Source organism: Streptomyces sp. x-19 (genome assembly GCF_046549115.1).
Lineage (GTDB): Bacteria > Actinomycetota > Actinomycetes > Streptomycetales > Streptomycetaceae > Streptomyces > Streptomyces albulus_C.
This window is the reverse complement of record NZ_JAJPWK010000020.1, coordinates 55190-159299: the sequence shown is the minus strand read 5'-3', so window position 1 is coordinate 159299 and position 104110 is coordinate 55190. Positions and strand designations below refer to the sequence as shown.

Below are 104110 nucleotides of genomic sequence, written 5' to 3'. Positions count from 1 at the left end.
GTCATCTACGTCATGCGGACCGAAAAACGGCCCCGACCTGCGGCAACAGCCATGACGCAGACGGCGACCGCTGCGTCAGCCTGCGTCATCTGCGTCACCCGCTGACGCAGCCCATGACGCCGCTATGACGCACCCTCACGCCACCGCGTCACACAAAACCGCAGGTCAGAAGCCCGAACGACGCTGATGACGCAATGACGCAGAAATCCGCACCTCGGACAGCAGCCCGCCCCTCGACGCTGCATGACTCCAGGAGACGCGAATGCCCCCGTCCGCCACAGCCACTCTCCGGAGCGGTCTGCCCGATCGCTACCTCACCCCCACCGATGTCGCCGCCCTCTTCGACGTGCCGCTGGAGACCGTCTACGAGTGGCGCAAGAAGCGCACCGGCCCGCCCGGATTCCGCGTCGGCAAGCACGTCCGCTACGACCCCGCCGCTGTGCACGCCTGGACCGAGGCGCTCATGGCGACCGACGCAGCTGCCTGACCCACACCACCGATCCGAACTTACCCCGAGGGGCGGGGCCACCTGGCCCTGCCCCTCTCGCTTCCCGGAGAACTGCACATGGCAGGCCACATCCAAGACCGCTGGTACAAGACCGAGCCCGGCCCCGACGGCAAGGCTCGAAGGGTCAAGACGGACCGCTACGGCACCGGCCTCCGTTACCGTGCCCGCTATATCGGTCCGGACGGAACGGAGCAGTCCAAGAGCTTCCCCGACGGCAAAAAGCGGCTCGCCGAAAAGTGGCTGACGAAGATCGAGGCCGACATGGACGCCGGTCACTTCCTCGACCCGAAGGCCGGCCAGGTCACGTTCCGGCAGTACGCCGAGAAGTGGCTGAGCGGCTTGACGACGGATCTTGGTAGCCAAGAGGTGGTAGCCCGACGCATTCGGCTCCACGCAGTCCCCTACCTGGGCATCCGCCCGATGGGGTCGTTCAAGCCTGAGCATGTACGTACTTGGCTCAGCGCCCTCCAGACGGCCGTACCCAACGCGACGTACCGTCGAGCCATCTACGACTCGGTGTCGTCGCTGTTCAATGCCGCGGTTGATGACGGGGTGATGCGAGTGAACCCGTGTCACGCGCAGTCGGTCAAACCCCCGGAGCCCGATCCGCGATTGATCCAACCATGGATGCCGGCCAGGGTCTTCGCCGTCCGAGACGGGTTGCCCGACCGATACAAGTGCACGGTGGACGCGGGTGGAGGCGGCGGCTTGCGCCAGGGCGAGATCTTCGGCTTGGACGAAGAGAACATCGACTTCGCCGCCGGCTGGCTGCGCGTGCGACAGCAGGTCAAGCGCATCGGCGGGACGCTCGTGTTCGCCCCGCCCAAGCGAGGGAAGCTCCGATCCGCACCCCTCAGTCCAGTGGTGGGCGAAAACCTCCACCTCCACATGTCTCAGTTCCCGCCCGTCGAAGTCACGTTGCCGTGGAAGACTCCGGACGGGCCTTTGGTCACGCGCAAGCTGGTCTTCACCAGTGGGGTCGGCAAGGCCATCTGGCGCAGCTACTTCGACGACTACGTGTGGAAGCCGGCGCTGGCCCACGCCGGCGTCATCCCGCCCAAGGAATCGGGAGGCCGTTATGCTGCCGCGCCAGACGACGGCATGCACGCGCTACGGCACTTCTACGCCTCGGTCCTGCTGGACGGTGGAGAGAGCATCAAGGCGCTGAGTGTGTACTTGGGGCACTCGGACCCCGGGTTCACACTTCGGATCTACACTCACCTGCTGCCGAGCAGTGAGGAGCGGACGCGTGCCGCCGTGTCCGCGGTCTTCCGGCGCGGGGGCCCTGAGGCGCTTACTCAAGCGGCCTGACGGCCCACAGACGGCCCACGGCCCCGCGTGGGCCCCTGATTCACAACTCCGTTGCTGGTCAGGGACCTACGGGGGCCGGGAGCCGCCAAAAACACCCCATCTTGCCGTACGTCCATCCCCGGACGGAAACGGGTGTCGAGGGGCGGACGGCAAAGGCCCCGGAGCGGACACTGCGCTCCGGGGCCTTTGTGCTGGTCGTCCGGTGATCACCGGTTCACGGTGCGCCGACGGCCCGGTCACCGGTTCTCACGGGGACGGCGGCGTCGAGGCGGTCGACCCCCTCGCTCAGGCGGACTGTCCGGTCTTCTTCTTACGCAGGAAGAACACCGCTCCGCCACCGATCACCACGAGGGCGACCGCGACGCCCGCTATCACCGGGGTGGCGCTGCTGGAACCGGTCTCGGCGAGGTCGGTGCCGTGACCGCCGGTGCTACCGCTGGAGGTGCCGCCGGCCGTGGCCGGGCTGGGGTGCGGGGAGGGCTGGCCGCCGGTGCCCGCGGTCTTGCAGTCCAGGACGCCGGAGAAGGTCTTCTTGAAGCCGCCCGCGCCGGTGATCGTGATCTGGTACGGCTGGTCCTCGCCGACCGGAACGGTCACGGTCTTGGCCGCGCCCGGCGCGACCTCGTAGTCCTTGCCGGACAGCTGGAAGCGGAACGCCTCATCGCCCTTGTTGGTCGCGGTGACGTCCACGCCGCCCTTGGAGCAGTTCTTCTCCGCGGTGATGGCCGGGATCGCGCCCTGCTTCTTCCAGGAGACCGTGGCGGCCGCGGAGACCGTGGACTCGCTGGAGCCGGCGAGGATCTGGGTCTGGCTCTTGGCGTGCTCGCCGATGCCGGTGAAGGCGCGGCCGACCGGGACCTTGGTCGCGGCCTGCGCGGTGAGCGAGGTGTTGCCGTCGGCGGTGCCCTGGGGGACGTCGAAGAACAGCTGGGTGCCGTCGGCGGCGCTGGTGACCGGCTTGCCGTCCTTGCCGACGATCTTCACGCCGGCCGGCGCGCCCGCCGCCGGGGAGATGGTGACGCTGTCGGCGTTGGTGTGCACGGTGACCGGGCCGATCTTGCTGCCGGACTTCCCGGAGACCGCCGGCGGGTCCAGCGTCAGCGACGCCTTCGGCTCGGAGACGCTCTGCGCGCTCTTCTCCAGGTAGTCGGCGAGCTTCTCGGCGGCCGGGTCGACCGCGTCCACCTTGACGTGGTCGGAGAAGCGCCAGATGGCGACCTGGGTGCCGGCCGCGGCGGTCTTCTCGGACAGCTGCCCGGCACCGGCCTTGGTGGAGAGCGCCGCCAGGTCGTTCACCTGCGGGTAGGAGTTCTGCAGGATCCAACGGATCTTGCCGGCGTCCGCGTTGTTGTGCAGCGACGAGGCGCTCCAGGGCACTTCCTGGTAGCGGGCCTGCTGCTGCGTCGGGTTGTGGATGTCGATGCAGTACGTCTGCAGCGTGCCGCCGTTGTCGACCGACATCTCGAAGAGGCCGGCGCCGATGCGCTGGTCCCCTCCGTTTCCGTGCACCACGGCCTGATCGAAGGTCTTCAGGCCGCCGAGCGTCGCGGTGGCGCCCCCGTGCGACGCGGCCGGGTCGTCCGCCGCGGCGGTCCCCGCGGTGGCTATCGTGCCCGCCGCGATGAGGCCCGAGGCCACGACCGCGGCGGCAAGGCGGGCTGCGCCCCGCCCCTTCATCGAAAGCATGATTTCCCCTCTGGGCAAGGCGGTCGGCTGGAGAGGTCGCCTCACCGGAAAGATCCCAAGAACTCAACGGCCGAACTGGTCAGCCTGGTCAGCCCCCGTGAGTACTCGTCGGATCCTATGGAGCGGGCGCAGCAGGGTCCCCAGTAATAGCGTCCTATAAGCGATCCGCATCGCAATCGTTACCGAATACCCGCATCACGCGCCGGCATTATCGACAAATCGCCGTACGTTTTCAGGGCACAGATGCCTTGTTGGGTGAATTGCCTGGCGGCTTCGTGTGTTTCGCCGGAACGAGCTCCGGCGTCTTCACCGGTGCCGCCATTACCACAGTCGTAACCGATTCAACTTCCTTCTCCAACGGCACTGCATCCAGGGATCGTTGCGTTCCTTCCGTGGCTTTTGACGTCTTCAGCACCCGACGGAATGCGGACGTTCCGCGCGCGAGGTCGTGTCCGATCGCCAGGGCGTCGACCTCCGCCGCGAACCAGCGCTGGCCGCCCTTCTCCGGTGGCCGTTCCCCCTCTCGGAGCCGTAACCGCCCCTGCACGACCACGGGTTCGCCGACCGCGACCGATGCGGCGACATTGTCCGCGAGTGCGCGCCAGGACCGAACGGTATAGAAACTCGTCTCCCCGTCGGTCCAACATTCCCGGGCCTTGTCCCAGCGCCGCGAGGACGCCGCCATCCGGAACCGCGCCACGGACACCCCCGCCGCGGTCTCCCGGTGCTCCACCGCCGTGGCCACGTTCCCCACCAGCGTCACCATCGTGTCGTTCACGAAAGACTCCCCCGTCCCCTTCTCCTATGACGCCACGTCGCTGCGTGACGTCGGCACGTCGCCTCAACGTCCGGTGCATTGCCCCGCGTTGCGCCGCGTGGCCCGCGGCGTCGTCGCATTGCGCCGGTGCTGCCCGGTATTGCCGTGGGCGTACGGCGCCTTGCGTCGCATTGCGGCGGAGCCGTTCCGCGTCCACCGCGCCGCGTTGTCTCCATGCTGCACGGGTTCGACGCGGGCCGCGGCGGCCTGTGGACGAAGCACGCCCTGTGGACAACTCCGCCCCCCGAAAGGGCGACGGCACCCCGGCCGCCGCCCCTGCCCCGCTTCCGGCTCAGACGCCCGACGCCACCGCGTACCGCTCCCGCACCTCGCGGTACCGCAGGAGTTCGGCGGCCACCGGCTCCAGCACCCGCGCCCGGCCGCAGCCGGCCGCCGTGCCTCGCAGCCGTCGCTCGGCCTCCTGCCCGTACCGGCGGGCCGGGCCGCGGGCCACCACCCCGCACAGCCAGGTCAACGCCGGCCCGCCCACTGTCCCCACGACCGCGGGCAGCACCCCGGACAGCCACTCCGCCGGGTCGACCACCCCCGTCACGGCGCCCACCATCCAGAGCACACCCACCACTTGCAGCACGAAGAGCAACCCCTGCACCGAGGCCGCCACCGTCCACCACCGCGGTTTCCCGTCCGGTCCGTGGCGCAACCCCTCCTCGGCCTCGGCGGCCACCGCGTCCAGCGCCTCCGGCAGCCCTTCGGCCCCGCGCACCGCCGCCTCGCGCACCGCCTGCGCCCAGGGCAGCGGGAGCCCGTGCGCGGCCTCGCCCGCCACGGTACGGACCGCCTGCTCCACCACGGGCCGGGCCGTCGCCCGCCCGTCCTCGCCCGGTCCACGCCCACCGGCACGGCTGCCGGGAACGCCCCGCCCGGCCCCGTTGCCGCCGCCCCCTGCTTCGGAGCCTCCCGCTCCGGTGCGCGGCGCGCCGATCCGGACCGCGCCCGTGCCGCTGGCGCCCCGGGGCGCCGCCGCGCCCCGCCGGCGTGCCCTGCGGTCCTTGCGCCGGGCCCGCAACCGCGACCACGGCGAACCACACGCCCGTTCCGCGTGCCGCAGCCAGTCCCGTTCCGCCGCCCGTCCCGTGGCCACCGCCCCGACCGCCTCGGCGAGCCGGGCGTCGAACTCCTCCCGGGCGCCTTCGGTCAGGCCCACCCGGCCGTCCGCGGCGTACGCGGTCCGCAGCCGTTCCGCCGCGGTGTCCACGTCCGCCGTCAGCCGGCGGTCCGCCGCGCCCCGCTCCGCGACGAACTGGCCGAGCGCCTCGCGGAGTTCCGCGACGCCCTCGCCGGTCGCCGCGGAGAGGGCCAGGACCGCCGCGCCCGGCTCCCCGTGTTCGCCGAGCGCCAGCCCGTCCTCGTCCAACAGCCGGCGCAGATCGTCCACCACCTGGTCGGCGGCGTCGCCGGGCAGCCGGTCCACCTGGTTGAGCACCACGAACGTGACCTCGGCGTAGCCCGCCAACGGCCGCAGGTACCGCTCGTGGAGGACCCCGTCGGCGTACTTCTCCGGGTCCACCACCCAGACCACCGCGTCCACCAACTCCAGCATCCGGTCGACCTGCTCGCGGTTGGCGGTGGCCGAGGAGTCGTGGTCGGGGAGGTCGAGCAGGACCAGCCCGGCCAGTTCGGGACTGCCCTGCGCGGGGGTGTGCCGGCGGTGCACCGGCACCCCGAGCCGGCGCAGCAGGCCCTCCGCGCCCGGCCGGCCGCCCGACCAGACGCAGGCCACCGGCTCGGCGGTGGTCGGCCGGCGCGCCGCGACCTCCGAACGCGCCGCCCCCGCCAACGCGTTGAACAGCGACGACTTCCCGCTCCCGGTCGCCCCCGCGAGGGCGACGACGGTGTGCTCACCGGACAGCCGGTAGCGCTCGTCGGCCGCTTCGAGGACCCGGCCGGCCCCGTCCAGCACCGCCCCGTCCAGCCGGCTCCGGGACAGCGCGATCAGTTCCCGCAGCGCCTCCAGGCGGGGCCGCAGCCCCTCCCCCGCGGCCCGTCGGGCCCCACCGGGCACCCACTTGTACCCGGGCCCGCACTCCCCGAGCCCGTCCGCACCGGCGTCGCCCCGGACGGCGTTCCTCCGCCCGCTGCCGAGCCCGTCCCCGGTGGCCTCCCGCGCCCCCTCCGCCCCTCTCCCCGCACGCCGGCGCCGTCCACGCGACGCCTCGTCCTCCCCCGCTGCGCCGTCGACGCCACCAGCGGTTCCCTCCGGCTGGTCCGCCCCGGCGGCCCGCGCCCCGTGCCTCGGCTCCCCGCCCCTCACCCGTCGTGCGATCACCCCGTCGTCCCAGGCGCCGCCGTCGTCCCACACCCCACCGTCACCATGCGTCCCGCCGTCACCATGCGTCCCGCCGTCGCCCGTCGCGTCATCCCATGCCGTTGCCTCGCCGGCCTCGCCGGCCTTGAGTTCCGCCCGACGCTCCCCGGAGTCCGTCACTGCGTCACCGTCTCTCTCCCGTACCGGTCCGCCGCCGGGCGTCCAGGCTCCGGCTCCGGCTCCCGCCCCTCCACCGGCCGCGACCGGTGGTGTGCGCGCCGCAGCTGTTCGCGTTGCACCACGGACACCGCGGCGATGAGTTCGGCCTGCTGGCTGGGCGGCACCGTCAAGCGGTCCAGGGGGGCCAACCGGCGCTCCCGTTCACCGTCGAGGGCGTGCGCCAGGTACCGGGTCAGCAGCCGGGCGCCCTGGTCGCGCAGCCGGACCGCGCTCTGCGCCCCCAGCAGGTCGGCGAGGTTCTCGCCCGCCGTACGGGCGCGGCGCCCGCCCAGCAGCGCGGTGGCCAACAGGGCCGCCGGCTCCTCGGCGTCGACCGGATCGGTCCGTTCGCCGGACTGCCCGCCGCGGGCCTCCCGGGCCTCCTCATCGGCCAGTTCCTCCAGGCAGCGCCGCCAGCGCCGGACGATCACGCCGATCCGCCCGGCGGCCCCCGCGGCCCCGTCCATGGCGGTCAGCACGCCCTCGGCCGCCGCGGGGTCCCGCCGCCAGGCGCCGGCCGCCCGCTCGTCGGCCTCCTCGACGGCGCAGACCAGCAACGCGGTCAGCCCGTGGACCAGAGCGTCCAGCAGTTCGTCGGCGCGGCCGCCCAGCCCGTGCGCGTGCCAGTGGGCGCGGGCGTCGCCGGCCAGCACTTCACCGGCCTCGACCTCGCGCCGCACCCGCCCCGCGGCCTGTTCGTACGCCTCCTCGACGCGGCCGGCCAACCGGAGCGCCGCGGCGTGCTGCGCGGCGGCGGCCCCGGCCAGTGCCGGCAGCCGGCTGCGCAGTGAGGCGATCACCCCGGAGGCGGTCCGGTCCGCGGCGGCACCACGGGCGACGGGGTCCTGGGCGTGCCGTTCCAGCCACTCCCGCAGTGCGGCGACCGCCGTCGCGGGCAGCAGCCCGCGGCCCCCGCCCGCGGACTCGGGCAGCTCGGGGATGGTGAAGCGGGGGACGTTGCCGAGCCCGGCGCGGAGCAGGAGTTCGGCGTAGCGCGCGGAGATCTCGCCGGCGATCTGGTGCGGCACCCGGTCCAACACGGTGACCAGCGTGACGTCGTACTCCTTGGCGGTGCGCAGCAGGTGCCAGGGCACCGCGTCGGCGTACCGGGCCGCCGTGGTGACCAGCACCCAGACGTCGGCCGCGCAGATCAACTCGGCCGCCAACTCGCGGTTTCCCGCCACCAGCGAATCGATGTCCGGGGCGTCCAGCAGCGCCAGGCCGCTGGGCAGCGCGGCGTCCGTCTCGATCCGCACCGTCGGCGCCCCCGGCGTCCCGCCCGCCCGCCCGCGCCCCCCGCCGAGGCCCTTCTCCTCTCCTTCGCCGCGCTCGTTGCCCTCGCCGCCGCCGTCCTGCTCCGGCACCCACACCCGGGTGAGCCCCGGCAGCACCCGCTGCCCGGCGAACCAGCGGTGATCGTCGGGATGGCAGACCAGGACCGGCGTGCGCGTCGTGGGCCGCAGCACCCCCGCCTCCGACACCCGCCGCCCCACGAGCGAATTGACCAGGGTCGACTTGCCCGCTCCGGTGGATCCCCCGATGACTGCGAGAAGGGGGGCCTTAGGGGCGCGCAGGCGGGGCATCACATAGTCGTCCAGCTGGGAGAGCAACTCCGCCCGGTTCCGCCGGGCGCGGGCGGCGCCCCCGAGCGGCAAGGGAAAACGTGCGGCGTCGACACGGTCACGCAGAACGGACAGTGCGTCGATCAGCCGGGGTCCTACGTCCAAGGTGGCCACATGTGAAGAATGCCCAATTTCGTTAGGTTTTTGAAGCGTATAGCCCCTTGCGTGCGCCGTAAGAATCTCCACGGGACGCGATAGGTGAGATATGGGATTTTCGTAACATTTCAGACGCAGGCATAACGAGTGCACAACACCCGCAGCGCGAGGCGCCAAAAGCCGTGCAGGATTCGTACCTGCCTGCGATTATCGGGATCGCTTCACCGAACCTCCACAACGTGCCACGGAGGTGAAGCAACCGGGACGAGCCACCCGGACCTCTATCCTGGTCCGCGGTTCGTGATCCACGCCCACCACCCGGCCCCCGTAGCTCAGTGGATAGAGCAGGTGCCTTCTAAGCACTTGGCCGCAGGTTCGAGTCCTGCCGGGGGCGCCAGCGCAGGCCCTCCCCTGGGGAGGGCCTTTTTGCTGGTCAGGGGCGGTTTTCTCATCCTGCTACATCGGCGAGCGCGGGAGTCGGGCGGGCCGGGTCGTCCGGCTGGAACCGGTCCGGAGCGGGCCTCGGCGGCTGTTCTTCCCGAAAACTTCCCGACGTTTCGGCGGACCCGCCGGCCCGACGTACCCGGCCGTCAGGGCGTCGGGGGACCTGGCGCCAGCGGTGGTGCTCGCTCGACGGTGTAGCGGTCGCGGTAGAGGCCGGCGTCGCGGACGACCGGGCCGGCCGCCCTGCCCTCTCCTTGAACGCTGAGGAACGGCACGGCGGCGCCACCAGCCGGGCAGCCGGGCGCGGACCAGTTGGATGCAGGGGATGGCGACGCTGTGCCACGTTCCCGTCGGAAAGGGGACATCCCTTGGCACCGTCCCGGTGTTCCGGTCCTGCACCGCCGTGCGCAGTCACCGGCGGGAGTACAGTCGCCCGTCTGACCACAGCAGGTCCGCGCGCCCCCAGCGCGCCGCCGCGCGTACGTCGGGGAAGAACCCGCATCCCTGGTCGTTGGCACTGGTGTTGCACAGCACCGGTACGCCGCTGAGCTGCTCGTACTCCGTGAGCACCATCGCCAACAGCGGGTTGTCGCGCTCGGTGATGGTCTGGAGCCGGGCCGTGCCGTCGAGGTGGACGACGGCCGGGATCCTCTCGTGCCACCCGGGGCGCACCGCATGGTCGAAGAGCATGTACGGGTCCGGACAGCCCGGGGAGAAGATCTCCGGCGCCCGGTGTTCCAGACAGATCGGCGCGACGGGACGGTAGTTGGCGCGACCCTTGATGTCGTTGAGCCGGTCCTTCGTCTTCGGGTCGGTGGCCGGGGCGAGGATGCTGCGGCCACCGAGCGCGCGGGGCCCCAATTCGGCCCGCCCATCGAGGACGACGACCGGCTCCGCAGCCTCGTGGAGCACCTTGGCGAGCCCGGCCGCGTCGCACGGCTCCCATGTCCAGCCGGGCACGTCGGTCGCCGGCAGCAGCCGAGGGCCGCGGAACACGTTCCAGTTCAGAGCGGCCCTGCCTTCCTGACTCACCATCTCCGCGACCGCCGTGCCGATCGCGGCGCCGGAGTCGTTCGGGAAGGGCGGAATCCATACCTCGTGGAAGAGGCCGCTGTTCCGGATCAGACTGTTCCACTTGATGTTGAGGGCGCACCCGCCCGACAGGCACAGGTTCGGGCTACGCATGTCGGGAGCGAGCCCCGCCACGCGGTCGCACAGCGCGGTCAGCAGCCTGGCGCCGAGATAGCCCTGGAAGCTCGCGATGAAGTCGGCTTCCGAACCGCGGGGCCACACCTCGGCGCGGTGCTCGCGGCACCACTCTGCCAGCTCGATCCCGGTGTCGAACGTGTGTGGAATGCGGCCCAGTTGGGCGTTGAAGACCTCGTACAGGGCCGGCTCGTCCCGTCCCAGTGCGGCGTACGCCATCGCCTTGCCCGCCACGTCGAGGTTGCGGGGGACTGCGGCGTTGGAGATCTCCTGCACGTCTTGGTGCGACGCCACCCGGGAGCGGAACGGCTCCCACTGGGCGCAGTAGTCGGCGAAGGCGTTTCCGTAGACGGGGAAGAGGGGCCCCAGGCTCCGCACCCGGAAGGGGGCGGCGTCCACCCTGTACAGCCGGGGAACGGTGCCACCGTCCCAGACCACTCCCAGTGCGGACTCGCCGCGGGCGGCGAACGGGCTGGTGCAGTAGGCGCCGAGCAGATGCTGCGTGACGTGGTGGTAACTGGCGTACCGGACGACGCGGTCTCCCAGCGGCAGGCCGTCGAACTCGTAGCGGTGCAGCGCCACCCCGGCGGTGCCGTCCGCCTCGGAGTACGGCGCGACCTCAAGTGCCACCGGTCGCCCGTTGTGCGTCAACTCCCGCAGCCTGGGTGTGGGCTCGCCCGGCGCCGCCATCCACCCGTCGACTGCGACGGCATCGAGGTCGGACAGCCTTACGCCCTGCCCGGCCAGGACATCCTCGACGGCCTCCAGACGGTCCAGCGGTTGATAGCGCGGGTTGCCGTCCAGTTTCTCCATCTCGATGCTGCACAGCAGCTTGCCGTCCTCGATGACAGCGACCCCGCCGTCGTGCGTCAGCTTCAGCCCGCAGATCAGCATTGTTTCCAGCCTCTCTTCTCCGAGGTGTCTCGTCTTCTCCGACGTGTCGAGCGGATCGGATCACGATCGGGTGAGCAGCCACGTCTCATGGTTCGTGGTGTGGTCCGTGAGCCGTGGGGAGGTGCCGAGGACCGGGACGTCGGTGAATTCGTCCCGGTAGGCGATGCCCGCGTACGACTCGCGCCCCAAGGCCGCGCTCAACCGTCCTCGTATCAATCTGCTCCATGGATTCTCGGCACGGCTTTCCAGGCTTCACCGGCATGACTATTCGCAGGTAACACCGTGCCGCGTTCACCGATGGCGGGTTCACGGATCCCCGGGGTTTTCCACAAACGGGGTCATGGTCCGTTCTGCGGCGTTGACCAGCAGCGTCAGCGATGGAGGACGCATAGAGCGGTGTGCCCGTGAATGCGAATTTCACACCTCTGAGCCACTTATCCCACTCGAATAGACGAATACGGCCAACACGAGCATCGGGTTTTTGACTTGCTCTCACGGCATTTCTAAATGTCGACTTAGGCTTCCCGGTGACGCCCGAAAAAACCGGCGTTTTCAGCCCTCGCATCCTAGAAATCGACAAATCAGGAAGGCGGCACCCTAGATGACGAGCGACGTCGCACAGCTCTACGAGGCTTTTCCCTTTCCGTCCCCGGCGGAGGACGCTCCGCTCATGGATATGGTCGCCGCCCAACTTCCCTTCGTTCTGCGAGACGCTGAGCTGGAGGGCTGGGAGGTACTCGATGCCGGGTGCGGAACCGGCTCCATCCTGCTGGCGCTCGCCCAGCGATACCCCAAGGCACGCTTCACAGGAGTGGACGCCTGCCACCGCTCTCTTGAGATCGCGCGACGGTCCGCCGAGCGGTACGGGGTGACCAACGTCGAGCTCGTCCACGGCAGCATGCCCGACCTGAGCCTGCAGCGCCGGTTCGACTTGGTGGTCTGCTGTGGGGTCCTGCACCATCTCCCGTCGCCTCGGGCCGGACTTCGGTGGCTCACCGAGCACCTCACGGACGACGGGCTGATCTATCTGTGGCTGTACGACGCGGTCGGCGAACACGGCCGGATGCTGGACCGGGAGCTCGTACAACTGCTCACGCCACCCAACAGTCCCGAGGACGGGCTCGCCACGATCCGGGACCTCGGGCTCGAACTGTCGCTCGCGGACTACGGCTTCCCCGCCGGCTGGACCGGTACCGCGCTCACAGCGGCCGAGCAGGACGTCGCGGACGCCGACGCCTACCTCAACCCCGTGGTCCAGACGATGCGCTTCGCCGAGATGCCCGCGTTGTTCGCGGGCCTGCCCGTGACCTGGCTGGCTGCGGACCGGGTCTTCCACCCGGGCGGCATCGGTCTCGTCGATCTCGCGGGCAAGGAGGCAGAAGCCCGTGCCGGCGCAGTGTTCGTACGTCCCGAGGACCTCTTCGACCGACCGGCCCTGCGCGAGCGGGTCCGTAAGTTGGGGAACCTCGACCAGCTGCGAGCCATCGAGTTGCGGCTGCGGCCGACCGGGTTCGAGGTCCTCGCCGGCCGCGGCGCCGGGCTCGACCGCTGCGTACCCCGCATCGCGGGCAATCTGCTGCCGTTCGGTGAGGGACGCGAGCCCGGGGCGCGCTGAGCTCCCGGGTCGATTTCTCGTGGGAGGACCGCCGAGCACACCGCACCGCCCTCTCAGGCGGGGGCGACCTCCATCAGGCTGACCGGGGCCTGCGGCAGGTGGAGGGCTTGGAGCCGCAGCCCGGCGCGGGCGTAGAGGTCTTCGAACTCCGCGCGGCTGCGGACCCGGGCGCTGCCCATGCACATCTGGAACAGGTCGACCGTGCGGCCCATGTGGAAAGGGTGCCCTGAAGGGCCGGTGTCGGTGCTGTGGTCGACCAGGCAGTCGAGGACCAGGACCCGCCCGTGTGCGGGGAGCACGGCCGCCACGTTGCGCAGCAGCCGCACCGCATGCTCGTCGTCCCAGTCCATCAGCACGAACGACAGCAGGTAGGTGTCGCCGCCCCCGGGTACGGCCTGGAACATGTCGCCCCCCACCACGGAGCACCGGCCCGCCAGGCCCGCGTCCGCCAGCGCCTGCTGGGCATCGGCGACGGTGGTCGGCTGGTCGAACAGAGTTCCGCTGATGTGGGGGTTGGCGGCGAGGACGACCTTCAGCACCTGTCCGAGGCCGCCGCCGATGTCGACGATCCGGTGTACGTCTCGGTAGTCGTAGGAGAGCGCGGTGGGGATCTGGAGGGCCTTGGCCACCGACACCATTCCGGCGTCGAACACGCGTCGTTCCTCGGGCTGTTGGTGCAGCCAGGTCCAGTAGTAGTCGGTACCGAGGACGTTCTTGATGGGGGTGGCACCGGTGGAGACCGCGTGCTGGAGTTGCTCGAAGACGCGCGACATCCACGGCTCGCTCTGGAGCACCGCGAGGTCCCGCATGGACTGGGGGTGGTCGGTGCGCAGGTGCTGCCCCAGCTCGCCGAGGGCGAACCGGCCGGGCGAGACCTCGCGGATGACCCCGACACCGGTCAACGACCTCAGCAATCGGAGGAGCCCTTGAGGATCGCAGTCGGTTCGGCCCGCCAGCTCGTCCACGGTCTGGTGCTGACCGGTGAACGCGTCCGCGATGCCCAGTCGCGCGAACGCGCCCACGGCCTGTCCGATCCAGAACCCCAGGGTGAGCTCCACCAGCCGCAGCGCGGCCGGGTCGTGAACCGGTTTTCCGCTGTCGTGTGACCGACTTCCGGCATCCGTCGTGGTCATTGGTCCGCCGCCGCCTTCCCGACACGCATTGGGTTGCAAATCCGAGATGTACATGTGCTGTTGGCCGTGAGGCTTTCCTCGGAGGGTGTCTGTGACCCTGCTCCACAGCCGCCGCGATACTTGCCTCCGCTGGCGCACCACCCTTACCCGGTGAATTTTGGTTTCAAGCGCGCTTCAAGAAGGACGAGACTTCACTGGCCATTTCATCTACGGATCGCGCCATGAACAGTTTTCCCTGGTAGGTGGAGATGTCGTAATCCGATTCGATCATCTCCTGGATGGAGAATTTCTCGACCGGGTAGGTACTGAGATTGGCGAGTTCACCGCTCGATGACAGGAGAGCCGCCCCATATGCCTTGGCCCGGCCGTCCTCCTGCACGAGTCCGGTCTCCATCGTGAACCAGAAGACCCGGCTGATGGCCTGGAGGTCCTGCTCGGAGGTGGCATTGTTCGCGGCTTCGCCGAAGAGTCGGTAGAGATCGGCGAAGAGTGGGTCGGAGAGCATGACGACGTGCCCGACGAGTTCGTGGAGCATGTCGGGTTCCGGGCTGTAGTGCGGTCGGCTGGGGCAACGCAGGTACAGGGCTGTCGAGAAGATGTCGTCGGCGAAGCGCCCGTAGAAGTCCACGACAGGGGTCAACCCGTCGACCGGGAGCAGCCGGAACCCCGTGGAGTTGTTGAGGCGCTGCCCGAGGTCGCCGACCCTGGGCGTGTGGTGGGCGGGCAGTGGCAGCCGTTCCTTGGCCCGGAGGTAGCTCGAACTGGCGACGCAGGGGTGTAGGGCGTTGAGCTTCGACACCATCGTGCCCCACAGCAGGTCCTCCTCCGCGCTGTAAGCCACCGGGTTCGAGTTGAGGCCGCCCGCCCTGCGGATCGCCGCTGATATTTGTTTCCTGCGCCGGGCGCAGGAATCGTCAAGCCGGCCCCCCTCTTCCACATGGTGCTCATCCGCGCGATTCACAACTGGTCACCGACTCCCGTTCCACTGATTTCAGAGACTTGGCGAACGGACGAATTTCCCACCTGGGGCACTCCGCTTGAAGGATCTCCCGGCGGGTGATCTGGTGCCTCACCAGACGACCGATGGAGTGAATTCCACCCCCGCACGCGCCGCCTTCTCGCGCAGTCCTGCTTGACTAAGAGCACCTCAGACATTCACACGGAGATCGCCGGGCGCGAGCGCATGAAAGACGTTCCGGCCTGGCGGCAGGCCGGCTGGAAATGCGCGCTGAGCCTTTTTTGGAGCACGGTGTTGGGAGGCAGTGTCGTGCGTGGGCATATGACGCCGGATGAGTTCCGCCGTCACGGCCGGCAGGTGATCGACTGGATCGCCGCCTACCAGGAGAAGATCGAGTCGTACCCGGTGTGTTCCCAGGTCGCACCGGGTGAGGTGCTGGACGCGCTGCCGCAGAGCCCACCCGAGACGGGAGAGGGGTTCGAGGGGGTCCTGGCGGACCTGGACCGGGTGCTGATGCCGGGCATCACGCACTGGCAGCATCCGTCGTTCTTCGCGTACTTCCCGGCCAACGCCAGCGGCCCGGCGGTCCTGGGCGACCTCCTCTCGTCCGGGCTGGGCGTTCAGGGCATGCTGTGGGCGACCAGCCCGGCCTGCACCGAGTTGGAGACCCGCGTGATCGACTGGTTGGCGGAGCTGCTGGGACTGCCGAAGGCGTTCCGGGGCAACGGCGTCATCCAGGACTCGGCGTCCAGTGCCTCGCTGGTGGCGGTCGTTGCCGCGCTCCACCGAGTGGGCGAAGGGAAGCCGGGGCGGGACGGCATCAAAGCGCGGTACACGATCTACACCAGTTCACAGACCCATTCCTCGCTGGAAAAGGCCGCACGGATCTGTGGAATCGGTGCGGCCGCCGTGCGGGTGGTGGACGTCGATCCGCAGAGCCTGGCGATGGCCCCGGCCTGCCTGGAGACGGCGATCGCCCGGGACCGCGCGGCCGGTGCCGTTCCGCTGCTGGTGTGCGCGACCGTCGGCACCACCTCCACCACCGCGATCGACCCGGTGCCCGAGATCGGCGTGGTGTGCCGCCGCAACGGCACCTGGCTGCACGTGGACGCGGCGTATGCGGGCGTGGCGGCGGTGTGCCCGGAACTGCGGTGGCTCAACGACGGACTGGCTCAGTACGCCGACTCCTACGTCACCAACCCGCACAAGTGGATGCTCACCAACTTCGACTGCACCGCGCTGTGGGTGGCCGACCGCGCGTCGTTGGTGGGGGCGCTCTCGGTCCTCCCCGAGTACCTGCGCAACCAGGCCACGGCCTCGGGCGAGGTCATCGACTACCGCGACTGGCAGATCCCGCTCGGCCGCCGCTTCCGGGCGCTCAAACTGTGGTCGGTGATCCGCTGGTACGGGGCGCAGGGGCTGCGGACCCACATCCGTACCGGTATCGACCTTGCCCAGCAATTGGCCGGGTGGATCGAGGCCGACGCGGCATTCCACCTGCACCCCCACCACCCGTTGGGCCTGGTCTGCTTCCGCCCGCTGTGGCCCCAGTTGCCCGGCACCGAGGCGGACGCGGCCACGCTGCGGACGATGCAACGACTGAACGACTCCGGCGAGCTGTACCTCACCCACACCAAGGCCGGCGACCGGGTGCTGTTGCGCATGGCCATCGGAGCGCCGGGCACCGAACAGCGGCATGTGCGACTGGCCTGGGAGCGGATCGCCGCCGCGGTGCGCGCCGAGGCCGCGCCCTGACGCACGGCGAGGGCACCCGAGCCGCTTCGCACCGCATGCCGAATCCTCGGCCGACCCTGTAGGAGCACACATGCACGACGTGATCATCATCGGTGGCGGCATCTCCGGCGCCACCGCCGCTCGCGAACTGGGGGCAGCAGGGCACTCCGTGGTGCTGCTGGAAGCCCGCGACCGCCTCGGCGGCCGGACCTGGACCAGCACCTTCCCCGGCACCGATACACCTGTCGACCTCGGCGGCATGTGGCTGGGCCGCCGTGACACCTTCCGCCACATCTACGCCGAGGCCGCCCGTTATCAGCTCCCCGTCGTCCAAAGCCCCAGCACATCCGTCAGCGGCCTGTTCATCGACGGCATTCGCCACACCGACCCGCAGGCCCTGCCCCCCGGCTACGGCGCCGAGATCGAAGACGCCATCCGGCGCATGACCGAAACCGCCCAGGCCACCGGCCCCCACCTCCACGACCCCGACCGCACCCGTCACCTCGACGTGTCGATCCGCCAGTACCTGTCCACGCTCGGCCTGTCCGCCACAGCGCTCACCACCCTCAGCCAGCAGGCGTCGGTGCACTACGGCGCCCCCGCCGACGAGATCTCCGCCCTGTACCTCCTCGGCGAGATCGCCACCCGTTACACCCTGTTCGCGCAACAGACGCTGGCGCTCGACGTCCTCGACAGCTTCCGCGACGGGACGAAGGCCCTCCTGGACGCCCTCATCACCGATGCCGGCGCCGAGGTCCACTTGTCCTCACCCGTGCGCCGTGTCGCCCAGGCCGCGGACCACGTCGAGGTCACCACCGACGCCGGAGAGCGGTTCGTCGCCCGCGCCGCAATCGTCGCCACTCCATTGAACTGCTGGCACACCATCGACTTCCACCCGGCCCTGCAGCCCGCGAAGCAAGCCGTCAGTGCTCAAGGGCACGCGGGGCACTTCGCCAAGGTCTGGCTGCTGGCCGAGGGCCTGCCCGATCCGTCCTTCTTCGCCGCGGGTACCCCGGACGGATTCCAGTGGATCCGCACCGAACGGGTCACCGCCCAGGGCAGCCTGCTCACCGGCTTCGGCGACCCCATGGCCTCACCCGACCTGTACACCCTGACGGGAGCGCAGAAAGCCCTGGCCGCCTACGCACCAGAGGCCCGCGTCAAGGCCGTGCACAGCCACGACTGGAACCAAGACCCGTACTCGCGCGGCACCTGGATCGCCTACCGCCCCGGCTGGATCACCACACACGGGTCAGCCATCAGTGCCCCCCAAGGACGCATCGCCTTCGCCGGCGGCGACACCTCCACCAACTTCAACGCCCTGTGGATGGACGGAGCTGTCGAGACCGGCATCCGCGCCGCCACCCACACCCGCACTCTCCTGAACGCACCGAACAGCCGCGCCTGATTTTCGGCGTCGTCCTGGGGCAGCACTCCCGCGCTGACGCGGTCGGTGCGCACCAGGTGGCGAAGGACCAGTTCGATGTGGGTGTTGAAAGAGCGATACATGAGTCGACATCCGCAGCGGTTGCTTGCTCGGGACCCGATCACGACCGGAATCAGTCCCTGGACGGGTGGCAGGGTCAGAGGCTCCCTTGACCAATGGAGCAGTTCTCTCTTCCAAGGCGCCATGCGCAGGCTCGTCGTGCGCCGCGGGGCCGGTCCCGCCCCCACCCCGGCCGACGGTCGTGAGGGGCGGGGGCACGGGAGCCGTCGCGCTACAGGCCGAGGCGGACCGCCTTGCGGGGTTCGTCCTTTGCGCCGGTGAGGAGGCCGTGGAGGGAGGCGAACTCGTCGACGCACTTGGCGGTGCCGTTGACGACGCAGTCCAGGGGGGCGTCGGCGACCACGACGGGGACACCCATCTCCTGGCGGAGGCGGCGGTCCAGGCCGCGGAGCAGGGCGCCGCCGCCGGTGAGGGCGATGCCGCGTTCGATGATGTCGCCGGAGAGCTCCGGGGGGCACTCGTCGAGGGTGCGGTGGACGGCGCGGACGATGGCCTCGACGGGTTCGGCGAGGGCGGTGCGGATCTCCTCGGCGGTGATCTCCTGGAGGCGGGGGAGGCCGCTGAGGTGGTCCCGGCCGCGGACGGTGAACGAGTGCGGTGCGGGGGCGGGGGCGTCTTCGGCGTCGGGGTCCGCGGCGGGGACGGCGGGTGCGGCGGGGAGGTCCTCGTCGGGGGTCCAGGCGGCCGAGCCGATGGCTATCTTGATCTCCTCGGCGGTGCGCTCGCCGATGGCCAGGCCGTGCTCCTTCTTGATGTACGTGGAGATGGCGGCGTCCATGGCGTCTCCGGCGACCCGTACGGACTGGGCGGTGACCAGGCCGCCCATGGAGACCACGGCGACCTCGGTGGTGCCGCCGCCGATGTCGACGACCATGCAGCCGACCGGTTCGGCCACCGGGAGGCCCGCGCCGATCGCGGCGGCCATCGGCTCTTCGATGAGGTGGACCTCGCGGGCGCCGGCGCCGCGCGCGGAGTCGATGACGGCGCGGCGTTCGACGCCGGTGATGCCGGAGGGGACGCAGATGACGACCCGGGGGCGGGCGAAGCGGCGGCTGGGCAGGGCCTTCTTCATCAGGGCGCGCAGCATCTGTTCGGCGGCTTCGAAGTCGGCGATGACGCCCTCTCGCAGGGGGCGCATCGCGGTGATCCCGGAGGGCGTGCGGCCGATGGTGCGCTTGGCCTCCGAGCCGACGGCGACCACGTCGCCTGCGGCGTTGACGGCGACCACGGACGGCTCGTTCAGCACCACGCCTTTGCCGCGGGCGTAGACGAGGGTGTTGGCGGTGCCGAGGTCGATGCCTATGTCGTACGTACCGGACGAAGTGCTGGCGGCCATGGGGAGTTCGTTTGCTCTCTCTCGGGAGGACATTGCGCCGCAGAGAGCGCCATTGGCTTACCAATGACGCTAATTACGGGCAATTATCTAGACTACTGGGGGTGCTGAATGGTTCCTGCGGGGACGGTCCGCGGGGTAAAGAGGCGGCAAGGAGCAGGGGCGGAAGGGGCTGGGGTCAGGGGTCGGGCGGCAGCGCCTCGGCGAGGTCGTCGAGGGCGTCCAGGAGGAGTTCGCAGGCGCGGACCGCGACGCCGGTGTGCTCGCCCTCGGCGTTCCACCGCGCCCAAGTCCCGTGCGGTGCGCTCCAGTCGAGGGGGGTGCCGTCGCGGATGGCGCGGGCCGCGCGGTCCAGGGCGGGGCCGAGGGCCGCGGCGAACGCGGCGGCGCCGGGCGAGGGCGCGGCGTTCCGGTCGGGCAGATGGGCCTCCATGATCATGGTGACCCGGCCCATGGTGGCGAGCGCGGCGCTGGCGGCGTGGGCCGCGGGGAGCGAGAGGCCACGGTGCCGGACCGGCTCCTTCTCGGCGCGGGCCTCGCTCGCCTCCCAGGCGGCGCGGGCCGCTCGGGCGTCCAGCAGGGCCTCGCGGACCTGCCGGGGGCGGCGTTCGGCGGGCCGGGCGTAGCCGTCGAGGACGGCGAGCGCGTAACGGCCGTTGGCGGTCAGCCAGTCGGCGAGGCGGTCGCGGAGCCGGGGCGTCTCCCAGGCGGGGAACAGCGCGTAGGACAGCATCGCCAGGACGCCGCCGATGAGGGTGAGCACGATGCGTTCCTGGACGGTCTGCTCCCAGCCGGCACCGACGACGCCGAGCAGGAAGACGACGTAGCCGGCGACGCAGGCGGAGGTGACCGAGAAGCCGGTGCGCATCAGCAGGTACATCAGGAAGATGCAGACCAGCGCGAGGGCGGCGCTGACGTACACGCCGGGGTGGGCCAGGGCCATCAGGGCGCCGGCGACGGCGACGCCGACGAGGGTGCCGGCGAAGCGGGCGACGCCGCGGGAATAGGTCTGGGCGAAGTCGGGGCGCATCACCATGACGGAGGCGAGCGGCGCCCAGTAGCCGTGGCCGAACCGCAGGGCGGTGGCCAGCACGTAGCCGGTCGCGGCGACCGCGGCGACGCGGAGGGCGTGCCGGAAGACGTGGGAGGACCAGCGGGACTCGCGGCGCAGGGCGACCGGGACGAGTTTGGGGACGCTGGGGCGCAGCAGGTGGCCGCGTTCGGCCTCGGTGGTGGGGCGGGTGGCCTCGACGGGCTCGTCGGTGAGTTCGACGGCGTCGGCGAGGAGCGAGATCAGGCGGTAGGCGGACCGGCGGGCGGGGCCGGTGAGCATCGGGCCGGTGGCCGGGACTTCGAGGGCGGCCATCGCCTCCGGTGGCAGCCGGACCGGTCGGTCATGGCGCACGGCGTGCGCGACGGCGTCCAGGACGGTGGCGGCGGCGCCGAGCAGTTCGCGGGCACGGTCGCGTTCGGGACCTTCCAGGGGGGCGCCGACGACCGGGTCGGCCAGTGAGGCGAGCACCGGACGGACGCGTTCGGCGAGGCCCCGGGGGCCGTGCAGTTGCACCGGGCGGCGCTTGGCCTGGCGGGGGGTGACGGCGGAGGCGAGGCGGGCGTCCATCAGGGGCGCGGGGTCGAAGGGGGCGACCGGGTCGTGGCGCAGCCGGCGGGCGTAGTCGGCCTCGGCGGCCAGGGCGTCGGCGAGGGCGTCGCGCTGGACGCCCCAGGGACGGACCGGGAAGAGGACGATGAGGGTGGCTTGGACGAGGCCGCCGAAGGCGATGAGCGCGGCGTGCGCGAGGGCGCCGAGGACGGACGTCGGGAGCGTGACGGTGATCAGCATGATCGCCACGGTCTGGGTGCCGATGAGACCGGAGACCGGGCCGATCGACCAGGCCAGGCCCGCCAGGAAGGTCCAGCAGGTGAGCAGCAGGACGAACGCGACGAGGTGGGCGGCGGCCAGGTAGCCGAGGAAGGTGGAGACCGCCAGCGCGCCGGCGACGGCCAGCGCCAGGACCGGCCGGGGGCGCATGCTGCGCTGGAAGGTGGCGATGCCGGCGGAGAACGCGCCGAAGGCGGAGGAGACGGCGAGGGCGGGGCTGCCCTGCCACAGGCACAGGCCGATGACGACGGCCACGCCGACGGTGCCGCGGATCGCTACCAGCGGGGTGAGTTTGGCCCGTTCGATGGTCAGCCCCGAGCGGGCGGCTTCCTTGAGCGCGCGCGACCAGGTCATAGCCAGAGGATACGGGCCGGGAGCTGGGGTGACGGGGTGTCGGGCGGCGGGGCGGGAGGGCGACCCGGATGCCTGCCCGACGGGGTGCGGACGGGGAGACCGGCGGGCCGGGGAAGGGCGCGCGGAGGGGTTCCGGAGGGGGAAGGAGCGCCGGGGCGCGGGCGGGCGCCGGGGTGCGGAAAGAGGGGCGCGCGGGGGTCCGTCCGGCGTCAGCGGTGCGCCCGCACCGGGAAAATCACGGTAAACCGGATCTCCGTTGAGCGTAAACACCACAGGTCAGAGCGGGGCTGCGGGTTTCGGGCCGGGACGGTGCGAGGAAGCAGACACCGCGGGAGGGAAACCTGTCCCCGTCCGACCCCCTCTTGCTGGCCGGTCGGGACAACTCCCGGCCGGTCCGCCAAGGAGAAGGTCCCGTGCGCAAATCCCTTTTCAAACCGGTGATCGCCTTGATCGCCCTGACCGTACTCGGAACCACGGCCGGCTGCGGCACGAGCGACCAGGCCACCCCCGTACGGTTCAGTGGCCCCCGGACGGGTGCCGCCATGCAGACCGCGCCGACCAGCAAGAACTCGCTGGTGCAGATGCCCACCCACCCCATCAGCTTCCAGGAGACCAGCAAGGTCGGCGGAGCCGGCGGGAACACTCCCATAGCCTTGACCACCTACCACGGGAAGAAGTCCGGCTTCACCGGGAAGGTGTGGGTCTGGGCACCGCCGGAGTACTACGAGAAGAAGAACGCGAACAAGGGCTTCCCGGTCATGGAGGCGCTGCCCGGCGCCTACGGCTACCCGGTCAACTACTGGATCGGTGCCGACCTCAAGCTGGAGGAGAGCCTCGCCACGTGGTCGAAGGAGGGCAAGAGCCTGCCCTTCATCGTCGTGATGCCGGTGCTCAACCCCAACGACAAGCAGTACTACGACGGCAGTGACATCCCCGGTCAGCCGAAGATCGGGACGTGGCTGAGCAAGGACGTCCCCGACCTCGTCCGGGAGAACTTCCGCACCCTGAAGACCCGCAACGCCTGGTGCATCATGGGCTCCTCGTCGGGCGGCTTCTCGGCACTGAAGAACGTGCTGCAGAACCCGAAGGACTTCAAGGTGGCGATCCCCAACGGACCGGACATCGTGCCGGACTCGCCGCTGTGGCGCGGACACCTGTCGGCGATGCGGGCGAACAACCCCGAGGTGCTGGCGCACCAGCTGATCGCCCGCGGCGGGCCGGACGTCTACCTGGCCTTCCAGGACGGCTCCAAGGAGAACACCGTGCTGCCGAAGGTGCGGAAGTTCATCGCGCAGTACGGCCGTGGTCCGGTGAAGACCCGGCTGCAGGTCGTGCCGGACGGCACGCACAGCGGCGCCACCTACGTCCAGGGCCTGGGCATGGGCACGATGCAGTGGGTCAGCGCCCACATGCAGGGGCCGACCGGCTGAGGGCGGCACACCCTCTGAGAACGGCACGGCCTTGAGGGCGGTCGCGGCGGACACCGGTCCGCGGCGGCCGCCCTCGCCGTGCGCCGGGTCACGGTGCGCAGTCGACGTCCTGGAGGGTGATCGGGCGGGAGTCCAGGCCGACGTAGGCGGTGAAGGAACGGCGGGTTCCGCCGTCCCAGTGGGTGCTGACGGTGGCCCAGCCGACGCCCGCGGACTGGGCGGTGGTGACCTTGCCGACGGTGATCGACCGCGGGGCGTTCTGGGCGCAGAGCAGCAGGTCGTAGCCGTCGGTGTGGGCGGCGCGGTCCTTGAGGTGGGCGGAGACCTGGTGGTCGCGCTGGTAGCGGGTGGGGCCGTGGTGGCCGTAGAAGGCGGTCAGGAAGCGGTGGACCTCGGCGGCGGTGTGGCGGCCGTTGGGGTCGCTGCGGACCGTGGCGGCGGCCGGGCCGGTGGCGGCGAGGGTCAGGGCGAGGGCCGCGGCGCAGGCGGCGACGGCGGTCGTGACGCGGGTGGGCGGCGGTGCGGTACGGGACATGGCAGGTCCTCACCTTCGGGCGTGTGACTGCCTAGACACGCACACCCGACGGAAGGTTGCGTTCCGGGGCGGGCCGGGCAAAGGGGACAGGTGTTCGTGGCCGGGCGGCCGGGCCCGGGGCCCGGCCGGCTACGACACCACGTCCTTGCGGGCGAAGCCGCGGAAGGCCAGCGCGGTGAGCACCAGCGCGTAGGACACCGACACCGAGGCGCCCTGGAGCATCCCGGTCCACTCCAGTTGGGGCTGGAGCGCGTCCGCCCACGAGTACTGCCAGTGGGCGGGCAGCACCGCGCGCCAGTCGCCGAGCGCGGTGACCTGGTCCAGGACGTTGCCGACGATGGTCAGTCCGACGGCGCCGCCGACCGCGCCCAGCGGCGCGTCGGTCACGGTGGACAGCCAGAACGCCAGCGCGGCGGTGACCAGTTGGCTGACGAAGACGTAGCCGGTCACCACGGCCAGCCGCAGCACCGCGTCGCCCGGGGCGAGCGCGCCCCCGGTGGGCAGTTGCAGCGGCCCCCAGCCGTACGCGGCGGTGCCCACCGCCAGCGCGACCACCGGCAGCAGCAGCATCGCGGCGGCGCTGAAGACCAGCCCCACGGTGAACTTGCTCAGCAGCAGGCGGGCCCGGGGCACCGGGGCGGCCAGCAGGTAGCGCAGCGAGGACCAGCTCGCCTCCGAGGCGACGGTGTCGCCGCAGAACAGCGCCACCGGCACCACCAACAGGAAGCCGGCGGAGACGAACAGCGCGGTGGCGGCGAAGTTGGCACCCGAGGCGGTGGCGGTCGTCATCAGGCTGATCCGGCCGGTGGAACGGGTGCCGGGGTCGCCGCCGATCGCGAACGCCGCGACGAGGACGAACGGCAGCAGCGCCAGGATCGCGCCGATCACCAGGGTGCGGCGGCGCCGGAGTTGGCGGCGGGCCTCGACGCGCAGCGGCAGGGTGCGCCGGGCGCGGTAGCCGGGCGCCGCCGCCGGGGTGGTCGCGGTCATCGTCCGTCTCCTTGGATCAGGGTGAGGAAGGCGTCCTCCAGGCGGCGGTGCGGGCCGACGCGGTGCACCGGGACGTCCATCCGGACGAGGTCGGCCAGCAGCTGCGGGGTGCCGCCGGGCGTGGCGAGCCGGACCAGCAGGCCCTCGTCGGCGCGGGCCGCGAAGTCCACGCCGGACAGCGCGGCGACCTTCTCCACGACGGCGTCGGACAGCGGCGCGGCGTCCCCGACGTCGATCAGCACGGTGTCGCCGGAGCCCACGACGTCACCGACCGGGCCGGCCTGGACGAGCCGGCCGCGGTCCATGACGACCAGGTGGGTGCAGCTCTGCTCGACCTCGGACAGCAGGTGGCTGGAGACGATGACGGTGCGTCCGGCCGCCGCGTAGCGGATCATCACCTCGCGCATCTCGCGGATCTGCGGCGGGTCCAGGCCGTTGGTCGGCTCGTCGAGGATCAACAGGTCCGGCAGGCCCAGCATCGCCTGGGCGAGGGCCAGGCGCTGCCGCATGCCCTGGGAGTAGGTGCGCACCGCGCGCTGGAGGGCGTCGCCCAGGCCGGCGATCTCCAGGGCCTCCTCGGTGTGCGCGTCGGCGGCGGGCCGGCCGGTCGCCTGCCAGTACAGGTCGAGGTTGGCCCGGCCGGACAGGTGCGGCAGGAAGCCGGCGCCCTCGACGAACGCGCCGACCCGGGACAGCACCGGCGCGCCCGGCCGGATCGCCTGGCCGAACACCCGCACCTGGCCGCCGTCCGGCCGGATCAGGCCCATCAGCATCCGCAGGGTGGTCGTCTTGCCGGCGCCGTTGGGTCCCAGCAGCCCCAGCACCTGGCCGCGTTCGACGCGGAAGGTGAGGTCGCGGACGGCGTACCGGTCGGTGGACTTGGCGTAGCGCTTGGTCAGGTCGGTGATCTGCAGCGGGACGTCGGCCAGGGCCGGGTCGGGGGCGGGCGCCGCGGTCCTGCGGCGGGCGGTGAGCAGCAGCAGCGCGGCGACGACCGCGGCGCCCGCGGGCAGCGCCCAGGTCCAGGCCGGCAGCGGGGCGGCGGCGCTGCGCACCTCGGGCGCGGTGGGCACCTCCAGGGTGCCGGTGGCCGCCGGGCCGCCGGCCAGGGAGACGGTGTAGGTGGCGGGCTCGACCGGGGTGGCGTAGCCCAGGTCGGTGGCGGACAGGACCAGGCGCAGCCGGTGGCCGGCGGCGAAGTCGTGGTCGACGGTGGGCAGGCGCAGCCGCACGGTGCGGCCGTCCCCGGCCCCTTCGACGCGGTACGGCGTGACCAGTTGGGAGGGCAGCAGTTGGCGGCGGCCGTCCGGGGCGACGTCGTAGAGCTTGGCGAAGAACACCGCGTCCGGGGAGCTGGAGCGGATCCGCACCGTGGTGGTGGGGCTGCCGGTGAGGTGGACGGAGCTGCGCAGCGGTGCGGAGTCGAAGTGCGCGTACTGGCCGGGGAAGTCGAGGGAGAGGCCGCCGGCGCCGAGGGCGGAGAGGTTGCCGAGGGCGCCGGCGCCGGGCACCGCGGAGATCGCCGGCGGGGCGGCGCCGGCGGGGTTGGCGAAGCGCTGCTCGCGCCCCGTCAGCGGGATCGGGCGCGGGTCGTGGTCCAGGCCCGGGTACTGGTCGGCGCTGGCGCCGCGCAGCCGTACGGTGCCGGCGGTGGAGTCCACTCCCCCGGTGCGGCTGACCCGGAACGCGGGCCCGGTGGCGGCGTGCCGGTCGCCCTTGAGGTAGCGGTCGAACCAGGCCGTGGTGCGGGCGGTGAGGCGGGCGGTCTCCCGGTCGCCGCCGTCGTGTCCGCCGGCGATCCAGTCGACGGCGACGGGGGCGCCGTTGCGGCGCAGCGCACGGGCCGCGGCGTCGGCCTGGTCGAGGGGGAACAGCGAGTCGGTCTGGCCCTGCATCAGCAGCGCGGGCACCTTGATGCGGTCGGCGACGGCGGACGGGCTGCGGGCCGCCAGCAGGTGGCGGGCCGCGGCGTCCGGCTTCCCGCTGACCGCGACCCGCTGGTACATCGCGCAGAGGGCGGGCGCGAACCGTCCGCAGCCGCCGGCGGTCGCGGACGCGCCGCCGGGACCGGCCGGGTTGGCGGAGTCGGACGGGCCGGGTGGGGCGGCGGGGCCGGCCGGGGTGGGTGCGGCGGACGCGCCGGTCGGGTCGCCGGTGGGGGCGGCCGAGCCGGTGGTGAAGAAGATCCCGGCCCACAGCTTCTTGAACACCCCGTTGGGGAACAGGGCGTCGGCGAGGTTCCAGTAGGTGATCTGCGGGGCGATGGCGTCGACCCGCGGATCGTGGCCGGCGGCCAGCAGCGCGACGGCGCCGCCGTACGAGGCGCCGGCGATGCCCACGCGTGGGTCGCCGGGCTTGTCGAGCCGCACCTCGGGGCGCTTGGCGAGCCAGTCGATCAGGCGGCTGACGTCGGCGACCTCGCCGTCCGGGTCGTTCAGTCCGATCGTGCCGGTGGACTTGCCGAAGCCGCGCGCCGACCAGGTCAGCACCGCGTAGCCGTCCCGGGCCAGTTGTTCGGCCTCGGGGCGGACGTCGGTCTTGCTGCCGCCGAAGCCGTGGCCGAGGAGGACCGCGGGCCGCCGGCCGGCGGCACCGCCCGCGGCGAAGAAGGAGGTGTCGATCCGCACCGTCCGGGCCGCGCCCGGCGTCTCGGGCATCGTCAGGACGTGGTCCTCGCGGTGCACGGCGGGCGGGGCGTCCGAGGCGGCGGCCACCCAGGTGCCGCCCCCTATCAGCAGGGTCAGCGCGGCCAGGGTGGCGTGGAGCCGGCGCCCGCGCAGTCGGAGATCCATGGCTGAATCCTAGGGAGCGGTCGAGGCGGGCGGCCCGTCCCGGGGGCGGAACCGGGCGCCCTCCCGGGGGAGTAGTCCCGGCCGAGGCCGTACCGCGTCCGTGGTACGCCGGGTGCGGCCGGTGGTCCGGCGCCCCGCCGCCGGGCCTGACCGCACGTCAAGCGGCTTCGGCCGTGCGCGCGTACGGAAGACGGCGGTCACCGGCCCTCGGACCGGTGACCGCCGTCTTCGCTGCGTTCCTGGCGTCAGTACTGCGGCGGGCCGAACCCGCCCGGCGGGGGCTGCGGGACGCCGGGCGGCACGGGCGGGACGCCGGGCGGCACCGGGGGGCCGCCGACCGGGGGCATGAGCGGCGGGCCGGGCTGCTGCCAACCGGCCGGCGGCGGGGCCGCGGGGCCCGGGACGAAGCCGGGGGCGGCGAACGCCATGGCCGGGGCCGGCGGTTGCCAGGCGGGCGCGACCGGCTCGCCGCGGACCATCAGCGCGCCCAGCGCCAGCGAGCCGAACAGGTCGAGCGCCAACTGGGCGCAGATGATCACGCTGAGGCCCGGCGTCGACTTGGTCATCTCCACGAACGCACCGGTGCTGAGGAACGAGACGACACTCAGCACGGCGTTGGGCAGCAGCGCGACGGCCAGGCCCAGGGCGAGGCCGCGGGCCGCGCAGCCGCGGGCCAGGCAGGTGATCCCGGCGATCGCGGTCAGCAGGAGGAACACCACCGCGTACCAGCCGGGGGCGAGCGCCAGGAGCGAGGACAGCGTGCCCTTGCCCAGGTAGAGCAGGGTGACGGCGTCCGTGCCGTACTGCACCAGCAGGTAGAGCTGGTAGACGACGTAGCCCAGGGCCATCGCGCCGAGCGTCAGGCCGCCGATCACGCCGGCCGCCTTCGCCGGGCGGGCCGGCGGTTCGCTGGGGGCCTGGCGCGGCCAGGACCGCATCCCGGCCAGCAGCACCACGCCCGCGACCAGGGTCAGCAGGAACAGCGGCAGGCTGCTGAGGAAGACCCCGTCGAAGGTGGCGGTGCCGGTCTCCGCGTTGCGGAACCAGCGGTCGTCGCTGGTGTGGTTGCCGACGCTGATCAGCGCCTGCAGTGCGGTGGCGAAGGTGACGGTGGTGGCGACGGCCAGCAGCCCGCCGGCCGAGCGGCGGCCCGCGAACGCCGCGCCGGCGGCGGTCAGTTGCAGCAGGCAGAAGCCGAGCTGGACCGGGTCGGTGACCTGGTTGGTGCCCGGCGCACGGCTGCCGATCCAGCTGCCCCAGACGCCCACGATGCCGAACTCGCCCACGTCGACGGCGAGCCAGTACGCCGTCCAGAAGAAGAACAGCAGGCAGAGAACGCCCGCAGTGATCCGCGCGCCCTTGGCCAGCGCGGTGCCTTGTGCCATGTCGTCCCCCGTTGTGTCGGTGCCGCGCGGCGGTTGCTTCCCGCAGCGCGAGCAGCACCGTAGCAATGCCCGGCCGCGGGGTCCGCCCCGGACCACGGTCATGCGGCGCCGCCGGCCGCGGCGGTCACCGGCGCCCGGCACCGGTGGTGGCGGACGTGCGGACTCCCTGCCGGCGGGGGACCGGCAGGGAGTCCGGACGGCAGCGCCCGTGAGGGGGGCGCGTCCGTCGGTCGGGGGCGGGCTCCGGTCAGTGGTTGCTCGGGAAGCCCAGGTTGATGCCGCCGTCGGACGGGTCGGGCCAGCGGGTGGTGACGACCTTGCCGCGGGTGTAGAAGTGCACGCCGTCGTTGCCGTAGATGTGGTGGTCGCCGAAGAGCGAGTCCTTCCAGCCGCCGAAGGAGTGGTAGCCCACCGGGACCGGGATCGGCACGTTGACGCCGACCATGCCGGCCTCGACCTCCAGCTGGAAGCGGCGGGCCGCGCCGCCGTCCCGGGTGAAGATCGCGGTGCCGTTGCCCCACGGCGAGGAGTTCATCAGCTCGATGGCCTGCTCGTAGGTCTCGACGCGGACCACCGAGAGCACCGGGCCGAAGATCTCGTCGCGGTAGGCGTCCATCTCGGGCGTGACGTTGTCGAGCAGCGAGACGCCGATCCAGTGGCCGTCCTCGTAGCCCTCGACGGTGTAGCCGGTGCCGTCGATGACGACGTCGGCGCCCTGGGCGGCGGCGCCGGTGACGTAGGAGGCGACCTTGTCGCGGTGGGCCTTGGTGATCAGCGGGCCCATCTCGGACGCCGGGTCGTCGCCGGGGCCGATGCACAGCTTGTCGGCGCGCTCCTTGATCTTGCCGATCAGCGGGTCGGCGGTGTCGCCGACGGCGACGACCACGGAGATCGCCATGCAGCGCTCACCGGCCGAGCCGTACGCGGCGTTGATCGCGGAGTCGGCGGCCAGGTCGAGGTCGGCGTCCGGGAGGACCAGCATGTGGTTCTTGGCGCCGCCCAGCGCCTGGACGCGCTTGCCGTTGGCGGTGCCGGTGGTGTGGATGTACCGGGCGATGGGGGTGGAGCCCACGAAGGAGACGGCGGCGACGTCCGGATGCTCCAGCAGGGCGTCGACGGCCACCTTGTCGCCGTTGACGACGTTCAGCACGCCGTCGGGCAGGCCCGCCGCGGCGGCCAGCTCGGCGAGCTTGTACGCGGCGCTGGGCACCTTCTCGCTGGGCTTGAGGATGAAGGTGTTGCCGCAGGCGACGGCGAGCGGGAACATCCACATCGGGACCATCGCGGGGAAGTTGAACGGCGTGATGCCGGCGACCACGCCCAGCGACTGGCGGATCGCGGCCACGTCCACCCGCGTCGACACCTGGGTGGACAGCTCGCCCTTGAGCTTCTCCGTGATGCCGCAGGCCAGCTCGACGATCTCCAGGCCGCGGGCGACCTCGCCCAGCGCGTCGGAGTGCACCTTGCCGTGCTCGGCGGTGATCAGCCGGGCCAGCTCGTCGCGGTGCGCGTCCACCAGCTCGCGGTACTTGAACAGCACCGAGGTCCGCTTGGCCAGCGAGCTGGTGCCCCAGCTGCGGTACGCCTCCCTGGCGACGCGGACCGCGGCGTCGACCTCGTCGACGGAGGCGAAGGCGACCTGCTTCTCCTGGGCGCCGGTGGCCGGGTTGTAGACCGGCCCGAAGTTGCCCGAAACACCCTCGACGGGCTTCCCGCCGATCCAGTGGTTGATGGTCTTCATGCGAGGGGCCTTTCGTACGGTGCGGCGGAGCGGATGTCAGAGGTGGCGGCGGCGTGCGGCGGCGTGCTCGTCGTACGCCCGGCGGGCGGCGACCGCCGCCGGACGCGTCGCGGTCTCGGCAACGGGTACATCCCACCAGGCTTGCGCCGGTGGCGCGCCCGGCACAGTGTCAGTCGTTTTGGTCTCCACGTAGACACATGTGGGCGTTTTTGCGCCGCGGGCCTCGACGAGGGCGGTGCGCAGTTCGGCGACGGTCGTGGCGCGCAGCACCCGCATGCCCAGGGAGGCGGCGTTGGCGGCGAGGTCGACGGGCAGCGGCGCGCCGGTGTACGTGCCGTCCGGGGCGCGGAAGCGGTAGTCGGTGCCGAAGCGCTCGCCGCCGGTCTGCTGGGAGAGGCCGCCGATGGAGGCGTAGCCGTGGTTCTGGATGAGGACGAGGGTGATGTTGATGCCCTCCTGCACGGCGGTGACGATTTCGGTGGGGTTCATCAGGTATGTACCGTCGCCGACGAGCGCCCACACCGGCCGGTCCGGAGCGGCCATCCGCACTCCGATCGCGGCCGGGATCTCGTAGCCCATGCAGGAGTAGCCGTATTCGAGGTGGTACTGCCTGCGGGACCGGGCACGCCAGAGTTTGTGCAGGTCACCGGGGAGGGAGCCGGCCGCGTTGACGAGGATGTCGGAGGCGTCGACGAGCGCGTCGAGCGCCCCGAGGACCTGGGTCTGCGAGGGCTGCGCGGCGGGGTCGGGGGCGGCGAACGCGGCGTCCACCCGGCGCTCCCAGTCGGCCTTGGCCGCGGTGTACTCCGCCTCGTAGGCGGCGTCCACCCGGTGGCCGGCGAGGGCCTCGCGGAGCGCGTCGAGTCCGGCCCGGGCGTCGGCGACCAGGGCGAGGGCGCCGAGCTTGTGGGAGTCGAACGCGGCGACGTTGAGGTTGACGAAGCGGACCCGGGGCTCGGCGAAGAGGGTGGCGGAGGCGGTGGTGAAGTCGGTGTAGCGGGTGCCGACGCCGATCACCACGTCGGCCCGCCGGGCCAGTGCGTCGGCGGTGGCGGTGCCGGTGTGGCCGATGCCGCCGACGTCCGCGGGGTGGTCGTGGCGCAGCGATCCCTTGCCGGCCTGGGTGGCGGCGACCGGGATGCCGGTGGCGTCGACGAGGTCCCGCAGCGCCTCCTCGGCCTCGCTGTGGTGGACGCCGCCGCCGGCGACGATCAGCGGCCGGCGGGCCGCGCGGACCGCCCGCACCGCCTCCGCCAGGGCGTCGGCGTCGGGCGCGGGCCGGGGCACCCGCCACACCCGGTCGGCGAAGAACTCCACCGGCCAGTCGTACGCCTCGGCCTGCACGTCCTGGGGCAGTGCGAGGGTGACGGCGCCGGTGTCGACGGGGTCGGCGAGCACCCGCATCGCTTGGAGGGCCGCCGGGACGAGCGCTTCCGGGCGGGTGATCCGGTCGAAGTAGCGGGAGACCGGGCGGAGGGCGTCGTTGACCGACACGTCGCCCGCGGACGGCACTTCGAGCTGCTGGAGCACCGGGTCGGCGGGCCGGGTGGCGAACACGTCGCCGGGCAGCAGCAGCACCGGGAGACGGTTGACGGTGGCGAGCGCGGCTCCGGTGACGAGGTTGGTGGCGCCGGGGCCGATGGAGGTGGTGACGGCTTGCGCGCTGAGGCGGTCGCACTGCCGGGCGTAGCCCACCGCGGCGTGCACCATGGCCTGTTCGTTGCGCCCCTGGAGGTAGGGGAGCTTCGGGGGCGCGTCGGTCGTCTCCGGGGCCGCCGCGCTGCCGGACTCCAGCAGCGCCTGCCCGATGCCGGCGACGTTGCCGTGCCCGAAGATGCCCCAGCAGGCGGTGATCAGGCGGTGCCGACGGCCGTCCCGCTCGGTGTACTGGTGGGCGAGGAACTCCACCAGGGCCTGCGCCACGGTCAGCCGGCGGGTGCCGGCCGGGCCGGGCGCCGCCCGGTCCGGCGCGTCGCGCGACGGGCGAGGGGTCGAGGCGCTGGTCGGGTCGTTGGTCGGCGCGGTCATCGCGGGTCTCCTGCCGGTGCCGGTGCGGTGTACAGGGGGAGTCGGGGGTCGACCGGCTGCTGCGGCCAGGTCGAGCGGATCCAGCCGTGGTCGGGGTGGTCGCAGATCAGCCACTCGCGCGTCTGGCCCGGCCCCGCCATGACGTTGAGGTAGTACATGTCGTGCCCGGGGGCGGCGATGGACGGGCCGTGCCAACCGTCCGGGATGAGCACCGCGTCGCCCGTGCGGACCTCGGCGAGGACGTCGGTGCCGCGCCCGTGCCCGGAGGGCGTCACCCGCTGGTAGCCGAGGCCCGCCGTCCCGTGGGCGGCCGCGATCTCGAAGTAGTAGATCTCTTCGAGCGCGGACTCCTCGCCGGGGCGGCACTCGTCGTGTTTGTGCGGCGGGTACGACGACCAGTTGCCGCCGGGGGTGAGCACCTCCACCGCGATCAGCCGGTCGCAGTCGAACGCGTCGGCCGCGGCGAAGTTGTTGACCTGCCGCGAGCAGGTGCCGGAGCCGCGCAGTTCCACGGGCACGTCGGACGCGGCGCCGTGGCGGGCGGGCAGCCGGCGCGTGCAGCGGGCTCCGGTGAGCGCGAACCGGCCGCCGGCCGGGCTGGTGATCCGGACCCGCGCGTCCCGCGGCACGTAGGCGAAGTCCGTCACCCCGTGGAACACGCTTCGCCGCCCGGCCAGCGCGAACGTCCCGCCGTCGGGGCCGTCCGCCCGGACCGTGCAGCCGCCGGAGAGCGGCAGCACGATCCACTCGCTGTCGCCGGTCGCGAAGGAGTGGGCGCCGCCCGGCGGCAGTTCGAGGATCCGCAACGAGGAGTGGCCCCAGCCGGCCGTCTCCGGCGCGACGTCGAGGGCGTACGGCCCCGCGGCGGCGCGGCCCGCCGGGAGGTGGAAGGAGGAGGCGGCGGGGGGCTCGGCGCTCCCGCCGTGGGGGGTGTCGGGCCCGTGCGGCGTGTCGTGGCCGCGGGCCGGCTGGGTGTCTGCGAACTCGGCGCTCATGACTGCAAGTCTCCTACTCGCCACTGACAGTGAGGTTCTGCGGCGGTGCGGCGCCTGCGCGGGCCGCCCGCCGCGGCGGCGTCGCCCGGACCTAGAGCAGCCCCACCGCCGAGTCGACCGCGCCCGCCACGTCGCCGTCCGGCGGGTAGAGCAGCGAACGGCCGACGACCAGGCCGTGCACGGTCGGCAGCCGGAGCGCCTTGCGCCACTTCTCGTAGGCGGCCTCCTGTTCCCGCACCGTCCCGCCGACGTCGCCGCCGAGGAGGACGACGGGCAGGGTGGAGGTCTCGCAGACCCGGGCCATCGCGTCGGGGTCGTCGGTGACCGGGAGCTTCAGCCAGGTGTAGGCGGAGGTGCCGCCGAGGCCGGAGGCGATGGCGACGGAGCGGGTGACCGCGTCGGGGCTGAGGTCGTTGCGGACGGTGCCGTCCACCCGCCGGGAGAGGAACGGTTCGACGAAGGTGGGCAGTTCCCGTTCCGCCATCGCGTCGATGGCGCGGGCGGTGGCCTCCAGGGTGGCCAGCGAACCGGGGTCGTCGTAGTCGATCCGCAGCAGCAGCTTGCCGGCGTCGAAGCGGAGCCGGGCGATGTCCTGGGGGCGGTGGCCGGTGAACCGGTCGTCCATCTCGAAGGCGGCGCCGGCGATCCCGCCGCGGTTCATGGAGCCCATGACGACCTTGCCTTCGAGGGCGCCGAGCAGCAGCAGGTCCTCCAGGATGTCGGCGGTGGCCAGCACCCCGTCGACGCCGGGCCGGGACAGTGCCAGCACCAGCCGTTCGAGCAGGTCCAGGCGGTTGGCCATGGCCATGCGGCGGTCGCCGACGGCGAGCGCGCCGCGGGCCGGGTGGTCGGCGGCGACGATCATCAGCCGGCCGCTGTCGCCGAGCAGGGGGCGACGGGTGCGGCGGGCGGCGGCCTCCGCGACGGCTCCGGGGTGCCGGGCCCGTAGCGCGGGGAGGTCACTGATCCGTGGGGACAAGGCTCAACTCACCTTCTTGAGGACGCGAATGGGGGCGGGGCGGGCGAGGCGGGAGGCGGACCCGCTCACCGTGCCGCGAGGAACTCCTCGACCTCCGCGGCCGTCGGCATCGCGGACGAGCAGGCGAGGCGGGAGGCGACGATCGCCCCGGCGGCGTTGGCGTGGCGCATCATCGGCTCCAACTCCCACCCGGCCAGCAGTCCGTGGCACAGCGAGCCGCCGAACGCGTCCCCGGCGCCGAGCCCGTTGACCACCTCGACCGGGGTGGGCGGCACCTCGACCGAGCGCCCGTCCCGATGGACCGCGAGCACCCCCTTGGGTCCCTGCTTGATGACGGCCAGTTCCACGCCCCGGTCGAGCAGCGCCTCGGCGCACGCCTTCGGGTCCCGCAGGCCGGTGGCGACCTCCGCCTCGTCGACGTTGCCGACCGCGACCGTGGCGTGCCGCAACGCCGCCTCGTAGTACGGCCGGGCGGCGGCCCTCGCGGCCGCGCCGGTGGCCCCGCCGGCCCCGGAGGCGCCGCCCTCGCCGCCCCAGAACATCGGCCGCCAGTCCAGGTCGAAGACGGTGGTGCCCCTACGGTCCCGCGCCTGAAGCGCGGCCAGGGTGGCGGCGCGGCTCGGCTCCTCGCACAGTCCGGTGCCGGTGATCCAGAAGATCCGGGCCGCGGCGACGGCCGCCAGGTCCAGTTCCTCGGGGCGGATGGCGAGGTCCGGAGCCTTGGGGCGGCGGTAGAAGTACAGCGGGAAGTCGTCCGGCGGGAAGATCTCGCAGAACGTGACCGGTGTGGGGAGGCCCGCGACCGGGGTCACCCAACGGTCGTCGACGCCGAAGTCGCGCAGCGCCTGGTGGAGGTAGTCCCCGAACGGGTCCCGTCCGGTGCGGCTGATGACGGCGGTGCGGCGGCCCAGCCGGGCGGCGGCCACCGCCACGTTGGTGGCCGAGCCGCCGAGGAACTTCCCGAACGTCTCCACCTGGGCGAGCGGCACCCCCGTCTGCAACGGGTAGATGTCCACCCCGATGCGCCCCATGGTGATCAGGTCGTACGGCTCGGTCATTGCAGGCCCCTTCGGGTCACCCGGTGCGACGGTGCCGGCCCCTGCTCCAGCGGAGCCGAGAGCGCGGGGCGGCCGACGGCGGATCGGTCGGTCGGAGCCGGCTCTCCCCGCCGGCTCCCGCTCCGAACAAAGGTCTAACCGCCCGCCACAAACCCTGTCAACACTTTGTCCTTACATTAAGACGTCAACCGTCTCCCCTCGGCCATCGAGCCCCGCACTCACCCGGCACGCCCGCCACCCCTCCCGTCCCTCCAAGTCCTTAAGTCCTTATGTCAGGACGAAGTCTTGACACTCCCCAGGGCGGCAGAGAGGCTGTGCCCCACAACCGACCCCAGCGCCTCCCGGTCACCGCCGACCGGCGAGAGGAGAGCCGCAGCATGTCCGCACCCCGTGCCGCCTCGCCCGTCCTGGACCGCCTCCGCATCGGTTCCGCCCCCGACTCCTGGGGCGTCTGGTTCCCCGACGACGCGCAGCAAGTCCCCTGGCGGCGCTTCCTGGACGAGGTCGCCGAAGCCGGCTACGAATGGATCGAACTCGGCCCGTACGGCTACCTGCCCACCGACCCCGCAGCGCTGCGCGCGGAGACCGACCGGCGCGCCCTGAAGGTCTCGGCCGGCACCGTCTTCACCTCACTGCACCACGGCCCGTCCGTATGGGACGAGACCTGGACGCACGTCCGTGAAGTCGCCACCCTCACCCGGGCGATGGGCGCCGGGCACCTCGTCGTCATCCCGTCCTTCTGGCGGGACGACAAGACCGCCGAGATCATCGAACCGCCCGAGCTGACCGTCGAGCAGTGGAAGCACCTGACCACCGGCATGGAGCGCCTCGGCAAGCGGGTCCGCGACGAGTTCGGGCTGGACATCGTCGTCCACCCGCACGCCGACACCCACATCGACACCGAGGAGCACGTCGCGCGCTTCCTCGACGTCACCGACTCCGACCTGGTCAACCTCTGCCTGGACACCGGCCACTACGCCTACTGCGGCGGCGACAGCGTCAAGCTCATCCGCACCTACGGCGAACGGATCGGCTACCTCCACCTCAAGCAGGTGGACCCGGACGTCCTCGGCGACGTCGTCGCCAAGGGCACCCCGTTCGGCCCGGCCGTCCAGCAGGGCGTGATGTGCGAGCCGCCGTTGGGCGTCCCGGCGCTGCCGCCCGTCCTGGAGGCCGCCCAGGAACTGGACGTCGACCTCTTCGCCATCGTCGAGCAGGACATGTACCCGTGCCCGCCCGACCGGCCGTTCCCGATCGCCCAGCGGACGCGCCGCTTCCTGCGGTCCTGCGGGGCGTGAGTGATCCTCGGCAGTGCGGCCGACCGCGGCCCGCGGGCGAACGGGGTGCGCGCGCAGGAACGGCGCGCGCACCGGGGACGACGAGGTGCGAGAGGAACGGCGTGAGGGACGACATGGGCGAGACGAGGGACGACATGGGCGAGACGCGCGAGACGGGCACGGCGGACGGGAGGAGCACGGTGGGGCGGACGCCGGGAGCAGCGGCGACACGGGGAGCGCACGGGACCGCGGGCCTCCCGGGCACGTTGGGCGTCGCGGTCATCGGGACCGGACGCATGGGCGCCGACCACGTGCGGCGCCTCCACGACGTGATCAGTGGGGCCAGGGTGGCGGCCGTGGCCGACCTCGACGCCGACCGGGCGGAGCGGTTGGCCAAGGACATCGACGGGGCCACCGCCTACGCGGATCCGGCCGCCGCCATGGACGACCCCGGGGTGGACGCCGTCCTGATCGCGTCGCCGGGGCCGGCGCACGAGGCCGCGCTGCTGGACGCCTTCGCCCGCGACCTGCCGGTGCTGTGCGAGAAGCCGCTGACCCCGGACGCGGCCTCCGCGCTGCGGGTCCTGGAGGCCGAGCGGAAACTGGGCCACCGCCGCGTCCAGGTGGGGTTCATGCGCCGCTACGACGCCGGCTACCGCACCCTGAAGTCCCTCCTGGCGAAGGGGACTTACGGCCGTCCGCTGATGCTGCACAACAAGCACCGCAACGCCGACACGCCGCCCGGCTTCACCAACGCGATGACGATCAACGACTCGGTGGTGCACGAGATCGACGTGACGCGCTGGCTGCTCGACGAGGAGATCACCGCGGTGCGGGTCCTGCGCCCGACCCCGACCGGCAACGCGCCGGAGGGACTCAGCGACCCGCAGCTGATCCTCTTCGAGACCGCGGCCGGTCAGGTCGTCGACACCGAACTCTTCGTCAACTGCGGCTTCGGCTACCAGGTCAGCTGCGAGGCGGTCTGCGAGGGCGGCACCGCCCGGATCGGCGACGACCACGGGGTCTTCGTCAACGCCGCCGGCCAGTGGGGCGGCACCGTACCGCCCGGCTTCGTGGAGCGCTTCGAGGACGCGTACGACCGGCAGGTGCAGCACTGGGTGGACGCCACCCGGCGCGGCGAGGTCGAGGGCCCGAGCTGCTGGGACGGCTACGCGGCAGCCGTGGTGTGCGAGGCGGGCGTCCTGGCCCAGGCCAGCGGCGAACGCGTCCCGGTCGAACTGATCGAGCGCCCGGACCTCTACCGCTGACGGGCCCCACTGGACGAGGGGCCGCCCCGGCGGCGGCCTCTCGAAGGAAGGCCCCTCCCCGCGGGGGCCTCCCGGTGACGGCCCCCTCCACCGGCGACCTGCTCCACCCGGCGGCCGGCGCCAGCCGTCCGGCTCCGCACGCCAGGTGACGTACCTCCGCCGCCACAGTCGACTTATCGACTCACCTGGGTACCGAACCCACCGGGCCGTCCACCCGGGCCGCCCACCCGTGCAGTCACCCCACCGAAAGGCCGCACCATGCGTACCGCGCACGGTCCCCGCCCGCCCCACGGGCCGGCGGTTGGGGGCAGTTCCCCCGAGCCGCCCGTCCCGTCGCCTCCCCCACCGGGGACGCCCTCCCGCGCCGCCCGACGCTTCGTCGTCGCCATCGCCGCCATCGCGGCGCTCGGCGGTGCGCTCTTCGGCTACGACACCGGGGTGGTCTCCGGCGCGCTCCCCTTCATGGAGGAGCACTTCGGCCTCACCTCCCTCGGCGAAGGCGTCATCACCAGCGCGCTCCTGATCGGCGCCGCCTTCGGCTCGCTGGCCGGTGGACGGATGGCCGACGCGCTGGGGCGGCGCAACTCGCTGCTGTGGGCGGGCGCGGTGTTCACCGGCGGGGCGGTGGCGGTCGCCCTGGCGCCCACCGTGCCGTTCATGACCCTCGCGCGCTTCGTGCTGGGCCTCGCCGTCGGCAGCGCCTCCGTCATCACCCCGCTCTACCTCTCCGAGATCGCGCCCCCGCACGTCCGCGGCCGGCTGGTCTCGTTCAACTCCCTGATGATCGTCAGCGGTCAGCTGCTGGCGTACCTCGTCAACGCCGTGCTGGCCCATTGGGAGGCGTGGCGCTGGATGCTGGGACTGGCCGCGCTGCCCGCGGTGGCGCTGCTCCTCGGCGTCCTCTTCCTGCCCGACACGCCGCGCTGGTACGTCAGCCGGGGGCGGCGGGACGAGGCCGGCGCGGTGCTGCGCCGCACGCTGGCCGCCGACGACGTCCCGGAGGAGCTCACCCGCATCGAGCGGGCCCACCGCCTGGAGGCCGACGCCCGCCGCGGCGGCTGGCGCGAACTGCAACGCCCCTGGGTGCGGCGCCTGTTGCTGATCGGCATCGGGCTGGCGGTCGTCCAGCAGATCACCGGGGTCAACGCGGTCATCTACTTCGCCCCCAAGATCCTGGCGACGACCGGGCTGGGAACCAACGCGGCGATCACCGCCACCCTCGCGATCGGCGCCGTCTCCGTCATCGCCACCGCGATCGGCATGTCCCTGATCGACCGGGTGGGCCGCCGCCCCATGCTCCTGTGGGGGCTCTCCGGGATGACGGTGTCGCTGGCGCTGCTGGGCGCCGCGTTCCACCTGCCGCACTCCACCGCCGTCAGCTCCCTCGTCCTCGGCCTGATGGTCCTGTACATGGGCTTCATGCAGGCGACCCTCAACACCGGCGTGTGGCTGCTGCTCGCCGAGATGTTCCCGCTGAAGGTCCGCGGGCTGGCCATGGGAGCGGCGGTGTTCGTGATGTGGCTGGTCAACTTCGGGATCGCCCTGGCCTTCCCGCTACTGCTCGACGCGGTCGACCCCGCCGTCACGTTCTGGCTGTTCAGCGCGATGTGCGTGGTCTCGCTGGTCTTCTGCAAGCGGTACGCACCGGAAACCAAGGGGCTGGCGCTGGAGGACCTGGAGCAGGAACTCCGCAAGGGCGCGAACGGATCCACCGCGGACGCGGACGCGACCTGACCCCGGACGCGCCCCGGGACGCCCACCCGACCGCAACCACGGACCCGACCACCGCCACGACCACGACCACGACCACTTCTGGACGAACCGAGCGAAACTGTCGACTCCTCGAACACTTCCGGCCAATCGCCGGGCCGCCCGGAACCGCGCGTCGCCTCCCCGCCGTGCCAACAGGTGCGCTCACATCCAACGCGCCCAACGGGGGGGAAGCAATGGAACACGTGAAAGCCCATCGCACAGGCACAGGCACAGGCACGGGCACGGGCAGCCGTCGGGCGGGCCTCCTCGCGGCGACCGCGGGGCTGGTCGTCGCCGGAATGCTCACCGCCGGCCCGGCATCGGCCGCGGCGACCGGACCGGACGACTCCACACGGCCCGCCACCCTGGCCGCCTGCGCCTACTACGACGGCAACGCCCTCACGGTCTACGGTCAGCGCGGCGACCGGGTCAAGCAGGTCCAGTGCCTCCTGGCGAACCGGCACCACCTCAGCTGGCAGGACGTGACCGGCTCCTTCGGCGCCAAGACCCGGACCGCGGTCAAGGAGTTCCAGACCAAGCACCACCTGACCGCCGACGGCAAGGTCGACAAGAAGACCTGGCGGGCCCTGTATGCGTGACCCCGCGCCCCAGCGCGTCGCCACCCACTGACGGGGTCCACGATCGGTGGATCGCACGTCGGGCCGCGCGGCCCGACGTGCGAATCGTCCCGCCGGCGTCACGGCCGTCGCTCCCCTGTCACGGCTGTCACCGTTACGCGGGCCTTCCGTCACAGCCCTTCAACAGCCCCTCGCCGACGGTCACTCACCGTCGTTGTCCGGGCACAGGGTGAGTGATCACCCCGCCGCACGCAGGCCCCCGCCGGCTCGCCGGGCCGACCCTGCGCGCGGCACCGAGGAGGTGCGCAGAGATGACCGACCGAAGGCTCTGGTCGTACAAGGAAATCGCCGCCCACATCCAGGTGCAGCCGGACACCGTGCGTTCCTACCGCAAGCACGGATTGCTGCCGGAGCCGGATCTGGTGGAGTGCGGCAAACCGTACTGGTACGCGGACACCGTCAGAGCCTGGGTGGCACGGCGCCCGGGCCAACGCGGACGGCAGTGACGGCACCGGAGGGCACCTTCCCGTGAACCGCGGCCCACGGTGGCCCCGTTAGGCGAGCGGCGATCCCCCCACCCAACGGGCCGGCCCCCTCACCCCGCTCGGTCACGACGCCCCGCCCGCCTCCTCCCCCGCGTCCTTCCGCGGCGGTGCCGAGGAGCCCCGGACCTCCAACGACGGTGTGACGCGCTGGTGGTCGGCGGGCGCGTCGGGGTGCGCCATCCGGTCCAGCAGGCAGCGGGCGGCGCGACGGCCGACCTCGTGGCTGGCGTTGTCGACCGAATCCAGCCAGAGGTGGCGGATGCGGGCGAGATAGGTGTTGTCGTAGCCGACGAGCGACAGGTCGGCCGGCACGTCGAGCCCCAACTCACCGGCCGCGGACAGCGCACCGACGGCGGCGAGGTCGTTGAACGCGAGGATCGCGGTGGGGCGGCGGACGCCCCTGGCCGGGCCGAGCAGCCGCACCGCGGCGCGGTAGCCGCCCTCCTCCGTGCCGTCACCGCCCTCCACCACCGCGTGCGCGGCCAGTCCGTGCGCACCCATCGCGGCCTCGAAACCGCGCCGACGCAACGCGCCGACCGGCCCCCGGCCGGCGAGGTGGGCGATCCGCCGGTGCCCGAGGCCGATGAGGTGCTCGGTGGCGAGGCGGGCGCCGTGCTCGTCGTCGTTGGCGACGGTGTCGGCCCGCGGAAGCCGGGGCCCGTGGTCGCCGGCGATGACGGTCGGCAACCGCTCGGCGACCTCGGCGAGCCCCGCGGTGTCCGGAAGGGTGCCGACCGCCACCAGGCCGTCGACGCGGAGCTCCTGGAAGGTGCGGGCGAACTCCCGGCCGGTGCGCCGGTCCAGGCGGCCGTCGGCCATCACCATCCGCAGGCCGTGCGCGTGCAGCAGGGAGTTGAGGCCGTCGAGGACGTCCGTGAACCACGGGTTGCGCATGTCGTCCAGCAGCACGCCGACGGTGTCGGTGCGGCGCGCAACGAGGCTGCGGGCGGCGGCGTTGGGCCGGTACCCCAACTCGTCGATGGCCGCCAGGACGGCCTGCCGCTTGGCGTCGCTGACCCGGGGCGAGCCCCGGAGGACGAGCGAGACCAACGATTTGGAGACACCGGCGCGTGCGGCGACACCGCGGATCGTCGGGGGCCGGTCGGCACCGGGAGGCGGCTCGGGGGGCTCGCCCGGCGAGATCGCGGGCCGCTCGTTGGACCGTTCCATGAGGGGAAATCCTTCCATCGGCGCAGGTCAACGTCAATGCGTGGGCGTACGCCTCCCGTGCGTTCACCGGCGGACCCAACGGGCGGCACCGCCCCGGCTGGCGGAGCGCCGCCGCCCCGCCCCGCGCACGCCGGGGGCTCCATTCCTTCCACGGCACGGGAGTTGACCCACCACGCAGGGGTTGACATCCGGACATACGCACCTGCAGGGTGCCGGGGACGTCATGTTTGGACCGTTCCAACACCCCGCATGCCCGCCCGCCCCGCCGAGGCCACACCGGCAAGCACGCCCCACCCCCGCACCCCCCACACGGCCCGGCTCCCCTCGCCTCCTCCTGAGCTCCCTCCCCCGTCCGCCCTCTCCTCCCCTCCTCTTCGCCCTCCCCAGCACCTCCCGCCCCAGAAAGGACCCCCGTGAAGATCGGTCTCATCGGTACCGGGCGCATTGGCGCGTTCCACGCCGCGACCTTGCAGAACGTCCCCGGCGTCACCGACCTCGTGGTCGCCGACGCGGACCCGGTGCGGGCCGCCGCGCTCGCCGGCGACCTGGGCGTACGGGCCGCCGACGACATCGCGGCGATGTACGCGAACGGCTTGGACGGGGTGGTGATCACCGCCGCGACCAGCGCGCACGCGACCTTGCTCCATCAGGCCCTGGACGCCGGCGTGCCGGTCTTCTGCGAGAAGCCGGTGGCACTGGACGTACCGGGCACCCGCGCCGTCGTGGCACGCGCCGAGGCCGGCCGGGTGCCCGTGCAGATCGGTTTCCAGCGGCGGTTCGACGCCGGATACCGGGCGGCGCGGGCGGCGCTGCGCTCCGGCGAACTGGGCTGGCTGCACACCCTGCGGGCCTGCACCAGCGACCAGTCGCCGCCGCCGGCCGCCTTCATCCCCACCTCCGGCGGGCTGTTCCGGGACTGCAGCATCCACGACTTCGACGTCATGCGCTGGCTGACCGGTCGCGAGGTCGTCTCCGTCTACGCCCAGGGGGCCAACCGCGGCGCGGACTTCTTCGCCGCCGGCGACGACGTCGACACCTGCGCCGCGCTGCTGCGCTTCGACGACGACACCCTGGCCACGGTCACCGCCACCCGCTACAACGGCGCGGGCCACGACGTCCGGTTGGAGGTCTGCGGCTCCGCCGGGGCCCGCTTCGTCGGCCTGGACGACCGGGCGCCGATGCCGTCCGCCGAGACCGAACTGTCCTGGCGCCGGGCGGAGGTCCCGTACGCCACGTTCATGGAGCGGTTCCACGACGCGTACGTGACCGAACTGGAGGTCTTCGCCGAGGTGGCCGCGGGCCGCACGCCCAGCCCGTGCACCCCCGCCGAGGCGTTGGAGGCGCTGTACGTGGCGGAGGCGTGCGACCGCTCGCGCCGGACCGGCCGGCCGGTGGCCGTGGCGGACGTGCGGGCGGCCGGGGCCGGCGATGCGACGCCCGGCGCATGACCGGCACCCGGGTCCCGACGGGGCGGTCGCCGATCAGGGCCGTGAGGTGCGCCGTCAACGGCGGGCGGGCGCCGCGCAGGTGGCCGGGGCTAGCCCCGGCCACCGGTCGTCACTTCCGGCAGCGTCGCCCGCCACTCGTTGGCCCGTAGGAGATGGTCCTTGGGATACGCGATCTCGCACGGCCCCAGGAGGATGAAGCCGGCTTTGCGGCACACCGCGTTGGACGCGGCGTTGGCCACGGCGGGGAAGGCGTGGACGGTGCGGTGGCGGCCCTCAGCGGCGGCGGCCGCGAGGACCTGCCGCACCGCGCTCGCCGCGATGCCGCGCCCCTGGAACGCGGAGAGCACGCACCAGCCCGCCTCGTAGACGGGCGCGTCCCGCCACTGCGCCTCCCAGAAGCCGACGGTGCCGACCGCTTCGCCCCGCGGCAGCAGGATGCGGTACATCCGGCCCGGGCCCTCGCCGCCGAGGTATCTCAGGTGGCGGCGGTCGAGCTGCTCCGCGGTCTCGGGTCCGCCCAAGTGGCGGGTCATCTCGGGGGTGTTGGCCTGCTCCAGCAGCGTGCGGTCGGCTGCCGTCCAGGGCGCGATCCGCACCGCGGGGGCGGCTTCGCGTGCTGCGGTTTCCCGTTCCGTCGTCATGTCCCCAACGTTACGGACGGCCACTGACAGTCACGCCGCGGTAATGGATGACGCCTGGTCACCGCCCTCCTCGCGGTCCGTGCGGGGAGGGTTGCCGGGGGCCCGTCGCGCGGCCCGGGCGCGCAGTGCGCGGCGGTGGACGACCCACTGGACGGCGGTCCCGGCGGCGGCCACGAGGACGGAGACGCCGATGCCGATGACCGCGGCGTAGAAGGGGTTTCCGGCGGCGGCGCTGCCGAGGTAGCCGAGGCCGACGGCGTAGGTGGCCCACAGGGACTCGGCGAGACCGGCGCCGATCAGGTACTTGCGCGGCGGGTAGTGCAGCACACCGGAGGCCAGGGCCCCGGCGATCCGCCCGCTGGGCGGGAACCGCACGGCGATCACGAAGGGCACGCCGTGGCGCCGGATCCGCCGGGACGTCCACGCGAGTGCCGCCCGGCGGCTCGGGCGGCGCAGCATCCAGGCCCGGACGGGACGGCCGAAGCGCCGCGCGGCCAGGTACATCAGGACGTCTCCGAGGAGGGCACTGCCGGCGACGACGACCAGGACGAGCGGGAGCGCGACGCGCCCCTCGGAGGGCGAGGACGCCGGTGGAGAGCAGGAGTGCGGAGTTGGGGACCAGCGGCGGCAGGGTGGTCAGCGCCAGCAGGCCGTAGAGGGCGAGTGTGTCGCCCATCCGGCCGCCTCCTCGGATCCGCGCCCCGAGTCCGTATGCCCAGGCTGACGCGCGGCGGGGCGGGTGGCAACGCGTGCGGCCCGGGGCGGCCCGGGGTTGGCTTGATACCCCTAGGGGGTATACAGTGCGAAAGTCGGGAGGACGACACCGGCCACCACCGCGCTCCCTTGCGCCACTTGGGCACCACACTGGGCGCAACGGCCACATCGCCCGTACCGGCGCATGTCGGCACACACGGCACCACGAGGAGAAACCCATGGCTGAGAACGGCTCCTGCTGCACCCCCGAAGGCTCCTGCCACACCGGCGGCGGCACCGCCGTCGAGGTCGGCGCGGTGACCACCACCTACAAGGTCACCGGCATGACCTGCGGCCACTGCGAGGGTGCGGTGTCGTCCGAGATCGGCGAGATCGCCGGCGTGAGCGCGGTGCAGGCGGTCGCGGCGACCGGCCTGGTGACCGTCACCTCGAAGGCGCCGCTGGACGAGGCCGCGGTCCGCGAGGCGGTCGACGAGGCGGGCTACGAGCTCGTCGGCCTCGCCTGACGCCGGCGCAGGCACACCCACGAGGCGCAGGGCGCCCCGCTGCCGGCGGGGCGCCCTGCGCCTCGTGCGCACGCAGCGGGACCGCCCGCAATCAGGCACTGACGGTAATCGCCGCAGACCGGGACGATCAGCGACGAACGGTCACAACCTCAGAGCTTGGTCACAAAAATTCACATGGTCCTTACAACTCGCACAACACCCATACGCCAGGGCGGCGATCTGCAAAAGGAAGTCCTTGACCAGATTCGCCCCTATATGGCATGAGACCCAGATCACACTCATCGGAACGTAACCATTGAGGGGGGTCGCGAGTCTAACCGGGCAGTGCAGGCACCCCGGCGGGGCTTGCACTGCGACAGCCGTGCAGGGTCTTTGGGGGACCGTGTTCGGCTCCGCGTTGGCCGGGGCGACGCGCCCGGGGAGCTTTGAGCGGCCCTCCCGAATGTGCGCGTCCCGGCAGAGCGCGGTGCAACCCGGAACGCCCGGACGGATCCCGTGGGGGGAATCCGCACCGGGACATGGGAAGCGCCCCGCACTCTGGACCCGTGGGGGGATCCGGAGGCGGGGCGCTTTCTCTTTCCCGCGCACCGCGGCGCCGGCGCGCGGCCAGCACGGCCCGCGAGGGCACGGAAACGCATTTGCGCGATTATCGATCACCGGTGTGCAACGGCTGGTGTCGGCCCAGCCGTTACGCCAGGGTCGGGTTCAGCGCTCCTGGACGGGCACGAAGTCGCGCTCGACGACGCCGGTGTAGACCTGCCGCGGACGGCCGATGCGGGAACCGGGCTCGGTGATCATCTCGTGCCACTGGGCGATCCAGCCGGGCAGCCGGCCGAGCGCGAAGAGCACGGTGAACATCTCGGTCGGGAAGCCCATCGCCCGGTAGATCAGGCCGGTGTAGAAGTCGACGTTCGGGTAGAGCTTGCGCTCGACGAAGTAGTCGTCGGCCAGCGCGTGCTCTTCCAGCTTCAGGGCGATGTCGAGGAGCTCGTCGCTCTTGCCGAGCGCCGAGAGGACGTCGTGCGCCGCCGCCTTGATGATCTTCGCCCGGGGGTCGAAGTTCTTGTAGACGCGGTGCCCGAAGCCCATGAGCTTCACGCCGTCTTCCTTGTTCTTCACCTTGCGGATGAAGGTGTCGACGTCGCCGCCGGCGTCCCGGATGCCCTCCAGCATCTCCAGCACCGACTGGTTGGCGCCGCCGTGCAGCGGGCCCCAGAGGGCGTTGATGCCGGCCGAGATCGAGGCGAAGAGGTTCGCCTGCGAGGAGCCGACCAGGCGCACGGTGGAGGTCGAACAGTTCTGCTCGTGGTCCGCGTGCAGGATGAGCAGCTTGTCAAGCGCGCTGACCACGACCGGGTCCAGGTCGTACTCGGCGGCGGGGACCGAGAAGGTCATCCGCAGGAAGTTCTCGACGTAGCCGAGGTCGTTGCTCGGGTAGACGACCGGGTGGCCGACCGACTTCTTGTAGGCGTAGGCCGCGATCGTCGGAAGCTTGGCCAGCAGGCGGATCGTGGAGATGTGCCGCTGCCGCTCGTCGAACGGGTTGTGGCTGTCCTGGTAGAACGTCGACAGCGCGCTGACCACGGAGGACAGCATGGCCATCGGGTGGGCGTCCCGGGGGAAGCCGTCATAGAAGCGCTTGACGTCCTCGTGCAGCAGGGTGTGGTACGTGATGTCCTGCTTGAAGGCCGCCAGCTCATCGACGGTGGGCAGCTCACCGTTGATGAGGAGGTAGGCGGTCTCCACGAACGTGCTGCGCTCCGCGAGCTGCTCGATCGGGTAACCGCGATAACGAAGGATGCCCTTCTCGCCGTCGAGATAGGTGACCGCGGACTGGTACGCCGCGGTGTTGCCGTAACCGGAATCCAGGGTCACCAGACCGGTCTGGGCGCGCAGCTTCGAGATGTCGAAGCCCTTGTCGCCGACCGAGCTGTCGACGATCGGGTAGCTGTATTCGCCGTCCCCGTAACGCAGTACTACAGAGTTGTCGCTCACGTCATCCCTCACCGACGTTGTGCCTCTTCTTCGAGGTGCCCTGACTGCCTATACCTTCCCCCATTTGGACCTTGGATGTGCACTCGGGGTCGGCCATAGGGCCTCATCGCGGCACTCAGTGCCGCGTACGGGGTCCATCCTGCTCCCGTTCGCCCCGATTGGGAAAGAGGGGCGACCTCACCTCACTCCGGCGAGCCGGTGATCCAGGGCCGTATGCCTCCGACCGGCGGATACCGTCCGCACGGCCTGTCCGAGGGCCCTGCGGGACCCCACCAGCACCACCAGGCGCTTCGCCCGCGTCACCGCCGTGTAGAGCAGATTGCGCTGGAGCATCATCCAGGCGCTGGTGGTGACCGGAATCACCACCGCCGGGTACTCGCTCCCCTGGGAGCGGTGGATCGTCACCGCGTAGGCGTGGGCGAGCTCGTCCAGTTCGTCGAAGTCGTACGGGACCTCCTCGTCCTCGTCCGTGAGGACCGTCAGGCGCTGCTCGACGACGTCGAGGCCCGTGACCACCCCCACGGTGCCGTTGAAGACGCCGTTGCGGCCCTTCTCGTAGTTGTTCCTGATCTGGGTGACCTTGTCGCCGACGCGGAAGACCCGGCCGCCGAAACGGCGCTCGGGGAGGTCCGGGCGGGCCGGGGTGACCGCCTGCTGGAGCAGGCCGTTGAGCGATCCCGCACCGGCCGGGCCGCGGTGCATCGGGGCCAGCACCTGGACGTCCCGGCGCGGGTCGAGGCCGAACTTCGCCGGGATGCGGCGCGCCACCACGTCGACCGTCAGCCGGGCGGCCTCCTCCGCATCCTCCTCCGGGAACAGGAAGAAGTCCGGCAGACCGCTGGTCAGCGGTGGGACGCCGGAATTGATGCGGTGCGCGTTGGTGACCACACCGGACTGCTGGGCCTGGCGGAAGATCTTCGTCAGCCGGACGGCGGGCACGGGCCCGTCCGGCACCCGGCCGTCCTCCCCCTCGGGCGCACCGCGCCCGGCCCCTCCCCCGGCGAGCAGATCGCGCAGCACCTCGCCGGCACCCACCGACGGCAGCTGGTCGACGTCCCCCACCAGCAGCAGGTGGGCGCCGGGCGGCACCGCCTTGACGAGCTTGTTCGCCAGCAGCAGATCGAGCATCGACGCCTCGTCGACCACCACCAGATCGGCGTCCAGCGGGCGGTCCGCGTCGTAGGCGGCGTCCCCGCCCGGCTTGAGCTCCAGCAGGCGGTGGACCGTGGAGGCGTCGGCGCCCGTCAACTCCGCCAGGCGCTTCGCGGCCCGGCCCGTGGGAGCCGCCAGCACCACCGTGGCGCGCTTGGCGCGGGCCAGCTCGACCACCGAGCGGACGGTGAACGACTTGCCGCAGCCCGGGCCGCCGGTGAGCACCGCGACCTTGCTCGTCAGTGCCAACCGGACCGCCGCCTGCTGCTCGGGGGCCAACTGCGCCCCCGTGCGCCGCGCCAACCACGCCAGCGCCTTGTCCCAGTCCACGTCCTGGAAGGCGGGCATCCGGTCGTCGTCCGTGCGCAGCAGTCGGGTCAGCCGCCCGGCCAGGGAGATCTCGGCGCGGTGGAACGGCACCAGGTACACCGCGGTGACCGGAGCGCCGTCCTCCGGGCCGGGCACCTTCTCGCGGACCACGCCCTCCGGATCCTCGGCCAGCTCGGCCAGGCAGTCGATGACCAGCCCGGTGTCCACCTGGAGCAACTTCACCGCGTCCGCGATCAGTTGCTCCTCGGGCAGGAAACAGTGGCCCTGGTCGGTGGACTGCGACAGGGCGTACTGGAGGCCGGACTTGACCCGGTCCGGGCTGTCGTGCGGGATGCCCACCGCCTGGGCGATCCGGTCGGCGGTCAGGAAGCCGATGCCCCAGACGTCGGCGGCCAGGCGGTAGGGCTGGTTCTTCACCACGGAGATCGACGCGTCGCCGTACTTCTTGTAGATCCGCACCGCGATGGAGGTGGACACGCCGACGCCCTGGAGGAAGACCATCACCTCCTTGATCGCCTTCTGCTCCTCCCACGCGGCGCCGATCAGTTTGGTGCGCTTGGGCCCCAGGCCGGGCACCTCGATCAGCCGCCCGGGCTCCTGCTCGATCACGTCGAGGGTGTCGATGCCGAAGTGCTCGGTGATGCGGTCGGCGATCCGGGGGCCGATGCCCTTGATGAGACCCGAGCCGAGGTAGCGGCGGATGCCCTGGACCGTGGCCGGCAGGACGGTGGTGTAGTTCTCCACCGTGAACTGCTTGCCGTACTGGGGATGGGAACCCCAGCGGCCCTCCATCCGGAGCGACTCCCCGGGCTGCGCACCCAGCAGGGCACCGACGACGGTCAGCAGGTCGCTGGAGCCACGGCCCGTGTCGACCCGGGCGACCGTGTAGCCGTTCTCCTCGTTGGCGTACGTGATCCGCTCCAGGACCCCTTCCACCACCGCTGCGTTGACCATGCCTCGACGGTACCGCCGGGGACCGACAGCGGTGCGGGCGGCGGGTTCCGCAGCGGGACCGGGGGCGGGGCGGCGGGCCGGGCCTCCCGGCCGGTCAGACCACGTGCCGGACGAAGCGGGCGATGACCTCCGCGAGGACCTCGGCGCCGTCGCGGGACCACAGGGACGGGTTGAAGATCTCCACCTCGACGGGCCCCCGGTAGCCGGCCGCGTCGACGCGTTCGCGGAACCACCGCAGGTCCACCGCTCCGTCGCCCAGCTGCCCCCGCCCCAGGAGGACGCCCTCGGGCAGTGGCGTGACCCAGTCGGCGAGTTGGAAGGCGGCGATCCGTGAGGGCGGGCCGGCCGCGCCGGTGGCGGTGGCGGTGTCCGCGGCGCCGGCCCGGGCGAGTTGGGCGCCGACCGTGTCGTCCCACCACAGGTGGTAGGTGTCCACCACCACGCCCACCCGGTCGGCGGGGAAGCGCTCGGCCAGGTCGAGGGCCTGGGCGAGGGTGGAGACCACGCACCGGTCCGCCGCGTACATCGGGTGCAGCGGTTCCAGGGCGAGCCGCACGCCCCGTTCGGCGGCGTACGGGGCCAGTTCGGCGAGCGCGTCGGCGACCCGCTCCCGGGCGCCGGGCAGGTCCCGGCTGCCGGGCGGCAGTCCGCCGGACACCAGGACGAGGGTGGCGGTGCCGAGCGCCGCGGCCTCGTCGATCGCGGCCCGGTTGTCCGCCAGGGCCGCCCGGCGCTCCCCGGGGTCTTCCGCGGTGAAGAAGCCGCCCCGGCACAAGCTGGAGACGGCGAGCCCGGCGTCCCGTACGAGGCGGGCGGCGGCGGCCACCCCGTAGGCGCGCACCGGGGCCCGCCACAGGCCGACGCCCCGCAGGCCCGCACGGGCGCAGCCGTCGGCCAGTTCGGGCAGCGACCACTGCCGGACGGTCTCCTGGTTGAGGCTCAGCCGGGACAGCAGGGGCGCCGCGGTGTCCGTCACGGGGCGCTCGTCTCCTCGACGCCGTGCACGGCCAGGAGGGCGCGCATCTTGGCGGCGGCCCGTTCGGGGTCGGGGAACAACCCGAGCCCTGCCGCGAGTTCGTGGGCGCGGCGCAGGTGGGGGAGGGAGCGGGCGGACTGCAGCCCGCCGACCATGGTGAAGTGGGACTGGTGCCCGGCCAGCCAGGCGAGCAGGACCACGCCCGTCTTGTAGAAGCGGGTGGGGGCCTGGAAGAGGTGGCGGGCCAAGGGAACGGTGGGGTCGAGGACGGCGCGGAAGCCCGCCGGGTCCCCGACGTCCAGGCGGCGCACGGCCTCGGCCGCCAGCGGGGCGAGCGGGTCGAAGACGCCCAACAGGGCGTCGCTGGCGCCGTGGGCGTCACCGGCGATCAGCTCGGGGTAGTGGAAGTCGTCGCCCGTGTAGCAGCGCACTGCCCGCTGTTGCCCGGCGTCGGCCTCGGCCGTGTCCCCGCCCGTGGGGGCCGTCCCCCTCGTCCCGAGCCGGCGGCGCAACCGGACTTCCCGGGCGGCGTCCAGGAGGGAGACCTTGACCCCGTCCACCGCCCCGGGGGTGTCGGCGACGATGCCGAGCAGGTTCTCCGTGGCGACGTCGAGGTCCGCGCTGCCCCAGTAGCCGGCCAGCGTCGGGTCGAACGCCGCGCCGAGCCAGTGCAGGATCACCGGGCGGGTGGTCTGGCGCAGCAGGTGGCCGTAGAGGTCGCGGTAGGCGTCCGGGCCGACGCCGAGCGCGGCGAGGTGGCGGGAGGCCATCAGGACGGGCTGGGCGCCGGCGTCCTCGACGAGGGCGAGCTGCTCCTCGTAGGCGGCCCGGACGTCCGCCAAGGAGGAGCCGTTCGACGGCAGTTGGTCGGTGCCGACGCCACACGCGAGGCGGCCGCCGACCGCGCGGGCCTCGGCGGCCGAGCGCCGGATCAGTTCGGCGGCGCCGGCCCAGTCCAGACCCGCGCCGCGCTGGGCGGTGTCCATCGCCTCGGCCACGCCCAGCCCGTGCGCCCACAGATGGTGGCGGAAGGCGAGGGTGGCGTCCCAGTCGAGGGCGGCCGGGCCGTCCGGGGAGGTGTCGGCGTGCGGGTCGGCGACCACGTGGGCGGCGGCGAAGACCGTACGGGAGCGCAGCGGCGGCGGCGCCCCGGTGGGGGCAGCGGGTCCCGGGGCGGTCAACGGGTCAGCTCCGGCACCGGCAGCCGGCGGCCCTCGGCCGAGGAGCGCAGGCCCAGTTCGGCGAGCCGGACGCCGCGGGCACCCGCCCACAGGTCCCACTGCCAGGGCCCGTCGGCCACCACGTGCCGCAGGAACAGCTCCCACTGCACCTTGAAGGCGTTGTCGAACTCGGCGTTGTCGGGCACCTCCTGCCACTGGTCGCGGAACGGCTCGGTGGACGGCAGGTCGGGGTTCCACACGGGTTTGGGGGTGCCGGCCCGGTGCTGGAAGCGGCAGCGGCGCAGCCCGGCGACGGCCGAGCCCTCGGTGCCGTCCACCTGGAACTCCAGCAGTTCGTCGCGGTGGACCCGGACCGCCCAGGAGGAGTTGATCTGCGCGAGGACGCCGCCGTCGAGTTCGAACAGGGCGTAGGCGGCGTCGTCGGCGGTCGCCTCGTAGGGGGTGCCGGACTCGTCCCAGCGGCGCGGGAGGTGGGTGGTCACCCGGGCCTGGACGGCGCGGACCGGCCCGAACAGCTCGTGCAGCACGTACTCCCAGTGCGGGAACATGTCGGAGGCGATGCCGCCGCCGTCCTCGGCGCGGTAGTTCCAGGACGGGCGCTGGGCCGGCTGCCAGTCGCCCTCGAAGACCCAGTAGCCGAACTCGCCCCGCACGGACAGCACCCGGCCGAAGAAGCCGGCGTCCAGGAGGCGGCGGAGTTTGCGCAGCCCGGGCAGGAAGAGCTTGTCCTGGACCACGCCGTGTTTGACGCCGGCGTCCTGCGCGCGGCGGGCCAGGTCCAGGGCTTGGGCCAGGCCGGCGGCGACGGGCTTCTCCACATAGAGGTGCTTGCCGGCAGCAATCGCTTTCTGCACGGCCGGTTCGCGGGCCGCGGTCACCTGGGCGTCGAAGTAGATCTCGACGGTGTCGTCGGCGAGGACGGCGTCGAGGTCGGGGCTCCAGGCGAGGCCGTGGCGCTCGGCCAGGGCCCGGACCCGCGGCGCGGAACGGCCGACGAGCACCGGTTCGGGCCAGATCACCGTGCCGTCGTCCAACGGGAGTCCGCCCTGTTCACGCAGGGCGAGGAGGGAGCGGACCAGGTGCTGGCGGTGGCCCATGCGCCCGGTCACGCCGTTCATGGCGATGCGTACGGTCCTACGTGTCACGGCCCGGCCTCTCTGCGCGCTCGGCGGGTGGGGTGCGTGCGGGGTGGGGCAGGTGGTGCGCGGATAGGGGTACCTGTGGACAGTAAGCGCTTTCTCTCAGCAGGGACGCTAGCCTGCGTGGCAGGTCGCCAACAAGAGTGCGATCGAGGGGCGTTGGGGGATGCGGGAGGGCGCGATGGCGGTGACGCTGGCGGATGTGGCGGCGCGTGCGGGGGTGTCGGCGGCGACCGTCTCGCGGGTGCTCAGCGGCAGCTATCCGGTGACCGAGGGCACCCGCGGCCGGGTGCTGCGCGCGGTCGCGGAGTTGGAGTACGTCGTCGACGGCCCGGCGAGCGCACTGGCCGGCGCCGGCTCCGACCTGGTCGGCATCGTGGTGAACGACATCGCGGACCCGTTCTTCGGAGTGCTGGCGGGCGCCGTCCAGGGGGAGCTGGGCGGCGCCGGTCCCGGCGGCGAGAAGCTGGCCGTGGTGTGCAGCACCGGTGGCTCGGCCGCGCGCGAGCTGGACCACCTCGCCCACCTCCAGCGGCAGCGGGCCGCCGCGGTGGTGCTGACCGGCGGCGCCCCCGAGGACCCCGGGCACGCGCGGGCCCTCGCCACCAAGCTGGCGCGGCTGGCGGCGGCGGGCACCAGGGTGGTGCTCTGCGGGCGTCCGCCGCAGGAGCCGGAGGTGACGGCAGGGGCAGCGGGAGCCGCGGGAGCGGCGCCGGTGGCGGGCCGGGCCCGGGGCGCCGTGCCGCCCGTCACCCTGGCGTTCGACAATCGCGGCGGCGCCCGGCGGCTGACGGCGCACCTGCTGGCGCTGGGGCACCGCCGGATCGGCTGCGTGGCGGGGCCGGCCGGGCGCACCACCACGACCGAGCGGCTGGCCGGCCATCGGGACGCGCTCGCCGCGCACGGCGTCGTGGACGTGCCGGCGCTGACCGTCCCCGGGGCCTACGACCGTTCCTCGGGCTATGACGCCGCCCTGGAGCTGCTGCGTCGGGAGCCGCGCCTGACGGCCGTCGTGGCGGCGAACGACACCGCCGCGCTGGGGGTGTGCGCGGCGCTGCGCGACCGGGGCCTGCGGATACCCGAGGACGTCTCGGTGGCCGGTTTCGACGATCTGCCGTTCAGCGTGGACGCCGCGCCCGCGCTCACCACCGTGCGGCTGCCGTTGCGGGAGGCGGGGGCCCGGGCCGGGCGGCTGGCACTGGGGCGGGCGGTGGCGCCGCCGGGCGGGGTGGCGAGGCTGCCGGCGGAGCTGCTGGTGCGCGAGTCGACCGGTCCGGTGCGGCCAGCGGCGACGTCGGCCGGGGGTGCCGGGGGTGCCGCGGGCGCGGTTTCGGGCTCGATCGGGTCGGGCAGGGTTGGCGCCTGACGTGGCGTCAGCAGTGGTGGGAGGCGGGATGACCGGGGACGGCGCGGACGGGGAGAGCGGTCCGGCGGCGGTGCGGGCGGCGTTCTCGACGCTCGGGGTGCCGGGGCTGCCGGTGGCCGACGTGGTGCGGCTGGCCGTGGCGTGCGGCTATCAGGGCGTGGAGGTGCGGGCGCACCCCGAGGAACCGGTGCATCCGCTGCTGGGCGCGCGGGAGCGGGCGGAGGTGCGCGGGCGGTTCGCGGACGCGGGGCTGGAGGTCCTGGCCGTCGCCGGGTACGCGAGGGTCGCGGCGGAGTGCGCGGGCCCCGCGGCGGAGGCGGAACTCTCCCACGAGCTGGACGAACTGGTGCTGTTGGCGGCCGACTTGGGGGCCCGTCACGTGCGGGTCTTCCCCGGGGGCGGCGGTCGTCCGGCGGAGCGGGCGGCGGCGGACGCGGTCCGGCGGCTGGGCGCGGTGGCGCCGCTGGCCGCGGAGCGCGGGGTGCGGGTGCTGCTGGAGACCCACGACTCGCACCGCACCGGTGCGGCGGTGGCCGGGATCCTGGCGGCCGTGGACGATCCGCACGTGGGGGCCCTGTGGGACGTGCTGCACAGCTGGCTCGGCGGGGAGGCGCCCGCCACGACCCGGGCCGCGCTGGCCGGTCACCTGGGGTACGTACAGGTCAAGGACGTGGCGTCGGCGCGGGATCTGACGCCGCTGCCGTTGGGGGCGGGGGTGCTGCCGCTGCCGGAGGTGGTGGCGGCGCTCGGGCCGGGGGCCGGCGGCTGGTGGTGCTGGGAGTACGAGCAGCGGTGGTTCCCCGGTGCGGCGGGGCTGCCGGGGCTGCTGGCGCAGGGGCGGGCGCACGTGGCGCGGCTGTTCGGTGACGGGGGCGGGGACCGGAGGCGGGGCGGCGGCTGACCGGCGTGCCCGGCCTCGGGCGGCGGCCCGCGAAGCCGGCCCCGCGCGCGCCCACCACACCCCGGCCCGCCCCGCAATCCCGGGGCGGCGCCGTGGTTCTCCGTCATTGACCGGCAGTTGTTTTCCGGCTATCCGTGTCTCCTTGGAAGTTTCCTTCACCTGTTCGAGGAAGCCCCCCGGAAGGAGCGCAGATGCACTCCAGACGTACCGTCCTGACCACCGCCGCGGCGGCGGCCGCGGCCGCCGCCCTGGGCGTCGGCGAGGCGCACGCCGTCCCCTCCCCCGTTCCGGCGCCGTCGCCGCCCGCCACCGTGGAGCGGCTGCGCCAGCTGATCGCCCGGATGTCGCCGGAGGAGAAGGCCGGCCAGCTCTTCGTGATGCGGGTGTACGGGCACTCCGCGACCGACCCCGACCCCGCCGACGTCGCCGCCAACCGCGAGGAGATCGGCGTCGCCAACGCCGCCGAGCTGATCGCCGAGTACCACGTCGGCGGCATCATCTACTTCGGCTGGGCGCACAACACCCGCGACCCGCACCAGATCGCCGCGCTGTCCAACGGCATCCAGGAGGCCGCCGCCCGGCTGCGCGTCCCGGTGCCGGTGCTGATCTCCACGGACCAGGAGCACGGGATAGTGGCCCGGATCGGGGCGCCGGCGACGCTGCTGCCCGGGGCGATGGCGCTGGGCGCCGGCGGGTCCGTGGAGGACGCCCGCACGGCGGGGCGGATCTCCGGCCAGGAACTGTTCGCGATGGGCGTCCGGCAGGACTACGCGCCGGACGCGGACGTCAACGTCAACCCCGCCAACCCGGTCATCGGGGTGCGGTCCTTCGGGGCCGATCCGCAGGCCGTGGCCCGGATGGTCGCGGCGCAGGTGGGCGGCTACCAGAGCGCGGGGGTGGCGGCCTGCGCCAAGCACTTCCCCGGGCACGGCGACACCGACACCGACAGCCATGTCGGGCTGCCGTACATCCACCACTCCGCCGAGGAGTGGGAGCGGCTGGACGCGCCGCCCTTCAAGGCCGCGATCGCCGCCGGTATCGACTCGGTGATGACCGCCCACATCGTGGTGCCGGCCCTCGACCCCAGTGGCGATCCGGCGACGCTGTCCCGGCCGATCGTCACCGGCATCCTGCGCCGACGGCTCGGCTACGACGGGGTGGTGGTGACCGATTCGCTGGGCATGGAGGGCGTCCGGGTGAAGTACGGGGACGACCGGGTGCCGGTGCTGGCGCTGAAGGCCGGGGTGGACCAGTTGCTGAACCCGCCGGACCTGTCCGTCGCGCACGCGGCGGTCGTCCGGGCGCTGCGGGACGGGGAGCTGAGCGAGCGGGAGATCGACGCCAAGCTGTTGCGGATCCTGTCGTTGAAGGAGCGCCGGGGGCTGTTCGCCGATCCGTACACCTCCCGGGAGCAGGTCGACCGGGTGGTGGGGGTGCGGGCGCACCGGGCCGCCGCGGACCGGATCGCGGACCGCACCACCACGCTGCTGCGCAACAGGGGCGGGGTGCTGCCGCTGTCCCGGCGGCGGACCGGCCGGCTGCTGGTGGCGGGCGCGGATCCGGCCGCGCCGTCCGGCACCGGCGGGCCGCCGACCGCGGTGCTGGCCGAGGAACTGCGCCGGTCGGGCTTCACGGCCACGGTGCTGCCGACCGGGACGGCGCCGTCGCGGGAGTTGATCGCCCGGGCCCGGGCGGCGCTGGCGGAGCGGGACGCGGCGGTGGTGGCGACGTACGACATCGCCTCCGCCTCGTCGGCGCAGCGCGCGCTGGTCGAGGAGTTGGTGGCGACGGGGAAGCCGGTGGTGCAGCTGGCAGTGCGCAATCCGTACGACATCGCCTTGTTGGACGGGGTGGCGGCGGCGCTGGCCAGTTACTCGTGGACGGACGTGGAGTTGCGGGCGGCGGCCCGGGTGATCGCCGGGCGGCGGGATCCGGTGGGCCGGCTGCCGGTGGCGATAATGCGCGCGGACGCGCCGCAGACCGCGCTGTTCCAGATCGGGCACGGGCTGCGGTACTGAGCGGGCCGACCGGCCCGGTGGGTGTGCGTCCCGCGCGTGGTGCGGGACGCACACCCGGTGGGGCGGGTGCGGTGCGGGGCTACGGCCGCAGGGTCCGGCGTTGGGCGAGTTCCGGCCGGTCGAGGGTGCTGTCGTGCGGGGCCTGGGCGGCGGCCCGGCCGTCGGCGGGCACCGGGAGGCCGGCCCAGCTGAGGAGTTCGGCGGTGGCCTTGGTGCGGTCGGCGTCCTTGAGCGCCGCGATGTTCGCGCCGTGGTTGCCGCCGGGGACGGTGAAGAGGTACGAGTCGCGGGCGCCGCGGCCGAGTTCGAAGTGCTTGGCGCTCCACGGGTCGAACTGTCCGTTGACGAACATCATGCGGGTGGCGTGCTGGCGCACCCAGCGGTCGACGTCGGGCATGGCGCGCCGGTCGAACCGCATCGGGATCTCGCGGGGCACGAAGCTGCGGGAGTTGTTGATGCCGGGGTAGCGCAGCAGGCCGCGGAGGTTGGGGTAGTGGTACTTGGGCTCACCGAGCTGGGTGCCGGCCTGGTAGTAGTACGGCTGGTACTTCTCCAGGCCCTGGTCGGTGTAGGAGTCGAAGCCGCCGACCTTGTCCATCCAGGTCCACAGGGCGTCCGTGGGGGCGGTGGGGGCGGGCACCTCGGCGCAGGCGGTCGCGGCGGGCTGGTACTGCCAGAAGCCGAAGACCAGGTCGGTGACGAGGACTTCGTAGGCCCGGTCGGCGTTGCCGATGAGGCGGAAGGTGCGCTGGTGCTCGCCGGCCCACTTCTCGTAGCGGTTCACGATCTCGTCCCGGCGGAGCAGCGCCTCGCGCTCGACCTTCCCGACGGCGGCGCGGCACTCGGGGGTGCCGACGGTGGCGAAGAAGCGGTCGTAGGCGGCGGAGTCGTCGCGGTCGGGGTTGTTGGGGGCGACGTAGGCGACGGTGCCGTTCATGTCGTGCGGGAAGAAGCGGCGGTAGTAGGTGGCCGTCATGCCGCCCTTGCTGCCGCCGGTGGCGATCCAGTTCTCGGGATACAGCGCGTGCAGGGCCCGGAAGACGCGGTGCTGGTCGTTGGCGGCCTGCTGGATGTCGAGCTTCTTCCAGTCGGTCGGCACCGGGCGGGACGGGGTGAAGTAGCGGTATTCCAGGGAGACCTGGTTACCGTCGATGATCTTGGTGGGTTCGCTGCGGGACGGGGTGGTGCTGACGTTGTAGCCGGAGGTGTAGAAGACCGTCGGGCGGTCCACCGCCTTGTGGAGCAGCGTCAGGCGCTGCTGGAAGGTGCCCTTCTCCGGGTGCCGGTGGTCGACCGGCTGGGTGTAGTCGAGGACGAAGTAGCGGTAGCCGTCGACCGGCTTCTCCTCGATCAGGCGCATTCCGGGGATCGCGAGGATCCGGTCCTTGATGTCCGTGCCGTCCGGTCCGGCGGCGGTGGCCGCTCCGGCTGGTGCGCCGACGCTCGCCGCACTTATGAGTACGGCGAGCGTCAGCAGCCATCTCTTGCCCTTGCGCATGGGCCCTCCCCTTGGGATGTCAAAGGTCGGGCCGAACCTATCCGCGCGGCGGGGGCGCCACCAGCCCCCATTGGGGCGCCGCGCTCACACGGTGAGGCTCTCCTCCTCGCCGCTGTAGGTCCGCCACAGCTCCGCGTAGCGGCCGTTGCGGGCGAGGAGTTGGGCGTGGGTGCCGTCCTCGATGATCCGGCCGTGGTCGAGGACCACCACCCGGTCGGCGCGGGCGGCGGTGGTGAGCCGGTGGGCGACGATGAGGGTGGTGCGCGCGGGGGCGGACGGTGCGGGGAGCGGGCCCTCCCCCGACCGCACGGGGGCGGGGGGAAGGTCGGGCGACGGGTGGGCGCGGCGGCCGGCGAGCCGGTCGGTGGCTTGGTTGACGACGGCTTCGGTGGCCAGGTCCAGGGCGGCGGTGGCCTCGTCGAGGAGCAGCACGTCCGGGTCGGTGAGTTCGGCGCGAGCCAGGGCGAGCAGTTGGCGCTGGCCGGCGGAGAGGTTGCGGCCGCGCTCGGCGACCTCGTGGAGGTAGCCGTCGTCGAGGGTGGCGATCATGTCATGGGCGCCGACGGCGCGGGCGGCGGCCTCCACCTCGGCATCGGTGGCGTCCGGGCGGCCGTAGGCGATGGCGTCGCGGACCGTGCCGGCGAAGAGGTACGACTCCTGGGGGACGACGCCGAGCCGGCGGCGGTAGCCGGTCAGGTCGAGTTCCCGCAGGTCGGTGCCGTCGATGCGGACCGCGCCGGCCGTCGGGTCGTAGAAGCGGGCGACCAGCTTGACGAGGGTGGACTTGCCGGCTCCGGTCTCGCCGACGAAGGCGACGGTCTGGCCGGCCGGGATGGTGAGGTCGATGTCGGCCAGGGCCTGCTCGTCGTGGTCGCCGTAGTGGAAGTGGACGCCGTCGAAGGTGAGGTCGCCGCGGAGGGCCGGGACCGGGCGGGGGTGCTCGGCGGCCGGGGTGGACGTGGGCTGGGCGAGGAGTTCGCGGATCCGGCCGAGCGAGACGGACGCCTGCTGGTAGCCGTCGAAGACCTGGGAGAGCTGCTGGACGGGGGCGAAGAACAGGTCGATGTAGAGGAGGTAGGCGACCAGGGCGCCGGCGGTCAGAGTGTGTCCGCCGACCCGGTCGGCGCCGACGATCAGGACCAGGGCGGACGCCACGGACGACAGCAGCTGGACGAACGGGAAGTAGACGGATATCAGGAACTGGCCGCGCACCCGGGCCTGGCGGTAGGCGTCGCTGTGCGCGGCGTACCGCTCGGCGCCGTGCCCCTCGCGGCGGAACGCCTGGACTATCCGCAGTCCGGCGACGTTCTCCTGGAGGTCGCCGTTGACGGTGCTGATCCGTTCGCGGGCGAGTTCGTACGCCGTGATGCTGCGCTTGCGGAAGACGTAGGTGGCGAGGGCCAGCGGGGGGAGGGTGGCGAAGACGACCAGGGCCAGCTGGACGTCGAGGGCGAGCAGGGCGAGCAGGATGCCGAAGAAGGTGAGCACCGAGACGACGGCGGTGACCAGGCCGGTCTGCAGGAACGTGGACAGCGCGTCGACGTCGGTGGTCATCCGCGTCATGATCTTGCCGGTCAGTTCGCGCTCGTAGTAGTCGAGGCCGAGGCGCTGGAGCTGGGCGAAGATCTTCAGGCGGAGGGAGTACAGGACCCGTTCGCCGGTGCGGCCGGTCATGCGGTTGGCGCCGATCTGGGCGACCCATTGGGCGGCGACGACGGCCAGGGCGAGCCCGGCGGCGGTCCAGACGCCGGCCAGGATGCCGCGCCGGACGCCGTCGTCGATGCCCTGGCGGATGAGGACCGGCAGCAGCAGCGAGGCGACCGCGTCCACGGCGACCAGCAGCAGGGCCAGCATGAGCGGCCGGCCGAAGCCGTGCAGCAGCCGGCGCAGGCCGTAGGCGGGCTCGGGGCGGACCGCGGCGGCCTCGTCGACGTCGGGGGCGTCGGTGGCCGGGGGCAGCGCGGCGACCTGGGCGAGGAGTTCGGGGGTGGCGGGGCTGCCGGCCGTCGCGGCGGCGATGCCGGGGCCGGCGGCGGTGGCCGCGCGGGTGGCGGTGCCGGCGGCGCCCGCCTCGGCCTCCTGCTCGCGGCGGACCCACAGCTCGGGGGTGATGCCGCCGGTGGCGGCCGCGGCGGCGGCGCGGTCGGCGGGCTCGGCCGGCTCGACGTCGACCAGGGCGCCGGGGCGACGGACGGGCCCGTCGGGGTGCGGCCGGTCGCCGTCGGGGGCGGGCTCCAGCAGCCCGGTCGTCCCGGACGCCGCGTACTCGCCGTCGAAGAGGCCGGCCGCTCCGGCGGGGTCGTGCGGGACGTCGCCCAGCTCTTCCGGGTCGGTCAGCAGGCGGCGGTACAGGGCGCAGCGCTCGGCCAGCTCCTCCTGGGTGCCGAGGTCGGCGAGCCGGCCGTCGTCGAGGACCGCGATCCGGTCGGCGAGCGCCAGGGTGGACGCGCGGTGGGCGATCAGCAGGGTGGTGCGGCCGGCCATGACGCCGCGCAGCGCCTCGTGGATCTCGTGCTCGACCCGGGCGTCGACGGCGGAGGTGGCGTCGTCGAGGACCAGCAGCCGGGGGTCGGTGAGGATGGCGCGGGCCAGCGCTATGCGTTGGCGCTGGCCGCCGGAGAGGGTCAGGCCCTGTTCGCCGACCTTGGTGTCGTAGCCCTGGGGCAGTTCCGCGATGAAGCCGTCGGCCTGGGCGGCGCGGGCGGCGGCGCGGACCTGGGCGTCGGTCGCCTCGGGGTGGCCGTAGGCGATGTTGTCGCGGATCGAGTCGGAGAACAGGAAGCTGCTTTCGGGGACCAGTCCGATGGCGGCGCGCAGCGATTCCAGGGTGAGGTCGCGGACGTCGTGGCCACCGACCAGGACGCGGCCGGCGGTGACGTCGTAGAAGCGGGGCAGCAGCAGGGAGACGGTGGACTTTCCGCTGCCGGAGGCGCCGATCACGGCGACCGTCTCGCCGGCGTCGATGCGCAGCGAGAAGTCGTCGAGGATGGGGCGCACGGGGCGGGGCGCGGGCGTCGCCGCCCCCTCGCCGTCACCGGCCGCGGCGTCCTGGCGGCCCCGGCCGTCCTGGCTGCCGGCGGGCGGGGCGTGGTGGGGGCCGTAGCCGAAGGTGACCCGGTCAAAGACGACGGTCGCCGGGGCGTCGGCGGGCAGGGCGTGGGCGCCTTCGTGCTCCGTTATCGTCGGCTCGGTGTCGATGAGCTCGTAGACCCGCTCGACGCCGGCGCGGGCCTGCTGTCCGACGGTGAGCATCATGGCCAGCATCCGGACCGGGCCGACCAGCTGCGCGAGGTAGGTGGAGAAGGCGACGAAGGTGCCCAGGGTGATGTGGCCCCGGGTGGCCATCCAGCCGCCGAGCGCCAGCATCGCGACCTGTCCGAGCGCGGGGACGGCCTGGAGGGCCGGGGTGTAGCGGGCGTTGAGGCGGACCGTGCGCAGTCGGGCGGCGAACAGGCGGCGGCCGACCTCGCGCAGCTTGCCGGTCTCCTGCTCCTCCTGGCCGAAGCCCTTGACGACGCGGACGCCGGAGACCGCGCCGTCCACGACGGAGGCGACCGCGGCGGCCTGGCCCTGGGCGTACCAGGTGGCCGGGAAGAGGCGGGCGCGGCTACGGCGGGCGATGATCCACAGGGCCGGTGCGACGGCCAGCGCGACGACCGTCAGCAGCGGCGACAGGACCGCCATCACGGCCAGCGAGACGGCGAAGAGCAGGACGTTCCCGATCATCATCGGGAGCATGAACAGCAGGCTCTGGATGAGCTGGAGGTCGCTGGTGGCGCGGCCGACGACCTGGCCGGTGCTCAGCTCGTCCTGCCGCCGCCCGTCGAGCCGGGCTATCGCGTCGAACATGCGGGTGCGCAGGTCGTGCTGGACGTCCAGGGCGAGCCGGCCGCCGTAGAAGCGGCGGAAGTAGGTGAGGACGTAGACCACGACGGCGGCGACGACCAGCAGGGTGGCCCAGGGGGCCAGCGCCCGATCGTGCCGGACGACCACGTCGTCGATGATCAACTTGGGGATGAGCGGGACGAGCGCCGTGACGCCCATCCCGACGAGCGAGGCGCCCAGCGCGAGCAGGACGTCCTTGCGGTACCGCCAGCAGTCCCGGCTCAGCCGCCGTGCCCAGCCCTGTCGTGCCCTGTCCGTCCCCGCCACCCGATGCCTCCCGTGCGTCGTCTGTCGCACGGGGCCAACACGCGGGGCGGCGGATTTCATCCCGCCGCAACAATTCACGGTGCCCGGGCCGGGGGAACCGGCCACTCCGTGGCGGCCGGGGTCAGGGCGCCCGGGTCACCTCCAGCTCGGTGAGGCCCGGGCGGGGCGCGGGCTTGCCACCGGGTCCGGGCCGGGTGGCGCCGTGCACCACGATCCGGACGTACCGGGCCGGGCTGCGGCCCGCGTAGCCGGTGCCGGTCCAGTGCCGGCCGTCCTGTGAGACCTGCACGACGTAGGACGTCGGGCGGGTGGCGGTCCAGTGCGGGGTGATCCGGCCGATGGTGACGGTGCGGCCCAGGTCGACGGTGAGGGTGCCGTCGGCGGCGTCCGGGACCCAGGCGGTGGTGGCGTTCCCGTCGACCGCGGCGCCGGCGTACAGGCCGGGCTCCTCGGAGGTGGCGGTGGCGGTGGCGCACCGGGCGACGTCGGTGGTCGCGGCGAGGTCGGGGCGGCGGGTCTTGAGGACGGCCGGGACGCCCCTGCTGACCAGCTTGTCGCCCTCGGGGGTGGCGAGCGGCAGGGCGGGGCCGGCGGTGAGCCGGACGGTGGTCTGGTGGGCGCCGAGCGCGACGTCGAAGGTGCGGCCCTGCCAGTGCAGGCCGCGCAGGGTGACGCCGGCGGCCAGCTGCGGCGGCAGCATCGGGTCCAGGCGCACCCGGTCCTCGTCGAAGCGCAGACCGGTCAGGCCGTGGGTGAAGACCTGGAGGAAGCCGCCCTTGCCGGTGAGGAAGTCCTGGGCGGGGCGGCCGGCGTGCGGGTCGCCGGCGCCGGCCTTCGCGCCGCGGGCCTCGGAGAACTCCGCGAACGGTCCGCGCACGAACGGCCTGATGGCGCGCTGGAGGTAGGTGTGGGTGACGCAGCCCGGCTCACCCAGGGCGGCGGCGTCGACGGCGTGCACCGAGTCGGTCATGGCCGGGCCGTCGGGGTCGGTGCGGGCCGCGTAGTAGTCGAGGGTGGCGGCGGCCTGCTGCCGGGTCATCGGCCATTGCAGCGGGTACATCAGGAGCACCGTGTCGGCCTGCTTGATGGTCGTCCCCTTGTACCCGGCGTACTGCTCGAAGACCTTCTTGGTGCCGTCGTAGGGGATCCGCAGTCGGTCGGCGACGGTCTTCCAGGCGGCGGGGGCCGGTTCGCCCAGGAGGGCGGCGGCGCGGGTGGCGTGGCGCAGGGCGGTGGCGGCGCCGGCGTTGGTGAAGACCGCGTCGTCGACGCCGTTGCTGTACTCGTCCGGGCCGGCGACGTTCTTGATCGAGTAGCTGCCGTCGGGGTTGCGGGTGGCGCGGGAGGCCCAGAAGTCGGCGATGCCCGCAAGGACGGGCCATCCGCGGGACTTCAGCCAGGCGGTGTCCTTGGTGGCGAGGTAGTACTGCCAGGCGGCCAGCGAGATGTCGCCCATGAGGTGGTTCTGGGTGGTGCAGTGCGGCGGGTCCCAGCTGTGGCACTCGGTCCACAGGTCGCCGGTGCTGCCGCTGGTCCAGGAGTAGAAGAGCCCCCGGTAGCCGAGGCGGCGGGCGTTGGCGCGGGCGGCGTCGCGGGTGCGGTAGCGGTAGTCGACGACGGACCGGGCGAGGTCGGGATGGGTGGCCAGCAGGCCCGGGTACATCCAGGTCTCGGCGTCCCAGAAGATTTCGCCGGCGTAGTTGTCGCTGGTCAGGCCGGTGGGGCCGATGCTGTTGGCGCTGCCGGCGCGGGTCGAGGCCAGCAGTCCGTACTGGGCGGAGCGGATCCAGGACTGCAGCTCGGGCTGCCCGGCCACCTCGATGTCGCTGCGCCACAGCTCCTGCCAGGCGGCGCGGTGCCGGGCGGCCAGGGCGGCCCAGCCGGAGTCCGCGGCCCGCCGGGAGGCGGTCTCGGCGGCGGTGCGCGGGGCGCGGGAGGTGAGGGCGGTGTCCACGCCGACGTACTTGGTCAGCTCGTAGGTGTGGCCGCGGCGGACCGGGAGGGTCAGCGCCTGGTGGGCGGTGAGGGCCTCGGCCGTGGCGGCGCCGGGGCGGGGCGCCGCGGCGCGCGGGGCGGGGCGGGCGTCCGGGGTGTCGGGCCCGGCGCGCAGGGTGGAGGCGACGGTGCCCGCGGTCCCGGTGCCGTCGGTGCGGAAGCCGACGGCGACCGTTCCGGGCCGTTTCCCGTCGGCGCCCGGGGCCGGGCCGGCGGGGCGCAGTCGGCGGGCGCCGCGGCCGTCGAGGGTGTCGGTGACGGTCGTCTCGCCGCTCCAGTGGGGCGTCATGCGCAGGCGGACCGCGGCGGTGTGCGCGTCGGCCCGGTCGGCGAGCACGTCGTAGACCAGGTCGGTGACCCGGCCGTCGGCGGCGGTCCAGGTCAGCGCGGTGCGGACGAAGCCGCAGCGCAGCGAGAGGGTCTGGCGGTAGTGGCTGATGCGGCCCCGGGCGGTGGCCGAGGAGAACGTGTCGGGGTGCGGGCCGCCGGTGGTGACGTCGAGGGTGGTCCAGGTGGGGAGGGCGGCTATCGCCTGGCGGCCCTGGAGGTTCGCCGGGCCCTTGGCGTAGAGGCCGGAGACGAAGGAGCCGTCGTACTCGGGGGTCTTCAGGGGCCAGCCGGTGGTGCCGCCGGGGGCGGCGTAGCCCGTGCCGTTGGGCGGGACGCGCTGGCCGAGGTAGCCGTTGCCGACGTAGGCGTGGTGACTGTCCTCGGGGTCGATGGCGGTGGCGGTGGGGGCCCAGCCGTCGGTGGTGCAGGAGGGCGGCGCGGTGGCGTCCGGCGCGGGGTCCGCCGCGGCGGGCGGGGCGGCGGCCGGGGCGAGGGCGGCGAGCAGGGTGCCGGCGAGCAGGGCGGCGAGCGGTCCGCGCGGGCGGCGGGGCCCGCTGCGCCGGGCGGCGGGCGGCTCCGGGCGCGGCCCGCCGGCGTTCCGGTCGCCCTGCCGCGGTGTCCGCTGCGTGTGGTCCATGGCTCTCCGTCCCCGTGCGGCCGGTGCCGCGCGCTGAGGCACGGACCCAGCCTCGGCGCTGCCCGACGTCTGCGCACCCTATGGGCCGACAGCCACTCGGGTCACTGGTTTCCCGGGAGATTCAGCGTTTTCCGGCCGTGACCGTCGCTTTCCGGCCGTCGCAAAGCCCTCGATTGGTCAATACGGGCATGCGTACGGCACACTTTTAGACTGACCAGTCAGATCAAAAGGAGGGGCTGTGGAGACCACCCGCCAGGGCGCGGCCGTCAACGCCCGGGGCATCGGAGTGAAGGGCCCACGCGGCTGGGCCTTCAGAGGCGTCGACCTCACCGCGGACCCGGGGGCGCTGATCGCGGTGCGGGGCCCGTCGGGCTCCGGCCGCACCTGCCTGCTGCTCGCGCTCACCGGCCGGATGCGGATCACCGAGGGGCACGCCACGGTCGCCGGGTTCCCGCTGCCGAAGCGGATGGGAACGGTCCGCGGGCGCACCGCACTCGCGCACGTGCCCGGCGTCGCCGACCTCGAACCGGCCCTCACCGTCGCCGAACACCTCCGGGAACAGGCCCTCTTGGGCCGCCGGGGCGCCCCGTTCCTCTGGGGCAGCCGCCGCCGGGAAGCCACCCGGGCCGTGGTGGACGCCGCCCTGGCGGCCGCCGGCCTCGACCCGGACACCCTGCCCAAGGGCCTGCGGACCTGCGTGCGCGACCTGGAACGGCTGGAGGCGCTCCGGCTGTCGGTGGCGCTCGCGGTGATGCACCAGCCGCACCTGCTGGCCGTCGACGACCTCGACCTGAAGCTGTCGGCGGAAGAGCGCGCCACGGCCTGGCAGTTGCTGCGGGACGTGGCGCTGGCCGGCACCACCGTGGTCGCGGTCGCCTCCGACGCCCCGGCGGACGCCCTGATCGTCACCACCGGTGCGACTGCCACCCGCGACACCACCGACACCACCGACTCCCCCGCCACCGGCGGCACCCACGACACCCACGACACCCACGAGGAGGAAGCGGCGCATGCGTTCGCCGAGACTGGCCGCGCTTGAGCTGAGGCGCTTCGGCCGGGGCAAGCTCCCCCGCCTTGGCCTGGTCGCCCTCATGCTCATCCCGCTGCTGTACGGAGCGCTCTACCTCTGCTCCTTCTGGGACCCCTACAGCCGGCTGGACAAGATCCCGGTCGCGCTGGTCAACGAGGACCAGGGCGCCACCTCCGACGGCAAGAAGCTGACCGCCGGCGCCGACCTGGCGAAGAACGTCAAGGACAGCAAGACCTTCGACTGGAAGGAGGTCAGCGCCTCCGACGCCGCCAAGGGCCTGGAGAAGGGCGACTACTACCTCTCGCTGACCGTCCCGAAGAACTTCAGCGAGAAGATCGCCTCCAGCGGCGGTGACGACCCGCAGACCGGCGCCCTCCAGGTGCGCACCAACGACGCCAACAACTACATCGTCGGCTCGATCTCCAAGACGGTGTTCTCCGAGATCCGCGCCAAGACGTCGTCCAAGTCCAGCCGGGCGTTCCTCGACAAGATCTTCGTGTCGTTCTCCGACCTCCACGACGAGACCGCCAAGGCCGCCGACGGCGCCGGCAAGGTCAACGACGGCCTGGGCACCGCCCGCGAGAAGACGGGCGAACTGGCCGACGGGCTGGGCAAGTTGAACGACGGCGCGGGGAAGCTGGACAAGGGGGCGGGGGACCTCCACAACGGCGCGGGCAAGCTCGACAAGGGCGCCGGGGACCTCAGCAACGGCGCCGGGAAGCTCGACAAGGGCGCCGGGGACCTCAGCAACGGCGCGGGCCAGCTCCAAAACGGCGCCGCGCAGGCGGCCGCCAAGTCCAAGGAGCTCAGCGACGGAGCGCGCCGTGTCGCCGACGGCACCCAGGAGCTCGTCGACAAGGTCGACGGCATCGCACGCGAGGACCTGCCGTACCTGAAGAAGCACGGCGAGCAGATCGCCAAGGGCGCGCAGGTTGTCGTCCACGTCACCCAGGTGCTCGACGACATCCTCGGGAATCTGACCGACGCCGACAGCACCGCCGCACAGGCACGGAAGACCGCCGACAACAACCAGTCGCTCTATGAGAAGCGATGCACGGGCGGCAGCACCGACACCGACTGCGCGACCATGAAGGCGAACGCGGCCGACGCCGCCGACAGCGCCGGGCGGATCGAGAAGCTCAAGAACGCCATCGGCCAGATCGACCTGGGCCAGATGCGCGCCGACCTCCGCGAGGTTCGCAAGGGCGCCCAGATGGTCGTCGACCAGGTGCCGGGCCTCGTGAAGAACGCGGACGGCGATCTCGCCAAGCTGAACCAGCTGAACGCCGGTGCACACCAGCTCGCCCAGGGCGCCAGCCAGTTCGCCGGCGGTCTCGGCACCCTCGCCAACGGCGCGGGCAAGCTCCACAGCGGAGCCGGCGACCTCGCCAACGGTGCCGGCCAGTTGCACAAGGGTGCCGGGGACCTCGCCAACGGTGCCGGCCAGTTGGCCAACGGTGCCGGGGACCTCGCCAACGGTGCCGGCCAATTGCACAACGGCCTCGGCACCGCCCACGACGGCGCCGAGCAGCTCAGCGGCGGTCTGTACAAGCTCAAGGACGGCGCCAACCAGCTGGCCACCGGGTTGCACAGCGGGGTCGCCAAGATCCCCGACTACGACAAGAAGGACCGCGACGACCGGACCGACGTGATGTCCGACCCGGTCAAGCTGGCCACCAAGTCGATGCACAAGGCGCCCAACTACGGCACCGGCCTCGCCCCGTACTTCATCCCGCTCTCCCTCTGGGTCGGCGCGATGGTCGCGTACATGCTGCTGGCGCCGCTCGGCAAGCGGGCACTGGCCGCGGGCGCGCCCGGTTGGCGGATCGCGCTCGGCTCCTGGCTGCCGGCCTTCGCCATCGGCGTCGTCCAGGTGCTGGCCCTGATGGCCGTGCTGCACTGGGCGCTGGGGCTGGAGATGGACCGTGCGGGTGCCACCATCGGGTTCCTGATGCTGGCGACGGCCTGCTTCACCGCCGTCATCCAGCTGCTGAGCGCCTTCTTCGGCCCGGCGGGCCGGGTGTTGACGCTGGTCATCCTGATGCTCCAGCTGACCTCGGCGGGCGGCACCTACCCGGTGCAGACCAGCCCGGCGTTCTTCTCGGCGATCCACCCGTTCCTGCCGATGAGCTACGTCGTCGACGGCCTGCGCCGGCTGATCACCGGTGGTGACCTGGACGTCGTCTGGCAGGGCAGCATCGTGCTCGCCGCGTTCACGCTCGGCGCGCTGGCCCTCACCGCCCTCGCGGCGCGCAGCCGCCAGGTCGTGCGGATGAAGGACCTGCACCCGGAGCTCAGCCTGTGAGCAGCCGCTCCGGCAAGGGGGGCGGTGCCGTCGCCGGCGCCGCCCCCCGCCGCACGTCGACCCGGCGGCGGCTCTTCGACGCCGCCGTCATCCTCATCGCCGAACAGGGCTTCTCCGCCACCACGGTCGAGGAGATCGCCGAGCGTGCCGGCGTCGCCAAGGGCACCGTCTACTACAACTTCAGCAGCAAGAACGTCCTCTACGAGGAACTCCTGCGGGACGGCGTCGACCTGCTCGCCGCCTCCCTGCGCACCGCCGCCGACCGGACCGTGGCCGACGGCGGCACCCGGGTCGACGCGCTCGACGCGATGATCCGCGCCGGCCTGGACTTCATCGCCGGCTCCCCCGCCCTCACCCAGCTCTACGTCGCCGAGCTCTGGCGCACCAACCGCACCTGGCGCGCCACCCTCACCTCCGTACGGGGCCGCGCCCTGGCGGTCGTCGAGTCGGTGCTGCGGGACGCCGTGCACGGCGGGGAGCTCAGCGACGAACTCGACGTGCCGCTGACCGCCTCGGCGCTGCTCGGGATGGTGCTGGTCGCCGCGTTGGACTGGCAGTCGTTCCAGCCGGAGCGGTCGGTCGACGAGGTGCACGCCGCGCTCGCCCAGCTGGTGCAGGGACGGGTCGGGGCGTGATCGGGCGCCCTCACGCCGTCAGGTGCGTGGGGGCGAACATCCGCAGCCGCGCGGGCAGGACGACGACCGACGGACCGGGGGCGGCCAGCGCCGCGGCCAGGTCCGCGCCCAGCCGCTCCGGGGTGGACCGGACCGCCGGCACCCCGAACGACCCGGCCAGCGCCACGAAGTCCGGCCGGGTGAGCTCGGTGGCCTCGGCGGTGGTCGCGCCGAACGCGTCGGTCATGTACTCGCGCAGGATGCCGTAGCCGCCGTCGTCCACGATCAGCCAGGTCACCGGCAGGTCGTACTGGCGGGCCGTGGCCAGTTCGGCGAGCGAGTACATCGCGCCGCCGTCCCCCGAGACCGCCAGCACCGGTCGTCCCGGGTCGGCGACTGCCGCGCCCAGCGCCGCCGGGAAGCCGTAGCCCAGGCCGCCGGCGCCCTGCGCGGAGTGCAGCGCGTTGGTCCCCCGCGCATCGAACGCGGACCAGGCCCAGTAGGCCAGGATCGTCATGTCCCAGCAGCTGACCGCGTCGTCGGGCAGCGCCCCGCGCACCGCGGCGAGGATCTCCCGCTCCGCCGCCAGCCCCTGGCCGTCGAGCCGGTCGCGGACCCGGGCCAGCAACGCGGCCACGGCGATCTCGGGCCCGTCGTCCTCGGGCCCGTCGGCGGCCGGCGCCCCCACCGGACGCCCCTCCGGAACCTCGGCCAGCAGGGCCGCCAGCGCCGCCCGGGCGTCCGCGTGGATGCCCAGCCCGGCGTGGTTGGACTCCAACTTGCCCAGGTCCGCCTCGATCTGGACGACCCGGCCGCGCGGCCGGAAGGTGTGGTAGTTCGAGGAGAGTTCGCCGAGCCCCGAACCGACCACCAGGAGCGTGTCCGCGTCCTCCAGGAAGTCGGTGGTGTGGCGGTCCTCCAACCAGGACTGGAGGGAGAGCGGATGCTCCCAGGGGAAGGCACCCTTGCCCCCGAAGGTGGTCGCCACCGGCGCCCGTAGCCGCTCGGCCAGCGCCAGTAGTTCCGCCTCCGCCCCGGCCCGCACGACGCCCCCGCCGGCCAGGATCACCGGCCGCCGGGCCGCCCCCAGCCGCCGGGCGGCCTCCACGATCACTTCCCGCCGCGGCGGCAGCTCCTGCACCTGGAGCGGGAGTTCGACGACCGGCGGGACGTCGACCGGCGCCAGCAGCACGTCCTGCGGGATCTCCAGCCACACCGGCCCGTGCGGGACACTCACCGCCGACTCCCACGCCGCCGCCACCGCGGACGGGATCTGCGACGCCGTCCGCACCGTGTGCACGGACTTCACCACGCCCCGGAACGCGGCCGCCTGGTCGGGGAGTTCGTGCAGGTAGCCGTGGCGGCCGCCGCCGAGCCCGGCCACCGGCACCTGGCTGCCGAGGGCCAGGACGGCGGCCGAACCGGCGGCCGCCTCCTGGAGCGCGGGCAGCGTCAGCAGCGCGCCGGGACCGGTGGAGACCAGCAGCGGGGCGACCCGGTGCGTGGTCCGGGCGTAGGCGTCGGCGGCGAAGCCCGCGTTGTTCTCCGTCCGCAATCCCACGTACCGCACGCCCGGGGCGCGGCGCAGCGCGTCGAAGAGGCCGAGGGCGTGTTGGCCGGGGAGGCCGAAGACGGTGTCGGCGCCCAGCGCGGCGAGCGACTCCATCACCAGGTCACCGCCGGTGCGGGGCGAGGGGTGCGCCGGGGTGCCAGCAGCGTCCGCATCGGGGGTCGGGCCGGGGGTCGGGCCGGGGTTCGGGGTGGTGCTCATGGTGGTGCTCTCTTCCGTCTCGTCGGGGTCGATCGGCGCCCGGCGGGGCGCGGGGCGGTGCGCGGTCAGTCGCCGGCCGGGCCCGGGGCGCCCGCCACGGCGGCGGGCCGCGGGCCCAACCGTTCCCGCCAGGCCGCCAGGACCGCCGCGTCCGTGGGCCGGGTGGCCAGGCTGACCGCCACGTAGGACACGAGGGAGGCCAACAGCCCGTAGTAGATGGGCTCGTTGGCGAGGACCCCGAGGGCGACCATCAGGCCGACCACGGTCACCCCGCCGACCACGACCGACGCCAGCGCCCCGGCGGCGTTGCCGCGCTTCCACAGCAGCCCCCCGAGGATGGGCACCAGCAACCCGCCGACCAGCACGTTGTAGGCGAGGGTGAGCGCCTCGACGACGTCGTTCAGCGCGAGCGCGATGACGATCACCGCGACGCCCATGAGGAGGATGAACAGCCGGTTCCCCCGCACCTCGTCGTGGCCCGCGGACGCCTCGGGCGACTGCGCCTCGGAGGACCGCCCCTCGGGGGACCCGCGGTGCTCCGCCGGCCGGCGTCCGGCCCCCCGCCGCACCCGCGCCCAGATGTCGTTGTTGGCCACCGTCGCGCAGGCGATCAGCGCGCCCGACGACGTCGACATCACCGCGGACAGCGCCGCCGCCAGCACCAGCCCGCGCACCCCCACCGGCAGCGCGTCCTTCACGATCGTCGCGAACGCGTCGTCGGGGCTGCCCAGATGGGGGTAGAGGACCTTGGCCGCGGTGCCGATGACCGCCCCCGCCACCGCGTACACCAGGCAGTACGTGCCGGCCGCGGTGCCGCCCAGGCGCGCGACCCGGTCGCTGCGCGCGGTGAACACGCGCTGCCAGATGTCCTGCCCTATCAGCATCCCGAACGAGTAGATCAGGACGTAGGTGAAGACGGTCTGGCCGCCGATGCCCAGCGGCGCGAAGTAGTCGCTCGGCAGTTGGGCCTTCAACTGGGCGAAGCCGCCCGCCTTGACGAGTGCGAGGGGCAGCAGGAGCAGCAGGACGCCGATGGTCTTGACGACGAACTGCACCATGTCGGTCAGGGTGATCGACCACATCCCGCCGAGCGTCGAGTACGCCACCACGATCGCCCCGCCGAGGACGATCGCCAGCGTGCGGTCGAGTCCGAACAGCACGTCGAAGATGGTCGCGTAGGCGAGGGTCGAGGTCACCGCGAGCATCAGGGTGTACGCCCACATGACCACGCCGGAGATGAGCCCGGCGGCGCCGCCGTAGCGCAGGTCCAGCATCTCCGAGACGGTGTAGACCTTCAGCCGGGCGATCCGGGCGGAGAAGAAGACGCTCAGGCCCAGCAGCCCGAGGCCGATGGTGAAGACCATCCACGCCCCGGACAGCCCGTACTGGTAGCCGAGACCGACGCCGCCGATGGTGGAGGCGCCGCCGAGCACGATCGCGGCCATGGTCCCGGAGTACATCACGGGGCCCAGCCGCCGCCCGGCGACCAGGAAGTCGCTCTTCGAGGTGGCGCGCCGCATGCCCCACCACCCCATGGCGAGCATGCCGGCCAGATAGAGAACGATCACCGCGTAGTCGACAGCCATGGGCCATCCCTTCCAACTGCGCCGAGGGGAGAGGGGAGGAGCGAGGGGAGCAAGGGCGAAGCGGGGTGAGGCGCTTCGGGGTGGAAGTGGGAGGAGGGGCGAGCGGGGCGGTGGGGGTGTCCCGTCTCGGGGGTCGACCCTAGGAGGCGCACGAACGACGCTGAAGTGTACGTTTCCTCCACTCCGGCCCCCTGGAAGTGGAGGTTCCGCACATGCCGCGTTCCCTGCCCCCGCCGTCCACCCCTCCGGTCCCCCTGGCGGACCTGCTCGCCCGGACGGACTTGGGCCTGCGTCAGCTCGCCGGGCCCCCTTCGGGCGTGACCATCCACTGGGTGCACACCTCGGAGATGGCCGACCCGGTGCCGTACCTCCTGGGCGGCGAGCTGCTGTTGACCGCCGGCGTCCACCTGGCGGAGGCGGCGGCCTCGGAGGACGGCGCCGCGCTCGACGCCTACCTGGACGGCTACGCCGCCCGCACCGTCGCGGCCGGCGCCGCCGCCCTCGGCTTCGGCATCGCCCCGGTGCACCGGACGGTTCCGCCGGCCCTGGTGGACGCCTGCGACCGACACGGGCTGGCGCTCGTCGAGGTCCCGCGGGAAACCCCGTTCACGGCCGTGGAGAGCGCCGTCTGGCAGGCCGTGACCGAGGCCCGGCACCGCGAACTGACCCGGATCGGCGCGGCCCAGCGCGCCCTGTCCGCGGCGGCCGCCCGCCCGGAACCGGCCACCGCCGTGCTCCGCGCCCTGGCCCGCCACGCGCACGGCTGGGCCGCACTGCTCGCCCCCGACGGCACCGCGCACGGCTCGGCCGGCCCGCGCCCGTCCGCCGCCTGCCGGGCCGCGGCGGTCCGCCTGGCGGGGGTGGTCACCGCCGGTGGCCCCACCTCGGCCGCGGACGCGCTCCCGGGCACCCAACTGACCGGCTACGCCCTGACGGGACGGACGCCCCCCGGCGCCCAGGAGGCCGAGGACGCCGGAACCGGCCCGAAGGAGACCGGCGGCGGGCTCGCCCTGGTGGTCGCCACCGACCCGGACGATCCGCCCGCGCACACCATCGCGGGCGTCGCCGCCGTGCTGCTCTCGCTGATCACCGGCCCCGCCGCCACCGGGCCGACCGGCGGCGACCACGCGGCGGCCCTGGTCCACCTCCTCGTGGGCGCCGCCCCGGCCGACGTCGCCCCGTTCCTCGGCCACCGCCGGTGGACCGTCGTGCACGCCGTACCCCGCCGCGACGCACCCGCCGCCCCGGCCGGCCTGGCCCGCGCCCTCAAGACCCCGCTGGTGGCACCGGCTGCCGCCCCCGACGGGCTGCGGGCCCTGGTCCCCGGCGACGGCGAGGTCGCCGCCCTCCCCGGCTGGACACTGGGCGTCAGCGAACCCGTTCCGGTGGTCGGCCTGCCCGCCGCCGACCGGCACGCCGCGCATGCCCTCCGGCGCGCCCTGGCCCGCCGCACCCCTTTGGTGCGCCACCACGCCGCCGGCCCGAACGGCCTCGGTGCCCTCATCGACCCCGCGGACGCCAGGGAACACGCCCGGGCCCGACTAGCCCCACTCGTCGACTCCCCTCCCCTCCGTACCACGTTGCACAACTGGCTCTCTCTGCACGGCAGTTGGGACCGCACCGCCACCGCCCTCGGCATCCACCGCAACACCGTCCGCCAACGCATCACCCGCATCTCCGGCCTCCTCGACACCGACCTCGACGACCCCGACGTCCGCATGGAACTCTGGTTCGCCCTCCGCACCCTGGAGGACGAGGCCACCGACACACCGAACCGGGCCATACCGAACCAGCGGGACCAATCGACCGAAGCGACCCAAGCGGCCCCATCACCCCAACATCCTTAAGGCGCCGGCAAAACGGGAAAGCCAGACCAACGGGCCGAAGATCTCGAACTCCCCCGGCCCGCCCCCCACCACAGGCGAACCCACTACGCTTCTCCGACGTCGGTCAAGGTGACCGGAATTCGCAGCCTTGACCTGATCTTGACTGATGCAGAACAACACGCCATGACAGCGGGCATGACCTAGCGATGCCAACGGGAGGGACCTCCATGACGGACTCCGCAGCCGGCAACCCGGCCGGGAACGCGGGCGCCACCCCCGGCGGGCAGCCGAGCGGCACCCCGGGCGCACCGGAGGGGGCCACCGGCGGCCAGCCGCCGCTGCCGCCGCCGTACCCGCCGAGCACCGTCCCCGGCCAACAGCCCGGCGCCGGAGCCCCGCCCAAGGTGGTGCCGACCTCCGCCGACCACGCCCTGGAGATCGGCCGCGCCTACTTCCCACCGGTCGGCGCCCCGGGCGGCCCCGTCTCGCTCCTGGTCCACGAATTCGACGAGGGCTACCTCGTCTACGCCGGCTGGCCCGCCCCCGAGGACCCCACCGCCCCGCCGGCCAGCCCGGGCGGCACCAACATCGTGATCACCAAGGCCAACGGCGACGTGACCACGGTGCCCAACTTCCCCCCGGACTCCGCCATCGCCGTCTACCGGCAGTGGTACCGCCCGGGAAACGCGTGAGGCACGCGGACGCCCGCCGGCACCAGGGCCGGACGCCCTCACGGCACCCTCGCGCATGACAACCCTGTGACAGTAGGCGTCTTGCCGTGAAGCTGACCCACGCGACTAGAATTTGCTTGAGTCCGAGCACTACGTGACGAACTCTGAACGGGGGAAAGAGCATGGCCGGCGATGGCCTGCAAGCAGACGTACCGTCACTGAAGTCGGGTGGCGGAAGCTTCACCAACATCGGCGAGCGGTATCAGTCCGCCGTGGAGAAGCTCAAGAACGGCCTCACCGATCTGGAGGGGTCCGGCACCCCGCCATGGGGCGACGACGACATCGGCTCGAAGTTCGGCGTCGTCTACGAGGGCCTACGCGACGGCATGTACGAGTCGATGGGACATCTCGCGGCCAAGCTCCACGAGATCGGCGGCGCGCTCACCACCATGGCGAACAACCATGAGGGCAACGAGGACTTCAACCACTCCTTGATGCAACAGCACGTCGCCAACGCCGAGGCCGAGAGCCAGCTGATCAGCAACTTCAAGTCCCCCAACACGTAGCCTCGGGACTCCTGCTCGGGGGCGGATCGGGGGCGGATCAGGGGCGGATCAGGGCCGAACCGGAGTCGGATCGCGTTCGGATCGCGCTCCGGGGGCTCAGGAGCCGTCCGCGTACGGGCACTTCCCGGCTTGCCGCCCTTTCGCCCCTCCTGCTCCTACCGTTCTCTCCGCTCTCTTCGTTCTCCCAGTTGTCTCCCTTCTCTCCGTTCTCTCTGCTCCCTCCACCTCTTTCGTTCGCGCTCACCGCCTCGCCGTCTACGGGGGATTCCCAATGTCAATCATGCTGCCGGACTGGCTTGAGTGGGTCCTCCAGATGCTCGGATACGACTGGCCGACGGGCGACGAGGACAAGATGAACGAGTCCGCCAGTGAGTGGCGGGAATTCGCGAACATGGTGGAACAGCTCCAGTCCGAGGGCGTCACCGCGGCCGGCACCGTCCTGTCGTCGAACTCCGGCGACAGCATCGACGGTTTCAGCAAGACCTGGGACAAGTTCTCCGACGGCGGCAACGGCTACATGAACGACGCCCGCGAGGCCGCCGAGCTGATCGCCTTCGCGATGGACGCCGGATCGGGGGTGATCGTCGGGATGAAAGTGGCGGTGATCGCCCAGTTGGCGATCCTCGCGGCAGAAATCATCGCGGCCCAAGCAGCCGCCCCCTTCACCTTCGGGCTCTCCGAAGTGGGGGCAGCCGGCGCCACCCAAGCCACCCGCCTCATCGTCCGCCGCATCCTCAAGGAAGCGCGCGACGCCCTGATCGAGGCGATCATGAACACCGTCAAGCAGCCGGCCATGGACGCGCTGCAGGCGATGATCTCCGACGCCATCGCCCAGGGCGTCAACATGTCGTTCGGCGCCCAGAACGGCTTCGACGTCAACCGCAGCCTCAAGACCGGCGCCGATACGGCCACCGACTCCCTCAAGAACACCGGCGAGAACTTCGGCACCAACTTCCGCGACGCGCTCGGCGGCAAGGCGGGCCAGCACGCCCGCACCGGCCTGGACCACGCGGCCGGCCACGGCGGTGGCGAGCACGGCGGCAGCGGCGGCGAGCACGGGAGCGGGGCGAGCGGAGGCGGGGAGCACGGGAGCGGCTCGGGGTCCGGTTCCGGTTCTGGCTCGGGCTCGGGCTCGGGGTCCGGCGAACACGGCGGGTCCGGGAGCGGTTCGGGCTCCGGCTCGGGGGAGCACGGTGGCTCCGGTTCCGAGGGGCACTCCGGCTCGGGCGACGGCGGCGGCAGCGGCAGCGGCAGCGGTTCGCACGGCGGCTCCGGAGCGGACTCCGGTTCTGGCTCGGGCTCGGGCTCGGGCTCGGGCTCGGGCTCGGGCTCGGGTGGAGAGTCCCACGCCCCGCGCCCCGGCGACAGCCCGTCCAGCCCGACCACCTCTCCCGAACGCGCCCACTCGGACACGCCTCCCGGCACCGACTCGGGCTCCCACCACGGTTCCGATCCCGCGTCCGATTCCGGTTCCGATTCCGGTTCCGGTTCCGGTTCCGGGAACGATCACCCCAGGCCCACCGCCCAGCCCCTCCCCGACGCGGCACACCGCTCCCCCTTCGACGAGGGCTACCAGGGCGGCCACGACGCATCCGGGCCGTCGCACTCCCCCGAGTCCGTCGCCACCCCCGACTCCGGTCACGGTCCGCATGCGGAGCACCCCGACGGGGTCAGCACCCACCCCACGGCCGACAACACCCCCAACTCCGCCCGTCCGGAACCGTTCAACACCCAACCGACCGCCGACCACACCCCCGACGCACCGCGCCAGGACGGGGTGGGCACGCACCCGACGCCGGACGCCGCCCGGCCGGACTCCGTCAGCACCCACCCCACCCCGGACACCGCTCCGGACCACTCGGCGAGCCACCCGCCGGAGCGCGGCCCCGACCCGGTCAGCACCCAGCCGGCTCCCGAGCACCACACCAGCCCGACCCACGACGGCTCCGCCGGCGCCCAACCCTCGCCGCAGCACTCCGCCCCCAGCCCGCACGACGCCCCGAGCCACGACGGCACTTCACCCGGCGATCACGGCTCCGGCAGCCCGTCTCCCTCGCCGTCCCCCGCCCCGTCCCATGACGGCGGCTCCGGCAACGGCAACGGCAACGGGGACTCGTCGAATTCCTCCGGTTCGTCGGGCGGCTCGGGGACGGGCAGCCGCCCCTCCATGCCGCACATGGGCACCCCGGCCGCCCAGGGCGCACCCGTCCAGCACTCCGCGGGTCAACCGTCCGTCCAGCACCGCGACCCGGCACCGGGCGACCCCATGCCACACGCCGGTGACGACCACGACACCACCGTGCGCACCCAGTCCGCGGACACCATGACCGCGCCGCCACCCACCCAGCACAGCGCCACCGACTCGGGCGTCGGAAGCCCCAACTCCGCTGCGTCCGGCAACACTTCGCCGCAGGGTTCCCAGGGCGCACCGCAGAGCGCCGGCCCCGCGATGGGCATGCCCTCCGCCATGCCGTCCCACGGCGGCGGCGCGCCCGCGGCCGGTTCGGGCACGCCCAGCGCCGCCCCCTCCCGCCCCACCTCCGACGGCGGCGCGCCGAGCAACCGCCGCCCGGACGGCTCCCAGGCGATCCGTGACGTCACCCAGCAACGCGGCCCGGACCGCCCGGCGTACAACCCGCGCCTGGACGGGCCCCGCCCCAACGCCAACGTCCCCGGCCCCAACCGACGCCCGGACGGCACCCAGCCCGTCCACGACGCCACGCAACAGCGCACCCCGGAACGGCCCCCGCACAACCCCCGCCTGGACGGCCCCCGCCCGAACACCGACCACCCGGACGCCCGGCACCCGAACACCGACCACCCGGACAGTCCGCGCCCCGCGGACAACCACCGCCCGCAGGACCAACGGCCGGACGCCGACCACGGACAGAACCAGCGGCCGACGGACACCCACCAGCCGCACCCGGACGCCACCCACCCGCGTCCGGACGGCGCCCCAGCGCACCCGGACGCGGACCACGCCAACCGCCCCCACCAGGAGGGCAACCAGCCGCACCCGGACGACCGCGCCAACGGTCAGCGGCCCGACGCCCCGCGCCCCGAATCGCCGCGGCCCGACACTCAGCACCAGCCGAACCCCGACCGGCCGCGCCCGGAGAACACCCACCCGGACGCCCCGCGCCCGGACGCCAACCGCCCGGACGATCACCGTCCGGACTCCCGGTCCCCCGAGCACTCCCCGCACCCGGGGCAGCCGCAAAGCCCCAACCCCCAGCACCCGCAGCAACCCCACCAGCAACAGCCCCACCAGCAGCCGCAGCACCCGCAACAGCAGCACCAACCGCAGCCGCAGCACCCTCAGCCTGCGCCGCCACAGCAGCAGCCCCATCACCCCCAGCAGCCGCATGCACAGCAGCCGCACCCCCAGCAAAGCCAGCCCCATCAGACCAACCAGCCCCACCAGGCCAACCAGCAGCACCACCCGCAGCAGCCCACGCCGCAAAGCCACCACCCGCAGCAGCAGAGCCAGCAGCACCAGCCCCAACAACAACACCAGCCGCAGCCGCACCAGCAGCCTCAGCCGCACCAGAGCCCGCAGCAACAGCACCACCAGAATCAACAGCAGCAGCACAACAACCAGCAGCAGCCGCACGACCCTCACCAACAGCCTCAACACCCCCAGCAGCAGCACCAACAGCAGGCGCCGCACCACCAGCAGCCGAGCCTCAACGACGTCCGCGCCAGCCTGAACCACCACCCGGGCGGCCTGTACTCACCGTTCCCGCACGACCAGCAGGCGCTGGAGCACAACTTCCCGCGGAACCCGGACGGCTCCCCGCAGGTCCACGCCGACCCGTTCCAGCCGTGGGCCAAGTACCAGAACGACGGCGGCCCGACCGTGCCCGGCCGGTCCAACAACTGCGCCGACTGCACCCGTTCCTTCATGGAGTCCTGGTACGGCAACCCGCAGGTCTCCGCGCCCCGCACGTACGACACCGACGCGCACGGCAACCTGGACCGCGCTAGCGGTGAACGGGACGGCACCCACAACATCCAGAACTGGGCGGGCACCAACTTCCGAAACTCGGGCCAGAACGCCCACGACGCCTACAACAACATCGCCCACGAGCTCCAGCAGTCGGGCCACGGTTCGGCCTCGGCCGTCCTGGTGACGTGGCCGAAGAACCCCGACGGTTCGGGCGGCGGCGCCCACGTCTTCAACGCGGTCAACCACAACGGCAAGGTCGTCTGGGTCGACAGCCAGACGGGCCAGATCAGCCACCAGCCCATCCACACCCACGCCGAGGGTGTCTGGCACCTCACCCTCGACGGCGACCGCAAGCCGTTCGACCCCACCGCCACCCAGAACCACACCCCGAACCAGCACCCCCAGCAGTCCCCCCACCCCCAGCAACAGCCGCAACCACAGCCGCACCAGAACCAGAACCAGAGCCAGAACCAGCAGCAACACCCCCAACAGCAGCACCCAAACCCACAACACCCCCAGCAGAACCAGCCCCAACACCCCTACCAACAGCAGCCGCAACACCCGCAGGTACAGCAGCAGCCCCACCACCAACAGCCGTACCCGCAACAGCAGCCGCACCAGCCCCAACCCCAGTACGGCCAGCACCAGCCGCAGCCACAGCCGCAGCCACACAACCCGTACGCCCAGCAGCCCCAGCACCAACCGCAGAACCCCTACCAGCAGCAGCACCCGCAGCAGCCCCACCAGGGCCAGCCCCAGCACCCCTACCAACAGCAACCCCACCAGCAGCAGCCACAACACCCCCACCAACAACAGCAGCCCCACCAAGGTCAGCAGCCACAACACCCGTACCAACAGCAGCCGCACCAGGGCCAACAGCCACAACACCCGCAGTACCAGCACCCGCAGCAGCACCAGCCCTACCCCCAGCAGCACGCACCGGCGCCCCACCAACAGCCGCAACCCCACGTGCCGCAACAGCCCCACGTGCCGCAACAGCAACATCCCCAGCAGCCGCACGTCCAGCACCCGCAGCAGCCGCACCAGGGCCAACCCCCGCACCCGTACCAACAACAGCCGCACCAGGGCCAGCACCAGCCCTACCCCCCACACGCGCCCAACCAGCAGCACGGCGGCGGCCAGCACCCCGCGGGCGCACCGGAGCCCCACCACACCCCCGGCGACGGCCATGCCCCGAACGCCGAGCACCCGCACCACGACTCACCGGGGACGAAGCCCGAGCAGGCTCCGAACCACACGGCCGACCACACGGCGGACCACGGGGTGCCGGGCCGCGGTCCCGAGCACCAGCCGCCTGCACACTCCGGTGCCGAGCATCCGCACCAGCCGCCGGTGCCTCGCAATCCCGGAGCACTGCCGCCGCCCGACCCGTCGGGCCACCAGCCCTCGGGGCACGGCAAGGACGCGCAGCACCCGGACGACAAGGACGGGAAGAACGGCGACGAGAAACCGAAGAAGGGCAAGCACAAGCTGGAGGAGTCCCCGGAGGAGCGGGCGGCGAAGCGCCGTGCGATGCGGGAGCGGAGCGACCAGGTCGCCAGTGAGCCGTACAGCGGCGACCGGGCCAAGGGCAGCACGCCCTACGAGCAACGGCAGCCCGGTGACGGCACGCACGAGCACTACACGATGCAGTCGGACGGCTCCCAGTCCACGCTGCGCCGCACCAACGACGTCCGGCAAGTGAATCTCGAACCGGTCATCGACCATCTGAACCACTGGGCCAAGCCGGCTGACGGAGACCATCCCAAGCCTCCGCTGCTGCACGCCATCGACGAATCGGCAAAGGGCCCGATCACCAAGGAACGGCTGGCAGAAATACTGCCCGGATTCGGTTCGATGAAGCAGTCCGAGCAGCTCGCCACGGTGGGCGCCATCGCCCGCATGAGCCACCAGTTCCACGATGCACACGCCGTGGAGAACTCCGGTGGCTCCTATCTCCATTCGCGTCACGACCCCAAGAGCGGCGACCCGGTGGACCCCGCACCGCAGGCCCGCGCCTACGGTGTGCGACAGAACGTCACCGGCCACGGGGACGAACCGAACTCGGCGGCGCTGGGCAAGGAACAGCGGAAGTTCAACGCGCTGTGGCGGAATGTGGTGGGCAAGCCGTCCAAGAGCGACGATCCCGATGTGCAGGCGAGCGCCGCCCGGCTGCGCCCGGACTTCTCCGGAAAGAACTACGCGGTACTGGAAGTACAGAAGACGAACCACGACGGCAGCACCGAGACGCACTACGTCATCGACTCTTCGGTGCCCGCCAACAATTTCGACAAGGCCCCGGACCATTCAGAACCGGTACTGGGTGAGGCGTTCCGCAAGATGGACGCCGAAAACCCGGGCGCCTACAAGTCGATCGCCATGTACACGGAGTACGAGCCGTGCGGATCCAAAACGGACCCGGCATCGGCCAACTGCTCCTACTACCTGTCCCATGAATTCGAGCGGCCAGCGGGAGCAGACCGCACGCAGTACCACGACGTCCCACACGACCAGCGCGACAATCTGCCGAACCGGACGAATTCGACGACGGTTTACTACGCGGCCGGATACCGCTACGGCGACCTCTCCCCGCACGAGGTCGAACGCATTCGTGACAGCGTCGGCGAGGAGAACGCCGAAAAGGCCATCAAGGAAGCGAAGCAGCAGGCAAAGATGCGACGGGAAGAGGATATGCACCGGGCCCGGGGCGAGATGCTCCGCATTTGGATGCAGGTAGCCTCGTCCTGACAACCCCGCCGCTTGGATCGGAGTCCGGAACGTGCAGTACGACGAGGCCCTTCGGACCGCCCTCGGTTGGCTGGAGCAAGCCGGCCCCTCGGGCACCGTCCTCCAGGTCTCCGGTCCTCCCGGGGCCGGCAAGACACAGTTGCTTGCCGACCTCGGCCAGCGTCTCCCCGCAGCCGTCACCATCGACTGCCGCGGCCTGACCGCCGACCGGGTCGCGCACGCCGTACTGGACGGCCTCGGGCTCCGCATGGACCCGTCGCGCGACCGCGAGCCGCTGCGCGACGCCCTCGCCCTGCACGACGATGACGCCGTCGTGCTGCTGGCCAACGCCCAGTGGGCCGGGCCGCTGTTCAGTTCCCGCGAGCCGACCCGGGTGGGCGGGGACCTGGTCGGCGAGATCGGCCTGCGCAGCGGCGGCCGGGTGTCGGTCGTGGTGGAGGTGGACGGCGCGCACGAGCGGGTGGCCGTGTCCCGCCGCAAGGACGTGGAACTCTCGGGCCTCCCGGTGCACGAAACGCCCGTCGCCCGGTTCGTCGCCGAACACCCGGCCCTGCAGGCACTGGCGGCGGCGGAGACCAGTACCGTCCCGCTCACCGTGTGGGCCTTCCTCGCCGGGGCGCTCGGGGTGCCCACCACCGTCGCCGAGCTGTCCGACCTGGCCGGGCGCCTCCCGGAGGTCGTCACGCGGCGCGCTGCGGACGTCTCGGGCGGCGAAGCGGTGGGCTTCCGCTCCGACGGTCTCAAGCACCTGGCTCGCCGTGCCCGTCCGCTCACCACGGGCCAACAGCACGCGCTCGCCACGGAATTGCGCGCCGCCCTCACCGACCGCACGTCGTCCGACGAGGTGCACGCCTACGGCGCGGAGGCGCTGGCCGTGCACGCCGCCCTCGCCGACGCCCTCCCCACGCTGCTCGACACCGCCCGCGCGCTGGCCCACTGCACCCGCTACTCGCTTCTCCAGGCGCTTCCGCTCCAGTTCACCGAGGGCGTTCCGCAGCACGGTGTCGCCGCCGACGTCCACTATCTCGAAACCGACGGCATCGCCCCCGAGGACCAAGGGGAATGGCTTTCCTGGCTCCATTGGGCGGCCACCAACCGCGGCGCCACCACATGGGCCGCGGCCCTCGCCGACGCCGGTGTTCCCCTGCCGTGGCGCACCGCCTGGTCGCACCACCGCCCGTACGGCGTCTTCGGCCCCGTCGCCGGGGAAACCGGCAAGGTGGACTACCTGTACCCCGGGGTCCTGGACGGCGCCGGTGCGGTGGCCGGCCAGCGGCTGCTGCCCCTGTTCCGGGACGGCGAGCACGTGCTGCCGGAGGGAGACGACCAGGCCGTCGAACGGGTGTGGCGGCTGGACGACGGCACGGAACCGGAACCGTCGACCGTCGTGGACCTCTTCTACGACCTGGAGGGAGACCTCGAAAGCGTCGAGGGCCGGAGCCGGTTCGAGAGCACCGGGGACGCCGCCCTGGCCCTCGATCCGCGCACTCCGCTCCGTCTCCCCCGCAGTGCCACCGCCAGCTGCGTCGTGACCGACGGGCGCTGGGTGTTGGCCGGTCGCGGCGGCCTGTTCGCCGTCGACGCCGACCGCCCGGAGGGTGCCCCCGGCGACGACGCGGACCACCCGCCCCAGTGGGCGCCCCCGCTCATCGCCCCGCATACCAAGGCGGCCACCTGGGAGTTCCCGGCGGAATTCGGTACCCCGCAGGGGCCGACCCCCGACGCCCTCGCCCGGGCCTTCGGGCCGGACGCCTGCCGTTCCCTCCCCGCCGACGCCGTGCCCACCGGTCTGGACGACGCCACCCGCCGCTGCCTCACCGAGACCGGCGTGCCCGTCGTCAACGGCCAGATCTACCTGGCGACCCTCCCGCCCCTCGACGAGACGGGCCTGCCCACCGGCGACTGGGAGGGCGAGACTGCCGTCCCCTCCCCCGGTGCCGGCCCCTTCCACCGACTCGGCACCTGGATCGGCTCCGGCGCCTACCTCGACGCCGCCACCGGTCGCATCCTCCAGGACGGCCGCTCGGGCGCTTCCTTCGAACTCGTCGTCGCCAGCAGCCTGCCGCAGTACCTCGCCCTCCTCTGCCTCTACCGGACCTTCCAGATCAGCCCCTTCGCCACCACGGCCGAACACCGCGATGCCGCACGGAGCCTCACCCGGTGGGCCATGCGCATCGATCCCGTCATCGAGGACAGCGAGATGTGGGACGCGGTGCTCTCCGGCTCCATGGAATCCGACCTGATCGTCAGCGGCTGGGACCTCCCCGGCCTCAGGCCCGCCTGATCACCGCACGCGCACCGGACCGTCGACGTGGCACGAGAAGCTCCCGACCAGCCCCTGCTCACCACGGACCAGGCCGCCGCCCGTGTGCTCGACAGGTGGGAGAACCACCGCGACGACGCAAGCGTGGTGAACCTCGCCGCGGACCAGTACGGTCCTCGCCGTGCCCGGGAACCACAAACAGCGCAGGCTCGCCGTCACCCTGCGCCTCGCCTCCCCCCCCCCCCGACGGCCTCCCCTCGCCCACCGCCCTCCCCGCCCCCGTCCAGGCGCTCGCCTTCTCCGAACCGCGCCGGGTCCCCCTGGCCGTGTGGCGGGAACTGATCACGGCGACCACTACCGCCGGTCTCACCGCACCGGACGCGACCACCCAGGGGCCAGGCGACGGCGCCACGGATGAGGAACTAGCCGTCCTCGCTGGGCAGTTCGGAGACCACCTCGTCCACGCCGACGGCCACGTCGGCTTCCGTGACGAGCGCACCGCCGTGGCGATCCGCGGGGCGTACGGGGCCGAGCTGCCCGCCGCCGTCGGCCGCCACCTGGTCGCCTGGCTGCGCGCGCAGGCGCCCGGCTTCCGCCATCCCGACGGCTGGCCGCCGCCCGGCCCTGAAGGGCCGGCCGGCGGTTCGTGCGGTGTCCGGGGGTGGTCAGCCGCGGGCGTCCGCGATCTGTCGGGACATGATCGTGGTCAGCTCGTACGCGGTGTGCGAGGCGGCGACGGCCGTGATCTCGGCGTGGTCGTAGGCCGGGGCGACCTCCACCACGTCGGCGGAGACCAGGTTGCAGGACGCCAGGCCGCGCAGGATCTCCAGCAGTTCGCGGGAGGTCATGCCGCCGGCCTCCGGCGTGCCGGTGCCGGGGGCGTGGGCCGGGTCGAGGCAGTCGATGTCGATGGAGATGTAGAGCGGCCGGTCACCGATGCGCTGGCGCAGCTGGTCGGCGATCTCGTCGGCACCGCGCCGGTAGACGTCCGCCGAGGTGACGATGCCGAAGCCCATCTTCTCGTCGTCGGTGAGGTCCTTCTTGCCGTAGAGCGGGCCGCGGGTGCCGACGTGGGACAGCGCGGAGGTGTCGAGGATGCCCTCCTCGACGGCCCGGCGGAACGGGGTGCCGTGGGTGTACTCGGCGCCGAAGTAGGTGTCCCAGGTGTCCAGGTGCGCGTCGAAGTGGAGCAGGGCGACCGGGCCGTGCTTCTTGGCGACCGAGCGCAGCAGCGGCAGCGCGATGGTGTGGTCGCCGCCCAGCGTCATCATGCGGGCGCCACTGCCGAGGAGGTCGTCGGCGGCGGCCTCGATGGTCTCCACGGCCTCGTTGATGTTGAACGGGTTGGCCGCGATGTCACCGGCGTCGGCGACCTGCGCCAGTGCGAACGGCGAGGCGTCCTGCGCCGGGTTGTACGGCCGCAGCAGCCGCGACGCCTCACGGATCGCGTTGCCGCCGAAGCGGGCGCCCGGCCGGTAGGAGACGCCGGTGTCGAAGGGGACACCGACGACGGCGACATCGGTCCGGCCGCCGACCTCGTCGAGGCGGGGCAGCCGGGCGAAGGTCGCGGGCCCGGCGTAGCGCGGGATGCGGGAGGAGTCGACGGGGCCCACGGGCTCGTTCGATGCGGTGGTCATGGGGGCAGAGTAGGGAGCGCCCGACGATCTGGGACATGGACATTTTCGCTCTCAGGACCGCGTGCGTTCGACGTTTTGTCCATCCGCTGTCCCGTCGCGGCACCGTGTCCGGTCCGTGTCCACCCGGTGTCCGCGCTGTGGAACGCCCGACCGGGAGAGATCCGTACGGGCACAATGTCGCTATGCCGATAGCCGCTGCAGCCCCCTCGCGTGCCGAACTCGTCGACCACCTCGTACGGACCCGGATCGCCGGTGAGGTCGCCACCCCCCGCGAGAACAACCTCCTCCACTACCGCCGGCTCGCGAACGGCGACCGCCACTACTGGTTCGGCCTGGAGTTGGGCGACCGCTGGACGGACGAGCAGGACGTGCTGGCCGTGATGGCGGAGCGCTGCGGCGTCAACGACGACCCGCACCACCGGCAGGGCCAGGACACCATCGACCCCGAGCTGACCGTGGACGCCCTGGACCGCGCGGCCGCGGTGCTGCGCAAGGCGGCCGCCGACCGCCAGCGGGTGCTGTTCGCCACCGGCCACCCGGGCGGCCTGCTGGACGTCCACCGCGCCACCGCCCAGGCCCTGCACGCCCGGGACTGCGAGATCGTGGTCATCCCCGACGGGCTGCACGCCGACGACGGCATGGTCTTCCAGTTCGGCGACGTGGCGATGCTGGAGCGCGGTGCGACGCTGTGGCACACCCACTCCCCGGAGCCGATGGCCGCGGTCCTGGACGGCCTGGAGCGCGCCGGCCGGCCCCTGCCGGACCTGGTGATGGCCGACCACGGCTGGGCCGGCTGCGCGGGCCAGCGCGGCATCCCCACGATCGGGTTCGCCGACTGCAACGACCCCGCGCTCTTCCTCGCCGAGTCCGAGGGCACCGTCCAGGTCACCGTCCCGCTGGACGACCACGTGCTGAGCCCCCGCCACTACGACCCGCTCACCGCCTACCTCCTGGCCGCGGCGGACCTGCTCTGACCCGGCGGCGACGCGTCCGCGGGGTCCCGGTCACCCCTCCCGGGGCGCCCGGACGACGCCTTCCTGCACCACGGACGCCACCAGCCGCCCGTCCGCCGCGAAGATCCGCCCGGTGCCCAGCCCCCGCCCGCCGCGCGCGGTCGGCGACTCCTGGTCGTAGAGCAGCCACTCGTCGGCCCGCAGCGGCCGGTGGAACCACATGGCGTGGTCGAGGCTGGCCCCCACCACATCGCCGACCGCCCAGCCGCCGCGCCCGTGGGCCAGCAGCACCGAGTCCAGCAGGGTCATGTCCGAGACGTACGTCACCAGGCAGACGTGCAGCAGCGGCTCGTCCTCCGGGCCGTCCAGTTTGCCGTCGGTGCGGAACCACACCTGTGAGCGCGGCTCGCGGGCCGTGCCGGCGGTGGCGAACGGCGGCTCCTCCACGTAGCGCAGGTCGACGGCGGCCCGGGCCTCCAACAGCCGCTGGAGCATGTCCGGTTCGCGGAACCGGTCGGCGTACCGCGGCAGCATTTCGGCCTGGGTCGGCAGGGTCAGCGGGTCCGGCGCGGCCGGCATCGGCTCCTGGTGCTCCAGCGCCGCCTCCTCGTGCGCGTGGAAGGACGCGGTGAGGTGGAAGATCGGCTTGCCGTGCTGGACGGCGACGACCCGGCGGGTGGTGAAGGACCGCCCGTCACGGATCCGGTCGACGGTGTAGACGATGGGCGCGCCGGGGTCGCCGGGCCGCAGGAAGTAGGCGTGCAGCGAGTGCGGGGTGGGGGCACCCCCTGCTCGACCGGGGTGGAGAGCTTGGGGGAGATCGGCGGGGACCGTGCGCCCGGCCGCGACCAGCGCCTGTGCGGCGACCTGGCCGCCGAAGACCCGGGGCACGACCGAGGCCCGGCTCTCGCCGCGGAAGATGTCCTGCTCGATCTGCTCCAGGGCGAGCAGGTCGAGCAGGGACTGCAGTGCGTCGTTCACGTGCGGGGTCCCTGCGCCCTACAGGCCCATGGACTTGGCGATGATGGACTTCATGACCTCGCTGGTGCCGCCGTAGATGCGGTTGACGCGGTTGTCGGCGTAGAGCCGGGCGATCGGGTACTCGTTCATGAAGCCGTAGCCGCCGTGCAGTTGCAGGCAGCGGTCGATGACGCGGTGTGCGACCTCGGTGCAGAACAGCTTGGCGGAGGCGGCCTCGGCGGCGGTCAGCTCGCCGGCGTCGAGGGCCTCCAGGGCGCGGTCGGCGACGGCCTCGGCGGCGTCCACCTCGGCCTGGCAGGCGGCGAGTTCGAACTTGGTGTTCTGGAAGGAGGCGACGGACTTGCCGAAGACGGTGCGCTCCTGGACGTAACTCTGCGCGAACCGCACGGCGGCCTTGGCCTGCGCGTAGGCGCCGAAGGCGATGCCCCAGCGCTCGGAGGGGAGGTTGCGGCCGAGGTAGGAGAAGCCCTCGTTCTCCTCGCCGAGCAGGTCCTCGGCGGGCACCTCGACGTCGACGAACGCCAGCTCGGCGGTGTCGGAGACCTTCAGGCCGAGCTTGTCGAGCTTGCGGCCGACGGAGTAGCCCGCGGACGTGGTGTCGACGGCGAACAGGGAGATGCCGAAGCGGCGGTCGTCCCGAGATTCTGCCTGCGCGGAGCGCTGTCCATCAGGGGTGGTGGTCGGGCGACGGGCGGGCTGGGAGGTGCGGGCGCAGACGATGACGCGGTCCGCGTGCACGCCGCCGGTGATGAAGGTCTTGGCGCCGTTGAGGACGTAGTGCGTGCCGTCGGCGGACAGCTTCGCGGTGGTCTTCATGCCGGCGACGTCGGAGCCGGTGCCCGGCTCGGTCATGGCCAGGGCCCACATCTCCTCGCCGGAGACGAACTTGGGCAGGTAGCGCTGCTTCTGCGCGTCGGTGGCGAGCATCTGGAGGTACGGCAGGCCGAGCAGCACGTGGACGCCGGAGCCGCCGAAGGAGACGCCGGCGCGGGCGGTCTCCTCGTACATCACGGCCTCGAACTTGTGCGAGTCGATGCCGGCGCCGCCGTACTCCTCGGGGACGCGGATGCCGAAGACGCCCAGCTCGGCGAGCTTGTAGTAGAAGTCGCGGGGCGCCTGGCCGGCCGCGTACCACTCGTCGTAGACGGGCACCACCTCGGCTTCGATGAAGGCGCGTACGGTCGCGCGGAACGCCTCGTGGTCCTCGTCGTACACCGTCCGTCGCATGCCCCGGCCTCCTTCACCGCCACACCTGGCTAAGCGTTTGCTCAGCGCAAGCTACCCGTCGGTCAGCAAGGCTGTCCAGAGGCGGAACGGGCCCGCGGCCCGCCCCCGGAGGGACGGACCGCGGGCCCGGGCGCGAGCGGTTCAGCCGGCCCGGCGCGCCGCCACCGCGCCGCCCCCGGCCCCCGCGGCCGCCTCGGCGTCCACCGCGCCGAACGCACCCAGCGCGAGCCGGTGCAGCAGCCGCGCCATCTCCGGGCGCCCCGGCAGCGAGCCCGGGCGCCCCAGGTGCGGGGTGGAGTTCAGCAGCCCGAAGACCGCGTGCACGGCGGCCCGCACCTCGGACTCCGCCGACTCGGCGTGGACCTGGCGGACGACCTCGACCCACAGCTCGACGTACTGCCGCTGGAGCTGCCGGACCCGCTTGCGGTCGGCCTCCCGCAGGCGGTCCAGTTCGCGGTCGTGGAGGGTGATCAGGGGCCGGTCGTCGAGTGCGAAGTCGATGTGCCCGTCGATCAGCGCGTCGAGCACCGCCGCCGGGCTCTCGCCGCCCTCCTCGACCCGCATCCGGCCGCCGGCCAGCAGCCGCTCGCTGATCCCGACGAGGAGTTCGGCGAGCATCGCGTCCTTGCCGGCGAAGTGCCGGTAGAGGCCGGGGCCCGAGATGCCCACGGCCGCCCCTATCTCGTCCACGCCGACGCCGTGGAAGCCGCGCTCCGCGAAGAGCCGGGCGGCCTCCTTGAGGATCTGCTCGCGGCGGCTGGTGGGGGCGGGGGCGTGCGCATTGCTCATGCCGTCGATTGTAGACAGGCGGGTTAGTGGTCGTTAACCTGAGGGAAATGAGGTTAACGCCTATTAACCCGCCTGGCCCCGCGGCGCACCCCGCGGCGCCCGGCGGCCAGCCGACCGAGCGAGGGGGCCCATAGCGATGGAGGCCATCGAGCAGGCACCGGTGCTGACCGGCACCGACGACCCGGCGTCCGACGCCTGGCGGGCCAACGAGGCCGCGCACCGCGAGCTGGCCGAACACCTGCGCGCGAAGCTCGCCGCGGCCCGGCTCGGCGGCGGCGAGAAGGCCCGGGCCCGGCACACCGCCCGCGGCAAGCTGCTGCCGCGCGAGCGGGTGGACGCGCTGCTGGACCCCGGCTCCCCCTTCCTGGAGCTGGCGCCGCTGGCCGCGGACGGGATGTACGACGGGGCCGCACCGGCCGCCGGAGTGATCGCCGGCATCGGCCGGGTCAGCGGCCGGGAGACCGTGATCGTCGCCAACGACGCCACCGTCAAGGGCGGCACGTACTACCCGATGACCGTCAAGAAGCACCTGCGCGCCCAGGAGGTGGCGCTGGAGAACCGCCTCCCGTGCCTGTACCTCGTCGACTCCGGCGGCGCGTTCCTGCCGATGCAGGACGAGGTCTTCCCCGACCGCGAGCACTTCGGACGGATCTTCTACAACCAGGCCCGGATGTCCGCCGCCCGCGTCCCGCAGATCGCCGCGGTCCTCGGCTCCTGCACGGCCGGCGGCGCCTACGTCCCGGCGATGAGCGACGAGGCGGTGATCGTGCGGAACCAAGGCACGATCTTCCTCGGCGGCCCCCCGCTGGTGAAGGCCGCCACCGGCGAGGTGGTCAGCGCCGAGGAACTGGGCGGCGGCGAGGTGCACTCCCGCACCTCCGGCGTCACCGACCACCTCGCGGAGGACGACGCGCACGCCCTGCGGATCGTCCGCACCATCGTCGCCACCCTCGGCGACCGCCCGCCGCTGCCCTGGTCCGTCCGGCCCGTCGAGGAGCCCAAGGCCGACCCCGCCGGGCTCTACGGCGCGGTGCCGGTGGACTCCCGCACGCCCTACGACGTCCGCGAGGTGATCGCCCGGATCGTCGACGGCTCACGCTTCGCCGAGTTCAAGGCCGAGTACGGCACCACCCTGGTCACCGGCTTCGCCCACGTGCACGGCCACCCGGTGGGGATCGTCGCCAACAACGGCATCCTGTTCTCCGAGTCCGCCCAGAAGGGCGCCCACTTCATCGAGCTGTGCGACCAGCGCGGCATCCCGCTGCTGTTCCTCCAGAACATCTCCGGCTTCATGGTCGGCCGGGACTACGAGGCGGGCGGCATCGCCAAGCACGGCGCGAAGATGGTCACCGCGGTCGCCTGCACCCGCGTCCCCAAGCTGACCGTCGTCGTCGGCGGCTCCTACGGGGCGGGCAACTACTCGATGTGCGGCCGCGCCTACTCCCCCCGCTTCCTGTGGATGTGGCCCAACGCCAAGATCTCGGTGATGGGCGGCGAGCAGGCCGCGTCCGTCCTCGCCACCGTCAAGCGCGACCAGTTGGAGGCGCGCGGCGAGGAGTGGAGCACGGCGGACGAGGCCGCCTTCAAGGACCCGATCCGCGCCCAGTACGAGACCCAGGGCAACGCCTACTACGCGACCGCCCGACTCTGGGACGACGGCGTCATCGACCCGCTGGAGACCCGCCAGGTGCTCGGCCTGGCGCTGACCGCCTGCGCCAACGCCCCCCTGCCCCAACGGGACGACGCAGCGCCGGCCTTCGGCGTCTTCCGGATGTGAGAGGACCTATGACCAGCTTCGACACCGGCCTGTTCGACACCGTCCTGGTCGCCAACCGCGGGGAGATCGCGGTCCGCGTCATCACGACGCTGCGCGCGCTCGGCATCCGCTCGGTCGCGGTGTACAGCGACGCGGACGCCGACGCCCGGCACGTCCAGGAGGCGGACACCGCGGTCCGGATCGGCCCGGCCCCGGCCACCGAGAGCTACCTGTCCGCCCCGCGCCTGCTGGACGCCGCCGCCCGCACCGGCGCCCAGGCCGTCCACCCCGGCTACGGCTTCCTCGCCGAGAACGCCGCGTTCGCCCGCGCCTGCACCGACGCCGGGCTGGTGTTCATCGGCCCGCCCGCGGACGCCATCGACCTGATGGGCGACAAGATCCGCGCCAAGGAGACGGTCCGCGCCGCCGGCGTCCCGGTCGTCCCCGGCTCCTCCGGCAGCGGCCTGAGCGACGCGGAACTCGCCGCCGCGGCACGGGAGATCGGCATGCCGGTGCTCCTCAAGCCGTCCGCCGGCGGCGGCGGCAAGGGCATGCGCCTGGTCCGGGAGGCCGACCGACTCGCCGACGAGATCGCCGCCGCCCGCCGCGAGGCCCGCTCGTCCTTCGGGGACGACACCCTGCTGGTGGAGCGGTGGATCGACCGGCCCCGGCACATCGAGATCCAGGTGCTGGCCGACGGCCACGGCAACGTCCTCCACCTCGGCGAGCGCGAATGCTCCCTCCAACGCCGCCACCAGAAGATCATCGAGGAGGCGCCCTCGGTCCTGCTGGACGCCGCCACCCGGGCCGCGATGGGCGAGGCCGCCGTCCAGGCGGCCCGCTCCTGCGGCTACCGCGGCGCCGGCACCGTCGAGTTCATCGTCCCCGGCAAGGACCCGTCCGGCTACTGCTTCATGGAGATGAACACCCGCCTCCAGGTGGAGCACCCGGTCACCGAGATGATCACCGGGCTGGACCTCGTCGAATGGCAGCTGCGGATCGCCGCCGGGGAACGCCTCCCCTACGCCCAGGAGCACCTCTCGTTCACCGGGCACGCCATCGAGGCCCGGATCTGCGCCGAGGACCCGTCCCGCGACTTCCTGCCGACCGGCGGCACCGTCCTCACCCTGCGCGAGCCGGCCGGCGACGGCACCCGCACCGACTCCGGGCTCTCCGAGGGCGCCGAGGTCGGCAGCCGTTACGACCCGATGCTCGCCAAGGTCATCGCGCACGGCCCGGACCGGGCGAGCGCCCTGCGCAAGCTGCGGGCCGCGCTGGCCGCCACCGTCACCCTCGGCGTGCCGACCAACGCCGGCTTCCTGCGCCGCCTGCTCGCCCACCCGGACGTGGCGTCCGGCGAGTTGGACACCGGGCTCGTCGAGCGGGTGGCGGCCGACCTGGTGCCCGACGCGGTCCCGGACGAGGTGTACGCGGCGGCCGCAGCGGTCCGCCAGGCGGCGCTGGAGTCGACGGCCGACGCGGGCGGCTGGCGCGACCCGTTCGCCGCCCCGACCGGCTTCCGGCTCGGCGGCGAACCCGCTCCGGTACGGCACTGGCTGCGCGTCCCCGGACAGGACCCGGTGGCGTACGACGTCCGGCCCGGCGTCGCCCCGGAGCGGTTCGAGGTCACCGCGGACGAGGTGCGGGTCACCGTGGACGGCATCCGGCACACCTTCCACCGCGGCGGCCACTGGCTGGGCCGGGACGGCGACGCCTGGCACGTCACCGACCACGACCCGGTGGCCGAGGCGCTGCGGGAGGCCGCCCGCGGCCACGGCGTCGACACCCTCGCCGCCCCGATGCCCGGCACCGTCACCGTCGTCAAGGTGGCCGTCGGCGACGAGGTCACCGCCGGGCAGGGCCTGCTGGTGGTGGAGGCGATGAAGATGGAGCACGTCATCTCCGCGCCGCACGCCGGGACGGTCACCGAGCTCGACGTCACCCCCGGCAGCACGGTCGCCATGGACCAGGTGCTCGCCGTCGTCGCCCCGCACGAGGACGCCGCCGGCAGCGCCCCCGGGGACGCCGGGACGCCGGCCCCCGGCACGGACGAGGAGGCGACGGCATGACCACCGACGGCACACCGGCGCGGGGGCTGCCCATGGAGGTGGCCGCGGAGGGCCTGCCCACCCGCGTGCGGATCCACGAGGTCGGCCCGCGCGACGGCCTGCAGAACGAGCAGGCGGTCGTCCCCACCGAGGTCAAGGCGGAGTTCATCCACCGGCTGGCCGCCGCCGGCCTGCCGGCCGTCGAGGCGACCAGCTTCGTGCACCCCAAGTGGGTGCCTCAACTCGCCGACGCCGAGCGGCTGTTCCCGATGCTGGACGACCTCGATCCGCGGCACCTGCCGGTGCTGGTGCCCAACGAACGGGGCCTGACCCGCGCCCTGGCGCTGGGCGCCCGCCGGATCGCGGTGTTCGGCAGCGCCACCGAGTCGTTCGCCAAGGCCAACCTCAACCGCACCGTCGACGAGGCGCTGGCGATGTTCGAACCGGTCGTCCGACGGGCCCGGGACGAGAAGGTGCACGTCCGCGGCTACCTGTCGATGTGCTTCGGCGACCCGTGGGAGGGCCCGGTGCCGATCGCCCAGGTCGTCCGGGTCTGCCGGGCCCTGCTCGACCTGGGCTGCGACGAGCTGAGCCTGGGCGACACCATCGGCGTGGCCACGCCCGGCCACGTCCAGCACCTGCTCGCCGCGCTCAACGAGGCCGGCGTGCCCACCTCCCGGCTGGGCGTCCACTTCCACGACACCTACGGCCAGGCCCTGGCCAACACCTTCGCCGCGCTCCAGCACGGCGTCACCACCGTCGACGCCTCGGCGGGCGGCCTGGGCGGCTGCCCGTACGCCAAGAGCGCCACCGGCAACCTCGCCACCGAAGACCTCGTGTGGATGCTGCACGGCCTCGGCATCGAGACCGGCGTCGATCTGGGGCGACTGACCGAGGCCAGCGTGTGGCTGGCCGGGGTCCTGGGCCGCCCCAGCCCCTCACGCACCGTCCGCGCCCTCTCCCACAAGGAGTGAGTGACCCATGTCCCTGGACCACCGCCTGTCCGACGAGTTGGAACAACTCCGGCGCACGGTCGAGGCGTTCGCGCACGACGTCGTCGCCCCGGAGATCGGCGCGTACTACGAACAGCATGCCTTCCCGTACGACATCGTCCGCCAGATGGGCCAGATGGGCCTGTTCGGGCTGCCGTTCCCCGAGGAGTACGGCGGCATGGGCGGCGACTACCTGGCGCTGGGCATCGCGCTGGAGGAACTGGCCCGGGTCGACTCGTCCGTGGCGATCACCCTGGAGGCCGGCGTCTCGCTCGGCGCCATGCCGCTCTACCGCTTCGGCACGGAGGAGCAGAAGCGCGCATGGCTGCCGAAGCTGTGCAGCGGCGAGGTGCTCGGCGCCTTCGGCCTCACCGAACCGGACGGCGGCTCGGACGCCGGCGCGACCCGCACCACCGCGGTGCGGGACGACAACGGGGACTGGGTGATCAACGGCAGCAAGTGCTTCATCACCAACTCCGGCACCGACATCACCGGTCTGGTGACGGTCACCGCGGTCACCGGCCACAAGGACGACGGCTCCCCGCTGATCTCCGCGATCATCGTGCCGGCCGGCACCCCCGGCTTCACGGTCGGCGCCCCGTACTCCAAGGTCGGCTGGAACGCCTCGGACACCCGCGAGCTGTCCTTCTCCGACGTCCGCGTCCCGGCCGCCAACCTCCTCGGCGAGGAGGGCCGCGGCTACGCGCAGTTCCTGCGGACCCTCGACGAGGGCCGGGTCGCCATCGCCGCGCTGGCCACCGGCCTGGCCCAGGGCTGCGTGGACGAGTCGGTGCGGTACGCCAAGGAGCGCCACGCGTTCGGCCGGCCGATCGGCGCCAACCAGGCCATCCAGTTCAAGCTGGCCGACATGGAGCTGCGCGCCCACACCTCCCGGCTGGCCTGGCGCGACGCCGCGTCCCGGCTGGTGCACGGCGAGCCGTTCAAGAAGGAGGCGGCGCTCGCCAAGCTCTACTCCTCCGAGATCGCGGTGGACAACGCCCGCGAGGCCACCCAGATCCACGGCGGCTACGGCTTCATGAACGAGTACCCGGTCGCCCGGATGTGGCGGGACGCCAAGATCCTGGAGATCGGCGAGGGCACCAGCGAGGTCCAACGCATGCTCATCGCCCGTGAGTTGGGCTTCTAGGAAGGCACCCGACGCCGCCGGCCGGCGACCACCCGCACCCGCACCGCCGGGGGCGCACCCCTGGGGGCGGGCGAACGGATCCCGTAGGGGGCGCCGGCGCCCCCTACGGGCCACAACGCGGCGGGCCCGGGAGGAGATTCCCGGGCCCGCCGCGCCACCCCGCCGCGTCACCGCGTCGGCCACGCCACTTCCGGGGCCCGGTAGTAGTCGATGCCCTGGGCGTCCCAGCGCGGCCCCTGCGCGGCCAGCCGCCCCCGGTACGCGTCCCAGTCGTGTGCCCGGGCCGGCGACCAGCCCAGCTCGGCGATGCCCGGCAGTCGCGGGAACGCCATGTACTCGATGTTCGCGGAGGTCGTCAGGGTCTCCGACCACAGCGGCGCCTCGACGCCGGCGACCGCCGAGCCGGGCGCGCCGGCCAGGTAGCTCCCCGGGTCCCAGTCGTAGGCCCGCCGGACGTCCACGTAGCCGGCCCAGTTCAGGCCCAGCGGGCTGTCCTTGTCGTACTTCATGTCGAGGTAGGCCCGGTCGGCGGGCGAGAGGATCAGCTGCGTCCCGCGCTTCGCCGCGTCGACGACCTGCTGCCGCTCCTGGGCACCCGTCTTGTCGTAACCCCAGTACTGGGCGAGGGCGCCCTTCGCCGGGTGGGCCCCGGTCAGCTGGTGCCAGCCGATCACCGTCTTGCCGTACTTGGCGACCACCGGCTGCACCTTGTCCATGAAGGCGACGTAGTCCGCGTGGGCGGTGGAGTGCGCCTCGTCGCCGCCGATGTGGAGGTAGCGGCCGGGGGTGAGCGCGGCGATCTCCCGGATGACGTCGTCGACGAAGTCGTAGGTGACCTTCTTGGGCACGCACAGCGAGCTGAAGCCGACCTTGGTGCCGGTGTAGAGCGGCGGCGCCTCGCCGTTGCAGTTGAGGTCGGCGTAGGAGGCGAGTGCGGCGTTGGTGTGGCCGGGCATGTCGATCTCGGGGATCACGGTCAGGTAGCGGCTGGCGGCGTAGCGGACGATCTCGCGGTAGTCGTCCTTGCTGTAGTGGCCGCCGCGGCCACCGCCGACCTGGGTGCTGCCGCCGTAGGTCGCCAGCCGCGGCCAGGAGTCGATCGCGATCCGCCAGCCCTGGTCGTCGGAGAGGTGCAGGTGCAGCTTGTTGATCTTGTATTGGGCGAGCTGGTCGATGTACCGCTTGACCTGGTCGACGGTGAAGAAGTGCCGGGAGACGTCGAGCATCGCCCCGCGGTAGGCGTAGCGGGGGGCGTCGGAGATCGTCCCGCCGGCGATCCGCCAGGGGCCGGGCTGCCGGCTCCTCTTCTCCACGGCGGCCGGCAGCAGCTGGCGCAGGGTCTGGACGCCGTGGAAGAGGCCGGCCGGGCGGGCGGCGCTGATGGTGACCGCGCGGCCGCCGGAGGTCAGCCGGTAGCCCTCCGCGCCGAGGCCGCGGGTGTCCCGGCCGCCGAGCCGGAAGACGATGCCGTCCGCGCCGCCGCGGGTGGTGACCGGCAGCGCGAAGCCGGTGGCCGGCCGCAGCAGCCCCGCCAGGTAGCCGGCGATCTGCCGGGCCTCGCCGGAGTTGCCGGGCACCCTGATCCGGGTGCCCGCGCCGAGGGTGAAGGCGTCGCCGGCCGGCCGGACCGAGGCGGGGGCCGGGATCACCCGGTCCAGCGGCGTGGCGGCGGGGGCCGCGGTGCCCGGCTGCGGCACGGCGGCGGTCACCGTGCCGGCCGCCGCGACCAGGAGCAGGGAGAAGAGGAGTCTGCGTCGTCTCATGGGCGGTCCCTTCGGCGAGCTTCGTCAGCGGCACGTTCTGCGGGGCGTTCGGCGGGCGACGCACCCGGGGGCGCACGTTCTGCATGGCGTGGAGCGACCGGATGGTGACCATGCGTACCGTGTGCCCGGTGACCGGTCAAGGTGTAGACCAGTTTCCGGGCGCGTTCGGCACCACCTGCCCGATATCGGGCAGATTTCTTGCGATTCTCCGCTCGGCCCCGCAATATCGACGGGTGCTCGAACGCCGTCCGTCCCACGAGGACCTCATCGACCATCTGGTCCGCAGCACGCCGCTCCAGCGCGGCGAGGCGGCCCGGGTGGTGCTGGACGTGCTGGCGTACTTCGACGAGAGCACGGAGGGGTTCGTCCGCCGCAGGCACCGCGAGCTGCAGTCCCAGGGGCTGCGGAACGAGGCGATCTTCGAGCGGATCGCACACGAGCTGCCACACCGCGCCGTGTCCCCGCCGCCGCTCTCGCTGCGCCAGCTGCGCCGCCTGGTCTACGGCTGACGGCCGCGACGCAACCGGACCGCGGCCCCGGACGGGTCGAGGACGGCCGGGCACCCACCACGCCAACGAGAAGGGTCACCGTATGTGCGGGATCGTCGGATACATCGGCAAGCGCGACGTCGCTCCGCTGCTCCTTGAGGGCCTCCAGCGCCTGGAGTACCGCGGCTACGACTCGGCCGGCATCGCCATCCACGCCAAGGGCACCGGCAAGGCCGCGGGCGGCCTGAAGACCGCCAAGGCCAAGGGCCGGGTCCGGGAGCTGGAGTCGCGCCTGCCGAAGCGCTTCGCCGGCAGCACCGGCATCGCGCACACCCGATGGGCCACCCACGGCGCCCCCACCGACGAGAACGCCCACCCGCACCTCGACACCGAGGGCAAGGTCGCGGTCGTCCACAACGGCATCATCGACAACGCCGCCGAGCTGCGCGCCCGGCTGACCGCCGACGGGGTGGAGTTCGCCTCCGAGACCGACACCGAGGTGCTGGCGCACCTGATCGGCCGCTCCACCGCCCCCACCCTGGAGGAGAAGGTCCGCGAGGCCCTCCGCCACATCGAGGGCACCTACGGCATCGCCGTGCTGCACGCCGACTTCGCCGACCGCATCGTGGTCGCCCGCAACGGCTCCCCGGTCGTCCTGGGCATCGGCGAGCACGAGATGTTCGTCTCCTCCGACGTCGCCGCGCTGGTCTCGCACACCCGCCAGGTCGTCACCCTCGACGACGGCGAGATGGCCACCCTCAAGGCCGACGACTACCGCACGTACACCACCGAGGGCTCCCGCACCACGGCGACGCCGGAGACCGTCGAGTACGCGGCCGAGTCCTACGACCTGGGCGGCCACGACACGTACATGCACAAGGAGATCTCCGAGCAGGCGGAGGCGGTGGACCGGGCGCTGCGCGGCCGGATCGACGACCGCTTCTCCACCGTCCACCTCGGCGGCCTCAACCTCGACGCCCGCGAGGCGCGCGCGGTGCGCCGGGTGAAGATCCTGGGCTGCGGCACCTCGTACCACGCCGGCCAGATCGGCGCCCAGATGATCGAGGAGCTGGCCCGCATCCCCTCGGACGCCGAGCCGGCCTCCGAGTTCCGCTACCGCAACCCGGTCGTGGACCCCGACACCCTCTATGTCGCCGTCTCCCAGTCCGGTGAGACCTACGACGTGCTCGCCGCCGTCCAGGAGCTCAAGCGCAAGGGCGCCCGGGTGCTGGGCCTGGTGAACGTGGTCGGTTCGGCGATCGCCCGGGAGACCGACGGCGGCATCTACGTGCACGCCGGCCCCGAGGTGTGCGTGGTCTCCACCAAGTGCTTCACCAACATGGTGGTCTCCTTCGCGCTGCTCGCCCTGCACCTGGGCCGGATCCGCGACCTGTCCGTCGCGGACGGCAAGCGGATCATCGAGGGCCTGCGCAAGCTGCCCGGCCAGATCGACGAGATCCTCAAGGGCGAGGACGACATCAAGAAGCTCTCGGCGCTGTACGCCGACGCCAAGTCGATGATGTTCATCGGCCGGGTGCGCGGCTACCCGGTGGCCCGCGAGGCGTCCCTGAAGCTCAAGGAGGTCTCGTACATCCACGCCGAGGCGTACCCGGCCTCGGAGCTCAAGCACGGCCCGCTGGCGCTCATCGAGCCGGCGATGCCGACGGTCGCGATCGTGCCCGACGACGACCTGCTGGAGAAGAACCGCGCCGCGCTGGAGGAGATCAAGGCCCGCAGCGGCCGGATCCTCGCCGTCGCCCACCAGGAGCAGGAGAAGGCCGACCACACCATCGTGGTGCCGAAGAACGAGCCCGAGCTGGACCCGATCCTCATGGGCATCCCGCTCCAACTGCTCGCCTACCACACGGCGTTGGCCCTGGGCCGGGACATCGACAAGCCCCGCAACCTCGCCAAGTCGGTGACGGTGGAGTAGTCCGCACGACAAAGGCGCTGGCTCCGCGCGCGTGCCACCGTACGCGCGCGGAGCCGGCGCCTCCCCTTTTGCCGGCGTTGCCCATGACGCCGGCGGGATGCCGCCGCCCCGGGACCCGTCACTTCCCGACCGGCAGCACGTCGTCGTGACCGTTTTCTACCCGCCACCGGCGTGCGGCCAACCCTCGGACGCCAACCGGGCGTGCACCGCCCACAAATCCCCATGACGCCCCCTCAACTGTGGACATGTCGCGGAGAGCCGATCAACGAGTGGCGCACGCAAGGGAGTTGAGTTCCGTCACGGATGGGACGGACGGCGCTTCGGTGTCAGGGAATGACCATGACCGGGCGCTGCGCGCGGCGGGCCAGCCGACCGGCCACCGAGCCGAAGATCCGGCCGACCAGGCCGTGCGTGGAGCCGACCACGATCGCGTCGGCCTCGTACTCCCGGCCGACCTCCTCCAGCTCGTGGCAGATGTCGCCGCCGCGCTCGACGAGGATCCAGGGGACCTCGGCGAGGTGGTCGGCGCAGGCGAGCTCCAGACCGAGCACCTCGGTGCGGTGGTCGGGGACGTCCACGAAGACCGGGGGCTCACAGCCCGCCCACACCGTCGTCGGCAGCCGGTTGGCCACGTGGACGATGATCAGGCCGGAGCCGTGGCGCCGCGCCATTCCGATTGCATACGCCAACGCGCGCTCGCTCGACGTGGAGCCGTCGAAGCCGACCACGACGCCGTGCCGGAAGGCGGGATCGCAGGAGTGGTGCTTCTGTTCCACCGCTTCGAGGTCCGCCATCGGATCGGCGACCTGCTTGCGGTCCGCGGGTTCAGGGATTTCGTGACCGGCCATGGGTGTCTCGGCGAGAACGTCCTCTTGCGGAGGGGCGAACGGGGAACGGCGATTGACTTGATCCGGCAGTTGACCTGGGCGGCTCGATCAAGGAGCGAGAGCCATAGTTCAAAGAGGAACGATACGACTGGGAATCATCTTTCCAAGCCGATACCCCAAGAGTACGGCGCTACTCCTCTGCTGCCCAGAACGCCCGCGGGCCGCCGGCACGCCCCCACGGGGCGGTCCGGGGCCGCAAGCGTTCCCCGGAGCATGCCGGAGCGTGGCGCGGATGGCAATGCCCCGTCCTGCCCCCGTACGTACCCCCGGCGGCGCCCCGCGCGCCTCGGCAGCGCCGTCCGCGCCCCCGGCCGCGGTGATCCCCACCGCGCCGCCGCCGCACCGGAGATCACTCGACCCGGCGAGCGGCGTCGCGCCCCCGGAAGCGTCCGACCGCACCCCGGCGACCGACTCCTTGATCGCCAAGCGGGTCCCGTCGCACCGGCACGGGTCGCACCGGCACCGACGGCCCCGGGGCGGCCGGCGGTCACCCCGAACCGTCACCCCCGCCCCGCCGGACACGCCCGCCGAACGGCGCTTGCCCCCCGGAACGCCAGATGGACATAAGCGAACACAATGGGACGTAAGGATAGGGGGGCGGACACCTCTACAGGGGGCGTACGCCGGTCGTTTGGGGGCTCCGCAAGTCTGCGCACGACCGTTTTCAGCCAACTTCCGACCCGTACTCACCCCTTGCCCTGGACCCCCCTCAACCCCGGTGTGAGCAGGGAGGAAAGGACCGCTGGGCATGGTTGTGCCCTACTGCGAACGGGCAGAGCCGAGACGCGCACTTCCCATGCAGGCCCGACGAGTGGAACGCTTCGTGATCGAATGCTTCGCGCCAAGTTGCCATATCGACATACCAGCGGGTGGTGAACTTGGCACTCCATCCTCACGGGACACAGTAGATTCGATCTTGGTCAGTGACGGCGGGGGAACTGTGCAGGACCGAGAGGGCGAGACGACCGAGGGGGGCTTAAGTGCCATGAGCCAGGACTCCGCTGCCGTACCAGATGCCGCACGCAAGCTCGCCGCCCGACGACGCCGCGAAATAGTCGCGGTGCTCCTCTTCAGCGGCGGCCCCATTTTCGAGAGCTCCATTCCGCTCTCGGTCTTCGGCATCGACCGCCAAGACGCCGGCGTTCCGAGGTACCGGCTACTTGTGTGCGCTGGCGAAGATGCGCCTTTGCGCACGACCGGGGGGCTCGAACTGTCAGCCCCCTACGGGCTGGAGGCGATTTCCCGCGCCGGGACGGTCGTCGTACCGGCCTGGCGTTCCATCACCCAGGCTCCGCCACCCGCGGCGCTCGACGCCCTGCGTCGCGCGCACGAGGAGGGGGCCAGGATCGTCGGGCTGTGCACGGGGGCGTTCGTCCTCGCCGCAGCCGGACTGCTCGACGGCCGACCGGCCACCACCCACTGGATGTACGCACCGACGCTCGCCAAGCGTTACCCGTCCGTCCACGTGGACCCGCGTGAGCTCTTCGTCGACGACGGCGACGTCCTCACGTCCGCGGGCACCGCGGCGGGCATCGACCTGTGCCTGCACATCGTCCGCACCGACCACGGCGCCGACGCGGCCAACGCGCTGGCCCGCCGGCTGGTGGTCCCGCCCCGGCGGACCGCGTCCGACCTCGGACACCAGCGCTACCTGGACAGGTCGTTACCGGAGGAGATCGGCGCCGACCCGCTCGCCGAGGTCGTCGCCTGGGCGCTGGAGCACCTCCACGAGCAGTTCGACGTGGAGACGCTGGCGGCCCGCGCGTACATGAGCCGGCGCACCTTCGACCGGCGGTTCCGCTCCCTCACGGGCAGCGCGCCGCTCCAGTGGCTGATCACCCAGCGGGTCCTCCAGGCCCAGCGGCTGCTGGAGACCTCCGACTATTCGGTGGACGAGGTCGCCGGGCGCTGCGGGTTCCGCTCGCCGGTCGCGCTGCGCGGCCACTTCCGGCGGCAGCTGGGCGCCTCGCCCGCGGCCTACCGGGCGGCCTACCGCGCCCGCCGGCCGCAGAGCGGCGCGCCCGAACCGGCACTGCGTCCGGAGCGGGCCGAGCGTCCGGAGCGCGAGCGCGCGACGCTGGGCGGCGAGCGGTTCTCCGCCGCCGCACTGAGCGGGCACGCGCTGGCCGCCGAAGCGGT

General features: G+C 72.8%; 71 protein-coding genes and 1 tRNA gene (1 of these 72 only partly in view). 33 read left to right on the top strand and 39 right to left on the bottom strand.

What is annotated here, in order from left to right; translation table 11 throughout:
* Positions 1 to 262: 262 nt before the first annotated feature.
* Together ACLJT4_RS32455 and ACLJT4_RS32450 are read left to right on the top strand one after the other, a co-directional pair.
* Entirely contained in the window at positions 263 to 487 is a 225-nt protein-coding gene (locus ACLJT4_RS32455; RefSeq protein WP_411127794.1) for a helix-turn-helix domain-containing protein, read from the top strand.
* 78 nt (positions 488 to 565) lie between these two features.
* Positions 566 to 1819, top strand: a complete 1254-nt coding sequence (locus tag ACLJT4_RS32450) for a tyrosine-type recombinase/integrase (protein ID WP_411127792.1) — start codon at positions 566 to 568, stop codon at positions 1817 to 1819.
* Positions 1820 to 2104: 285 nt separating this feature from the next.
* On the opposite strand, the gene ACLJT4_RS32445 is transcribed toward ACLJT4_RS32450, so the two are convergent.
* The 4 genes from ACLJT4_RS32445 to ACLJT4_RS32430 all read right to left on the bottom strand — a co-directional run bounded on the left by ACLJT4_RS32445 (position 2105) and on the right by ACLJT4_RS32430 (position 8543).
* Positions 2105 to 3505 carry an LAETG motif-containing sortase-dependent surface protein gene (locus ACLJT4_RS32445; protein ID WP_411127790.1) on the bottom strand — a complete coding sequence of 467 codons (1401 nt, stop codon included), beginning with the start codon at positions 3503 to 3505 and terminating at the stop codon, positions 2105 to 2107.
* A 232-nt stretch (positions 3506 to 3737) separates the two neighbouring features.
* Positions 3738 to 4283 carry a single-stranded DNA-binding protein gene (locus tag ACLJT4_RS32440; RefSeq protein WP_411127788.1) on the bottom strand — a complete coding sequence of 182 codons (546 nt, stop codon included), beginning with the start codon at positions 4281 to 4283 and terminating at the stop codon, positions 3738 to 3740.
* Between the two features lie 331 nt (positions 4284 to 4614).
* On the bottom strand, positions 4615 to 6768 hold the full coding sequence (locus ACLJT4_RS32435) for a GTPase (protein WP_411127786.1): 2154 nt from the start codon (positions 6766 to 6768) through the stop codon (positions 4615 to 4617).
* Entirely contained in the window at positions 6765 to 8543 is a 1779-nt protein-coding gene (locus tag ACLJT4_RS32430; protein ID WP_411127784.1) for a dynamin family protein, read from the bottom strand. Before ACLJT4_RS32430 ends, ACLJT4_RS32435 begins: the two co-directional genes overlap by 4 nt.
* Before the next feature lie 303 nt (positions 8544 to 8846).
* Here ACLJT4_RS32430 and ACLJT4_RS32425 point away from each other — a divergent pair.
* Positions 8847 to 8922, top strand: a tRNA-Arg gene (locus tag ACLJT4_RS32425).
* Between the two features lie 458 nt (positions 8923 to 9380).
* On the opposite strand, the gene ACLJT4_RS32420 is transcribed toward ACLJT4_RS32425, so the two are convergent.
* Together ACLJT4_RS32420 and ACLJT4_RS32415 are read right to left on the bottom strand one after the other, a co-directional pair.
* The gene (locus tag ACLJT4_RS32420; RefSeq protein ID WP_411127782.1) at positions 9381 to 11069 is read right to left on the bottom strand and encodes a carbamoyltransferase N-terminal domain-containing protein; all 1689 of its coding nucleotides are present in this window, start codon (positions 11067 to 11069) and stop codon (positions 9381 to 9383) included.
* Positions 11070 to 11129: 60 nt separating this feature from the next.
* Positions 11130 to 11270 carry a hypothetical protein gene (locus tag ACLJT4_RS32415; protein ID WP_411127780.1) on the bottom strand — a complete coding sequence of 47 codons (141 nt, stop codon included), beginning with the start codon at positions 11268 to 11270 and terminating at the stop codon, positions 11130 to 11132.
* Positions 11271 to 11670: 400 nt separating this feature from the next.
* Between ACLJT4_RS32415 and ACLJT4_RS32410 the strand changes: the two genes are divergently transcribed.
* Complete coding sequence (locus ACLJT4_RS32410) at positions 11671 to 12684, top strand: class I SAM-dependent methyltransferase (RefSeq protein WP_411127778.1); 1014 nt, start codon at positions 11671 to 11673, stop codon at positions 12682 to 12684.
* Positions 12685 to 12737: 53 nt separating this feature from the next.
* Here the strand turns inward: ACLJT4_RS32410 and ACLJT4_RS32405 are convergent, their stop codons facing one another.
* A complete protein-coding gene (locus ACLJT4_RS32405) occupies positions 12738 to 13817 on the bottom strand; it encodes a methyltransferase (RefSeq protein ID WP_411127776.1) in 1080 nt (359 codons plus the stop codon).
* A gap of 163 nt (positions 13818 to 13980) precedes the next feature.
* The gene (locus ACLJT4_RS32400) at positions 13981 to 14778 is read right to left on the bottom strand and encodes a phenylalanine 4-monooxygenase (protein WP_411127774.1); all 798 of its coding nucleotides are present in this window, start codon (positions 14776 to 14778) and stop codon (positions 13981 to 13983) included.
* A gap of 318 nt (positions 14779 to 15096) precedes the next feature.
* Here ACLJT4_RS32400 and ACLJT4_RS32395 point away from each other — a divergent pair, with 318 nt between their 5' ends.
* The gene (locus ACLJT4_RS32395) at positions 15097 to 16530 is read left to right on the top strand and encodes a pyridoxal-dependent decarboxylase (RefSeq protein WP_411127772.1); all 1434 of its coding nucleotides are present in this window, start codon (positions 15097 to 15099) and stop codon (positions 16528 to 16530) included.
* A 70-nt stretch (positions 16531 to 16600) separates the two neighbouring features.
* On the top strand, positions 16601 to 17917 hold the full coding sequence (locus ACLJT4_RS32390) for a flavin monoamine oxidase family protein (protein ID WP_411127770.1): 1317 nt from the start codon (positions 16601 to 16603) through the stop codon (positions 17915 to 17917).
* A 310-nt stretch (positions 17918 to 18227) separates the two neighbouring features.
* On the opposite strand, the gene ACLJT4_RS32385 is transcribed toward ACLJT4_RS32390, so the two are convergent.
* On the bottom strand, positions 18228 to 19352 hold the full coding sequence (locus ACLJT4_RS32385; RefSeq protein WP_038519550.1) for a rod shape-determining protein: 1125 nt from the start codon (positions 19350 to 19352) through the stop codon (positions 18228 to 18230).
* Positions 19353 to 19527: 175 nt separating this feature from the next.
* The gene (locus tag ACLJT4_RS32380; protein ID WP_411127768.1) at positions 19528 to 21585 is read right to left on the bottom strand and encodes an FUSC family protein; all 2058 of its coding nucleotides are present in this window, start codon (positions 21583 to 21585) and stop codon (positions 19528 to 19530) included.
* A gap of 413 nt (positions 21586 to 21998) precedes the next feature.
* Here ACLJT4_RS32380 and ACLJT4_RS32375 point away from each other — a divergent pair, with 413 nt between their 5' ends.
* Complete coding sequence (locus ACLJT4_RS32375; protein ID WP_411127766.1) at positions 21999 to 23015, top strand: alpha/beta hydrolase; 1017 nt, start codon at positions 21999 to 22001, stop codon at positions 23013 to 23015.
* A gap of 88 nt (positions 23016 to 23103) precedes the next feature.
* Here ACLJT4_RS32375 and ACLJT4_RS32370 read toward each other — a convergent pair whose 3' ends face one another.
* The 9 genes from ACLJT4_RS32370 to iolC form a co-directional block, all read right to left on the bottom strand.
* On the bottom strand, positions 23104 to 23550 hold the full coding sequence (locus ACLJT4_RS32370) for a hypothetical protein (RefSeq protein WP_411127764.1): 447 nt from the start codon (positions 23548 to 23550) through the stop codon (positions 23104 to 23106).
* A 129-nt stretch (positions 23551 to 23679) separates the two neighbouring features.
* A complete protein-coding gene (locus ACLJT4_RS32365; RefSeq protein WP_016571345.1) occupies positions 23680 to 24540 on the bottom strand; it encodes an ABC transporter permease in 861 nt (286 codons plus the stop codon).
* Positions 24537 to 27332 (bottom strand): alpha/beta fold hydrolase, encoded by a 2796-nt coding sequence (locus ACLJT4_RS32360; protein WP_411127762.1) that lies wholly within the window; start codon positions 27330 to 27332, stop codon positions 24537 to 24539. The genes ACLJT4_RS32365 and ACLJT4_RS32360 overlap by 4 nt, the downstream gene beginning before the upstream one ends.
* 245 nt (positions 27333 to 27577) lie before the next feature.
* Complete coding sequence (locus ACLJT4_RS32355; protein ID WP_411127760.1) at positions 27578 to 28717, bottom strand: hypothetical protein; 1140 nt, start codon at positions 28715 to 28717, stop codon at positions 27578 to 27580.
* A 247-nt stretch (positions 28718 to 28964) separates the two neighbouring features.
* Positions 28965 to 30458, bottom strand: coding sequence for a CoA-acylating methylmalonate-semialdehyde dehydrogenase (locus tag ACLJT4_RS32350; RefSeq protein WP_411127758.1), 1494 nt, complete (start codon positions 30456 to 30458; stop codon positions 28965 to 28967).
* A gap of 36 nt (positions 30459 to 30494) precedes the next feature.
* Positions 30495 to 32486 carry a 3D-(3,5/4)-trihydroxycyclohexane-1,2-dione acylhydrolase (decyclizing) gene (gene iolD / locus ACLJT4_RS32345; protein ID WP_411127756.1) on the bottom strand — a complete coding sequence of 664 codons (1992 nt, stop codon included), beginning with the start codon at positions 32484 to 32486 and terminating at the stop codon, positions 30495 to 30497.
* Positions 32483 to 33481 (bottom strand): 5-deoxy-glucuronate isomerase, encoded by a 999-nt coding sequence (iolB, locus tag ACLJT4_RS32340; protein ID WP_411127754.1) that lies wholly within the window; start codon positions 33479 to 33481, stop codon positions 32483 to 32485. The genes iolD and iolB overlap by 4 nt, the downstream gene beginning before the upstream one ends.
* 91 nt (positions 33482 to 33572) lie before the next feature.
* Positions 33573 to 34460: a deoxyribose-phosphate aldolase gene (locus tag ACLJT4_RS32335; RefSeq protein WP_411127752.1), complete on the bottom strand. Its 888-nt coding sequence runs from the start codon at positions 34458 to 34460 to the stop codon at positions 33573 to 33575.
* Between the two features lie 65 nt (positions 34461 to 34525).
* On the bottom strand, positions 34526 to 35518 hold the full coding sequence (iolC, locus tag ACLJT4_RS32330; protein ID WP_411127750.1) for a 5-dehydro-2-deoxygluconokinase: 993 nt from the start codon (positions 35516 to 35518) through the stop codon (positions 34526 to 34528).
* 377 nt (positions 35519 to 35895) lie between these two features.
* Here iolC and ACLJT4_RS32325 point away from each other — a divergent pair, with 377 nt between their 5' ends.
* From ACLJT4_RS32325 to ACLJT4_RS32305, 5 genes are all read left to right on the top strand, one after another.
* Complete coding sequence (locus ACLJT4_RS32325) at positions 35896 to 36816, top strand: sugar phosphate isomerase/epimerase family protein (RefSeq protein WP_411127748.1); 921 nt, start codon at positions 35896 to 35898, stop codon at positions 36814 to 36816.
* 245 nt (positions 36817 to 37061) lie between these two features.
* Complete coding sequence (locus ACLJT4_RS32320) at positions 37062 to 38063, top strand: Gfo/Idh/MocA family protein (RefSeq protein WP_411127800.1); 1002 nt, start codon at positions 37062 to 37064, stop codon at positions 38061 to 38063.
* Positions 38064 to 38321: 258 nt separating this feature from the next.
* Positions 38322 to 39797: a sugar porter family MFS transporter gene (locus ACLJT4_RS32315; protein WP_411127746.1), complete on the top strand. Its 1476-nt coding sequence runs from the start codon at positions 38322 to 38324 to the stop codon at positions 39795 to 39797.
* A 212-nt stretch (positions 39798 to 40009) separates the two neighbouring features.
* Entirely contained in the window at positions 40010 to 40414 is a 405-nt protein-coding gene (locus tag ACLJT4_RS32310) for a peptidoglycan-binding domain-containing protein (protein WP_411127744.1), read from the top strand.
* 290 nt (positions 40415 to 40704) lie between these two features.
* Positions 40705 to 40899 (top strand): helix-turn-helix transcriptional regulator, encoded by a 195-nt coding sequence (locus tag ACLJT4_RS32305; RefSeq protein ID WP_016574064.1) that lies wholly within the window; start codon positions 40705 to 40707, stop codon positions 40897 to 40899.
* A 102-nt stretch (positions 40900 to 41001) separates the two neighbouring features.
* Here ACLJT4_RS32305 and ACLJT4_RS32300 read toward each other — a convergent pair whose 3' ends face one another.
* The gene (locus tag ACLJT4_RS32300; RefSeq protein WP_411127741.1) at positions 41002 to 42108 is read right to left on the bottom strand and encodes a LacI family DNA-binding transcriptional regulator; all 1107 of its coding nucleotides are present in this window, start codon (positions 42106 to 42108) and stop codon (positions 41002 to 41004) included.
* Positions 42109 to 42521: 413 nt separating this feature from the next.
* On the opposite strand from ACLJT4_RS32300, the gene ACLJT4_RS32295 reads away from it, so the two are divergent.
* Positions 42522 to 43556, top strand: a complete 1035-nt coding sequence (locus tag ACLJT4_RS32295) for a Gfo/Idh/MocA family oxidoreductase (protein ID WP_411127739.1) — start codon at positions 42522 to 42524, stop codon at positions 43554 to 43556.
* An 89-nt stretch (positions 43557 to 43645) separates the two neighbouring features.
* Here ACLJT4_RS32295 and ACLJT4_RS32290 read toward each other — a convergent pair whose 3' ends face one another.
* Together ACLJT4_RS32290 and ACLJT4_RS32285 are read right to left on the bottom strand one after the other, a co-directional pair.
* Positions 43646 to 44197 (bottom strand): GNAT family N-acetyltransferase, encoded by a 552-nt coding sequence (locus ACLJT4_RS32290; protein ID WP_411127737.1) that lies wholly within the window; start codon positions 44195 to 44197, stop codon positions 43646 to 43648.
* Between the two features lie 30 nt (positions 44198 to 44227).
* Positions 44228 to 44701, bottom strand: a complete 474-nt coding sequence (locus ACLJT4_RS32285; RefSeq protein ID WP_411127735.1) for a DedA family protein — start codon at positions 44699 to 44701, stop codon at positions 44228 to 44230.
* A 428-nt stretch (positions 44702 to 45129) separates the two neighbouring features.
* Between ACLJT4_RS32285 and ACLJT4_RS32280 the strand changes: the two genes are divergently transcribed.
* On the top strand, positions 45130 to 45417 hold the full coding sequence (locus tag ACLJT4_RS32280; RefSeq protein ID WP_016570279.1) for a heavy-metal-associated domain-containing protein: 288 nt from the start codon (positions 45130 to 45132) through the stop codon (positions 45415 to 45417).
* A gap of 705 nt (positions 45418 to 46122) precedes the next feature.
* On the opposite strand, the gene ACLJT4_RS32275 is transcribed toward ACLJT4_RS32280, so the two are convergent.
* From ACLJT4_RS32275 to ACLJT4_RS32255, 5 genes are all read right to left on the bottom strand, one after another.
* Complete coding sequence (locus ACLJT4_RS32275; RefSeq protein ID WP_016570280.1) at positions 46123 to 47412, bottom strand: citrate synthase; 1290 nt, start codon at positions 47410 to 47412, stop codon at positions 46123 to 46125.
* Between the two features lie 177 nt (positions 47413 to 47589).
* Complete coding sequence (locus ACLJT4_RS32270; RefSeq protein WP_411127732.1) at positions 47590 to 49848, bottom strand: ATP-dependent RecD-like DNA helicase; 2259 nt, start codon at positions 49846 to 49848, stop codon at positions 47590 to 47592.
* A 94-nt stretch (positions 49849 to 49942) separates the two neighbouring features.
* Complete coding sequence (locus ACLJT4_RS32265; RefSeq protein WP_411127730.1) at positions 49943 to 50824, bottom strand: sugar phosphate isomerase/epimerase family protein; 882 nt, start codon at positions 50822 to 50824, stop codon at positions 49943 to 49945.
* Positions 50821 to 52005, bottom strand: coding sequence for a dihydrodipicolinate synthase family protein (locus ACLJT4_RS32260; protein ID WP_411127728.1), 1185 nt, complete (start codon positions 52003 to 52005; stop codon positions 50821 to 50823). The genes ACLJT4_RS32265 and ACLJT4_RS32260 overlap by 4 nt, the downstream gene beginning before the upstream one ends.
* On the bottom strand, positions 52002 to 53150 hold the full coding sequence (locus ACLJT4_RS32255) for a Gfo/Idh/MocA family protein (RefSeq protein ID WP_411127726.1): 1149 nt from the start codon (positions 53148 to 53150) through the stop codon (positions 52002 to 52004). Before ACLJT4_RS32255 ends, ACLJT4_RS32260 begins: the two co-directional genes overlap by 4 nt.
* A gap of 175 nt (positions 53151 to 53325) precedes the next feature.
* On the opposite strand from ACLJT4_RS32255, the gene ACLJT4_RS32250 reads away from it, so the two are divergent.
* The 3 genes from ACLJT4_RS32250 to ACLJT4_RS32240 all read left to right on the top strand — a co-directional run bounded on the left by ACLJT4_RS32250 (position 53326) and on the right by ACLJT4_RS32240 (position 57429).
* Entirely contained in the window at positions 53326 to 54510 is a 1185-nt protein-coding gene (locus ACLJT4_RS32250; protein WP_411127724.1) for a LacI family DNA-binding transcriptional regulator, read from the top strand.
* Between the two features lie 28 nt (positions 54511 to 54538).
* Entirely contained in the window at positions 54539 to 55411 is an 873-nt protein-coding gene (locus ACLJT4_RS32245) for a sugar phosphate isomerase/epimerase family protein (RefSeq protein WP_411127722.1), read from the top strand.
* A gap of 191 nt (positions 55412 to 55602) precedes the next feature.
* Positions 55603 to 57429 carry a glycoside hydrolase family 3 protein gene (locus ACLJT4_RS32240; RefSeq protein WP_411127720.1) on the top strand — a complete coding sequence of 609 codons (1827 nt, stop codon included), beginning with the start codon at positions 55603 to 55605 and terminating at the stop codon, positions 57427 to 57429.
* 79 nt (positions 57430 to 57508) lie between these two features.
* Here ACLJT4_RS32240 and ACLJT4_RS32235 read toward each other — a convergent pair whose 3' ends face one another.
* The 3 genes from ACLJT4_RS32235 to ACLJT4_RS32225 form a co-directional block, all read right to left on the bottom strand.
* A complete protein-coding gene (locus ACLJT4_RS32235; protein WP_411127718.1) occupies positions 57509 to 58927 on the bottom strand; it encodes a S28 family serine protease in 1419 nt (472 codons plus the stop codon).
* An 84-nt stretch (positions 58928 to 59011) separates the two neighbouring features.
* Complete coding sequence (locus tag ACLJT4_RS32230; RefSeq protein ID WP_411127716.1) at positions 59012 to 63079, bottom strand: ABC transporter ATP-binding protein; 4068 nt, start codon at positions 63077 to 63079, stop codon at positions 59012 to 59014.
* A 121-nt stretch (positions 63080 to 63200) separates the two neighbouring features.
* Positions 63201 to 66041 (bottom strand): discoidin domain-containing protein, encoded by a 2841-nt coding sequence (locus tag ACLJT4_RS32225; protein WP_411127714.1) that lies wholly within the window; start codon positions 66039 to 66041, stop codon positions 63201 to 63203.
* 238 nt (positions 66042 to 66279) lie between these two features.
* Here ACLJT4_RS32225 and ACLJT4_RS32220 point away from each other — a divergent pair, with 238 nt between their 5' ends.
* From ACLJT4_RS32220 to ACLJT4_RS32210, 3 genes are read left to right on the top strand one after another with little or no spacing between them, the layout of a single operon-like run.
* The gene (locus tag ACLJT4_RS32220) at positions 66280 to 67080 is read left to right on the top strand and encodes an ATP-binding cassette domain-containing protein (RefSeq protein ID WP_411127712.1); all 801 of its coding nucleotides are present in this window, start codon (positions 66280 to 66282) and stop codon (positions 67078 to 67080) included.
* Positions 67052 to 69376 carry a YhgE/Pip family protein gene (locus ACLJT4_RS32215; RefSeq protein WP_411127710.1) on the top strand — a complete coding sequence of 775 codons (2325 nt, stop codon included), beginning with the start codon at positions 67052 to 67054 and terminating at the stop codon, positions 69374 to 69376. The genes ACLJT4_RS32220 and ACLJT4_RS32215 overlap by 29 nt, the downstream gene beginning before the upstream one ends.
* Positions 69373 to 70011: a TetR/AcrR family transcriptional regulator gene (locus ACLJT4_RS32210; RefSeq protein WP_411127708.1), complete on the top strand. Its 639-nt coding sequence runs from the start codon at positions 69373 to 69375 to the stop codon at positions 70009 to 70011. The genes ACLJT4_RS32215 and ACLJT4_RS32210 overlap by 4 nt, the downstream gene beginning before the upstream one ends.
* Positions 70012 to 70021: 10 nt before the next feature.
* Here ACLJT4_RS32210 and ACLJT4_RS32205 read toward each other — a convergent pair whose 3' ends face one another.
* Entirely contained in the window at positions 70022 to 71761 is a 1740-nt protein-coding gene (locus tag ACLJT4_RS32205) for a thiamine pyrophosphate-binding protein (RefSeq protein ID WP_411127706.1), read from the bottom strand.
* A 65-nt stretch (positions 71762 to 71826) separates the two neighbouring features.
* Positions 71827 to 73347 (bottom strand): sodium:solute symporter, encoded by a 1521-nt coding sequence (locus ACLJT4_RS32200; RefSeq protein ID WP_411127704.1) that lies wholly within the window; start codon positions 73345 to 73347, stop codon positions 71827 to 71829.
* Between the two features lie 212 nt (positions 73348 to 73559).
* On the opposite strand from ACLJT4_RS32200, the gene ACLJT4_RS32195 reads away from it, so the two are divergent.
* The 5 genes from ACLJT4_RS32195 (at position 73560) to ACLJT4_RS32175 (ending at position 85391) form a co-directional block, all read left to right on the top strand.
* Positions 73560 to 75194, top strand: coding sequence for a helix-turn-helix domain-containing protein (locus ACLJT4_RS32195; RefSeq protein ID WP_411127702.1), 1635 nt, complete (start codon positions 73560 to 73562; stop codon positions 75192 to 75194).
* Between the two features lie 206 nt (positions 75195 to 75400).
* A complete protein-coding gene (locus tag ACLJT4_RS32190) occupies positions 75401 to 75865 on the top strand; it encodes a hypothetical protein (RefSeq protein ID WP_411127700.1) in 465 nt (154 codons plus the stop codon).
* Between the two features lie 161 nt (positions 75866 to 76026).
* A complete protein-coding gene (locus ACLJT4_RS32185) occupies positions 76027 to 76410 on the top strand; it encodes a hypothetical protein (protein ID WP_411127698.1) in 384 nt (127 codons plus the stop codon).
* A 271-nt stretch (positions 76411 to 76681) separates the two neighbouring features.
* Positions 76682 to 83107, top strand: a complete 6426-nt coding sequence (locus ACLJT4_RS32180) for a toxin glutamine deamidase domain-containing protein (protein ID WP_411127696.1) — start codon at positions 76682 to 76684, stop codon at positions 83105 to 83107.
* Between the two features lie 31 nt (positions 83108 to 83138).
* The gene (locus ACLJT4_RS32175; RefSeq protein WP_411127694.1) at positions 83139 to 85391 is read left to right on the top strand and encodes an ATP-binding protein; all 2253 of its coding nucleotides are present in this window, start codon (positions 83139 to 83141) and stop codon (positions 85389 to 85391) included.
* A 401-nt stretch (positions 85392 to 85792) separates the two neighbouring features.
* On the opposite strand, the gene ACLJT4_RS32170 is transcribed toward ACLJT4_RS32175, so the two are convergent.
* Complete coding sequence (locus ACLJT4_RS32170) at positions 85793 to 85969, bottom strand: hypothetical protein (RefSeq protein WP_411127692.1); 177 nt, start codon at positions 85967 to 85969, stop codon at positions 85793 to 85795.
* A 66-nt stretch (positions 85970 to 86035) separates the two neighbouring features.
* Positions 86036 to 87007: an agmatinase gene (gene speB / locus ACLJT4_RS32165; RefSeq protein ID WP_037634764.1), complete on the bottom strand. Its 972-nt coding sequence runs from the start codon at positions 87005 to 87007 to the stop codon at positions 86036 to 86038.
* 182 nt (positions 87008 to 87189) lie between these two features.
* Here speB and ACLJT4_RS32160 point away from each other — a divergent pair, with 182 nt between their 5' ends.
* Positions 87190 to 87981 (top strand): phosphatase, encoded by a 792-nt coding sequence (locus ACLJT4_RS32160; protein ID WP_275464583.1) that lies wholly within the window; start codon positions 87190 to 87192, stop codon positions 87979 to 87981.
* Positions 87982 to 88011: 30 nt separating this feature from the next.
* Here ACLJT4_RS32160 and ACLJT4_RS32155 read toward each other — a convergent pair whose 3' ends face one another.
* The 3 genes from ACLJT4_RS32155 to ACLJT4_RS32145 form a co-directional block, all read right to left on the bottom strand.
* Positions 88012 to 88941, bottom strand: a complete 930-nt coding sequence (locus tag ACLJT4_RS32155; protein WP_411127690.1) for an acyl-CoA thioesterase — start codon at positions 88939 to 88941, stop codon at positions 88012 to 88014.
* Positions 88942 to 88959: 18 nt separating this feature from the next.
* Entirely contained in the window at positions 88960 to 90168 is a 1209-nt protein-coding gene (locus ACLJT4_RS32150; protein WP_411127688.1) for an acyl-CoA dehydrogenase family protein, read from the bottom strand.
* A 141-nt stretch (positions 90169 to 90309) separates the two neighbouring features.
* Positions 90310 to 90957 carry a TetR/AcrR family transcriptional regulator gene (locus ACLJT4_RS32145; RefSeq protein ID WP_376553851.1) on the bottom strand — a complete coding sequence of 216 codons (648 nt, stop codon included), beginning with the start codon at positions 90955 to 90957 and terminating at the stop codon, positions 90310 to 90312.
* 145 nt (positions 90958 to 91102) lie between these two features.
* Here ACLJT4_RS32145 and ACLJT4_RS32140 point away from each other — a divergent pair, with 145 nt between their 5' ends.
* The 4 genes from ACLJT4_RS32140 to ACLJT4_RS32125 are packed head-to-tail and all read left to right on the top strand — an operon-like array spanning position 91103 to position 96900.
* A complete protein-coding gene (locus ACLJT4_RS32140) occupies positions 91103 to 92734 on the top strand; it encodes a carboxyl transferase domain-containing protein (RefSeq protein WP_411127798.1) in 1632 nt (543 codons plus the stop codon).
* An 8-nt stretch (positions 92735 to 92742) separates the two neighbouring features.
* Positions 92743 to 94782 carry a biotin carboxylase N-terminal domain-containing protein gene (locus ACLJT4_RS32135; RefSeq protein WP_411127685.1) on the top strand — a complete coding sequence of 680 codons (2040 nt, stop codon included), beginning with the start codon at positions 92743 to 92745 and terminating at the stop codon, positions 94780 to 94782.
* On the top strand, positions 94779 to 95735 hold the full coding sequence (locus ACLJT4_RS32130; protein ID WP_411127683.1) for a hydroxymethylglutaryl-CoA lyase: 957 nt from the start codon (positions 94779 to 94781) through the stop codon (positions 95733 to 95735). Before ACLJT4_RS32135 ends, ACLJT4_RS32130 begins: the two co-directional genes overlap by 4 nt.
* Before the next feature lie 7 nt (positions 95736 to 95742).
* The gene (locus tag ACLJT4_RS32125) at positions 95743 to 96900 is read left to right on the top strand and encodes an acyl-CoA dehydrogenase family protein (protein WP_411127681.1); all 1158 of its coding nucleotides are present in this window, start codon (positions 95743 to 95745) and stop codon (positions 96898 to 96900) included.
* A gap of 167 nt (positions 96901 to 97067) precedes the next feature.
* On the opposite strand, the gene ACLJT4_RS32120 is transcribed toward ACLJT4_RS32125, so the two are convergent.
* Complete coding sequence (locus ACLJT4_RS32120; RefSeq protein ID WP_411127679.1) at positions 97068 to 98663, bottom strand: beta-N-acetylhexosaminidase; 1596 nt, start codon at positions 98661 to 98663, stop codon at positions 97068 to 97070.
* A 233-nt stretch (positions 98664 to 98896) separates the two neighbouring features.
* On the opposite strand from ACLJT4_RS32120, the gene ACLJT4_RS32115 reads away from it, so the two are divergent.
* Together ACLJT4_RS32115 and glmS are read left to right on the top strand one after the other, a co-directional pair.
* On the top strand, positions 98897 to 99172 hold the full coding sequence (locus ACLJT4_RS32115; protein WP_016574541.1) for a hypothetical protein: 276 nt from the start codon (positions 98897 to 98899) through the stop codon (positions 99170 to 99172).
* A gap of 82 nt (positions 99173 to 99254) precedes the next feature.
* Positions 99255 to 101084 carry a glutamine--fructose-6-phosphate transaminase (isomerizing) gene (gene glmS, locus ACLJT4_RS32110; RefSeq protein WP_411127677.1) on the top strand — a complete coding sequence of 610 codons (1830 nt, stop codon included), beginning with the start codon at positions 99255 to 99257 and terminating at the stop codon, positions 101082 to 101084.
* A 326-nt stretch (positions 101085 to 101410) separates the two neighbouring features.
* Here the strand turns inward: glmS and ACLJT4_RS32105 are convergent, their stop codons facing one another.
* Entirely contained in the window at positions 101411 to 101932 is a 522-nt protein-coding gene (locus tag ACLJT4_RS32105; RefSeq protein ID WP_016574539.1) for a universal stress protein, read from the bottom strand.
* Between the two features lie 1024 nt (positions 101933 to 102956).
* On the opposite strand from ACLJT4_RS32105, the gene ACLJT4_RS32100 reads away from it, so the two are divergent.
* Positions 102957 to 104110, top strand: partial view of a GlxA family transcriptional regulator gene (locus tag ACLJT4_RS32100; protein ID WP_037634766.1) — the 5' portion only. It continues 115 nt past the right edge of the window; only the first 1154 of its 1269 coding nucleotides appear in the window; it begins with the start codon at positions 102957 to 102959; its stop codon lies off the right edge, out of view.

Excerpts from the sequence above, each read along its gene's own strand:
- ACLJT4_RS32180 (WP_411127696.1), top strand. The coding sequence starts at position 76,682 with ATGTCAATCATGCTGCCGGACTGGCTTGAGTGGGTCCTCCAGATGCTC.
- ACLJT4_RS32195 (WP_411127702.1), top strand. The coding sequence starts at position 73,560 with ATGCCGCGTTCCCTGCCCCCGCCGTCCACCCCTCCGGTCCCCCTGGCG.
- ACLJT4_RS32310 (WP_411127744.1), top strand. The coding sequence starts at position 40,010 with ATGGAACACGTGAAAGCCCATCGCACAGGCACAGGCACAGGCACGGGC.
- ACLJT4_RS32365 (WP_016571345.1), bottom strand. The coding sequence starts at position 24,540 with ATGACCGCGACCACCCCGGCGGCGGCGCCCGGCTACCGCGCCCGGCGC.
- glmS (WP_411127677.1), top strand. The coding sequence starts at position 99,255 with ATGTGCGGGATCGTCGGATACATCGGCAAGCGCGACGTCGCTCCGCTG.
- iolB (WP_411127754.1), bottom strand. The coding sequence starts at position 33,481 with ATGAGCGCCGAGTTCGCAGACACCCAGCCGGCCCGCGGCCACGACACG.
- ACLJT4_RS32270 (WP_411127732.1), bottom strand. The coding sequence starts at position 49,848 with ATGGTCAACGCAGCGGTGGTGGAAGGGGTCCTGGAGCGGATCACGTAC.
- ACLJT4_RS32150 (WP_411127688.1), bottom strand. The coding sequence starts at position 90,168 with ATGCGACGGACGGTGTACGACGAGGACCACGAGGCGTTCCGCGCGACC.
- ACLJT4_RS32145 (WP_376553851.1), bottom strand. The coding sequence starts at position 90,957 with ATGAGCAATGCGCACGCCCCCGCCCCCACCAGCCGCCGCGAGCAGATC.
- ACLJT4_RS32205 (WP_411127706.1), bottom strand. The coding sequence starts at position 71,761 with ATGAGCACCACCCCGAACCCCGGCCCGACCCCCGGCCCGACCCCCGAT.
- ACLJT4_RS32300 (WP_411127741.1), bottom strand. The coding sequence starts at position 42,108 with ATGGAACGGTCCAACGAGCGGCCCGCGATCTCGCCGGGCGAGCCCCCC.
- ACLJT4_RS32250 (WP_411127724.1), top strand. The coding sequence starts at position 53,326 with ATGGCGGTGACGCTGGCGGATGTGGCGGCGCGTGCGGGGGTGTCGGCG.
- ACLJT4_RS32160 (WP_275464583.1), top strand. The coding sequence starts at position 87,190 with ATGCCGATAGCCGCTGCAGCCCCCTCGCGTGCCGAACTCGTCGACCAC.
- ACLJT4_RS32360 (WP_411127762.1), bottom strand. The coding sequence starts at position 27,332 with ATGGATCTCCGACTGCGCGGGCGCCGGCTCCACGCCACCCTGGCCGCG.
- ACLJT4_RS32235 (WP_411127718.1), bottom strand. The coding sequence starts at position 58,927 with ATGCGCAAGGGCAAGAGATGGCTGCTGACGCTCGCCGTACTCATAAGT.
- ACLJT4_RS32105 (WP_016574539.1), bottom strand. The coding sequence starts at position 101,932 with ATGGCCGGTCACGAAATCCCTGAACCCGCGGACCGCAAGCAGGTCGCC.
- ACLJT4_RS32455 (WP_411127794.1), top strand. The coding sequence starts at position 263 with ATGCCCCCGTCCGCCACAGCCACTCTCCGGAGCGGTCTGCCCGATCGC.
- ACLJT4_RS32405 (WP_411127776.1), bottom strand. The coding sequence starts at position 13,817 with ATGACCACGACGGATGCCGGAAGTCGGTCACACGACAGCGGAAAACCG.
- ACLJT4_RS32130 (WP_411127683.1), top strand. The coding sequence starts at position 94,779 with ATGACCACCGACGGCACACCGGCGCGGGGGCTGCCCATGGAGGTGGCC.
- ACLJT4_RS32190 (WP_411127700.1), top strand. The coding sequence starts at position 75,401 with ATGACGGACTCCGCAGCCGGCAACCCGGCCGGGAACGCGGGCGCCACC.
- ACLJT4_RS32215 (WP_411127710.1), top strand. The coding sequence starts at position 67,052 with ATGCGTTCGCCGAGACTGGCCGCGCTTGAGCTGAGGCGCTTCGGCCGG.
- ACLJT4_RS32185 (WP_411127698.1), top strand. The coding sequence starts at position 76,027 with ATGGCCGGCGATGGCCTGCAAGCAGACGTACCGTCACTGAAGTCGGGT.
- ACLJT4_RS32325 (WP_411127748.1), top strand. The coding sequence starts at position 35,896 with ATGTCCGCACCCCGTGCCGCCTCGCCCGTCCTGGACCGCCTCCGCATC.
- ACLJT4_RS32350 (WP_411127758.1), bottom strand. The coding sequence starts at position 30,458 with ATGAAGACCATCAACCACTGGATCGGCGGGAAGCCCGTCGAGGGTGTT.
- ACLJT4_RS32170 (WP_411127692.1), bottom strand. The coding sequence starts at position 85,969 with ATGGCGGAAGCCGGGCGCCTGCGCGCGCAGCCAGGCGACCAGGTGGCG.
- ACLJT4_RS32445 (WP_411127790.1), bottom strand. The coding sequence starts at position 3,505 with ATGCTTTCGATGAAGGGGCGGGGCGCAGCCCGCCTTGCCGCCGCGGTC.
- iolD (WP_411127756.1), bottom strand. The coding sequence starts at position 32,486 with ATGACCGCGCCGACCAACGACCCGACCAGCGCCTCGACCCCTCGCCCG.
- ACLJT4_RS32305 (WP_016574064.1), top strand. The coding sequence starts at position 40,705 with ATGACCGACCGAAGGCTCTGGTCGTACAAGGAAATCGCCGCCCACATC.
- iolC (WP_411127750.1), bottom strand. The coding sequence starts at position 35,518 with ATGACCGAGCCGTACGACCTGATCACCATGGGGCGCATCGGGGTGGAC.
- ACLJT4_RS32355 (WP_411127760.1), bottom strand. The coding sequence starts at position 28,717 with ATGGCACAAGGCACCGCGCTGGCCAAGGGCGCGCGGATCACTGCGGGC.
- ACLJT4_RS32125 (WP_411127681.1), top strand. The coding sequence starts at position 95,743 with ATGTCCCTGGACCACCGCCTGTCCGACGAGTTGGAACAACTCCGGCGC.
- ACLJT4_RS32285 (WP_411127735.1), bottom strand. The coding sequence starts at position 44,701 with ATGTACCTGGCCGCGCGGCGCTTCGGCCGTCCCGTCCGGGCCTGGATG.
- speB (WP_037634764.1), bottom strand. The coding sequence starts at position 87,007 with ATGACCACCGCATCGAACGAGCCCGTGGGCCCCGTCGACTCCTCCCGC.
- ACLJT4_RS32240 (WP_411127720.1), top strand. The coding sequence starts at position 55,603 with ATGCACTCCAGACGTACCGTCCTGACCACCGCCGCGGCGGCGGCCGCG.
- ACLJT4_RS32410 (WP_411127778.1), top strand. The coding sequence starts at position 11,671 with ATGACGAGCGACGTCGCACAGCTCTACGAGGCTTTTCCCTTTCCGTCC.
- ACLJT4_RS32450 (WP_411127792.1), top strand. The coding sequence starts at position 566 with ATGGCAGGCCACATCCAAGACCGCTGGTACAAGACCGAGCCCGGCCCC.
- ACLJT4_RS32120 (WP_411127679.1), bottom strand. The coding sequence starts at position 98,663 with ATGAGACGACGCAGACTCCTCTTCTCCCTGCTCCTGGTCGCGGCGGCC.
- ACLJT4_RS32245 (WP_411127722.1), top strand. The coding sequence starts at position 54,539 with ATGACCGGGGACGGCGCGGACGGGGAGAGCGGTCCGGCGGCGGTGCGG.
- ACLJT4_RS32390 (WP_411127770.1), top strand. The coding sequence starts at position 16,601 with ATGCACGACGTGATCATCATCGGTGGCGGCATCTCCGGCGCCACCGCC.
- ACLJT4_RS32370 (WP_411127764.1), bottom strand. The coding sequence starts at position 23,550 with ATGTCCCGTACCGCACCGCCGCCCACCCGCGTCACGACCGCCGTCGCC.
- ACLJT4_RS32200 (WP_411127704.1), bottom strand. The coding sequence starts at position 73,347 with ATGGCTGTCGACTACGCGGTGATCGTTCTCTATCTGGCCGGCATGCTC.
- ACLJT4_RS32225 (WP_411127714.1), bottom strand. The coding sequence starts at position 66,041 with ATGGACCACACGCAGCGGACACCGCGGCAGGGCGACCGGAACGCCGGC.
- ACLJT4_RS32420 (WP_411127782.1), bottom strand. The coding sequence starts at position 11,069 with ATGCTGATCTGCGGGCTGAAGCTGACGCACGACGGCGGGGTCGCTGTC.
- ACLJT4_RS32290 (WP_411127737.1), bottom strand. The coding sequence starts at position 44,197 with ATGACGACGGAACGGGAAACCGCAGCACGCGAAGCCGCCCCCGCGGTG.
- ACLJT4_RS32385 (WP_038519550.1), bottom strand. The coding sequence starts at position 19,352 with ATGGCCGCCAGCACTTCGTCCGGTACGTACGACATAGGCATCGACCTC.
- ACLJT4_RS32395 (WP_411127772.1), top strand. The coding sequence starts at position 15,097 with ATGACGCCGGATGAGTTCCGCCGTCACGGCCGGCAGGTGATCGACTGG.
- ACLJT4_RS32315 (WP_411127746.1), top strand. The coding sequence starts at position 38,322 with ATGCGTACCGCGCACGGTCCCCGCCCGCCCCACGGGCCGGCGGTTGGG.
- ACLJT4_RS32380 (WP_411127768.1), bottom strand. The coding sequence starts at position 21,585 with ATGACCTGGTCGCGCGCGCTCAAGGAAGCCGCCCGCTCGGGGCTGACC.
- ACLJT4_RS32135 (WP_411127685.1), top strand. The coding sequence starts at position 92,743 with ATGACCAGCTTCGACACCGGCCTGTTCGACACCGTCCTGGTCGCCAAC.
- ACLJT4_RS32280 (WP_016570279.1), top strand. The coding sequence starts at position 45,130 with ATGGCTGAGAACGGCTCCTGCTGCACCCCCGAAGGCTCCTGCCACACC.